Source organism: Rhodococcus sp. 05-2255-1e (assembly GCF_002259025.1).
Classification (GTDB): domain Bacteria; phylum Actinomycetota; class Actinomycetes; order Mycobacteriales; family Mycobacteriaceae; genus Rhodococcoides; species Rhodococcoides fascians.
The window spans coordinates 287947-403289 of sequence record NZ_NOZE01000013.1 but is presented as its reverse complement, the minus strand read 5'-3'; the positions used below and the strand labels follow the sequence as shown (position 1 = coordinate 403289).

Below are 115343 nucleotides of genomic sequence, written 5' to 3'. Positions count from 1 at the left end.
AGACGTTGCGCGGCGCGGTCAACGGGGTTGCCGGTCTCGCGGGCGACGCATTGCGCGCCGCGGGCAAGGTCGCGGCCGTGCTGCGTACCGCGACACAGAGCGCCCCGTCCAGCCCACTGAACGCGCCGATCTCACGAAATCGTCGGTTCGCCGTGGCCAAGACCGAACTGGCCGATTACCGCAGGATCCACGACAGATTCGACTGCTCGATCAACGACGTCGTGCTCGCAGTCGTCACCGGCGCGCTGCGAAATTGGCTGCTCTCGCGCGGCGAACCCGTCACGGCATCGTCCACGGTGCGGGCCATGGTGCCGATGTCGGTGTACGTCTCGTCCGATCGCGTCGGCTTCGGTGAGGGCAGCGACATGTCCGGTGAGCCGGCCGAGGACGATCGCAGCGAGGTGTCCTCGTTCCTCGTCGACCTCCCGGTGGGGGAGTCGAACGCCGTCGTTCGGCTGTCTCACATCGCGCACGCGACCGAGGCCCATTCTCATCAGAGCCGCGGTGTGACGGCTCAGACGCTGATGCGGATCAGTGGGTTCGCTCCGGCGAGCCTGCATGCCATGGGTGCGCGGGCGGGTAGCCGACTCTCGCAACGAGTGTTCAACCTGATCGTCACGAACGCGCCGGGCCCGCAGTTTCCGCTGTACGTCGGTGGTGCCCGGATGCTCGAGATGTACCCGGTGTCGCCGCTGTTCGAGAATCAGGCGTTGAGTATCGGGCTGACGTCGTACGACGGTTTCGTGTTCTTCGGGCTCAACGCCGACCGCGGAGCGATGCCCGATGTGGATGTGGTGACAGCGCTACTGCACGAGGCGCTGGAAGAGTTGGTCGACGCCAGCAACGAATCGAGAGTGTGAGGTCTTCTGCAATGCGTGTCTACGTTCCGGCGACGCTGGAATTCTTGAAAGTGCTCGCAGCCGAGGGCGAGTTCAGTCCGGTCTCGCGCACCGCATTCGCGGTGACCCCCACCTTGCGTGAGGCGTACTCGTCGGGCGACGACGAGGAGTTGTCCGAGGTCGCGATGGGGGAGGCCGCGCGTGCCTCGCTGCGCCTGATCGCCGCGGCCGTCGACGACGAGGCGGACACGGGGACGGTGGCCGACGGCGTGGTCTACCGACGGGCGGTGATTGCCGCAGACGTCGACGATCCCACCCTGCGTCCCGATCTCGACGACGCTGTCGTTCGGCTGAAGGAACCGCTGCGAATGGATCAGGTCGCGTCGGTGCACGTCGATCTGGAAGGGGCCGAGGAAGCAGTTGCCAAGGCTGTCTCCGCCGTGGACGCAGCGGACATGGGCGATGCCGATGCAGAATTCGTTCTCGGTGATGCCGAAGACCACACGCTGGCGTGGTACGCCCCCCAGGAACTACCGTTTCTGCTCGATCTGCTGTGATCCTGCTCTCGGCCACGACCTGGCGATATCCACGGTTGGGCTGCCTGCAGAGGTGACCAGGGGACTCAACCTACGGTAGCGTAACCTCGATGCCCGCACGCGGTTCGGTACGACGATCGAGGGGATGGGGAACACCCGATGGATCTGAAGAAGTGGTTGGAGGCCCCGGTGGCCGGTGTCTCGGCACCCAAGCGGCCGAGGCTGAACATGCTGCGTGGTGCTTTCACCCGCATCACCACTCCCTTGCTGCCCGACGACTACTTGCACCTCGCCAACCCGTTGTGGTCGGCCCGTGAACTGCGCGGCCGCGTCGTACGCGTGGAGAAGGAAACCGCTACCGCGGTGACACTGGTGATCCAGCCCGGGTGGGGCTTCAATTTCGACTATCAGCCGGGTCAGTACATCGGAATCGGACTGCATCTCGGCGGTCGGTGGCACTGGCGCTCGTATTCACTGACCTCGCCGCCGAACTGGGAAGACAAGCTGATCTCCATCACCGTCAAGGCGATGCCCGAAGGGTTCCTGTCGTCACATCTGGTGGGCGGCGTGCCGCAGGGGACCATCGTGCGACTGGCGGCACCGAAGGGCAATTTCGCACTGCCCGTTCCGCCGCCCGCCAAGATTCTCTTCGTCACCGCAGGCAGTGGCATCACCCCGGTCATCTCGATGCTCAGAGCACTCGATCGTCACGGCGACATGCCCGATACCGTGCATATCCACTCGGCCCCCACCGAGGACGAGGTGATGTTCGCGGCCGAACTCGCAGCCCTCGAGAAGTCGCATCCCGAGTTCACCTCTCACGTGCAGTTGACGCGTTCCGATGGCAAGTTCGCTCTGTCCTCGCTCGACGAGCTGTACCCCGACTGGCGTACCCGCGACACCTGGGCCTGCGGTCCCGCGGCACTGCTCGAAGAAATCGAGAAGACGTGGAAGCGCGAGGGCATCGAGCACAAGCTGCACCTCGAGCGGTTCGAGATCTCACGCGCCGATACGTCCGGTTCGGGCGGAACCGTCACGTTCTCCAAGTCCGACAAGAAAGCGGCGGCGGACGGGGCGACCACGCTGCTCGAAGCAGGCGAAAATGTGGGTGTTCGGATGCCGTTCGGCTGCCGTATGGGTATCTGCCAGACGTGTGTGGTGCCGTTGACCGCAGGACATGTGATCGACCTACGTTCCGGTAAGGAACACAGCGAGGGTGACCGCGTCCAGACATGCATTTCCGCAGCCGCGGGTGACTGCACATTGGAACTGTAGGTCTGTTTTTCGCACACTGCCTTCTCAGGCTGCTGGGTTACGCTCACGTAGGTTGCCCACGCTGAACCCCGGTATTTCGGGCGCCGCACACAACTGTTGGAGGACCCGGTGGCCATCACCGACATCAAAGAGTTCGCTCACCTGACCGAAGAAGACATGGAAGCGTTCGGGCGCGAACTGGACGCCATTCGCCGCGACGTCGAGGACAGTCGCGGTGAACGCGATGCCGCATACATTCGCCGGACCATCCGAGCTCAGCGCATGCTCGAGCTCGGCGGACGCGCCGTGCTGCTCGGCAGCAAGTACCGGCCGGCATGGCTCGTGGGGACCGCGATGCTCAGCGTCGCCAAGATCATCGAGAACATGGAACTCGGCCACAACGTGATGCACGGCCAGTGGGATTGGATGAACGATCCGGAAATTCACTCCACCTCGTGGGAGTGGGACCAGACCGGACCGTCGGAGCAGTGGAAGCGGGCGCACAACTACTCGCACCACACGTACACCAACATCGTCGGAATGGACGACGACATCGGATTCGGCATCCTACGGATGACCCGCGACGAGCCGTGGAAGCCGATCAACCTCGTTCAGCCGCTCGCCAACATCGTCCTGGCGACGACGTTCGAGTGGGGCATCGCACTGCACGACTACGACGCTCAGAAGCAGCTCGACGGGGAACACGAAAAAGGCCTCTTCAAGTCACCGGCGGCCCGCGCTTTCGCGCGCAAGATCGCCAAGCAGGTCGGCAAGGACTTCGTCCTGTTCCCGGCCCTGTCCGGCCCGGCGTGGAAGTCCACGTTGACCGCCAACGCCACGGCCAACCTGGTTCGAAACCTCTGGGCCTACGCCGTGATCTTCTGCGGTCACTTTCCCGACGGTGCCGAGAAGTTCACGATCGGTCAGTTCGAGAACGAGACCCGTCCCGAGTGGTACCTGCGGCAGATGCTCGGTAGTGCCAACTTCGAGGCCGGCCCCGTCATGGCGTTCATGAGCGGAAACCTCTGCTACCAGATCGAGCACCACATGTTCCCGGATCTGCCGAGCAATCGGTACTCGGAGATCGCCGAGAAGGTGCACGCGCTGTGCGACAAGTACGACCTGCCGTACACGACAGGGTCGCTCGGTAAGCAGTACCTGTTGGCACTGCGGACCATCCACAAGCTGTCGCTGCCCGACAAGTGGTTGCGCGCAACCTCGGACAACGCGCCCGAGACATCGTCGGAGCGGCGTTGGCGCGTCGGCGATTCTCCGACCGTGCACGCACTTCGCATCGACCCGCTCACCGGCCAGCGCCGTGGACTGCGCTCGGCGATGCAGGAGGCACGAGGAGCTCTGCGCAACGCGAAGAAAGAAGCCAAACGACAGGCGAAGGCGCTCCGGCGATCGGACGTCACCGCCTGATTGTGAATCGTCACACAGATTCGCGCCCGTAACCTACGCGACCGTAAGTTACGATACGGTAGGTGACGGAAATGCACACGGCTCACTACCGCACGCTGTGTGTTCACAACTGCCAGGAGGCTGTTTCCCATGGCGATTTCGGACATCAAGGAATACGCGCATCTGACCGACGCCGACATCGAAGCATTGGGCCACGAGCTCGATGCGATTCGGCGAGACATCGAGGCGTCCCGTGGTGAACGCGACGCCCGGTACGTGAAGAACACCATTCGGCTGCAACGCTCGCTCGACATCGGCGGACGTGCAGTCCTGTTCGCCAGTCGCCGCCGCCCGGCATGGCTGGTCGGTACCGCCATGCTCGGGGTCGCGAAGATCATCGAGAACATGGAGCTCGGCCACAACGTCATGCACGGCCAGTGGGACTGGATGAACGATCCGGAGATCCACTCCACCTCGTGGGAGTGGGACAACACCGGGCCCTCGGCGCACTGGAAGCAGACGCACAACTACATTCACCACAAGTACACCAACGTGTTGGGCATGGACGACGACGTGGGTTACGGCCTGCTGCGCGTCACCCGCGACCAGCGTTGGAAGCCGTTCAACATCGGCAACCCGGTCTACAACCTGTTGCTGCAGCTGTTCTTCGAGTACGGCGTGGCGCTGCAGCACCTGGAACTGGGCAAGGTGGCCAAGGGCCGCGTCCCACGTGAAGAATTCGAGCAGAAGCGTCGCGAGGTCCTCGAGAAGGTCGGCAAGCAGATGGGCAAGGACTACGTCCTGCATCCGCTGCTCACCGGACCTGCCTGGAAGAGCACGCTGACGGCGAACATCGTCGCCAACATGATGCGTAACGTGTGGACCAACACCGTCATCTTCTGCGGGCACTTCCCCGACGGTGCCGAAAAGTTCACCAAGTCGGACATGGAAGGCGAAACGCAGGGGCAGTGGTACCTGCGTCAGATGCTGGGCAGCGCGAACTTCAACGCCGGTCCGGTCATGGAGTTCATGAGCGGCAATCTCTGCTACCAGATCGAGCATCACCTGTTCCCCGATCTACCCAGCAATCGTCTGCGGGAGATCAAGGTTCGGGTTCTCGAGCTCGCGGAGAAGTACGACCTGCCGTACACGACCGGTTCGATCGTGCACCAGTACTTCCTGTCGTGGCGAACCATCGCCAAGCTGTCGCTTCCGAACAAGTACTTGAAGGCGACCAGCGACGACGCGCCGGAAACCGCGTCCGAGCGTAAATGGGAACAGGCGCCTGCAGGTCTGTTCGCCGTCGACCCCGACACCGGAAAGCGGCGTGGCCTTCGGACCGCGATCGCAGAAACCAAGAAGCGCAAGGGAATTCGCAGACTGGTCGGCAAAGCAGCCTGACCGCCTCCGATTTCGAGCAGCGAAGCCTGGTACAGACCCCGTGGGTCTCTACCAGGCTTCGTTCGTTCGAACCGCTTCCAGCAGGAGCCGTACGGCAGCCACCCGTCGTGCTGCATCCCCGGTGAGCGTGTCGAGAGCGCACTCGGGATCTGCCGGCGGACCCAGGTGAGTGCAGCCGCGGGGGCAGTCCTCGATGGTCTCGGCGAGGTCGGAGAATGCGGCCACGACGTTCTCCGGCGAGATGTGCGCCAATCCGAACGATCGGATGCCGGGAGTGTCGACCACCCATCCGCCGCCCGGTAGCGGCAGCGCCACCGATTGCGTCGACGTGTGGCGGCCCTTGCCGACGCCCGAGACCACCCCGGTCGCGCGATAGGCGTCGGGCACCAGTCTGTTGACAAGCGTCGACTTGCCGACACCGGAGTGTCCGATGAGCGCGGTGACCTTGTTCGTCAGCATGGCGGTCAGTTCGGTCAGGTCCTCGGACTGGCCCGCCAGTACCACCGGGACGTCCAGATCTGCGAACGACGCGGTGAACTCGTCGGGTGCAGCGAGATCGCTCTTGGTCAGGCACAGCACCGGTTCGAGTCCGCCGACGTACGCTGCGACGAGAGCGCGCTCGACGAAGCCGGTGCGGGGAGGTGGATCGGCAAGCGCTGCGACGATGAGCAGCCGGTCGGCGTTGGCCACCACGACGCGTTCGAACGGGTCGGTGTCGTCCGCGGTGCGGCGCAGCACCGTTCGCCGCTCGGCCACGCGCACGATTCGGGCCAGAGTGTCGACCTTGCCCGACAGATCTCCGACGATACCGACTTCGTCGCCCACCACGATCGGAGTTCGCCCCAGCTCGCGGGCCCGCATCGTCACGACCGGCCGAGACGGGTCACCGTCGAGTACGCAGCCCCAGCGGCCGCGGTCCACGGACACCACCATGCCGGCTTCGGCGTCGTTGTGTTCGGGTCGAGTCTTGGTGCGCGGACGAGAACTCTTGCCCGGCCGGATGCGGACGTCGGACTCGTCGTAGCGGCGCGCGGTCAGGATCCGACCCCGCTGGGTGTGGAAGCGGACAACATCGTGTCCCACAGGTTCTCGAAGCCGGGGAGAGTCTTGGCAGTGGTGCCGATGTCGTCGACCTCGACGCCCGGGACGCGGAGCCCGACGATCGCGCCGGCAGTGGCCATGCGGTGGTCGGCGTAGGAGTGCCAGGTGCCGCCGTGCAGCGGTGCGGGATCGATGCGAATGCCGTCGTCGGTTTCGACCGCTCGCCCGCCGAGGCGCACTATCTCGGTCGTCAGTGCGGCCAGTCGGTCGGTCTCGTGACCGCGTAGGTGGGCGATGCCGCGCAGGATGGACGGCCCCTCGGCCAGGGTGGCGAGCGCTGCGACGGTGGGGGTCAGCTCGCCGACGTCGTGTAGATCGAAGTCGATGCCGCGCAACGTGTTCGGACCTTCGACGGTCAGCACCCCTGCGCGTAGTTCGACCACCGCGCCCATCTGCGTGAGGATCTCGCGGAACACATTGCCGGGTTGAGTCGTCGACTCAGGCCAATTCGGTACTCGCACAACACCTTCGGTGACAGCGGCGGCAGCGAGGAACGGGGTGGCGTTCGAGAGATCCGGCTCGATGCTCCAGTCGACGGGGGTGACCGAACCGGGATGCACGCGCCAGGTGTTCGCGTCTCCGCTCGATTCCGGGGTGTCGACTCGGACACCCGCACGGCGCAGCATCTCGACGGTCATGTCGATGTGCGGCATGGACGGGACGGGCTTACCGATGTGATGGATCTCGATTCCCTCGTCGAACGCCGCGGCCGAGAGCATCAGGCCCGAGACGAACTGCGACGACCCCGAGGCGTCGATCTCTACGGATCCACCACGCAGCGAACCGGTACCGCGCATCGTGAACGGCAGCGCGCTGCCGTCGACGTCGGCGCCCACAGCGCGCAGTGCGTCGAGGATGGTGTCGAGCGGCCGGATGCGAGCCTGCTCGTCTCCGTCGAAGGACACCACGCCGTCGGCGAGCGCGGCCAGGGGCGGGACGAAACGCATGACCGTTCCGGCCAGGCCGCACTCGACGGATCCACCGTGCAGCGTTCCCGGTGTCACACGGAGAGACGTCGGATCGTTGCGGTCGGCGGCCACCTGCACGCCCAGTGTCTCCAGAGCATGGATCATCAAGTCGGTGTCGCGGCTGCGAAGCGCGCCGGTGACGGTCGACGGGCCGGATGCGAGCGAGGCGATGATCAGCGCGCGATTGGTGATCGACTTCGATCCGGGCAGAGTGACTGTCGCGTCGATGGGTCCATCGGCGGCGGGGGCTGTCCAAGTGCTCACCGGTCCATCTTCGCTCATCGGCGGTCAGTGTGCGGCGATGGGCGCGGTGACGGCGCGCGTGAGGCGAATCAGATCGGCCGGAGCGAGTTCGATCTCCAGGCCGCGGCGACCCCCGCTGCACAGCACACGGTCGAACTCGAGTGCCGAGTCGTCGATGACGGTGGGCAGGGATCTACGTTGACCGAGCGGAGAAATTCCACCGAACACGTAGCCCGACGACCGTTCGGCGGCAGCTCTGTCGGCCATCGTTACCTTCCGCGTGTCCAGAGCGGCTGCTGCCGCTTTCAACGAGAGCAATCCGGTGACGGGGACCACCGCGACGGCCAGCGAACGATCTGCGCGTTCGACGACCAGGGTCTTGAACACCTGCTCCGGGTGCACGCCGAGGCGCTCGCCCAGAATCTCGGCGGCCTCGCTGCCGAACGACTGCGTGCGCGAATCGTGCTCGTAGGTGTGCACGGTATGCGCCACCTTTTGTGCGGTGAGCAGCGCAAGAGCGGGAGTCGACGCAGCCATTCGTCGGACTCTATCGACTGCGACGGGAACACCGCGGCGCGCGGCAGTGTTGTGACAGGGCAGATATGGATGCAGGCGGAAGGAATGACGAATGGCAGTGCTGACCGCGGGACGTCCCTTGGCGATCAAGGGGGTGATCTCGTCGCAGAAGCCGACTTCGGGCGCGGTAGCCTGGGCGGTGGAAGCTACCGAAGGGATCAGCGTGACAGAAGCCAGGACTCCCACCGAAGCGGACGAGAAGGCGATCGCCGAGCAGCGAGCAGCCGAAACCGAGGCCCAGCTGACCGAACGCTTCGAGCGTGACGCGCTGCCGATGCTCGACCAGCTGTACGGTGCCGCGCTGCGGATGACGCGCAACCCCGCAGATGCCGAGGACCTGGTGCAGGAGACGTTCGTGAAGGCCTACTCGGCGTTCCGGTCGTTCCGTGAGGGCACGAACCTCAAGGCGTGGCTCTACCGAATCCTGACCAACACCTACATCAACTCCTATCGCAAGAAGCAGCGTCAGCCGGCGCAGTACCCGACCGACGAGATCAGTGACTGGCAGCTCGCCGCGACCGCTGAACACACGTCCACCGGACTGCGCTCGGCCGAGGTCGAAGCGCTGGACGCACTGCCGGACGACGACATCAAGGCCGCTCTGCAGTCGTTGCCCGAGGAATTCCGGATGGCGGTGTACTACGCCGACGTCGAGGGTTTCCCGTACAAGGAAATCGCGGAAATCATGGGAACGCCCATCGGAACGGTGATGTCGCGCTTGCATCGCGGGCGTAAGCAACTTCGAGGTTTGCTGGCGGGTGTAGCCCGCGACCGTGGATTCAACCGGGACGGCGCAGTCGACCGGCACGAGCAGGAGGTAGTCCAGTGACGCGCACCGGTGATTCCGGCGATGACACCATCGGCGGCGGTTCTGTGGGCGACGGCGGAGCCGACGCCGAATTCGAGCGACTGGATTGCTCGGCCGTGATCGCGGACGTATGGATCATGTTGGACAACGAGTGCGACGAGGCCAGCAGGCAACGGTTGCAGAAGCACATCGACGAGTGCGGATCGTGCTTCGAGGCGTACGGCATCGAAGAGAAGGTCAAGCGGCTGATCTCCCGTAAATGTGGCGGAGATCAAGCGCCCGCCGGGCTTCGCGAGCGACTCAGCGTGGAAATCCGACGCACGGTGCTGACCCGTAGCGTCGACTCCGAATAACCTGATCGTACCGACGACGAAGGGCCGAGAAGCAGTGCTTCTCGGCCCTTCGTGGCTGGTGGCAGAACGTCAGCTGTTGGGACGTTTGCCGTGGTTGGCCTTGTTGCCCTTACGAGCACGCTTCTTACGTCCACGCTTTCCCATGATGGGCTCCTCTCGTTTGTTCACTACAGTCTCCCACGTGTGATTGGCTTACTGTGACGGGCATGGTCTCCGGTGTGTGCCCGCCGCGGTTCGAGGTGTCGTGAGAGAGGGGTTCGCCGGTGTCCGAGGATGTTCGTGCGGAGATGGTGTCGACGGTGTTTCAGGTGGTCGTGGCCCGCGGTGATGCCGTCGAGGTCGGTGACACGTTGGTCGTGCTGGAGTCGATGAAGATGGAGATTCCCGTGCTCGCCGAGACCGCAGGAACCGTCACGTCCGTGGACGTCGCAGTGGGGGATGTCATTCAACAGGGCGATCTCATCGCTGTGGTGTCCTGACCGACGGCTGCGTGAGAACCCGTGTCGACCCTCAGTGACCTGCTGGCCGAACACACCGATCTGCCCGGTGCCGCGGTGGACCATCTGCAGCGCGTCGTAGGGGAGTGGCAGCTCCTGGCCGACCTGTCGTTCGCGGACGTATTGCTCTGGGTCGGTACCGACGATGTCTCGGACGGGTCGGCGGACGTGCTGTGTGTCGCCCAGTGCAGACCCACCACCGCGCCGACGGTGTTCACCCACGACATCGTGGGGACGACCATCTCCGAGTCCGAGCACCCCGAAGTGCTCGTCGCGTTGCAACAGCGAAAGATCGTGCAGGGTGGTGTTCTGACCCGCAGCGAGAGCATTCCCGTGCGATGTGGAGAGCACGTCATCGCCGTGCTGACCCGCGACACCAATCCGGCCCAGCTTCGTCCGCCGAGTGCGCTCGAGGTCGCGTATCGGGAATGTGCGGACGATCTGTGCCTGATGATCAGCGAGGGAACGTTTCCGACGCCGGAGGAGCGAACCGACGTCAACTCGTCGCCGCGGGCCGGCGACGGCTTCATCCGCATCGATACCGAGGGACGGGTGGATTACGCGAGCCCCAATGCGCTGTCGGCGTACCACCGGATGGGTTTGACGACGGAACTGTCGGGCCGCGACCTCGCGTCGGTGACGCGGTCTCTGGTGACCGACCCGTTCGATTCGCAAGAAGTGGCCGACCATATCCGGTCGTCACTGTCCGGCAACGTCGGGCACCGAATGGAAGTGGACGCCCGCGGCGCGACGGTTCTGGTGCGCACGTTGGCACTGCAGCCGCACGGTCGATCCGCGGGCGCAGCCGTACTCGTCCGAGACGTCACCGAGGTGAAGCGACGCGACCGTGCGCTGCTCAGCAAGGACGCGACGATCCGCGAAATCCACCATCGAGTGAAGAACAACCTGCAGACCGTGGCGGCTCTGCTGAGGCTGCAGTCGCGGCGGCTCGAGAACGAGGAAGCTCGTACCGCGTTGTCCGAATCTGTTCGCCGCGTGACGTCGATCGCGCTGGTGCACGAGATGCTGTCGATGTCGGTCGACGAAGAAGTGGATCTCGACGAGATAGTCGACCGGTTGGTGCCGATCATGCTCGACATCGCCACCGTCAACCCTCGGGTGCGGGTGGTCCGGGACGGCCAACTCGGTGTCTTCTCCGCCGAGCGGGCGACGCCGCTGGTGATGGTGTTGGCCGAGCTGGTGCAGAACGCGATGGAGCACGGGTTCGACGCCGGATCGGTCGGCGTGGTGCGTATCGGTGCCGATCGTTCGTCGAAATGGCTCGACGTCGTCATCCACGACGACGGCCGCGGGTTGCCCGCAGGGTTCTCGTTGGAGCGTTCGGACGGACTGGGGCTGCAGATCGTACGCACTCTGGTGTCGGTCGAATTGAACGGTTCTCTGGGCCTGCATCCGGCTCCTGGAGGTGGCACCGACGCCATGCTGCGAGTGCCACTGGGCCGTCGGGTGCCGCGAGCCTGACGGGCCGCTCGTGAACAGTGCGTTACGAACCGGCCGCACTGTGACGTGAGAACGCCCGATCTGTGGAAACGCCCGCTATGCAGTCCGACATGCAGAAGGCCCGGTATCCGCTGAGCGGATACCGGGCCTACCGAGTGTTGTGTGTCTGCGTCCTAGACGGAGCTACGTGCGCGCGTACGTGCGTTGCGTCGCTTGAGTGCACGGCGCTCGTCTTCGCTCATTGCGCCCCATACTCCTGCGTCCTGGCCGGATTCGAGTGCCCAGGACAGGCATTCTGCGGTGACGGGGCACCGAGTACAGACGACTTTGGCATCGGCGATCTGCGCGAGCGCCGGACCACTGTTTCCCACCGGGAAAAATAGTTCCGGATCTTCATCGCGACAAATTGCCTTGTGGCGCCAGTCCATCCTCTGCTCCTTACCGGGCGCCGAAGCGCCGTTTCGTTTCTCTTCTGTTTCACGAGTGGGTAACCAATGTTTCCGCACTGTTGCTTGTGAATGCTTTCACGAACTCAGGTGAAGTCAAGGGATACGCGCGTGACCGTGGTCAAGCTCACTCTGTTAGGCTCGCTTTAGCCTTCTGCGCTCCTTTGTACCCCGACTCGGCAGATATTGCTCGTGATTTCGCAGGAAATTGCCCATCGAGCATCTTCGCGCGCAGGTCACAGTGGGTCTCACGTGACGGGCGCGACAACATCCAATGCGTCGGGAGTCGAGAAGAACTCCGCCTCGGTGCGTTCACCCAGGTAGTCCCCGTCCATCTGCAGCCCCATCGGTTCTGTAGACGTAATTCGAACACTCGGGACGTCGTCGACTCGAATCAACTTGCGAGACTTCGGTTCTGCACCTTTGGCCAATAGTTGACGCGACACCCGCAGCGTGGGGAGCAGTGCCGTCGAGCGCATCGCGAACACACCGAGACCCGAATCGAAAGCGGTCCCGGGATTGGTATGGACCGGACGATCGTTCAAGAAGGTCCACGGACTCGAGTTCGACACGAACGCATAGTGCACGTTCTCGAACGGATCCCGCCCGGGAACCTCCACCGTCAACTGCGCCGGACGACGCTTGTGCTTGAAGAACTCCTGCACCGAGAACCGGAGATAACGCGTCGCCGACACCGGCGTACCGTCCTTCCGGCTCGCATCGATGGCCCGACACACTTCCGCGTCCAAACCCATCCCGGCATTGAACGTGAACCACCGGTTGTCGCAATGCCCCAGACCGACCGTCCGCCGCGCCCGCGCGTCCAGCAGGCCTATCAACTGATTCGTGGCCGCTACCGGGTCCGCCTCGATTCCGAGAGAGCGCGCGAACACATTCGCACTACCACCGGGAACGACCGCAATGGGCGGAATCGCGCCGATCGTCACCGCCTGCATCGACGTCGGCAACGGAACCCCGAGCAGACCGTTGATGACCTCGTTCACCGTGCCGTCACCCCCGTGAACGATCACCAGGCCCACCCCGTCCTCACGGGCACCCCGAGCCAACTCCGACGCATGATCACGATGCGTCGTCTGCGCCACCGTCACCCGCAACCGACTCGACAATGCATGAGCCAACAGATCCCGAGCTGCAGCCGTCGTAGAAGTCGCATTGGGATTGACGATCAGCAGCGCACGCACAGGAACAAACACTAACCGGGTGGCTCGGCGGACTCCACCGGCACCACCCGGGCCGTTCCGCAGGCTCCACTCGCGCCCCCTGGGTCGTTCCGCAGGCTCCACTCGCGCCCCCTGGGTCGTTCCGCAGGCTCCACTCGCGCCCCCTGGGTCGTTCCGCAGGCTCCACTCGCGCCCCCTGGGTCGTTCCGCGGGCTCCACTCCCGGTTGCCTAGGCTGGTCCCGTGTCCACCCAACCCGAGAACCTCACCCCACCGGCCACTTTTCGATCCGCCGGGGTCCTCGTCGCAGCACAAGGTGCCGTCTCGCTGGTCGCGGCCTTCGTTCTCGTCGTGCGCGCGGTCTCCGGAGAGGGCGACAACGCTGTCGCGAACGGGTACGGCACGGCCGGGTGGTTCGGCGTGCTGGGCCTCGGCGTCGGGGCTGCAGGCGTCGCCCTGATTCTCGGCAAACGGTGGGGGAGGGCACTGGCAACCGTCGTACAGCTACTGCTGCTTCCGGTCGTGTGGTCGCTGCTCACCGGTTCACATCAGACCGTCTACGGCATCGTTCTGGGAATCGTCGTGGTTGCCGTGCTGGTGCTGCTGTTCAGTCCACCCTCGTCGCAGTGGATGGCGGCCGAGTACAGCGACGTCGACGACGAACCGCGTCTCTAGGACGCTGTCGCTGCCAGGTCCCTCAGGGCACCGTCGGTCAATCGGAATGTGGTCCACTCGTCCTGAGCCTGCGCGCCCAACGCTCGGTAGAACCCGATCGACGGGGTGTTCCAGTCCAACACCGACCAGGTCAGCCGCGTGTAGCCGTTGGCTTCGCACTCGGCCGCCAACGCTGCCAGCAGTGCGGTTCCGAACCCATGGCCGCGTGCGTCCGGCTGCACGTAGAGGTCCTCCAGATAGATTCCGTTGACCCCGTCCCAGGTGGAGAAATTCAAGAACCACAGAGCGCACCCCACGACCACGCCGTCGTGCTCGGCGACGTGCGCGAATACCGACGGATTCTCACCGAACAGAGCCGACCGAAGTTGGTTATCTCGGACAGTGCACAACGAGGACGCCTTCTCGTACTCCGCCAGTTCGTGGACCAACCCGCAGATGGCGGATACATCGTCTTCGGTGGCGCGTCGGATCATCGTGGACCTCCGGTCGGTTCGGTGCCGATCGAGCGATCGGTGGCTGCCGAGAGAATCGAGGGGTGAACATTGTGGGCGATGAGCTGTCGAAAGGAGTGCTCGAAACCGAGCAGTGAATAGGCGGCCGGGGACAATGCGAAGCGCTTCCCTTCGGTGATGGACGCTTCCGTCCAGCCGGCGATCAGTGCTCTCGAGAAATGGCCGTGTCCCACCAGCACCACGTCCCGGCCTTCGAGCAGTGGAAGAACAACGGACAACACCAGTTCGACGCGAACAGCGATGTCACCGATCGACTCTCCGCCCGGGCACGGGTGCGTCCAGACGGTCCAGTGCGGCACTGTCTCGTGGATCTCCGACGACGTGATGCCCTCGTAGTCGCCGTAGTCCCACTCCGACAGCGCATCCCATGTTCGATCGACCTGGAGCCCCGCGAGATCGGCTGTCCGACGGGCCCGTTCGCGCGGGCTGCTGATGACCACCGGGTCGCGCAGATTCAGCAGAGTCAGCAGTGAGCCGGCCTCGACTGCCTGCTGCTCACCGTGCGCGGTGAGTGGAACATCGGTGTTTCCGGTGTGCTTACCCGCGAGGGCCCATTCGGTTTCCCCGTGACGGAGTAGAACGACTCGGCCGGCCTCGACGGCTCCGTGGTTGGTCATGCACACGATCATGCCTGCCGGTCGGGTGTGGGCTTCGTCATACCGAACCGGTGGATGTGTCCGAAAACGCGATTGAGTCCAGACCTACCGGGCGGTTATTCTCTTCTGGATCTTCACCGTCGCAGGCAACGCAGTCCTGCCCGTCAGTGTGCTCACTGCATTTGACCTCGTAGCTCTTCTCATCGATCTGGAGAACAATGACCGACTTGCAGAAGCCCGCGCCCTCCGGTGCCCCGGAGAAGCTCGACGGAGCGTTGCTGAAGATCGCCGGTGTCGTCGTTCTCGGCGCGATCATGTCGATTCTCGACGTCACCGTCGTCAGCGTGGCCTTGAGGACGTTCACCGACGTGTTCGAGACCACGTATGCCAACGCGGCCTGGACGATGACCGGTTACACCCTCGCCTTGGCCACCGTCATCCCGTTGACGGGCTGGGCTGCGGACCGTTTCGGCACCAAGCGTCTCTACATCACGGCACTGGTGCTGTTCGTTCTCGGTTCGGTGCTGTGCAGTTTCGCCTGGGACATCACGTCGTTGATCGTGTTCCGCGTACTGCAGGGCCTCGGCGGAGGCATGTTGATGCCCCTGGGCATGACGATCATGACGCGTGCCGCCGGCCCCGAACGAATCGGCCGGGTGATGGCCGTGCTCGGTGTGCCGATGCTGATCGGGCCCATCGCGGGCCCCATCCTCGGCGGGTGGCTGATCGAGGCCGCGAGCTGGCACTGGATCTTCCTCATCAACTTGCCGATCGGCATTCTCGCGCTGATCGCCGCAATCGTGATCTTTCCGAGAGACAATCCGACCCCGTCGGAATCGTTCGACTTCCGCGGCATGCTGATGCTCTCGCCCGGTCTGGCCCTGTTTCTCTACGGTGCGTCGTCGGTCGTCGAAACCGAGACCGTACTGGCCGTCAAGGTGCTGGTTCCGGTCATCGTGGGCCTGGTGCTGATCGTGTTGTTCGTCTTCCACGCTCTGCGCGTCGAGCATCCGTTGATCGACCTGAGGCTCTTCCGGAACCGTTCACTCACCGTCGCAGTCATCACGACCACCTTCTTCATGGTCGCGTTCATGGGCGCAGGGTTGCTGTTTCCCAGCTACTTTCTGCTCCGCGGCGAGTCCACACTGTCGGCCGGGCTGCTTCTCGCACCGCAGGGTATCGGCGCGATGATAGCCATGCCGATCGCCGGAGTGATCGCGGACAAGACCGGTCCAGGACGAATCGTGCTGATGGGCATGGTCCTCATCACCGCAGGCATGGCGGTGTTCACCCAGGTCGGCACCAGCACGTCGTACACGTTGTTGATCGGAGCCTTGTTCGTCATGGGGCTGGGGCTCGGCTCGACGATGATGCCCATCATGACTGCTGCGCTGCAGACGTTGACGAACGAAACAGTCGCTCGCGGTTCGACATTGATGAACATCGTCCAGCAGGCCGCCGGATCGATCGGAACCGCGTTGATGTCGGTGGTGTTGACCGCGCAGCAGAAGCCGACGCTGACGGCTTCGAGCCAGCTCGAAGCATTCGACATCTCGGCGCGCGCGTTCGGGACCACCTTCATGGTCGCGTTGGTGCTCATCGTCATCACGTTCGTGCCCGCGTTCTTCCTGCCCCGAACCAAGCACGTTTCTCAGGAATCCGCGCCGCCGATCGTGATGCACTGACGCGCCCGGAACCGACAAACCTCGCTCGAGCGGCGAATCTAGGCAAGGATCAGGGCGTGACGACAATTCTTGCGGTAGCGAACCAGAAGGGCGGCGTGGCCAAGACCACTACGGTCGCCTCGCTGGCAGCCGCGCTGCACGCACTCGACCGACGCGTTCTGGTGGTCGATCTCGACCCGCAGGGATGCCTGACGTTCTCGCTCGGTCACAACCCGGACAAGCTCGACTCGTCGGTGCACGAGGTATTGACCGGGGACGCACAGGTCGAGGACGTGCTGATCGAGACGGCGGAGGGGATCGTGCTGTTGCCCGCCACGATCGACCTCGCGGGTGCGGAGGCGCTGTTGCTCATGCGCGCCGGTCGCGAGTTCGCACTCAAGCGTGCTCTGGCACCGATTCTGCAGGATTTCGACGTGGTCGTCATCGATTGCCCACCCTCGCTCGGTGTTCTCACGCTGAACGGTCTCACGGCCGCGCAATCGGTTCTGGTCCCGCTCCAGTGTGAGACGCTCGCTCACCGCGGCGTCGGACAACTACTGCGGACGGTGTCCGAGGTGCAGCAGATCACCAACCCCGACCTCGCACTGCTGGGTGCACTGCCCACCCTGTTCGATGCCCGTACCACCCATAGCCGAGACGTGCTCGGCGATGTTTCCGATCGGTACTCGCTGCCGGTCCTCGCTCCGCCGATCCCCAGGACGGTGCGTTTCGCGGAGGCGAGTGCATCCGGCGCAACAGTGCTGTCGGGGCGAAAGAACAAGGGCGCGCAGGCGTATCGCGAGCTGGCCGAGAACTTGTTGGCCCACTGGGAGGGCACAGCAGAACTGAAGACGTACGACCCTGCGGAGTAGCTCCTCCGATCGGCCGTCCTCGATCAACCCAGCGCGACCAGGTCGGAACCGCGCTGCTCGACGACGACATCGCCGATAACGGAGGTCTGCACCGGTCCGTCGTAGTCGCCGCGATCGATCGGAATCTCGGCAATCACCGTGCCGGTGGCGAGCTCGACCACCGCGATCGCGTCGGGCACGGGAACCAGTAGCCTGCCGGCCATGACGGCACCGCTGCCGAGGGCCCCGGGCATGGACCACGCCGGAGTCAGGTCGGTGGAGTTCAGTGCCTGCACTCCGGAGCCGGTGAACCAGGTGAACACCGAACCCTGTTTCGCTGCCGGCGAGGCGGGCGGTGCGGATGTTGGGCCGAGGCCCGCGGGGAGAGCGAACTCGGAGACGGCCGTGGCGGTGTCGTCGTAGAGCGCGATGCGCGCAGGGGCACCGTTTGCGGACGGAACATACAGCGCGACAAGGCTTCCCGTCAGAGCCAGGACGCGTCCGGATGTCGGCTCCTGCTCCGAGGTGACGAGATCCGGGACCACCGAGGATCCGTACTCCTCGGGTTCGCTCGCATCCTTGGGGGCAGGGTTGAGCAGAGACAGTCGTGCGGCCGGCTCACCCGGGCACTGTTCGAGTACCGCCGTCCGCGAATTGGACGACGTGGTGGACAGGAGCGTGCATCCGGTTCTCGGCTGAGTACCCGGGTTGACCGGAGCATCGACGCGCCCGTATTCGAGTGTGCGCACCATGTCCGAGCGCCACAGTTCCATCCGAGTGTCACCTCGCGAGGTCACGTAGGTGCCGTCGGACGAGAGGTACACCGAGTCGTCTGCGTCGGACGTGCGCTGTGCTGTGCGGACGCCGGTCGATCCGTCGAGCGTGGTCACCTGCGAGCAACCGCGGTCGTCGCGGTAGACCGAGACGGCAGTGTTCCAGGAGGCGATCACCGAGCACAGGGGTAGGTCTCGCGAGTACGACCACGCCGGGTCGCCGGAACGGGGGTCGTGGCCGACGACCGAACCGCCATCGGCGGTCACGACTGCCGAACCGGTCACGACCGGAACCGGCGTATGCGCCGAATCCGTCGCCGAACTCGGTGCCCGCCACAACTCGGACAGGGCGGCGGGCACGGAGGCGGCCGCCTCGGACGGCGCGAGTGGATTGTCGGCCGTGACAGAGGTGGTGCCCCGAGCGTCACCCGTGAGCCAAGCGACGCTCGCGGCCACGACCACCGTCACCGCGATGACTGCCGCGACGACGAGATCGGTTCTCGACCTACGTTCTGGAGCCAGCACGGCTGGAGACTACTCCGACGCGCTCGCCGTCGACGGTCCGGTCTCGGCGGACGATCCGCTCGTGCGGCGACGGCGTCGGCGACGAGGAGCGGTCTTGGTCGACGCTTCCGGTGTCGACGAATCGGTCGAATCCGACTGTGCCGCAACAGGGTTCGCGGTCGATGCAGAGGCGTTGGCCGAGTCGGTCGAGGTCGAGGCCTGGTCCCCGTCCTGTCCCGCGCGGGTGCGACGGCGGCTGCGTGAGCGGCGCGGCTTGCTCGGTGCGGACGCCTCTGCCGACGGTGCTGCGGACTCGGTGTCGGGGGCCTTGTCAGCGGCCTGCTCTGCGGCTCGCGCGGGTGCCGCCTTGCGTACGGTGCCGGTCGCATCGGTGGGGATATCGAGCTCGGCGAACAGATGCGGCGAGCTCGAGTAGGTCTCGACCGGATCCGGCATACCCAGATTCAGGGCCTTGTCGATCAGCTGCCAGCGCGGGATATCGTCCCAGTCGACGAGGGTGACGGCGATACCGGTGCGCCCTGCACGGCCGGTACGGCCGATGCGGTGGACGTAGGTCTTCTCGTCCTCGGGGCACTGGTAGTTGATGACGTGGGTGACGTCGTCGATGTCGATACCTCGGGCCGCGACGTCGGTGGCGATCAGCACGTCGATCTTGCCGGTGCGGAACGCCTTGAGAGCCTTCTCGCGTTGGACCTGTCCGAGATCTCCGTGGACCGCGCCGACCGAGTAGCCACGCTCGGCGAGCTCGTCGGAGACCTTCTGCGCGGTGCGCTTGGTGCGGGTGAACACCATCGTCGCGCCGCGGCCTTCCGCCTTGAGCACCTTGGCGACCATCTCGACCTTGTCGAGTGCGTGCGCCCGGTAGACGTGCTGGGCGGTGCGATCGTGCACGGCGGAGGACTCCGCCTCTTCGGCCCGGATGTGCGTCGGCTGCGTCAGGAACGTGCGCGCCAGCGTGATGATCGGGCCGGGCATCGTCGCGGAGAACAGCATCGTCTGACGCTTGTCGGGGACCATGCCCAGGATGCGTTCGATGTCGGGAAGGAACCCGAGGTCGAGCATCTCGTCGGCCTCGTCGAGAACCAGGACGCCGACCTTGCCGAGGATCAGGTGGTTCTGCTTGGCGAGGTCGAGTAGACGGCCGGGAGTGCCGACGACGACGTCGACGCCGTTCTGGAGCGCGCTGATCTGAGCTTCGTACGGGCGGCCGCCGTAGATGGAAAGAACCTTCACCGGGCCGTTCGCGCCGCTGAGGTACTTCGATGCATTCTCGAGGTCGGAGCTGACCTGAACACACAGCTCACGGGTCGGCACGATGATCAGCGCGCGTGGCGTGCCGTCGAGCGGGGTCGTTCCGGAATTCTCCGTGGCGAGACGATGCAGCAGAGGCACACCGAAACCGAAGGTCTTGCCCATTCCGGTCCTGGCCTGCCCGATGAGGTCGTCGCCCGCGATGGCCAGCGGAAGAGTGAGCTCCTGGATGGCGAAGGTGCGCTCGATACCCATGTCGGCGAGTGCACGAACGATGTCGGCGTCGACGTTCAACTCGGCGAACGTCGGTGGCACATGCGTGTCGTCCAGTTGGGCAGACAGGGTCGTGTCGCCGGTCTCGGATTCTTGGTCTACGACTATCTTGCTCAGGGGACTGGCCTTCCTCGTGGTCGAACGTACGCACAAGGAAGGGCACAGGCCTATTGCCGGCCGAAGTCGATGCCCTCAATCCGATGTGATGTCGCCGTCAGCCTCAGCGCGGCCGCGAACTGTGACGTTCGCTGCGGCGAAGCTCTCGAGGCGACCCGGATCAGGTGCGCACACATTATCGATGATCGCCGCATCGGCTTTCGGTCCGTGTGACAGGTCCGCGAGCAACGATCGACACCATGGTAGCTTGCCCGGCCCGATTCTCCACGGTCGACGGGTCGCGGCAGGTGTGACGCGCCCCGCGACGGGGCGTCGGACACGGGTCTACGATTCGTGGAATGGGAGCCCATTCGTCGGAGTCGTCGTCGCCCGCAGTTGCATCCACCGCCCTCGTCGGGTCGAGCGATCCGGACAGAGGGGAGCCCGCGATCGCACACGATCACCCGGGCGTTCCCGACTTGTTCGCCGTGCTCGCCTACGGCGAGATCTCTGCGTTCTACCGGTTGGCGGAGGACGCTCGAATGGCTCCGTCCATGGAAGGCCGGGTGGCGCTGGCGAGTATGGCCGCCGCCGAGATGAGTCATTTCGAGACGTTGGAACAGGCTTTGTCCAACCGTGGCCTCGACGTGTATTCGTCGATGGATCCGTTCGTGCGGGCTCTGGACGAGTACCACGCCTCCACCACGCCGTCGACCTGGTTGGAGTCGTTGGTCAAGGCATACGTGGGTGACGGAATCGCCGCTGATTTCTACCGGCAGATCGCGCACAGCCTCGCCCCCGACGTCGCGGAGATCGTCCGCGATGTCCTTGCCGAGACCGGGCACTCGGAGTTCGTCGTCCACGAGGTGTCCGAACGGGTCCGGGCGAGCTCCCAGGACAAGGCACGCCTGATGTTGTGGGGGCGTCGACTGCTCGGCGAGGCGATCACGCAGGCCCAGTTCGTGCTCGCGCAGCGCGAGTCGCTGACCGATCTCGTCATCACCGCGTCGGGCGACCTCAACGGGGTCGTCGCTCTGTTCGATCGCATGCAGGAGCAGCATGCCGAGCGGATGTCCTCGCTCGGGTTGGACTGATCGGCTCGATCGGGCACCGGGCGGGGCGGGTCCCCGCCGGTGTTCGCTGACAGCACAGGCCTGGAAGCGGCTGCGGCACGCGGGCTGCACTAGCCTGGCGAGAACAGCGTCAGTTGTCGAGAGTTCGGAGGTTGACCGTGGAGGTCAAGATCGGTGTGTCGGAGAGTTCCCGTGAGCTCGTCGTGAACAGTGCGCAGTCCCCGGCCGAGGTCGAAGCGCTCGTATCGACCGCCTTCGCAGGTAAGGACGGAGTGCTGTCGTTGGAGGACGAGAAGGGACGCAAGTTCTTGATCCAGACCGCCAAGGTGTCGTACGTCGAGATCGGCCCGTCCGATCCTCGCAAGGTCGGGTTCGCAACCACCTGAGACGGCCGGTAACACCACACGCCCCTCGTTCTTCTCGAACGAGGGGCGTGTGGCGTATGTGGGCGGGATGCCCGACCGGCTGGTTACGGAGACTGCAGCGGAACGTGCGACAGGCCGCCCCAGGCCAGTGAGACCGTGGTGTCGACGGCGTCTTCCTTGGAGATCGGCCGATCTGCTTCCAGCCAGTAGCGCGCGGTGAACTGGCTGGCACCGACGAGGCCGACGGCCAGCACTCGTGCCCGGTACGGATCGAGTCCGGAATCGTGGGCAACCAGGTCGAAGACGGCGTCGACGCATGCTTCGGTCGCCTGCTCCACGCGGGCGTTGACCTGAGGGTCACCCATCAGATCCGACTCGAAGACCAGACGGAAACCCTGGGTGTCGGTGTCGACGAAATCGTAGAACGCCAGAACCGCGGCGCGGACGCGTTGCTTGTTGTCCGTCGTCGAACGCAGAGCCTGACGAACCCCGGCGATGAGGGTGTCGACGTAGCTCTGCAGTACCGCCAGGTACAGCTCGAGTTTGCCGGGGAAGTGCTGGTAGAGAACCGGCTTGCTGACTCCGGCGCATTCGGCGATCTCGTCCATTCCCGACGCGTGATAGCCGCGGGTCACGAAGATTTCGCTCGCAGCAGCCAGCAGTTGCGCCCGACGGGCATCACGCGGCAGCCTGGCGCTGCGGCGGTTGCCGGTGGTGGCCGGACGGTCGGAGGACCTCCGGTCGTCGAGATCTGTCATCAAATATGTTCCCATCGCGTCGACAGCTGCGCTCGTCTTGGTTCGACAACGTGCGGTCCGGCGTGAACTTTCGGCGGGTGGCCTTCGGTTCGGACCGCTCGTAGCGCAGATCACGGGCAACGATACTCGTGGCCGTCGGCACCGCTGGGATCCTGGGGGATCCTTGTCGGAAACGGTCGATCTCGAATCACATCGGATGGTTTGTTTGTACGATGTTTGTCGTACCGAGAGCCCGATAGATCCGTCCCCGGTATCGGCGTGCCGAGCGGCGAGCGAGCAGGATTGTGAGATCGTGAGCGAGTGACTGACCGAGGCGAGCCGCGAATTCGCGGCGGTGTGCAGTCCGGCGGGTTCGACGAGCGGTCGGACGATCTTCCACGAGGCGTGGGTGGTCGTGGGTCGCATCAGCCCTTGCGCGCGCAGTGGGACCCGACGCAGCGCGAGGTCAAGGACCGCAGTCGCCGCCCCGAGCGTGACGTGCGTAAACAGACCAAGTTGGGAAAGTTCGCCGCCACCTACGGCTGGCGGGCGTACGCGGTACCGATTCTGATCGCCGTCACCGCGCTCGTGGTCGTCGATGCCGTTCGGGCCGGTGACCCGGTTGTCGGCACCGCCTCTCAGGGCACCTCGCAGGACCCAGGGTTCGGCACGCTGAGCTCCGATACGTCCGGAACCGGAATCATCGGGGTCCCGCCGCAGGCCGACGGCAATTTCGCGGAAACGATCTCGTCCGGTGAGCTGCCCGACGGTGGACCGTTCGCGGTGCAGGGGGCAGGCACCTGGCACACCGTCGCCGGGAGCACCGAGCAGGTCGGCCAGGGAACCGAGCGGGTGTTCACCTACACCGTCGAGGTCGAGGACGGTGTGGACACCGTCGGTTTCGGCGGCGACGAGTCGTTCGGCCGTCTGGTGGATCAGACGTTGGCCAACCCCAAGAGCTGGACCAACGACCCGCGTTTCGCGTTCCGCCGTATCGATCAGGGTGACCCGGATTTCCGGATTTCCCTGACGTCGCAGATGTCCATTCGGCAGGCGTGTGGATACGACATCCAACTCGAGGTGTCCTGCTACAACCCCGGCATCGAACGGGTCGTGCTCAACGAACCCAGATGGGTACGCGGAGCGATCTCCTTCCAGGGAGACATCGGTTCGTACCGTCAGTATCAGATCAACCACGAGGTCGGGCACGCCATCGGCTACCAGCAGCATCAGCCGTGCGAAACCGACGGCGGGCTGGCACCGGTGATGATGCAGCAGACGTTCGGAACGGCCAACGACGACATCGCGCGGCTCGACCCCGAGGGCGTCGTGCCCATGGACGGCAAGACCTGCCGGTTCAACCCGTGGCCCTATCCACGCGGGTGAGCGATCGCGGATTAGATTCGAAGGCGGCGAACGCAGTTATGTGGTCGCCCCGTCGAGTCGAGGAGAGTCGCTGAGCGTGGTCCACCTACCGCCACTGGTCGAAGCCACCGGTGAACTGACCTCCGAGGAGGTTGCCAGGTACAGCCGTCACCTGATCATTCCGGACGTCGGAACGGACGGCCAGAAGCGGTTGCGGAACGCCCGCGTGCTCGTGGTCGGAGCCGGCGGACTGGGTTCGCCTGCGCTGCTGTACCTCGCGGCCGCCGGCATCGGAACTCTGGGCATCGTGGAATTCGACGACGTCGAGCTGTCCAACCTCCAGCGACAAGTCATCCATGGGCGGTCCGACGTCGGACGACCGAAGGCCGACAGCGCACGGGACTCGATCCTCGAACTCAACGACGGCGTCACGGTGGTGCTGCACAGGGTCCGCCTCGACTCGTCCAACGCGATCGATATCTTCGGCGATTACGATCTCGTTCTCGACGGCACCGACAACTTCGCCACCCGATACCTCGTCAACGACGCGGCCGCACTGGTCGGTATCCCGTACGTGTGGGGTTCGATCTACCGGTTCGAGGGGCAGGTCTCGGTGTTCTGGGATGCAGCTCCGGGCGGCGTCGGGATCAACTATCGAGATCTGTACCCCGAGGCTCCGCCGCCGGGAATGGTGCCCTCTTGCGCCGAGGGTGGCGTCCTGGGCGTGCTCTGCGCCTCGATCGGGTCGGTGATGGTGACGGAAGCCATCAAGTTGATCACCGGAATAGGCGAGACGCTGCTGGGACGGCTGATGATCTACGACGCGTTGGCCATGAGCTACCGAACCGTCGGACTGGCCCGTGATCCGCACCGAACCCCGATCACGGAACTGATCGACTACGACGCCTTCTGCGGGGTGGTGCCGGCCGTCGAATCCGACGACGCCTCGATCAGCCCCGAGCAGCTACGGGCGATGTTGGATTCCGGACGCGAGGTCGCCTTGATCGACGTGCGTGAGCCGGTGGAGTGGGACATCGTCCGGATCGAGGGCGCTCGACTGATACCGCGCGGGCGGATTCTGTCCGGGGCGGCGTTGGCCGAACTGCCACAGCAGGTACCGATCGTTCTGTACTGCAAAACCGGCATCAGGTCCGCGGAGGTTCTCGACGCTCTCGTCGGTGCCGGTTTCACCGACGCAACCCATCTCGACGGCGGAATCGTGGAGTGGGCCAAGCAGATCGAGCCCGGCCTGCCCATCTACTGACGTGGCGGCAGGGCCGCATGCGCGCGTCGTCCGCAGAGCTCTGCCCGATCGGCGGTACCGTGGCGTTCGTGAGCTCTGTCGAACCTCCTCAGCACGTGATCTCTACGTTCGGGCTGCGCGATGTCGAGCCTGCGCCACTGGGTGCGGACTGGGACGGAGGGTGGCGTCTGGGTGACGTCGTGCTCTCGCCCGTCGCCGATCATGCTCGCGCAGCCTGGTCTGCGAAGGTGCGAGAAACACTGACTGTGGACGGTGTTCGCCTCGCTCGACCGGTGCGCTCGACCGATGGTCGATACGTCGTGTCCGGTTGGCGTGCAGATACGTTCGTCGCGGGCGAACCCGAGCCTCGCCACGACGAAGTGGTCTCGTTGTCCATGCGGTTGCACGCAGCGACCGCGCAGTTGGAACGTCCCCGCTTCTTGGTGCAGCCACCCGTCGCCCCGTGGGCCGACGTCGACGTGTTCGTCGCGGCCGACCGGGCCGCCTGGGAGGCCGTTCCGCTACGGACCGCTCGCGGTGCGGGTGCGCCGGAGCCGTCGTCGAGTGACGGCAAGAGCAGCCTCGAATTGGTCAAACAGCTTGCGACACTGCGTAAGCCCGTCGAATCGCCGGACCAATTGGTACACGGCGACCTGTTCGGGACGGTGTTGTTCTCCGGCAGCGATGCTCCGGGGATCAGCGATATCACCCCGTACTGGCGTCCGGCGTCGTGGGCTGCCGGCGTCGCCGTGGTGGACGCGCTCTCGTGGGGAGACGCCGACGACGGTCTGGTGGGCCGGTGGGACGATCTACCGGAATGGCCGCAGATGCTGTTGCGCGCGTTGATGTTTCGTCTGGCTGTGCACGCACTTCATCCGCGGTCGACGTCGGAGGCATTTCCCGGCCTCGCGCGCACGGCAGATCTGGTGCGTCTCATTCTGTAGGTTCGGGCGCGTGGCCCGGAGGGGCGGAGAGTTCGCGGAACAGCGACCGGGCGGAGGCGATTGCCCGGGCCGAATCACCGTCCACGATCGCGTCGACGAGGGCTGTGTGCTCGGCGACGTAGTCGTCGTCGTGAGCAGTGGCGTGTTCTCTGATCGTCTCGTGGATCACCGGTAGCAACGAGTCGTAGAACTCCAGGTAGATCGCGTTGTGGCTGGCGGCGACGATGCTCCGATGCAGGCGCGCGTCGATTCGTACGGCGTCGGCCAACGGCACGTCGCCGCTCGACCAGGCGACATTGCGGTTCTCGAGGGCGTCGTTCATCTCTCGGATGTCGTGCTCGTCGCGTCGATCCGCAGCCAATGCTGCTGCGGTCACCTCGAGAGTTTCCCGGAGCTCGGTGACGTCGCGATAACGGGCGTCCGAGAAGTACTTGCCCAGGGTGCCGCCGAGGTCCGAGCAGGTCATGACGAACGTTCCCGACCCCTGCCGTCGCTCGACCATGCCGGCGTGGACGAGTGCCTGAACGGCCTCACGAACCGTGTTTCGCCCGGTGCCGGTCATCTCGCACAGCTCCGGTTCGGTGGGAATTCTGCTGCCGACCGGCCATCGTTTCGACGTGATCTCGTCGCGCAGGGCTGCAGTGACCTGGGTGATCAGGCTCGATCGGTGGACCTGGCGCACGGAGGCTCCTCGTTCTGGGGGCGGTGCAGTGCTCGGGGTGCTGCGCCGACGATGATACTGCGTTGCACCCGATGATCCGGTCATCCTATGATTACGCGGTGAGTGCGCCTACCGTTTCCGAGACCACCCAGACCGGTACATCACTCGTTCGCGGCCGACTGCTGGTGTTCGCCGCCATCGTTCTTTCTGCGCTGACGCTGCGCGCCGCCGTGACGTCCATCAGCCCTCTGTTCGGCAGGATCGCAACGGATCTGCAGTTCGGGGATGCCGTCATCGGCGTCGTCGGGATGCTGCCGCCGGCGATGTTCGCCGTGTTCGGGTTGGCGACACCGCTTCTCGCCAAGCGCACCGGTCTCGAGCGCGCCGCCCTGCTCGCCATGGCGTTGACCACGATCGGGATGGCCACCCGGGCATTCGCGCCGAACACGGCGTCGTTGCTGGCGCTGTCCGCGATCGCCCTCGCCGGCATGGGTATCGGAAACGTCGTCATTCCACCTCTGGTCAAGCGGTACTTCTCGGATCGACTCGCAGTGGTCAGCACCATCTACATCTGTGCACTCCAGATCAGCACCATGATTCCGCCGCTGCTCGCGGTTCCGGTCGCCGATGCCCACGGGTGGCGGCTCTCCATCGGGGTCTGGGCGATCGTCGGTGTTGCCGCAGCATTGCCGTGGCTCGGTGTCGTGATCGCCCGACGTGGTCGCGACGAGAAGGACGTCTCTGCCGAGGCCGGTTCGGCGGCCGTGCACACCCGATCCGGCGGCCGCATCCATCGATCCTCGCTCGCGTGGGGAATGGTGATGATGTTCGCGATGACGTCGCTGATCACGTATTCGATGTTGACGTGGCTGCCGACGCTGTTGATCGACTCGGGTATCGGCGAGGGGTTGGCCGGAGCCTCGGTCGCCGCGTTCGGAGCGATGGGCCTGGTCACGTCGCTGGCCACGCCGACCCTCTGCGCAAAACTGCGCAATCCGTTCGGCCTCGTCCTGGTCGCCGCGGTGTGCTACCTCTGTGGGTTCTCCGGCTTGCACTTCTCGCCTGCCGCCGGAACGGTGATCTGGGTGTGCCTGATCGGCCTCGGCACGATGACCTTTCCGATGTCGCTGACGCTGATCAATCTCAGGACCCGCACCGCGGTGGGCTCATCCTCGCTCTCGGGCTTCACCCAGGGGCTGGGCTACGTGGTGTCGGCCACCGGCCCGATTCTGTTCGGCTTCCTGCACACCGTGTCCGGCGGTTGGGGATTGCCGCTGACGCTGCTCACCGGATGCGTTGTGATTCTGCTGGTCGGCGGCTATCTGTGCTGTCGACCTCGGATGCTCGAAGACTCCTGGTGACTCGGCTCGTCGACGCGTTCGATCTCACGTACGCGTCGACGAGCGGGTGAGAACGAGTTAATCAGCGGGTCACCGCACGCAGCGCCGCTGCAACATGGCTTTCCTATCTTGGTGTCACTCACCGAACCAGGAGGCCATACGTGACCAGCCTTTCTCGCAGCGCTTCAGCCGAAACCGGCTCTGCTGCCACCGCACCCGTTCCGCCCGGAACCGTTCCCGTCTCGGTGAATCACCGAATCGCGCATTGGAATTCCGAGGACGTGCAGGCGTGGGAAGGCGGCGGTAAGCAGATCGCCAAACGAAACCTGATCTGGTCGGTCGTCGCCGAACACGTCGGCTTCTCGATCTGGTCGATCTGGTCGGTGATGGTGTTGTTCATGCCGTTGTCGGTTTACGGCATCGATGCCGCGGGCAAATTCTTCCTGGTGGCAGTCCCCACTCTCGTCGGTGCTGTCCTGCGCATTCCGTACACGTTCGCCACGGCGAAATTCGGCGGGCGCAACTGGACCATCTTCAGCGCTCTGGTGTTGTTGATTCCCACGCTGTTGACGATGTACTTCATGTTGAACCCGGCCTCGTACACCACGTACATCATCGTGGCGGCGTTCGCCGGAGTCGGCGGCGGTAACTTCGCCTCGTCGATGACGAACATCAACGCCTTCTATCCGCAGCGCGAAAAGGGTTGGGCCCTCGGACTGAACGCCGGCGGAGGCAACATCGGCGTACCGGTCATCCAGCTCATCGGTCTGCTGGTCATCGCTACCATCGGCAACACCGCACCCGAGATCGTCTGCGCCGTGTACCTGGTGTTCATCGCGATCGCCGCCGTCGGTGCCGCGCTGTACATGGACAACCTCGACAACCAGAAGACCAACGGCCGCTCCATGATCGACGTGTTGAAGTTCTCCGACGCATGGTGGATCGCCTTCCTCTACATCGGCACGTTCGGATCGTTCATCGGCTTCAGCTTCGCATTCGGGCAGGTACTCCAGATCAACTTCCTGGCCGGATTGACCGACGGGGCACCCGCCACGGCGGCTCAGCAGGCCCAGGCCTCGCTGCACGCTGCACAGATCGCGTTCCTCGGGCCACTGCTGGGGTCGCTGTCGCGTCCGTTCGGCGGCAAGCTCGCCGACAAGATCGGCGGCGGAAAGATCACCCTGTACACGTTCGTGGCCATGACGTTCTCCACCGGAATTCTGGTAGCGGCCAGCACCTGGGACGACTCGACGCCCGGGGCGGCCAGCGGCACTGTGATGGTCCTCTTCGTCATCGGATTCATCGCACTCTTCTTGCTCTCGGGCCTCGGCAACGGGTCGGTGTACAAGATGATTCCCGCGATCTTCGCTGCGAAATCGGTTGCACTGCAGGGCATGACGGTCGAGGAACAACAGCACTGGTCCCGCAAGATGTCCGGCGCTCTCATCGGGATCGCCGGTGCCATCGGCGCACTCGGCGGTGTCGCCATCAACTTGGTGCTGCGGGCGTCGTACTCCGGTAGTGCGAAGTCGGCAACCACAGCGTTCTGGGTGTTCCTCGGCTTCTACGTGGTCTGCGCGATCGTCACGTGGGCGATCTACCTGCGCAGGACCGACTCCGCCGACGCCGACGCTCCGGTAGCCGTCTGACGCTCGGTGCAGGCGCACTCGAAACACTCTGCACGGCAACGAAATCGGAAGGACCCGCAATGAAGAACGCGGTAGTGGTAGGGCACGGAATGGTAGGGCACAGATTCGTCGAGGCGCTGCGGGCGCGCGACGAGGGTGCCGAGTGGAAGATCACGATCCTGTGCGAGGAGGCTCTGCCGGCGTACGACCGGGTGGGTCTGTCGTCCTACGTCGGTGCCTGGGACCACAAGGAACTTGCGTTGGCGGGCAACGACTATCCGGGCGACTCCCTGGTCGACATGCGTACCGGGGTGCGGGCCGAGCGCGTCGACCGTGACCATCGAACCGTCGTCACCTCGGCCGGCGACACCGTGGACTACGACGCGCTGGTCCTCGCCACCGGCTCCTACCCGTTCGTCCCGCCGATCGCCGGACACGACCTGCCCGCGTGCTTCGTCTACCGCACCCTCGACGACCTGGACAGGATCCGTGCACGCGCCGACGCCGCTGGACCGGGAGCCGTGGGCGTGGTCGTCGGTGGCGGCCTGCTCGGCCTCGAAGCGGCGAACGCGTTGAAGAAGATGGGCATGACGCCGCACGTCATCGAGTTCGCGCCGCGATTGATGCCGCTTCAGGTGGACGAAGGCGGCGGTGCGCTGCTGGCCCGCCTCGTCACCGATCTCGGATTGAACGTGCATGTGGGAGTGGGCACGTCGTCGATCACCGAGAACGACAGCGCCGGATTGACGGTCGAGCTGAGCAACGGGGATACGATCGACGCGGCGCTGCTGGTGTTCTCCGCGGGTGTACGACCGCAGGACCGGCTGGCTCGCGAGAGCGGCCTCGACGTCGGCGAGCGCGGCGGTATTCTGGTCGACATCGGCTGCACCACATCCGATCCCGACGTCTACGCCATCGGCGAATGTGCCGCGGTCGAAGGCCGATGCTACGGACTCGTCGCGCCCGGATACTCGACGGCCGAGGTGGTGGCCGACCGATTGCTCGGCGGCGCAGCGGAGTTCCCCGGAGCGGACATGTCGACCAAGCTCAAGCTCATGGGCGTCGATGTGGCGAGCTTCGGTGACGCGATGGCCGCAACTCCGGGTGCGCTCGAGGTGGTCTTCAGCGACGCACCCAAGGGCACCTACGCCAAGCTCGTCGTCACCGACGACGCCAAGACGTTGCTCGGCGGCATCCTCGTCGGCGACGCATCGGCGTACTCGTTGCTCCGGCCGCTCGTCGGACGCGAATTGCCGGGCGATCCGGGTTCGTTGATCTCTCCGGCGGCCGAGCAGGTCGGCATCGGAGCGCTTCCCGACGACGCCGAGATCTGCTCGTGCAACGGTGTGACGAAGGGTGCGATCTGCTCGGCCATCTCCGACGGTGCGTGCGATCTGGCCGCGGTGAAGAGCTGCACCACGGCAGGCACCACCTGTGGAGGATGCTTGCCGTCGATCAAATCGCTGCTGGCGGCATCGGGAGTGGTGCTGTCGAAGTCGTTGTGCGAGCACTTCTCTCAGTCGAGGGCCGAGCTGTTCGAGATCGTACGGGCGACGAACACCCGAACTTTCTCGTCGTTGATCGCCAAGTACGGATCGGGTGCCGGCTGCGACATCTGCAAGCCCGTCGTGGCCTCGATTCTCGCGTCCACCTCGTCGGATCACATTCTCGACGGTGAACTGGCGTCGTTGCAGGACACCAACGACCACTTCCTGGCCAACATCCAGAAGAACGGCACCTATTCGGTGGTGCCTCGGATGCCGGGAGGGGAGTGCACGCCCGAGCAGTTGATCGTCATCGGTGAGGTCGCCCGGGACTTCGGGCTGTACACCAAGGTGACCGGCGGGCAACGCATCGACATGTTCGGTGCCCGCGTCGAGCAGCTTCCCGAAATCTGGAAGCGGCTCGTCGACGCAGGCATGGAATCGGGTCAGGCGTACGGAAAGTCGCTGCGTACGGTCAAGAGCTGCGTCGGGTCCAGCTGGTGCCGCTACGGTGTTCAGGACTCGGTGGGGATGGCCGTCGACCTCGAGAACCGGTACCGCGGACTGCGTTCGCCGCACAAGATCAAGTTCGGAGTGTCGGGTTGCGCACGTGAGTGCGCCGAAGCCCGCGGCAAGGACGTCGGCATCATTGCCACCGAAGGCGGCTGGAATCTCTACGTCGGCGGCAACGGTGGCCAGTCGCCCAAGCACGCCCAGTTGCTCGCGTCCAACCTCGACGACGCCACACTCGTCAGCTACATCGACCGCTATCTGATGTTCTACGTCCGCACCGCGGACCGCCTGCAACGCACCGCACCGTGGCTGGAATCGCTCGATGGGGGATTGGACCACCTCAAAGCCGTCGTCTGCGAGGACAGCCTGGGCATCGGCGCAGAACTCGAGGCCGACATGGCACGCCACGTCGCCGGCTACAAGGACGAATGGGCAGGGGTGCTCGAGGACGAGGAGAAGCTCGGCCGGTTCGTGTCCTTCGTCAACGCTCCGGCCGAGGCCGATCCGACCATCGCGTTCGACGAGTCCGGCGCACGCAAGGTGCCCGTGCTGATGGGGATGCCGCGCATCGGAGCGTGACGTGCTCGAGTGACGGGTTCCTGACAACCGACAGGTCACGAACCTGAGCGCATGTGCACAGGTGGGTAATCGCCGCTTAACGGCCAAGAAACACGGGCAGCGTCAAATAGCTGACCAGGAGGTACGCCATGACTGTCATCGATTCACATACTTCGGTACCGAACGATCTTTCGCGAGACTGGACCCCGGCCTGCACCCTCGACGCTCTCATCCCTGGTCGCGGGGTGGCGGTGCTGCTGCGCGGTGGCACCCAGGCGGCACTGTTCTTGCTCGACGACGGACGACTGTTCGCGGTCGGCAACATCGATCCCTACGGCCGCGCTGCAGTGATGTCACGTGGTCTGGTCGGCGACCGCGGCGGCGAGCCCACCGTCGCGTCTCCGCTGCTCAAGCAGGTCTTCTCTCTCGTCGACGGACGTTGCCTCGACGATGCGGAGGTCTCGCTCGGCTCGTTCGAGGTCGCCACGGTCGAGGGTGTCGTGCTCGTCCGCGGCGGATCTACGTGACCGAAAATGCCGGGGCGAACATGCCTCTGGCCGGGTTCACCGTCGGGGTGACGGCGTCGCGTCGCGCCGAGGAGTTCGCGACTTTGCTCGAGCGGCGTGGGGCCAGTGTGATGCACGCGCCTGCGATCAGGATCATCCCGCTCGCCGACGACGCAGAGTTGGAACGCGTCACCGCGGCGATCATCGCTGCACCACCCGAGATCACCGTCGCCACCACGGGAATCGGTTTTCGTGGCTGGATCGAGGCCGCCGACGGTTGGGGGCGAGCCGAAGAACTCGGTCGTGCTCTGGGTGCGTCGCGACTGTTGGCGCGTGGTCCCAAGGCCACCGGTGCCATTCGAGCGGCGGATCTACGTGAAGAATGGTCGCCTGCCTCCGAGTCGTCCGCCGAAGTGCTCGAACATCTGCTCGCCGAGGGCGTCGAGGGCAAACGCATAGCGGTACAACTGCACGGCGCGACCACCGAATGGGAGCCGGTTCCGGATTTCTGCGAGGTACTGCGTTGCGCCGGAGCCGAAGTGGTGCCGGTGCCCGTCTACCGCTGGACGGCGCCCGACGACCAGAGCCCGATGGATCGCATGATCGAGTCGGTCGTCGTCGGTGATCTGGACGCCATCAGCTTCACCTCGGCACCGGCGGTTGCGTCCATGCTGATGCGTGCCGACGAGAACGGCGTACTCGAGCCTCTGCTGCAGTCGATGCGTTCGCGGGTGCTTCCGGTGTGCGTCGGACCGGTCACCGCAGCCCCGCTCGAACAGCTGTCGGTTGCCACCACTGCGCCTGCGCGTGCGCGGCTCGGCGCGCTCGCCCGTCACATCGCCGAGGAGCTGCCCAGGAGAACCGGTCGCCTGCACGCAGGCGGGCATGTGGTCAGTGTTCGGGGACGGTGTGTGGTGGTCGACGGGGAGGTGCGGCCCGTGTCCCCGGCCGGGATGGCGCTGATGAAGACGTTGAGTCGTAATCCGGGGCGCGTGGTCTCCCGTGAAGACCTGTTGGCCTCGTTGCCCGGAGGGGGTGGCGATACCCACGCGGTGGAGACCGCCATGACCCGACTCCGTTCCTCACTGGGGGCACCCAAGGCGATCCAGACCGTGGTCAAACGCGGCTACCGTATCGCGTTGGACTATATAGAGACCGAATCCGACTGTGATGCACACGAACCCACGGGGGTTGTTGCCGTGAGCGAGGGGAGTAAGTACTGATGGAACCCACCTTGGTGTTGGTCGCACACGGCACTCGAAACCCGCGCGGTGTGGAGATGGTCGCCGCGCTCGCCGACGCCGTCTCGAAGCAGATCGGTACTACGCGTGTCGCCTTCGTCGACGTGCTGGGGCCGTCCCCGTCCGAGGTACTGCGCGACACTCCGGAATCGGCGGTCGTCGTTCCGGCATTTCTGGCATCGGGTTATCACGTCCACACCGACGTGCCGCGCGAGATCACGGACAGTGCGCACTCGTCGGTCGCCGTCACCCGTGCCCTCGGGCCGGACCCGGTGCTCGCACGAGTGATGGTCGATCGGCTCCGGGACGCCGGCTGGCGAGCCGGCCAGAGCATCGTGCTCGCGGCCGCAGGATCGTCCGATCCTCGTGCGTTGCAGGAACATCGGATCGCGGCAGCCATGCTCGCGGACGCGGCTCGGACACCGGTGAAGATCGGATACGTGGCCACCAGTACGCCGACCGTCGCGCAGGCGGTGTCCGGGCTGCGGGAAGCCGGGCACGATCGAGTGTTCGTGGCGAGCTATCTGCTGGCTCGTGGGCTCTTCCACAATCGGTTGGCCGACGTGGGAGCCGACGGCGTCGGTGCGCCGCTCGGGGTGCATCCGGCCATCGTCGATCTCGTCGTCGAGCGGTACCACGAGGGTGTTCGGCTGCTGGCCGGTTCGGAATTCAGTACGGCAACGGAAGAATTGTCACCGGCTCGTCGTCGCTGACGTCGGCGGGTATCACGGCGAGAGCATCACGGCCGACGAGGTGCGCCAGATGAGCTGTCCGGACCTTGACGTCGGCTCGCCAGCGGGTACCGTCGGCCACCACGGGAACGATTCGAGGGATCGGGGCTCGAACCTCGGATGCATTGGACAACAACCCCGTTCGCGGTGAACGCGGAATGCGAGCGGTGAGCGCGTCGACGATCGCCGGTGCGGTCAGCAGCGCCGTGCTCACTGCCGCGAGCGGATTGCCGGGGAGGCCGAGGACAACCGTACCGTCGGGCAGGGTCGCGGTGATCTGGGATCCGCCGGGACGCACGCGCACTCGCCCGACCACGGTTTCGGCACCGAGGGCGGCGAGCGTGGAGCGTAGCTGATCGGCGGCACCTCCTCCGGTGGCTCCGACCACGACCACGAGGTCGATGTTTTCGGTACTTCCCAAGAGGTCGGCGAACGCGGTCGCCGTGTCGTCGAGCAGCAGTGCGTCCACGACGGCGATTCCACAGTGCGCCAGATACTCCGGCAGCGCCGATCCGAGTACATCCCTGGTCTCCCCGGGTGCCAGCGGACCCGATACCCGAATCTCGTTTCCGCTGATGACAATTCGTGCGCGAACCGGTCCCCGCACATCGAGTTCGGTCACCTCCGCGCTCGCGGCGAGTGACCGAACAGCAGTGTCGATTGCGGTACCCGAGGCAACCAACTCCGTTCCGGGAAGCCAGTCCTCGCCGCGGCGACGCGTGTCGTCGGTCGACGTCGCCGTCGGTGCGCGTTCCACCACGCCGGCCGGTGTCGTGACCGCGTGTTCGTCGCGAACGACCGCAGTGGCACCGGGAGGAAGCGCTGCGCCGGTCGCGATGCGTACTGCGCTGCCGTCGGCGAGTCGGGCGATGCCGGACGTCCCGGCGTAGGCGATATCGGGCCTCAGCGTCCACGGAGGGGGTCCGCTCACGGCAAATCCGTCCATCGCGGAGATGTCGACCGCAGGCAGTGCCGTTGCCGCCACCAACGGTTGCGCGAGCACGGTCCCAGCCGTGTCCTGCAACGGAATTCGATGAACCTGGAGGGCGGCTACTCGCTGTCGAATTCGTTCGTGCGCGGCGTCGATGTCGAGTACGTCCTCCGATCTCGACGAGGCTGCGGCGCGCGCGGCGACCAGATCGGCAGGGGTGTCGCAGTCCTCGATATCGGCAACCGTGACGACGCGGTGCTCGTTCGGTACGAGTGCGCGCATCGGGGCACCCTCGACGGTATCGAGCGCCGCCACCGCCGAGCGCAGCGCGCTGTAGCGCCAGACTCCGAGCAGGAACTGGGTGCGGCCGGTGGCGTCGGCCGCGAACACTGCGTCGGTCTCGACTCGGTCGAAGTGATCGATCAGAGACTGCACCGCAGAAGCATTCAGCAGCGGTATGTCCGACGCGACGACTGCCACCAGATCGGCTGTGCCGTCCAGTGTTTCGAGTCCGGCGGCCAGAGCTGCCACCGGGCCGCCGCCGGCGGGGGACTCTCGGGTCTGCACGACCGAACCCGGTACTGCGTCGCGTGTGGGGCCCACCAGTACCGTTCGGCGACAGTCCGAGACGGCCGACACTGCAATGTCGACCAGTCGTCGTCCGCCGACGGTGAGCGCGGGCTTGTCGACTTCTGCAGATGGCGAGCCGGCAAGGCCTGCCATTCGCGATCCGCGACCACCCGCGAGCACGATGGCGTCGCAGATCGGCTCGGTCGACGAGCCGCTCACCGGTGCGATCCCATCACGTCGGCAGCGGCACGTTCTGCAGTCGAACCTGGCCGCGCGCGATGGTCTTACCGCTGTCGGTCGCGGTGATCGTGACCAGCCAGAGTTGCTGAACGCGGCCCTGCTGCAACGGTTCCGCGAGAACATCCACCCGTCCGCCTTTGCTGGCGCGCAGGAAATCGGTTCCGTTGTGCACTCCGACCGCGAACTCGCCGCGATCCTTGACCGCCTCACTCGCACCGATGCTCGCGGCGCTTTCCACAGCGCTGGTATAGACCCCACCGTGCACGACGCCCCAGGGCGTGAAATGTTCCTCGGTCAACTCGATGTGCCCCGCTACCCGCGTGCCCGAGACCTCGTCGATCACCAGGCCGGCCGCGGCGACGAAAGTGCTCGCCTTGGACAGGGCGAACTTCGCCGTAGGGCGTGGATCGAACTGCCCGAGCCGATCTCCGATGTTCATCCTTCGAGATTAGTGGTCGACGTCGGATGCTGGGGGAGCGCCCCGAAGTCGAAGCGAACGGACTTCAGCGACACTCGCCCGTCGCGGATCTCGACACCTTCTCCGCGCAGCGTCTCGAGTTGTCTCGTCGCCAGATGCGCCGCAGGCTTTCCGCTTGCACCCAGGACACGGTGCCACGGCAGATCGGCGGAGTCGGTCCGCATGATCCACCCGACGATGCGGGGGCTGGACAGGTCGGCCGCCGCCGCGATGTCCCCGTAGGTGGCAACGGAACCGACGGGAATCGACGCGACCAACGCGCGCACCCGCTCCACCTGCGCCTCGGTGATCGGAGCCATCTACAGCAGGGATCGCACCAGCTCGGCCACGTCGGCCGGCTTGGCCTGGCCGACCATGTGATCGCAGTCGAGTTCGACGGTGCGCAGGTTCTCTCCGAGCTTGTCTCGGAGCGCGGACACGAATTCTTCGGTCACATAAGGAGGTTCGACGCGCATGGCCCGCACCACGATGGTCGGGACGCTCTCGGCGGGCACCACGATCGGACGAGCGAGCTCGCCCCACGTCGCAACGATGGCCGGAATCGACATTCGCCACGCGACCTTCCCGCCGTCGGCGGGGACCAGGTGATCGGCGACCTCGCGGTCGAGCAATTCGGTGGGCACGTCGGCCCACGCGCCGTGGATCTTCTCCGAACGCGCCTCGTCGGCGTCGGTGTAATCGGGGGACTTCGCAGTGGCCTCGGCGACCTCGAGCAGCTCCTCCGGCGGTAAGGCAATCGCAGGATCGAGCAGCACCAGCGCGCGCACCACCTCCGGGAACCGCTGTGCGAGATGCACGGCCAACGCGCCGCCGTACGAATGTCCGAGCACGACGACCGGACCGCGCGCATGGGCGTCGAGCACGGCCTTCAGTGCGGTGACCTGAGCGTCGATGTCCCACGGTGGAACGGACGGAGAACGGCCGTGGCCGATCAGATCGGGAGCCAGAATGCGGGCCTCGGGCAGGTGATTCTCGGCGAGGTCCCACCAACGGGCACCGTGGCCGGTCACACCGTGAACGGCGAGGATTTCGGGACCGTCTGCGGGTCCGAACGTATGCAGATTCAACTCGGGCACGTGAACCACTATGCCGCATCTGCTCAGGACCAACGAAACAACCGGATTGCACACGCGGTTCCGACGACCACGGTGGCCCCCAGCCCGATCGGTCCGGCTATGTCGATCGGGGTTCCGGCCCAGGCAGACCCCAGCGCAGTAACGGTGGCACCGAAGGGAAGAAGCTCTCCGACGGCGATCAGCGGACCGGGCAGGTCTGCGACGGGGCCGAACAGTCCGCCGCCGGCACCGAGTATCAAGAACAGGGTGAGGCCGATCGCGACGGCAGAGTTCGCTGTGGGTGCGACGGCCGCCACCACGATCCCCAGCGAGTACATCGCCGCTGCACCCAGCACCAGAATTGCCGCAACCAGGACCGGGTTGTGCGGGGGAGTGATTCCGAACAGCAGGGCCGCAGTGGACAAAGCGATACCGATTCCGAGTGTCGCTTGCACTGCGCTGGTGATCACCTGCGCAGCCAGCACCTGCGTCGGCCCGATCGGTGTCGTCGACAGCCTCTTCAGCACGCCGGACTTCCGATAAAGCGCAAGAAAGCTCGGCATGTTCACGATTCCGATGACGGCGACGATCATGGTCAGGGCAAGCGGCAGGACGAACCGATCGAATGCTGTGATTGCGCCCGGCCCGACGGTTTCGGCCGACGTACCGGATCCGTTCATTACCAGTACGAGAACCGGGAGGGCGATGGGGACGATCAGGCCGGCCGTGTCCCGGGTGACCATGCGCATTTCGGCCCCGACGAGTGCGCCGGTGGCGCGCAGGCCTGGACGAGGCGCAGCGTGGATGTCGCATGCGGTCATGCCGTCCTCCGTTCGGTCAGCTTCAGGAATGCGTCCTCGAGGGTGGCCCGGTGGTCGCCTCCGAGGCCGGCATCGGCGATCAGAGACTCCGGTGTGCCGGTGGCCGCGACGGCCCCTCGATCGAGGACGGTGATGCGATCGCACAGGCGGTGTACTTCGTCCATGTGATGGCTGACCAGCAGGATGGTGACACCGTCTGCGCGGAGGTTCTCGATCAGTCGCCACACGGTGCGTCGTGCATCCGGGTCGAGTCCGGTGGTGAGCTCGTCGAGCATGACAACCCGAGGGGAGCCGATCAGTGCGAGGACCACCGACAACCGTTGTTGCTGGCCTCCGGACAACCGCTCGTACCGCACCCGGCGGTGCTCGTGCAGGCCCACCGCGCGGACGAGAGCGTCTCGATCGGCGGGTCGACGGTAGAAGGAGGCGAACAGATCGACCAGTTCCTCAACGGTGAGCGCGGTGTGAAGGTCGTTGGACTGCAGCTGTACTCCCAGAACCGCGCGTACTCGATTGCGGTCGGTCAAGGGGTCGAGTCCCAGAACTCGCACGGCACCGGAGCTCGGCTTACGAAGGCCCGCAATGGTTTCGACCAGGGTCGTCTTACCGGCGCCGTTGCGCCCGAGCAGGCCGTGCGTCTCGCCTTCGCGGACCGAGAGGCTGACGCCTGCCACGGCGGTGCGCTCTCGATAACGCTGGGTGATGCCTCGAACGTCTATCGCTGCCATCCGATGTTCCCTTCTCGATCGTGTCGATCTCGACGCTAGATCCGCCATGGCCTGCGCACAGGTGCCGATCGTCACCGAAGGGGATCGTGACTTTCGGCAGGGGCGTGCGGGTGGAGCGGGCGATAGGGTCGACAGAATGAGACGCCTCGGACCCGACGTTCTGGCCGGTGCGTTCGTGTCCGCGCTCGCGGTCGCGATGGGCGCTCTCGTCGTCTTCGATCGGTCGATCGCCGACGGTCTCTCGGTTCCGCGTTGGGCCTGGGCTGCGCTGTTCGCAGCCTTCCTGCTCGTGCAGACCGCGGGCATGTGGTGGGAAGACCGGCTGCCGGATCGTCTCGTCCGCGCGAGCTTCGCCACCCAGGTGATGCTGGCACCGGTTCTCGTGCTGACCGCCCCGACTGCAGGTTGGTTGCCCATTCTGTTGGTGTTCACCTCGACGTTCGCCGTGTATCGGGTGTCCGGCTCGTCGGTGGCGGTCATTGTTGCGGTCTACACCTGCTGTGTGGGGGTGTCGGTTGCGATTCGGGGTGGACGGATCTCGGAAATCGCGCTGATAATGTCGATCTACGGAGCGCTGCAGGTGGCCAGCGCGTTGTCGGTGACCGCACAGCTGCGACAGGCTCGGTTGCGCCGGGAACTTGCGGTCGCGCACGCCGAACTCCGCACCGCCAGTGCGTTGTTGAACGATTCCTCCCGTGCCGACGAGCGATTGCGCATCGCGCGCGAGCTGCACGATGTGCTCGGTCACCAGCTCACCGCACTGAGCCTCGAGCTCGAGGTGGCGTCCCATCAGGTCTCCGAGCCTGGGCGCGAGCATGTCGTTCGCGCCCGATCCATCGCACGTGACCTGCTCGGCGACGTTCGGTCGACCGTCGGCGAAGTGCGCAGCAGGACTCCGGTGCTGGGGGAGTCGCTCGATCGTCTGGTTGCGCAGCTGCCCGAACCGGTCGTGCATCTTACGGTCGACCCCGAGATCAGGGTCGACGAAGCTCGGGCGGTGGCGGTGGTCCGCTGCGTGCAGGAGATGATCACCAACACCATTCGCCATGCGAATGCCGATGAGATGTGGATCGAGTTACGCGCGGATTCGACCGGTGCGCTATCGGTCTCGGTGCGCGACGACGGCCGGGCGTCGGCCGACTTCGAGCCGGGGCACGGGCTGCAGGGAATCCGAGAGCGCATCGAAGGACTGGGCGGTACGGTCACCTTTTCGGTCGATCGCGGATTCACGGTCCACGCGACGGTGCCTGCCCCGTGATCACGGTCTTGATCGTCGACGACCACACTCTGGTTCGGCAGGGTATCCGCAGCCTGCTCGAACTGGATCCCGACATCGAGGTGACCGGTGAGGCGGACAACGGTGCCGCTGCGGTCGCGTCGATCGAACTCGATGCTCCAGATGTGGTGTTGCTCGATCTACGCATGCCGCGCTTCGACGGCCTGTGGACGCTTCGGGTATTGCAGGACAGGGAAATACGGGTCCCGGTCTTGGTTCTGACGACGTTCGACGACGACGAGTTGGTACTCGGGGCGCTGCGTGCGGGTGCGAAGGGCTATCTGCTCAAGGACGTGACCTTCGAGCGGCTCGGTGGTGCCGTACGCGAACTCGCGGCCGGGCGAACCTTGGCACAACCTGCCATCACAGAGAGACTGCTGGACGCTTTTCGGACCGGCAAGCACGGCCCGAGCGACGTCGTGATCGCCGAAACACTCACGGCCCGCGAGATCGACGTACTGCGCCTGGTGGCAAGTGGATACACCAATAGAGCAATAGCCGACGCGTTGCATCTGGCCGAGGGGACCGTGAAGAACCACGTGTCGTCGGCGATTCTCAAACTCGGGGCCAGAGATCGCACCAGCGCGGTTCTGCGTGCGCTGAGCGGCGGGTTGCTCGACTGATTTAGAACGCATTCTTGTCATGGCGCAATTGGGTGTGTCGGTGGGTCGTGATTGCATGTCCCGCATGAGCACGGACGGCAGACACGGCGCGACGGTCACCCTCGTCCGTGCACCCAGGGTGGCGCAGCCGGCCCGCCGGTGGACCGATTCCGCTGCCCGGTTGCTGGCGTGGACTCCCGATTCGGCGGCGGAGGCGGCTCAGGGCGCCCCCCGATGGAACCCCTGGCAGGTGCTCGGCGGGCCCGGCTCGGGAAAGACAGCGCTCGTGGCCGACTACGCAGTCTCCCGAATCGTGTCCGGCGATCCGGAATCGGTCCTGGTGCTCACTCAGTCGAAGCGCGCGTCCATCACGCTCCGCGAGCAGATCACCGCCGGTCTGTTCAGCGGCGATCACGCGCTGCGCGCCACGCGCGAACCGCTGGTACGTACGGTGCACTCCTATGCGTTCGCGGTACTCAGGTTGCAGGCCTCCCTCTACGGTAATCCGCCTCCTCGACTGCTGACCGGTGCCGAGCAGGACGCGGTGGTCCGCGAGATGCTGCGGGGCGACATCGAGGACGGCGCAACCGACTGGCCGGATCGATTGCGCCCGGCTCTCGGTACCGCAGGATTCGTCACCGCGGTGCGAGACATGATGCTCCGATCCGCAGAACGCGGAATCGGACCCGAGGATCTGGTCAAGCTGGGCCGCACGCACGGCAGACCCGAATGGATCGCCGTCGGCAAATTCGCGGCTCGATACGAACAAGCCATGTTGCTGCGCGGCGCAGTCGGCGTCGAAGCCGCAGGGGCCACGGCACCGGGCCTCGACGCGGCCGAGCTCATCGGCAGCGCACTGATGGCGTTCGCCACCGACCCGGATCTGCTGCGCAGTGAGCGCGCCCGCATCCGGCACCTCGTCGTCGACGATGCACAGCACCTCGATCCGCAAGCTGCGCAGCTGATTCGGTTGATCGGCACCGATACCGAATCGACCGTGATCGCCGGGGACCCCGATCAATCCGTCTTCACGTTCCGTGGAGCGGATCCCACGTTCGTGGCCGATCTGCTCGATGCGGACTCGCCTCGACGGGTGGTCCTGACGCGGAACTTTCGATCGGTGCCTGCAGTGGCGGAACTGACCGACATCGTGGCGGGGCGACTGCCCGGGCTCGGTCGGCACCGCAGTCCCGAGCCGGTGGCCACGGCTCGGTTCGGCGAGCCGGAGGCCCGGGTACACGTCGTGTCTTCGCCTGCCAAGGAAGCCGCGATCATCTCCGACGCCATGCGACGCGCGCACCTGATCGACGGAATGCCCTGGTCCGAGATGGCGATCGTCGTGCGGTCGGTCCCGCGTACCGTCGCGCCGCTGCGTCGTGCTCTGCACGCGGCCGGTGTCCCCATGATCACCCCGGCTTCGGAGTTGCCGTTGCATCGCCAGCACGGAGCGGTGGGCTTGCTGCTGGTGCTGCGGGCGATCTCCGACCCGTCGTTCGACGGAGAAGATGCGCTGGCTCTGCTATCCGGCCCGATCGGGGGTGCCGATCCGGTAGGTCTGCGGCGGCTGCGCCGAGGTGTCCGCAGACTCGAACTGGTCTCGGGCGGCGAGCGCGATTCGGCCGAACTGCTCAGAGTCGTTCTCACCGGCGAGACGCGAGAGAAGTTCGGGTGGATCACTGGTCTGTCGGACGTGGAAGCGGCACCGCTGCGACGAGCACTGAGCGTCGTTCGTAAGGCGCGAGCGGTGGCTCGGGAGGGCCGCGGAGTCGAGGACGTGCTGTGGGCTGCGTGGCAGGCGTCCGGACTCGAGCGGCGTTGGGCCGCCGCGTCCGCGTGGGGTGGGTCCGCGGGTGCTCAGGCCGATCGAGACCTCGACGCGGTGGTCGCACTCTTCGACGCCGCGGCGGCCTACGTCGACAGGCTGCCGCGCGCGCAGCTGGGTGGATTCCTCGATTACATTGCGCAGCAACAGATTCCTACCTCGAGCTCGAATCGTTCGACTGCGCCGGCCGATGCGGTGACGCTGCTCAGCGCGCACTCGGCAGCCGGTCGCGAATGGGAACTGGTGGCGGTCGCCGGGGTTCAGGAGGGGCTGTGGCCGGGTCTGCGAGCGCGCGGCAGCCTCCTCGGAACCGACACGCTCGTCGATCTGGTGTCCGGCAAGGTCGACGCGGCTGCGGCCCTCGACGGACGACTGTCGAAAGCTGCACCGCTACTCGCCGAGGAACGCAAGCTCTTCCTCGTGGCGTGCAGTCGCGCGCGCTCCACTCTGCTCGTCACCGCCGTGGACTCGAGCACGGGCGATACCGATCTGGTCCGCTCCCGATTCGTCGACGAACTCCGGGGAGTCGACGGCGACGCAGATCCCGTCCCGCTGCCCGAAGGTTCCGAGCCGCCGACCCCGCACCGGGTGTTGGCATTACCGATGTTGGTCGCCGAGCTTCGCGGGGTCGTCTGTGATCCCGTTGTCGCCGAACATGATCCGGACAAGCGAGCGCGCGCCGCGCGGCACCTGGCCACACTCGCCGAGGCCGGCGTCCGAGGCGCACATCCCGACGAGTGGTTCGGAATTGCGGGCCTCAGCACCAGCGAGCCCCTGTGGCACCTCGGCGATGGGCCGGTCCCGCTCTCGCCATCGACGGTGGAACAGCTCACCACGTGCCCGCTGCGCTGGATGCTCGAACGTCACGGAGGAAACGACGGCACCAACACTCACGCCGTCACCGGAACCCTCGTGCACACTCTGGTGCAGGCGGTGGCAGGCCGGATTCCACCGGACCAGCTCAGGCGGGCACTCGAGACGGCGTGGGATGCAGTCGATCTCGGATCACAGTGGTTCTCGCGTCACGAGCTCGATCGAACCGGGGCGATGCTCGACACGTTCGAGAATTGGCTGCAGGGCACCCGAGGCGAGCTCACCGAGGCGGGCGTCGAGGTACAGGTCGACGGCATTCTGGCCGCCCGATCCGAGGACGAGCCTGCGGTCGCCCTGCGCGGCCGGATCGATCGGCTCGAACACGATCCGGACGGCCGCCCGGTCGTCATCGACGTCAAGACGGCCAAAACGGTGATGTCCAAGGAAGACGCGCGCAATCACCATCAATTGGCTACGTATCAGGTCGCCGCTGCCGCGGGCGCAATCGAGGGAGAGCCCGCGGGCGAACCCGGGGGTGCCCGGTTGGTGTTCGTGGCCAAACCGCACAACAAGGACGGCGCAACGCAGCGGATCCAGGAGGTGCCGACACCGGAGAAACTCGAGGAATGGCGAGACACCGTCCACCGGGCGGCCTCGGCGACGCAGGGTCCCGTCTTCGAAGCCAGAGTCAACGACGGGTGCAGACATTGCCCCGTCAAATCCAGTTGCCCGGCCCACGAGACAGGACGGCAGGTGACCGAGCAGTGACCGCCTCGGCGACGCGCAGCGCAACCGTGCGGGTCTCACCCGTCGAACTGTCCCGCGCCCTCGGGCAGAAGCACCCACCCACCGACGAGCAGGCGGCGGTGATCGCCGCCCCACCCGGTCCGACGCTCGTCGTGGCAGGCGCAGGGGCTGGGAAGACCGAGACGATGGCCGCGCGAGTGGTGTGGATGGTGGCCAACGGGTTCGTCGATCCGGATCAGGTACTCGGACTGACCTTCACCCGCAAGGCTGCGCAGCAACTGACGTCCCGAATCCGCGCTCGGCTGGCGCGGCTCGCCGGGTCGGATCTGGTGCGCGCGCTGGATCCGAGTCTGGCACTGCGCGAACGGATTCTCGCCGCCGAGCCGGAGGTGAGCACCTACCACTCGTATGCCGGGCGACTGCTCACCGAGCACGGCCTGTTGCTGCCCATCGAGCCCTCCGCGACGCTGCTGTCGGAGACCGAACTGTGGCAGCTCGCGCATCGTGTGGTCAGCACGTGGGACGGCGATCTCGACACCGACCGAAATCCCACGTCGGTGACCGAGGCGGTACTCGCCCTCTCCGGTCAGCTGGCCGAGCATCTGGTGGACCCCGACCAGCTGCGCGAGGCGCACGTGGAACTCGAGAAATTGGTGCACACACTCGGCCCCGGTCCGCGTCAACGTGGTGGGCCGACCAAGGAGCTGCTCAACATCCTCGATGCCCAACATCAACGAATCACGTTGCTGCCGTTGGTGGAACGACTCGCGCAGACGCTTCGGCACGAAGGGGCACTGGATTTCGGTTCGCAGATGTCGATGGCGGCGCGGGTCGCGGCCGAACATCGCGAAGTGGGAATCGCAGAGCGGCAACGCTTTCGGCTCGTTCTGCTCGACGAATACCAGGACACCGGTCATGCCCAGCGGGTGCTGCTGTCCTCACTGTTCGGATCCGGTAGCGATGCCACCCTGGCGCTGACAGCCGTGGGCGATCCGATGCAGTCGATCTACGGGTGGCGAGGGGCGTCGGCGGCGAACCTGCCGCGGTTCGCCACCGATTTCCCGCAGGCGGACGGCAGTCCGGCACCGCGGCTCGAACTCCTCACCAGCTGGCGCAACCCGCCCGAGGCACTCGCTCTCGCCAATCTGATCACCGACCCCCTGCGCCGCGTCGGTGTACCGGTGCCGACCCTGCGGGCCCGGCCGGGCGCGGTGCCGGGCGATGTACGGCTGGCCGTCACCGACACCGTCCTCGACGAACGGGAATGGATCGCCGACCGAATAGCCGAGCACTACCGCGACGCCCTCGAACTGGACCGGCCTCCGCCCAGTGCCGCGGTACTCGTGCGGCGCAACGCCGATGCCGAGCCGATCGCCGAGGTGCTGCGTAGCCGTGGCCTACCCGTCGAGGTGGTCGGGCTCGGCGGATTGCTGCATGTGCCGGAGGTCGCCGACATCACCGCGATGCTGCGTCTGGTGGCCGATCCGACTGCGGGCAGCTCGGCCATGCGCATCCTCACGGGCTCCCGATGGCAGATCGGGGCCGCCGATCTGCGGGCGCTCGCTCAGCGCGCCAAGGAGCTCGAGATTCGGGGCGGCTACGGCACCGCGGGCCGTGTCGACGACCCACAGGCGCTCGACGCCGCGCTCGGAAGTGCCCTGCCGGGGGAACAGTCGGAGCAGGCCGGTCTGGCCGACGCCATCGCCGATCCAGGTTCGGCCGAACGATATTCGGAGGCCGGGCACCGACGCATCACTGCGCTCGCCGGAGAACTACATCTGTTGCGCGACCGAATCGGGCAGCCGCTGACGGAACTGGTCGCCGACATCGAACGCATCATGGGCATCGGCGTCGAAGCGCAGGCGCGGACACCGTTCGGTGTCGATGGTGCAGTCGGGCGCGAGCATCTCGACGAATTCGCCCATGTGGTGGCCGATTACGCCGACAATCCAACGGCCACGGTCACCGGATTCCTGTCGTTCCTCGCGGCGGCAGAGACTGTCGAGGACGGGTTGGCTCCGGGCGAGGTCGAGGTCGCCCCGCATCGAGTACAGGTGCTGACGGTGCATTCGGCGAAGGGCCTCGAATGGGAGGTCGTGGCCGTACCGCACGTGGCGACCGGAGTGTTCCCGTCCTCGAACGCCTCGTCGACCTGGCTCGGGGCGATGGCCGAACTGCCGCCGTCCCTGCGCGGCGACCGCGCTCTCGACGGTGAAGGTTCCGAGGGGGTACCGGTACTCGAGCTCGAGGACCTCTACAACCGAAAGGACCTCGAGGACGCCGTCAAGCGGCACAAGGATGCACTCGCTCGGCGTCGGCTCGCGGAGGATCGTCGACTGTTCTACGTTGCACTCACCAGAACCGAACGGGTGCTGCTGGTCTCGGCGCATCAGTGGGACGAGACGTCCACGAAGCCTCGTGGCCCGTCCGAGTTTCTCGACGAGCTCCACCGGTACACCTCGACGGCCGAGGACGCCGTCGCGGTGGTCGAGCAGTGGGCACCGGCCCCCGAAGCCGGAGCCGTCAACCCGTTGGGGGCCGAGCCGCATACGGCATCCTGGCCGCGAGATCCGCTCGGGCCGCGGCGAGGCGCGATCGAGAGTGGCGCGGCCGACGTTCTGCGGGCACTGGCCGACAGGGCCGGCTCCCACCATGATTCGGACGAAGACGAAGACGAGGACGAGGACGACCCGGAGAAGTGGGGCTTCGACGTCCGGACCTTGCTGGCCGAGCGCTCGGCGCGGGCCGTTGCCGGGGTCGATGTCGCACTACCCGAAAACCTGTCGGTGACTCAGCTGGTCGACTTGGCGGCAGATCCGGATGCGCTCGCCTCGCGACTGCGCCGCCCACTTCCGTTTCCCCCGAATCCGTTGGCGCGCCGGGGAACAGCGTTTCACGCGTGGATCGAGCGACGGTTCGGCGCGACCCGACTGCTCGATCTCGACGAATTGCCGGGCTCCGCCGATACCGGTGCTTCTGCCGATGTGGACCTGGACACTCTGCAGCGGGCATTCGAGGCCTCCGATTGGGCACTGCGCAGTCCGGTGGAGGTCGAGGTGCCGTTCGAGACGTCGGTGGCTGGAACAGTGCTGCGCGGTCGGATCGACGCGGTGTTCGCCGACCCGGACGGCGGCTGGACCGTTGTCGACTGGAAGACGGGTGCCGAGCCGTCGGCGTCCGAGCAACAGGCGGTGGCGATGCAGCTGGCGGCGTACCGGCTGGCGTGGGCGGAGCTGATGTCCGTCGGTCGTGCCGAGCCGGTACCGCTCGATCGCGTCCGTGCAGCGTTCCACTACGTCCGCAGCGGCCGTACCATCTCGCCCGAAAAGCTGCCTGACGCAACAGCTTTGGCGGCGTTGCTCGAAGGTCGATCCGTCGTGGACGACGTCGACACTACGGTGCCAGTCGACGAGCTTTCAGAGCCTCGGTGACCAGTGGGATCTGTAGGGGGAGACGAGCGATCATGGCGGCCTTCAAGGCCGGTGACGTCTTGGAGCTGCGTACGTACTTCCATGCGAGGTTGATGTTGGCGGGGAAGACCGCGACGAACAGGCCCGCTGCCAACGCACCGCCCACTCGACGGGTGCGGGGTGCGGCCAACGTGGCAGCCACAGCGAGCTCGGCTACTCCCGATACCTGGGTGTACGTCCGCGCCGAACCTGGCAGGGCGGTCGGTACCTGCGCATCGAAGAATTGGGGAGTGACGAAATGGAGTACTCCGGCGCCGGCGAGCAATCCCGCGAGACGCAGCGCTGCGGCCTGACTCGGTCTCTGTGTCATGCACACACCGTGCCACACGGTGCTGCATCCGCCCATCCGGTCCGCTCGAAGCGGTCGGTTGTCGACGCAGAAGCGCGGCATGGGGTTACGCTGCGTGCCGTGAATGATCTCGACTTCGGTGAGCACCTCGGTGGGCGACGTGGGAGGTAGGTTGCGCACGCGCCTGGGGGACAGCGGCGCGTTGACCGACAAGCCCGATTTCGCGCTGGTAGGTGTGCTGCGGGTTCCGGAAATCGAATCCAGCCCGTGGAGCGCGATCTACAAGCGGGTTCTGATGGCGTTGGGAATTCTCTTTCTCGCGGCGTTCGTCGTCTACCTCGATCGCGACGGCTACAGCGACAATCAGAACGGCGAGCTGTCGTTCCTCGACGCGTTCTATTACGCGACGGTGTCGTTGTCGACCACCGGATACGGTGACATCGCGCCGATGAGTCCGTCTGCGCGGCTGGTCAACATTCTGGTCATCACCCCCTTACGAGTCCTGTTCCTCATTCTGTTGGTCGGCACCACGCTGTCGGTTCTCACCGAGCGGTCTCGGCAGGCATTCAAAATTCAGCGATGGAGACGCAGCGTGCGCAATCACACCGTGGTCATCGGTTTCGGCACCAAGGGCCGAACCGCAGTCGACGCGATGCTCGGCGACGGAGTGTCGGCCTCGGACATCGTCGTGGTCGACACCGACCAGACCGTGCTCGACGCGGCCTCGGCGATGGGTCTGGTCACCGTCCACGGCTCGGCCACCAAGTCCGATGTGCTTCGGCTCACGGGCGCTCAACATGCCGCGGCCATCATCGTGGCGACCAATCGCGACGACACGGCGGTCCTGGTGACGCTGACGGCCAGGGAAATCGCTCCGAAGGCCAAGATCGTCGCGGCGATCCGAGAGGCCGAGAACACACACCTGGTGCGCCAGTCCGGCGCGGACTCGGTGGTCGTCTCGTCCGAGACGGCGGGTCGGCTGCTCGGAATTGCCACGTCCACACCGTCCGTCGTGGAGATGATCGAGGATCTTCTCACCCCGGAGGCAGGCTTCGCCGTCGCAGAGCGAGAGGTGGAGCGGGACGAGGTGGGCGGTTCACCGCGTCACCTGGCCGACATCGTGTTGGGAGTGGTTCGGGGCGGCAAGCTGTTCCGGGTCGGATCACCCGAGGTCGACGCGATCGAGGCAACCGACCGACTGCTGTACATCCGTCGCGTGGCCGACTGAGCAGGCCCAGTAGGGTCGTGAGCGTGCCGAATTTTCAGCTCGTCCATCCACCTCGACTGTCTCGATCACCGCTCGACCGGGCCGAGGAATTGCGCCGCGACATAGCGGCACTGGCCGCCGGGTGGTCCACGGCTCGCATACTCGACGTGGACGGTCGCGGCAGATTCGCAGTGGACGACGGTGGTCTGGTCTTCGTCGACGCCGCAGACGTGGCCACGGAACCGACCGAGGACGTGGTCTTCCTCGGAATTCATGGCGACCGGCACCTGTGGACCCGACGCGTCGAACTACTTCAGGGCACGCTGGGAGACCTGCGAACCGACGGTGAGCGCCTCGACAGTGTGTCGCTGTCGATGGTCACCGGGGCTCTGGCCATCCTCAATTGGCACGCCAGTGCGCGGTTCAGCTCGCTCGACGGCGCTCCGTCCGTTCCGTCGGCTGCAGGCTGGTCGCGGACCAGCACGTCCTCGGGTCACGAAGAGTTTCCGCGCACCGATCCTGCGGTGATCTGCCTGGTTCACGACGGCGCGAATCGAGTGCTGTTGGCGCGCGCACCGATGTGGCCCGAACGTCGGTTCTCGGTGTTGGCCGGATTCGTCGAGGCCGGCGAATCGCTGGAGACCTGCGTCGCGCGGGAGATCAAGGAAGAAGTGGGGCTGGACGTATCCGGCATCGAATATCTCGGCAGTCAGCCGTGGCCGTTTCCGCGTTCGGTGATGATCGGCTTCTCGGCCGTCGCCGACCCGGATCAGCCGCTCGCGTTCCAGGACGGCGAGATCGCCGAGGCGCACTGGTTCGAGCGGACCGAGGTCGTCGCCGCCCTCGAACTGGGCGACTGGGGATCGGAGTCGACGTCTCGATTGCTGCTTCCCGGGTCCATCTCTATCGCCCGCGGAATGCTGGAGGCGTGGGCAGCGACGACCTGACGCCCGATCAGAGCGAGAGAGCGCGCTTGACCTCGGCGAGGCTGGGATTGGTTGCCGTCGATCCGTCCGCGAACTGCACGGTGGGCACGATGTGGTTTCCGTTGTTGACGCTGCCGACGAACTCGGCGGACTCGGGGTTCTGCTCGATGTCGATCTCGGAGTAGGCGATTCCCGCCTCGTCGAGCTGAGTCTTGAGCCGGCGGCAGTACCCGCACCAGGTGGTGGAGTAGACGGTCAGCGCGGCCGGGGTCTGTGGGGTGTTCTCGGTAGTGGTCACGGAGACAGTCAACAGCAGGGCGCAGGTGATTGTTCCGTGACGGCCGCCTCGGCGAGTCTCGGCGGCGTCGGGCCCGGACATCGCTGTCGGTAGGCACTGACACAATGGACCCATGGCTGACGACGCGATGACTGCCGGTCTCGATCCGGAGCAATCCGCGGCAGTGCTGGCCCCTCGCGGTCCGGTCTGTGTGCTCGCCGGGGCCGGAACGGGTAAGACCCGCACGATCACTCGACGCATCGCGCATCTCGTGTCCGCGGGGCACGTGTCCTCCGGCCAGGTATTGGCGGTCACCTTCACCGCGCGGGCGGCCGGTGAGATGCGCGGCCGTCTTCGAGAACTCGGCGTCGGGGGAGAGGGTCCTCCGGTGCAGGCCCGTACCTTCCACGCTGCCGCGATGCGCCAGCTCAAATATTTCTGGCCACAGGTCGTCGGCGACACCGGGTGGCAGTTGCTCGATCGCAAATTCACCGTGGTCTCGCAGGCGGCGAACCGGGCCGGAGTGTCCACCTCCACCGACGCCATCCGCGACCTTGCGGGCGAGATCGAGTGGGCGAAAGGCTCGTTGATCGCTCCCGAGGACTACCCGCGCATAGCGGCGAGCAACCGACGCGACGTGCCCATGGACGCAGCCACGGTCGCTGCGGTGTACGCGGGATACGAAGAACTCAAATCGCGCGGCGGCGACGGCATGTTGCTCGACTTCGACGATCTGCTGTTGCACACCGCCGCGGCGCTCGAAGAGCACTCCTCGGTGGCCGACGAATTCCGCGAACGCTATCGCTGCTTCGTCGTCGACGAGTATCAGGACGTGACGCCGCTCCAACAGCGGGTTCTCGACGCCTGGGTGGGCGATCGTGACGACCTCACCGTCGTCGGTGATGCGAATCAGACGATCTACTCGTTCACCGGAGCGTCCCCTCGCTACCTGCTCGACTTCTCTCGCAAGTATCCCGAGGCCACGGTTGTCCGTCTCGAACGTGACTACCGATCGACACCGGAGGTCGTGTCGTTGGCCAATCGCGTGATCGGTGCCGCGCGGGGTCGCATTGCGGGCACTCGGCTGCAGCTGATCGGTCAGCGTGATTCCGGTCCGGAGCCGGAGTTCTTCGAATACGACGACGAGCCCGCCGAAGCGGACGGAGTGGCACGCGCGGTGAAGAGGTTGATCTCGAAAGGCGTCGAGCCTGCCGAGATCGCAATTCTGTACCGCATCAATGCGCAGTCCGAGGCGCACGAGCAGGCCCTGACCGAGCTGAAGATTCCCTATCAGGTTCGCGGCGGCGAGGGTTTCTTCACTCGACCCGAAGTGCGGCAGGGAGTCAATGCACTGCGCCAGGCTGCTGGCCGAGACGATCTACCCGACGGTTCTCGTTCCGGGGACGGCCTGACCGGTCTGGTTCGGGCCGTGCTGGCTCCACTGGGGTTGACGGCTACCGAGCCGACCGGTGCGCAGGCGCGGGAGAAGTGGGCCTCCCTGGGAGGTCTCGTGCAACTCACCGAGGAATTGCTGGTGCACGACCCCGAACTGACCCTCGACTCACTTCTCGGTGAACTCGCGGCTCGCGCCGAGGCGCGGCATCCACCGACGGTGCAGGGCGTGACGCTGGCCTCGTTGCATGCAGCGAAGGGGCTCGAGTGGGATGCAGTGTTCATCGTCGGGCTTGCCGACGGAACGCTGCCGATATCTCACGCGATCGGCAACGATCCCAGTGCGAACAACGAGGCCGCCGTCGAAGAGGAACGTCGCCTTCTCTACGTGGGTGTCACCCGGGCGCGGGTCCACCTGCACCTGTCGTGGGCCCTGGCCCGTAACGAGGGTGGGCGCAAGTCGCGTCGCCGCTCCCGATTCCTCGTCGGATTGGTGCCCGAGGATTCGCCCGCGTCGCGCATCGCGGCACCCGCGGCCAAGAGGTCCGGGCCCAAGTGCAGAATCTGCGGTAAGCCGCTGATCGGCACGTCGGCCACGATGCTCGGACGATGCGATAGCTGCCCGTCCAACGTGGACATCGCGCTGCTCGACGCGTTGAAGTCGTGGCGCCTGGACAAGTCTCGTGAACTCAAGGTGCCCGCATACGTCGTGTTCAGTGACAACACGTTGACTGCTATCGCAGAACAGCAACCGCAGGACGAGCGTGGACTCGTAGCGATACCGGGAATCGGGGCTAAGAAGCTCGAGCGCTTCGGCGAGGACGTGCTCACGGTGGTGCGCTCTTCCGACCGGTAACCGTCCGTCGAACAGATGCCGTAAAACTGCTGGTCAAAAATAACTTGTGCAGATCTCGGCGGGGGGCTTAGTCTGTTTCTCGTGTCGCGGGAGACCGCACACTGCCCAGTCCGCCCACGAGACCAGAACAGGAGCTGAAGAACATGATCGACACATTCGACATCGCCGGTGCAAGAGCAACCGTCGTGCTCAGCCCTGTCTGCGGTGCAACGCCCTTCGGCGATGCGCTGGTCGGTACGCCCGCTGCTGCGGCCGTAGCCGCCGGCTCGGTTGCGCAGACGTGGATTCGTCCCACCGCTTTCGGCCCGATGCACCAGTCCGCATCGGAAGCCCTCGGGTCGAATTCCGCCCCCGGCGTCCTGGCGTTGGCAGCACCCGCTGTGTACACCCATCGACGTCACCGCGCACCACGCGCGTCCGTGTTCGACAGCAGATACCGACTTCACTGTAGGTAGATGCTTCGATTTGCCCACCAGGCCACGGACCCGCACTCGCGGACCGTGGCCTTTGTCGTTCAGGTAGATCCTCTACCCGAGCGTGAGGCCGACATGGTTCGCATTACCCCTCGAACCGATAACGACGCCGCACGAAAAGTAGAGGAGACCGACGTGTCAACCGCCACGATCCGGACGACATGCCGACCAGAGTCCGAAAGCACCTACGCAGCAACAAGTTTCGCCGAATCGGCGGAGCTCGAGCTGTCGGTGCCTTGTCGAGCGGCGAACCCCGACATGTGGTTCGCCGACACCCCTGCCGAATTGGAGCAGGCCAAGGCGCTGTGCGCCGAATGCCCCATCCGCCGAACCTGTCTCAGCGCCGCATTGGATCGCGCCGAGCCATGGGGCGTATGGGGTGGCGAGATCCTGGAACAGGGTGTTGTCATCGCACGCAAGCGTCCTCGCGGACGGCCACGTAAGAACGCGGCATGAAGCTCGATCCGGAGGTCCGGCTTCACCGAGTGATTCACTCGGTGAAGCCGGGCAACCATTCCGTCAGAATTGCCATGTACGGCGCATAGGCGTCGAGCTGCGCGCAGATTCCCACCAGGCCGCCCAGTACCCGGAAGATCATCACGTACTCCGGCGGCATGTTCAGCGAGCGAACGGTGCGGAACTGTGCGCTGTTGAAATCGGCTGCGGTGCCTGCCGCTTTCTGCAGCCACGCCCGAGTGAAGTGAAAAGACTCGGTGTGGATCGGGTCTGTGAACGGGCGAAGGTAATCGGCAATTTCCTTCTCCGTCACCGTGCGACCCGGCACCACGAAGCCACTCTCGGTGCACAGTTCGACCAGCTCGTCGAACTTGTCGTCACGAGCGAGTGCGACCATCCGGCCGAGGACCGGAGGCAGGCCGTCGGGCATCGGAGCACATGCCCCGAAATCGATGACGCCCATTCGGCCGTCGTCGAGCATCATGAAGTTTCCCGGATGTGGGTCCGCGTGCAACAACTTCGCGCGCGCGGGAGACTCGAACGCGAACCGCGCCAGAAGTTCGCCGGCTCGATTACGCTCGTCCGCAGTTCCGTGCGCGATCACATCGGCCAGGGGCCTACCCGTCATCCATTCGCTCACAACCACTTTCGGGGCGCTGGCAACGATCTTGGGTACCGCGAACCGAGGATCGCCCGCAAATTCCTTGCTGAAGGCGCGCTGATTGGCTGCCTCGATACGGTAGTCGAGCTCGTCCTCGGTGCGAGCCGTCAGCTCTTCGAGCACGGGCTTGACGTCCGTACCGGCGAGCACCGTGCTGAACAGATTCGCGAAACGAGACAGAGTCTTGAGGTCCGACCGCAGGGCGTCGTCCGCACCCGGGTACTGGATCTTGACCGCGACGTCGCGCCCGTCCGCCCACGTGGCTCGGTGGACCTGTCCGATGCTGGCCGAGGCAATGGCGGTGTCGTCGAAACTCTCGAACCGTGATCGCCACGCCGTACCCAGTTGTTGATCGAGTACGCGATGCACCGTCTTGGCCGGCATGGGCGGGCCCTGAGCCTGCAGCTTCGTCAGTGCCTCACGGTAGGGCTCCGAATACTCCTCGGGAACGGCGGCTTCCATCACCGACAGCATCTGACCGAGCTTCATGGCCCCGCCTTTGAGCTCTCCGAGGACGGAGAAGAGTTGCTCGGCTGCTTTGGCGGCCATGTCCGCGTCGATCTCGTCGCGGTTTCCGCCGGCGAGCTTCTTTCCGAAGCCCATCGCGGCACGTCCGGCCATTCCCAGGGGAATGCTGGCTAGTTTCGCGGTACGAGTGGATCCACGGCGCGGTATGTCTGACACAGCTCCATCATGGCTGAACCTTCCGACAAATGCTCGGACCGGTGAAACCGTGGCCTCGACTGCCGAGGTGGGCGGGTGGTCGAGTGACCGTGCGGTCAGTACCAGCAATCGCAATGCGGATGTCGCGTCCACTGCCGTTTGTGCACGGACGTACCGGTTGCCGCGAAACTCAGCTCCATCGTGCAGTCGGTGGTTTCGGGCATCGTTCCGTCCGTGCGATCGATGAGGGTCTCGAGTTGCGCGAACGCGAACGCCGCCGTGGCCAACACCGTGGCGGTACTCGCCTGGCCCACCGTGCCGAGCAGATGTGCGGACAGGTGCGGCCACTCCGGATCGAGATCACAGCGGGTGAGATCGGCGCAGCGCAGGCAACTCGTCTGTCCGGGCACCACGAACGGGCCGACGATTCCTTTCCCGTCCCGCAGTCGCACCTGCAGGTGCGGGATCCTTTTCCGCACCAGATCGGTCACCAGGCGGGGCTCGGCGACGAGGTCGTCGGTGAGCACGACCACGTCGTACTGCCACGAGTTCACGGCGAGGTGCGGATAGCGTGTCGGGGTCAGGCTCGTTCTGGTCACCGCGACACTGGTGCGCCGCAACCCGGCGGTCAGCGCATCCGAGAGCGGCCCACGGCCCACGAGATGCACGGAACGAATGTCGCGCAGTTCACTCGACGGAGCGTCCGCGTTGCTCGACGCCGGGCCACTCGTGCCGTGCACGAGCAGGCCGGAATCGTCCAATTCGGCGAGCATCGACGACACTCGGTTCGCGGACAAACCCAACGTCATTGCGTGACAGACGATGTGAGGCCTGGAACGTCCTGCCGCGAGAAGCCGCAGGATCTCGAGTATCGAGCCCGGTTCCGCACCGGGAGGGGGAGTGACGACGACGCTGGTCTCGGGGCTCCACCCCAATTGAACGGTTCCGTCCCGTCGCGGCAGGATGGCCACCGCGGGATCGAGTCGAACGGTCGATGTGATCATGAACCACACTGTGACACTCGGTCCGACGGCAAACGCCCGCTCGAAGCACGTTATCCACAGGGGAAAATAGGCTTCGAGCAGGCGTTCGACGGGGCCGACGGCATTGGTGTGCGCCGTCCGGGTTCAGGGTGTGGAAGAGCCCTTGTCCGGATGGTCGTCGCCGTCCTCCGAGGCGTCGTCCGTGCCGTGTTCCGCTCGTTCGGCGGCCTCCTTTGCCTCCATCGCCTCGAGTTGCGCGATGGGGTCGTCGAAGCTGGAGGTGCCGCCGCCGACGACTCGGTCGATGAACGCCGCCGGATTGTCCAGGTCGGATGCGTCGGGCAGGAGATCCGGGTGTGCCCACACCCCGTCGCGGCCCTCCACGTCCGCGGCGGCCAGTAGTTGGCGCCACAGATCGGCGGCCTCGCGCACCTTTCGGGGACGCAACTCGAGACCGACCAACGTCGCGAACGTCTGCTCTGCCGGGCCGCCGGAGGCGCGGCGACGGCGAATGGTCTCGGCGAGGGCAACCGCGCCGGGGAGACGGTCGCCGAGTGCGGCCGTGACCACGGTCTCCACCCAGCCCTCCACCAGCGCCAGCAACGTTTCGAGACGTTCGAGAGCGTGCTTCTGCTCGGGCGTGGTCTGCGGCTCGAACGAACCCTGCTGCAGCAGCGCTTCGATCTTCGACGGATCCGTCAGCGCCGACGGGTCGAGCCCGGCAGCGGCTTCCTCGATTGCCGAGAAATCCATGCGGATGCCGCGAGCATATTCCTCGACTGTGGCGAGAACCCGCTGGCGCAGCCACGGGACATGGCTGTACAGCCGCTGGTGTGCAGCCTCGCGGGCGGCCAAGAACACCAGCACCTCACGCTCGGGCTGTTCGAGACCTTCGCTGAACGACGCGATCGCCGACGGTAGCAACGCGGCGGTGCCCGACGGGCCGAGCGGGAGACCGATGTCGGTGGAGGTGAGAACTTCCTTCGACAGTTGGCCCAGTGCCTGACCGAGTTGCGAGCCGAACGCCATTCCGCCCATCTGGGTCAGCATGCCCATCATCGGTCCGGCAATCTGCTGAGCCTCCGGCGGCAACCCCGAGGTCCACATGCCCGAAATCTGCTCGGCGACCGGATCGCACAGCCGCTTCCAGGTGTCGATGGTGTTGTCCAGCCAGTCGACCGGCGTCCACGCTGCAGTCTTGGTGGCACCGGCAGGCAATGTGGTGGCACCGTCCAGCCAGAGCTCGGCGAGGTGCGCGGCCTCGGTGATGGCCTCACGCTCCCCGGCCGACACCGGGCTGAAATCGCCCATCTGCTGTCGGGCCAATTGCTTGGCGAGGTCGTAGTTGACCGGTCCGGCCGACGATCCGCCCGACCCCGCGGCACCCATGCCGCTGAGCATCTGGCCGAACTGGGTGAGCATCTGGCCCAGTTGTGCAGGGTCGAAGCCCTCGGCCCCGAACCCGAAACCGGCGGGGTTACCCGACCCGTCCGGATCCTTCTTCTTGTCCGGGTCGTCGTCGGAAGCACCGAAACCAAAATTGCTCATGGCTCAACGGTACAAGCCATGAGCACTCGGAGCGCGAAAGATCGTCACGCTGACGGCGAACAGAACGGCTTCGTCGCATCGTGCGTCGGGCTCCGGCAGGGGCGGTATCCACGCCGCCGCACGTTCGGATCTAGTGTCTACCGAGTGAACCGAAGGATCGCCACACTCGTCGCAGCGCTGGTACCGGTCGTGGTGCTGGGCGTCACCGGCTCGGTCGTCACCGTTCCGTTCGCGGCACTCGGCCCCGGGCCGACCTACAACACTCTCGGTGACGTCGACGGCGTGCCCGTAGTCCAGATCGACGGCACCGACGTCGACCCCACCGCAGGCCATCTGAACATGACGACGGTGGCCGTGCGGGATCAGCTCAATCTTTTCGAGGCTCTCGGGTTCTGGGCCAGTGGGCGTCAGGGACTGGTACCTCGTGAGGAGGTGTACCCACCGGACAAGTCGAAAGAGGAAGTGCAGGAAGGTAATCAGGCCGATTTCGAGCAATCGGAATCCAGTGCCGAACTCGCCGCTCTGCATCACCTCGACCTCCCGGTGTCGCTGTCGGTGACGAGCGTGGCCCAGGACGGCCCCGCCGCAGGCGTGCTGAACATCGGAGACACTCTGGTTGCGGTGGGCGGCACCCCCGTCTCGACGGCAGGCGCGGTTCGCGAGGCCGTCAGCGCCAAGGCACCCGGCGATTCGCTCGACATCGACTACGTGCGTGATGGTGCCCCTCGTACGGGTTCCGTTGTGCTCGGGGCCAGGCCGGACGATCCGTCGAAGGGATATCTCGGTGTGACGCCCGAGGAGCAGCCCGACGTTCCGTTCGACGTGAAGTTCAATCTCGCCGACGTCGGTGGTCCGTCCGCCGGCTTGATGTTCAGCCTCGCGGTGGTGGACAAACTGAGTCCCGGCGAGCTGAGCAACGGCGAATTCGTGGCGGGAACCGGCACGATCGACGCAGCGGGAACGGTCGGCCCCATCGGCGGTATTCCCTACAAGCTGATAGCAGCTCGCGAGGCAGGGGCCACCACGTTCCTGGTGCCCGACGCCAATTGTGGTGAGGCGCAACAGAATGTGCCCGACGGTCTGCGTTTGGTGCGAGTCGAATCGCTGGACAATGCGATCGACTCGCTCCGAGCGATCGGGTCGGGCGAAGACGTTCCGACGTGTAGCTGACCCGCTCGGTCGTATTTATTCGTCGTCGACCACATCGAACGTCGCGTACAGACCGTGGACGACGTTGGGTGCCAGGTCCTCGGCGATGCGAAGGTCGATGGGAGCGAACGGATCGGCGTCCTCGTCCGGATGCAGTTGCAACAACGTCAACGACGGCCCGTCCTTGAGCACTGCCACGATCAGCCGCGCGTCACGCTTCTCGGGATGGTTCTCGGCGGCCGATCGCGCCGCGTTGTCGGCCGCGTCGGGATCTGCGAGAAGCGGCATCAGCGCATCGTCGAGTGCCGACTCCGCCTCCGGGGGGAGTACGACGATCTCCTGGACGAGTGCGCATCCCACGACGCCCTCGGGCCACGTCGACGTGGCGAGGAATTCGTCGAGGGCGGGGGAGCCGCCGGTGATGTCCTCGGGCAACGAATGCTGCTGGATCGGTGTGAGTGCAGCACCGTCGGCCAGATCGTCGAGCAGGCCGGGTTCTGCCGCGGCGAGGGCAGCGGTGGGCACCAGCGCGAACATCTGGGGCGACTGGCCCCACCCGCCCGCGTCGACGAAGTCCGCCACCTCACGCGCGCACCGAGCCAATGCCTCGGCGACGCCGGGCCCGCCCGACTCGGGGTCGAAGTCGTCTCCGAAATGTTCCTGGCCGGGCAGTCCGTCACTGTCGTTGCTCACCGCACTATCCTCGCATCCGAATGGTTCCACGAATGTCGATGCTCCTGACCTGCGGTCCGGCGGGGCCGCAGTACGGGCGTCACAGCCGTAGGATCAACGTACGTACAGTAGGGCGAAACGGACATGCGGCGCACGCGAGGTGCGCCGTGACAGTCATCTGCGGCGCCATCGGCGTCGCCCGAAGTTGGAGTGTGGCACGTGGGCATGAGGCCCCCCACCGGTATGCCGTCGTTGTCGCGGCGAAGCCGGATCTTGCTCGTATTGGCCTTGGTAGTAGCAGCTTTGCTGCTCATCGGTCCGCGGTTGATCGATATCTACACGAACTGGTTGTGGTTCGGAGAAGTCGACTTCCGCGGCGTCTACACCACCACTCTGTTGACCCGGTTGGTGATCTTCCTCGTCGTCTCGGTCGTCGTCGGGCTCATCGTCTTCGGCGCGCTGGTCGTCGCGTACCGCAATCGCCCGGTGTTCGTTCCGGTGGCCGGACCCAACGATCCGATCGCTCGATACCGCACCACGGTGATGAGCCGGTTGCGGTTGTTCGGCATCGGAATCCCGGTCGTGTTCGGTTTCCTGTCCGGCATGATCGCGCAGACGAACTGGGTCACCGTGCAGCTGTTCCTGCATGGCGGCGACTTCGGCCAGACCGACCCGCAGTTCGGCCTGGACGTCGGGTTCTACTCGTTCGATCTGCCGTTCTACCGCTTCATCCTGAACTGGCTGTTCGTTGCCATCCTGGTCGCATTCTTCGCAAATCTGGTGACGCAGTACGTCTTCGGCGGTATTCGGCTCGCCGGCCGAGAAGGAGCGCTCACTCGCGCGGCGCGGATTCAGCTCGCTGTGCTGGCCGGCACCTTCGTCCTGCTCAAGGCAATCGCCTACTGGTTCGATCGATACACGCTGTTGTCGAGTAGCCGTAAGGAGCCGACGTTCACCGGTGCCAGCTTCACCGACATCAATGCGGTGCTGCCGGCCAAGCTGATTCTGTTGGCTATTGCGGTCATCTGCGCAATTGCCTTCTTTGCGGCCATCTTCCTTCGTGACCTCAGAATCCCCGCGTTGGCCACAGCGCTGTTGGTGTTGTCGTCGATCCTGATCGGTGCCGTCTGGCCGTTGGTGATGGAACAGTTCTCGGTTCGTCCGAACGCGGCCGACAAGGAGAGCACGTACATCGAGCGCAACATCGCGGCAACGAGGTCTGCGTACGGCTTGACCGATGACGTGGTCTCGTACCGCGACTATTCGGGTGAAGCGTCGTTGAGCCCGAGCGAAGTGGCATCGGAGTCGGCCACGATGTCGAACATCCGGTTGCTCGATCCGAACATCCTCGCGCCGACGTTCACTCAGCAGCGTCAGATCCGTAACTTCTACGGATTCCCCGACACACTGGCCGTCGACCGCTACCCGGACGCGGACGGCAACCTCCGCGACTACGTCGTCGCCGCGCGTGAGATCTCACCGCAGACTCTCGACGCGAACCAGCGTGACTGGATCAACCGCCACACCGTGTTCACGCACGGAAACGGCTTCGTTGCTGCTCCTGCCAACTCCGTCGACGAGGCTGTCGCCGACGAGTCCAGCGGCGGGCGTGGTGGTTATCCCAACTACCAGGTGAACTGGATCGAGAACAACGCCGAGGGAACCGTGCGTAAGGACGGCCCAGGTGACCTCGATCAGCCGCGCATCTACTTCGGCCCGGTCATCGCGAATTCCGACGCCGACTACTCCATCGTCGGCTCGGCCGGCGAACCCCGTGAGTACGACACGGACAGCAAGAGCTACTCCTACACCGGTGCAGCGGGTGTCGACGTCGGCAACTTCTTCAACCGACTCGTGTTCGCGAGCAAGTACGCCGAGCGCAACATCCTGTTCTCGAGTGTGATCGGTGACGAATCGAAGATTCTGTTCAACCGTGATCCCCGGGACCGTGTGCAGAAGGTCGCGCCCTGGCTCACCACCGACGGTTCGACGTACCCGGCGATCGTCGACGGCAAGCTCGTCTGGATCATCGACGGCTACACAACGCTGGACAACTTCCCGTATGCCCAGCGGATGTCGCTCGAGGATGCCACTGCCGACAGCATCGAGTCGACGACGACGCGCGCACTGCCGAGCCGGGAAGTCTCGTACATCCGGAACTCGGTCAAGGCCACCGTCGACGCTTACGACGGCACCGTCAAGCTGTACGAGCAGGACGAGAACGACCCGGTGCTCAAGGCATGGGAAGGCGTGTTCCCCGGAACGGTCATCCCCAAGAGCGAGGTGTCTCCGGAATTGCGGGATCACTTCCGGTACCCGGAGGACCTGTTCAAGGTTCAGCGTGAACTGCTGACGAAATACCACGTCAACGATCCGCGAGAGTTCTTCACCAACAACGCGTTCTGGGAGGTTCCGACCGACCCGACCGCGGAGAACACTGCCGCCAAGCAGCCTCCGTACTACGTCGTCGCGTCCGATATCTCCAACGAGGAGAACCAGGCCTCGTTCCAGCTGACCAGTGCGCTGGTGGGGTATCGCCGAGAAGTGCTGGGCGCGTATGTCAGCGCGGATTCGGATCCGGAGAACTACGGCAAGATCACCGTGCTGAGGCTGCCGACCGATACGTCCACTCAGGGCCCGAATCAGGTACAGAACCAGATGACGACCACGACGGACGTCTCCGAAAGCCTCGGCATCGTGCGCCGGGAGAACACTGTCGAGTTCGGCAATCTTCTGACCCTGCCCGTGGGCAACGGCGGTCTGATCTATGTGGAGCCGGTGTACGCCTCGCGCACCAACGAGGCGTCGGCGTATCCGCAGTTGATCCGGGTGCTGGTCTCGTACGAGGGTCGTGTCGGTTACGCCGCCACGCTGCCCGAGGCCATCGAGCAGGTGTTCGGGGCCGGTGCCGGACGGACCGTCACGGCGCCGGGGGAGACCGACGGCAGTACCCAGCCGGGTGCCGTACCCGAGACGACCCCGTCCGAGGGCGGTTCGACGCCGGCGAATCCGGCTCCGTCCACCGGTGGGTCGACCACCAGGGACGCCGCTGTCACCGGGTTGAACGACGCACTCTCCGCCGTGCGCACTGCACAGCAGAGCGGCAACCTGGCGCAGCTCGGTACCGCGCTGGAGAACCTGCAGAAGGCGGTCGACGCGTACAACGGGGCCGGTAGCTGATCGGCACTGTTCCACCGGGTCGACTGCAACGACAGAGCCGCCTCACCGAATCGGTGAGGCGGCTCTGTCGTTGTTCGCTACATCGGATGCGCTGGGCATCCACTGCGAGCGGAACGAGGCAGTTCTAGCGAACTGCCGGTGAATCAGCGTCCGATGGGTGCGAGCACTGGAGCGTTCGCAGCAGCGAAGTGCTGGAACTGGGTGCTCAGGCCGTACTGGTCTGCGAGCTTGGATGCTGCATCGAATGCGCCCTGAGCGGCCTGTGTAGCTGCTGCGACCTCGGGTGCGACGGCAGGCGCGGGGGCAGGTGCCGGAGCCGGAGCTGCCTGGGGAGCCGGTGCCGGTGCCGCTTCGGGCTCGGCTGCCGATGTACCGGTGGTCAGCTGCTGACCGCAGACGGGCCATGCGCCCGGTCCCTGGCTCTGCAGGGTGTTCTCCGCGACGCGGATCTGCTCGGCCTTGGAGGCGTTGGCCGGGGAGCCGGTTCCGCCGTTGGCCGTCCAGGTGCTCTGCGAGAACTGCAGGCCGCCGTAGTAGCCGTTTCCGGTGTTGATGCTCCAGTTGCCACCGCTCTCGCACTGTGCGACGCCGTCCCAGTTGTGGGGGGCTGCGTTGGCGGTTCCGGCAGAAACGCCGAGCGGAATGGCGACGGCTGCGCCGGCGATGGCGGCCAATCCGAGTGCGCGCTTACCGAAGTTGTTCTGAGTGGTCATGCGGGGTGAATCCTCTCCGCGCTCGACTGGCGCGACTGGCCTGCGAATCGTTACGCCGGTGGTGATGGCGATGACGACCAGGCACTTCGTATCGTCGCGGCTCTGCCCCCGTACGTATTGGGGACCACACCCGCGGGGCAGAGCGAAAGAAGCGGCGGGGTGGTGCAAGCCCAGCGGTTTAGGGCCGTCCGTGAAGGTAGTCGAGGATTCACTCACCGTCACTGAGCGGATATGGGATACCAACCGTCCACATAGTGGGATCGGACCCCCTGTTCGTGCAGCTCGAGCCGCATTGTGGCGGGAATGTTTCACCTTCGTGACCCGACCGTTATGTGACCCGAAACACGCAAGAAAAGAGACCCGGAGCACTATTTCGAGGGGCTGCGAACGTGCTGTTCGGGTCGGCTCGGCCGTGCGTCGAGCCTGATCGGCTGGACCGAGCACCCCGTGGTCACGTGATTTGCATTCGTCGTACACGCAGGGGTAACTTCGTAGATGCAACGCGGGGTGGAGCAGCTCGGTAGCTCGCTGGGCTCATAACCCAGAGGTCGCAGGTTCAAATCCTGTCCCCGCTACCACTCGAAAAAGCCCGAGGCCACACGGTCTCGGGCTTTTTGTGCTCTGATAGCCACCGTGCAATCACATTGGACTGCCCGATGCCCGTGCGAAGAGGGCGACCGAGGATGATCCTGCCCGCTGTTCGAGATCCCCGGCTCGTCACGGCCCGGCGCGGGGGACTGCTGTCCGATGACGATCATCGGGCCCTGGCACTCTGGGCTGCTGCCTGTGCCGAACACGTGCTGCCCCTGTTCGAGAGCTCGGTTCCGTCGGACGCCAGACCGCGGGAAGCCATCGACGGGATCGGCGCGTGGGTACGCGGTGAGCTGCCGATGATGGAGACCCGCGCCCTCGGCGGACACGCGATGGGCGCAGCGCGTCCCCTTCGCGGAGCGGCTCGATTCGCCGCCTACGCCGCAGGCCAGGCCGCATGCGTGGCGCACGTGGCCGAACACGACCTCGGAGCAGCGGCATACGCCATCAAGGCAGTTCGAGCTGCGGCACCGTCGTCGAGCGCAACCGCCGCGGCGTATGCGGAAAATGAGTGGCAGAGGGAACAGCTGCCGGACAGCGTGCGGGCTCTGGTGTTGGAGGACCAGCACAGGAGAAACAGCATCTGCTGGTACGTGTTCGAGTAGATCTACAGAACCGTGACCGTGAAGGACTGGGTGTCGATCTCGATCGACGTCGACTACCGGTTGCGCCGACTGGGCGCAGAGAACGCCGGCGGTTGCTTCAGTCCGAGACCTGCTCCCGTGCATCGTCACTGGTGACGATGTCATCGTCGTCGGTGGTCGCAGCATCCTCCGGCTCGTCTGCGGTGAGGTCGACGGTGTCCGCGCCCTCGAGAGCCGTCAGTTCCTGTTCCGCCTCTGCGATGAGGCCCTTGGCGTTCTCTTCGACCTTCTTGATCCACTCGGCCATGACTGTCACCCTTCGCTCGATCGTCTACCACCGGTCTACCAGACTCGAGCCCTCTAGGATCATCGGTGTGCGAATGCAGACCCCACGACTGGTTCTCGACGAGCCTGCAGATGCGGATCTCGACGCGTTGTACGAGATCTGCAGTGATCCGCAGTCGTGGACACACTTTCCGAGCTTGCGGCACAACGACATCGGTACGACCCAACGTATGGTGCAGAACTGGACTGCGCAGTGGCGTCGAGATGGATTGAGCACATGGATCGTTCGTGAGCACGGCAGCGACATGATCAGCGGCTACGGCGGGTGTTCCATCCGACAGAATGCCTTCTGGAATCTCGGCTACCGTCTCCATCCCGACGCGCAGGGCAAGGGGTACGCCGCAGAGATGTGTCGAACCGCAGTCGAGTGCGCGTATCGAACTCGGCCCGAAATGCCGGTCGTGGCATATCTTCTCGAACACAACCTCTCATCCGCTCGCGTGGCAGAGCGCGCCGGCCTGAAGCTGGTATCCCGTGGACCCGATATCGGCAACCCCGATCCGGAGGCCATCCGATTGGTGTACGCAGACCGACCGCTGAAGGCCGATCAGGTGGATGCTGTGCTGTCCGCCTGATCCCGTGCGTCGGCAACCTCGGCCAGTCGTCTTCTCAGCAAACGTTTCTCCGGTGCCGTTCGCGCGAGATCCAGTGCTCTCCGGTAGTGCACGGCGGCCTCGTCCATCCGGCCCAGTCGGTGCAGCAGATCGGCCTTCGCCATCGCGAACGGGTGGTACCGGCGCAGGACCGGCTCAGCGGCGATGGCGTCCAACAACTCGAGCCCAGCCTCGGGCCCTTCGGTCATTGCGACGCCGACGGCCCGGTTGAGCGCGACCACCGGTGATGGTGTGAGTGCCATCAACACGTCGTACAGGGCCACGATCTGAGGCCAGTCCGTGCTCGCGGCGTCAGCAGCCTCGTCGTGTAATGCCGCGATGGCGGCTTGAACGGAGTACGGGCCGGCCGGTCCGCGGGTCAGGGCCGCGCTCACGAGTTGCGTTCCCTCGGCGATGAACGCGGCATTCCATGTGCGCCGGTCCTGATCGGCCAACAGTACGATCTCGCCGTGTTCGTCGATCCGGGCGCGGCGTCTGGCGTCGGTCAGCAACATCAGCGCCAGCAAGCCGGTCACCTCGGACGTGCCCGGCAGAGCCGCGTGCAGAACTCTGCCCATACCGATCGCTTCGTCCGAGAGATCGACGCGTCCGACTCCATCGCCGGATGTCGCCGAGTACCCCTCGGTGAAGATGGAGTAGACGACCTCGAGCACCATCGGCACTCTCTCCGCCAGCTCGTCCGGTCCTGGAACGCGAAACGGAATGCGAGCCGTGCGAATCTTGTTCTTGGCCCGCACTATTCGCTGTGCCGCCGTGGCAGGAGGGATGAGCAGTGCGCGCGCCACCTCTGCGGTGGACAGACCCGCGAGACACCTCAGCGTCAGGGCGAGTCGGTCCTGGGCAGCAAGAGCCGGGTGGGAGCACGTGAAGAACAGCTGGAGGCGATCGTCGGGCACACGATCGTCGAGCGCATTCGAGCCGGACGGGTTGTCGCGGTCCGAGTCGATCTGCAGTACGGCGATTTTCGCAGCCAGTGTCTCATCGCGTCGGAGGCGGTCGACTGCCTTGCGCCGGGCTGTGGTGAGCAACCAGGCCCCTGGCTTGGCCGGTATGCCATCGATCGGCCAATGCTTCAGAGCCGCCTCGATGGCATCCGACGTCACCTCCTCCGCGAGGTCGAGGTCACGGTAGCGCTGCACCAACGACGCGAGCAGCATCGAGCGCTCGGCACGGAATACCGATCCGATCGTTCGACTGACCTCGACCTTGCTCACCGAACGATCCCGCGCGTCAGAATTCCGCGAGCGGGCGCACGACGACGGTGCCGCCGTCCTTGGAGCCGGGGCAGCGGGCCGCCCACTCGAGCGCGGCATCGAGGTCGGGAACGTCGATGACGTCGTAACCCCCGAGTACCTCGTGCGACTCGGCATACGGGCCGTCCGTGACGGTCCGTTCGCCCGTGCTCGGATCGACGCGTACCGCGGTAGCAGTGGTCAAGTCGGCCAGAGCGTGCCCGGCAACGTAGACCCCGGCCTCCTTCAGTTCCTTCTCGTACGTCATCCAGTCCTCCACACTGCTGCAGCCGGGTGCAGCACCGGGGGAGGTGTCGGCGTTGATCAACAGGATGTACTTCATGGTGCGCTCCTTGGCTCGGTACCTCGGTGTCGCGGCGCGATTCGCCGTACACGAAGACGACGATCGAGACATCACGATATCGACACCGCCCCTCGACATTTCTTCCAAGCGCACGAAAGCGGCACCGGACGCACAGTCCGGTGCCGCTTGTCGATCACGTGCCGACTCGATGACGAGCCACTGCTTACTTCAGCTCGGCCGAGGACTTTCCGAGTACGCGACGGGCAACGATCAGCTGCTGGATCTGCTGCGTGCCCTCGAAGATGTCGAGAATCTTGGAGTCACGGCTCCACTTCTCGAGCAGCGGGCGCTCGGAGTAGCCGTAGGTACCGGCCAACTCGACTGCTTTGAGGGTGATGTCGACTGCGGAGCGTCCGGCCTTCGCCTTCGACATCGACGCCTGCAGCGAGTTGGGCTCCTTGTTGTCGGCCATCCATGCCGCGCGCAGTGCGAGCAGGTGCGCGGCTTCCCAGTCTGCTTCGAGTCGCAGGAACTCTGCGGCCGCCGCGTGCTGGTTGTAGGCGGGAGTCTCGTACGAGATGTCGACTCCGGCATCGACCAGGATCGACCGCAACTCTTCCAGTGCGGCACGGGCGACGCCGATCGCCATACCCGCAACCAGAGGGCGAGTGTTGTCGAACGTCTGCATGACGCCCGCGAAGCCCTTTTCGACGTTGACCTCGGCGGTGCCGAGCAGGTTGTCCTTCGGGATGCGGCAATCCTCGAGCAGCAGGGCTGCGGTGTCGGACGCCTTGATGCCCAGCTTGTGCTCGAGGCGGGCAACCGACAGGCCCGGAGCGTCACGCGGGACGACGAACGACTTGATGGCCGCGCGGCCGAGAGACTTGTCGACCGTTGCCCACACCACGATGTGGGTGGAACGCTCACCGGCGGTGACGTAGATCTTCTCGCCGTTGAGCACCCACTCGTCGCCGTCGAGGACAGCGGTGGTGGTAACTGCTGCGGAGTCCGAGCCGAAGCTGGGCTCGGTGATGGCCATCGAAGCCCACACCTTGCCGAAGCGCTCGAGCTGCTCGTCGGTGGAAACCGCGGCGATAGCGGAGTTGCCGAGTCCCTGGTACGGGATCGACAGAGTGAGGCCGACGTCGCCCCAGCAGGTCTCGATGACGTTCACCAGAGCGGACATGTTGCCGCCGTTGGAGTTCGCAGTCTTGCTGGGCTTGGCCGACTCGCTGTCCTTCTCACGGCCACCGGCCGCTCCGCCGATTTCGCCACCGGCGTCGGACATGCCTTCGACCATGGACGCCATGGTGTCGAGTTCCACCGGGTACTCGTGCTCGGCGAGGTCGTACTTGCGGGAGATGGGGCGGAAGATCTCGGCAGCGACCTGGTGAGCCTGATTCGCCTGCGCCCGAAGCTTCTTGGGAAGTTCAAGATTGATCATCGTGTGTGTCCTTGGGTGAGTGCCATGGAATTCGGGGCGGCGAGCTAGATGAGAACGATGCCTTCGGCGACGCCGACGGACCGTAGATCGCGGTACCAGCGCTCGACCGGGTGTTCCTTGGTGAAACCGTGTCCACCTAGCAACTGCACACCGTCGGAACCGATCTGCATGCCCTTCTCGGACGCCAGGCGGCGTGCGAGGGCCGATTCACGAGTGAACGACAGGCCCTGCTCGGCGCGCGACGCGCCACGCAGCGTGACCAACCGCATGCCGTCGAGCTCGATGGCGATGTTGGCGACCATGAAGGCCACGGCCTGGCGGTTACTGATCGGCTCGCCGAACGCAACGCGCTCGTTGACGTAGGGAACGACGTAGTCCAGTACGGCCTGGCTCGTACCGACCGCCAAGGAAGCCCAGCCCAGACGGGCCAAACCGATGGCGGCGCTGTACTCGGCGGCGCGCTGGTCGGCGTCACCATCACCGAGCAGAGCAGACTCGGGCACTGCCACGTCGGTGAGGATCAGGCGACCCAGTCCCGCGGCGCGCAGACCCATGCTCGGATCCGCTTCCACGACGAGGCCCTTGGAATCGGACTCGACGATGAAGAAAGTCGGGCGACCTTCGAGTTCAGCGGCGATGACGAACAGCTCGGAGCTGCCGGCCGCAGGCACGAGGCTCTTGACACCGTTGAGCTTGTACCCGCTGGGGGAGCGCACGGCCTTGGTCTGCAACGCGTACGGATCGAACAGTGCGCGGGGCTCGTTGACGACCACTGCTGCGTTCGGCACCTTCTCGCCGACGAATGCCGGGAGGTACGTCTTCTGCTGCGCATCCGTTCCCCACTGAGTGAGGGCGACCGCGACACCGCTGGGCGCGAGGATCGGCAGGGCCAGGCCCATATCGCCGTGAGCGAGAGCCTCGGCGACGAGGGAATTGGTGACCGCACCGCGCTCGCTGGCGGCACCGTCGAGTTCCTCGGGAACGTTGATGAGCGTGATGCCGAGTTCGGCCGAGCGACGAACCAGGTCCTCGGGCGAGGAGGCGTTGTGATCAGCCTCGAAGGCGGCCGGCCGGAGGATTTCCTCGGCGAACTCCTTGACCGTTTCGACGATCATGCGCTGCTCGTCGTCGGGCGTCAGGTCGAAGTAGCTCAGGTTCTTCGCGGCACCGTCGTCGAGACGCTTGGGCTTGCCGCCTCCGGTGACCTTGGCGAACGTACGGTTGGCGGCACCGAGAGTCTTGAAACCGGTTTTGGTGCTCTCGTACGTGACGCGGTCGATCGTCTGTCGGAGGTTGTACTTCTCCGCCAGTTCGGACCCGGTGATGGCCGTCAGAACGCGCATGGCGGTTCCGATCGCATCTCTCTTGAACGGGTTGAGGCCAACCGCAGAAGTATCGCGGGGCACCTTGGGGGCCTTCGCGTCGACCACACTGTCTTGCTTGCTCATGATCACCAGTTCCTCGGCGTCGGGCACGGACTTCACAGATCTTACTCCCGAGTAAGATAGCTGTCTACTGCCGAGTAAGTACTGGTGGCGCACGACACCCGGGTGAGCATTACGTATCCTGCGTCGTACCGATGTGACAGGCTGTTTGCCGTGCATCCGATAGCTCAGATCTTCGCCGCCCTCGCCGCGGTACTCCATGTCGTCATCTTCGTCATGGAAAGCGTGCTCTGGTCCAAGCCGGCCGTGTGGGCGAAGTTCGGTGTCGCCAGTCAGAGCGACGCCGACATCACCAAGCCGATGGCCTTCAATCAGGGCTTCTACAACCTGTTTCTCGGCATCGGCATCGTGGTCGGCCTCATCGTCGGCGGCTCGGCCGGCGACGCAATCGTCTACTTCGCGTGCGCCAGCATCGTCGGCGCGGCTCTGGTGCTCGCCACCGGCGGAGCGAAGTACTTCCGGCCCGCGTTCGTGCAGGGAATCACTCCGCTACTGGCCCTGGTCCTGGCCGCAGTCCTCTGACGGCTCGCTGTTCTCACCGTCCGTATCCGGTGAGTGACGACCGATTCACGCAGCGGGGGAGAGGCGGCCGAGGACGTCCTGGTGCAGCAGCCCGTTCGTGGCTACCGCGCTCCCGCCGTGCGGCCCGACGCGTCCGTCGAGCGAGGTGAACGTCCCGCCCGCCTCGCGCACCAGGACATCGAGTGCCGCCAGATCCCACAGGGAGACCTCCGGCTCGGCGGCGATGTCGAGGGCTCCTTCGGCGAGCAGGCAGTACGAGAAGAAGTCGCCGTAGGCGCGAACTCGCCACACGTCATCGGTCAGTCCGATGAAGCGGTCTCTCGTTCCGAGGTCGGCCCAGCCGGACAGGCTGGAGAAGCTCAGACTCGACGCGGAAAGTGAGTCGACTTTCGACACGTGGATTCGACGGGCGGTTTCGTCGCCGACGCTCGTCCACGATCCCAGCTGGTCGGCGGCCCACCATCGGCGATGTAACGCCGGGGCGCTGACCACTCCGACGGTGGGAACGCCGTCCTCGAGCAGCGCGATCAGCGTGGCCCACACGGGTACGCCGCGCACGAAATTCTTGGTGCCGTCGATCGGATCGACGACCCATTGGCGGCCGCTGAACGTAGCCGTGCCACCGAACTCCTCGCCGAGCAGAGCATCGTCGGGACGCTCCGATCCGAGCTGCGCCCGAATCATCGTTTCCACGGCCAGGTCTGCGTCGCTGACCGGTGTGAGATCCGGCTTCGAGTCCACCGTCAGGTCCATGGCGAGGAATCGTCCACGAGTGATGATGTCGGCTTCGTCGGCGAGCCGGAGGGCGAGATGCAGATCGGCAGAGTAGTCGGTCACCGCAGAAGACTATCGCCGCGCACGGGCCTGCTCGTACGCGGCGATACGTGTGGCCGGGCTATTCGGTGACTTCGTTCAACTTTCCGGTGGCAACATCGAAGACGAACCCGCGGAGCGACTCGTGCTTCGTGACGAACGGGCTGAGCTCGATGCGCGCCAAGGACTGCCGAACGTCGCGGTTCAGATCCGGGAACGACTCGGCAGCCCAGTTGGGCTTCAGACCGGTCTCCTCCTGGAGGTCGTTCTTGAAGTCGTCGTCGGTGAACGTGAGCATGCCGCAATCGGTGTGATGGATCAGGATGATCTCCTTGGTGCCGAGCAGCCGCTGGCTGATGGCCAGTGAACGAATCTCGTCGTCGGTGATCACCCCACCCGCATTGCGGATCACGTGTGCTTCCCCGTCGGCCAAGCCGAGAATCCGGTAGACGTCGAGCCGGGCGTCCATGCACGCGACCACCGCGACGTGCTTCGACGGCGGCAGCGGTAGGGGACCGTCGAACTGGGCGGCGTATGCCTTGTTGTTCTCGAGGTACTGGTCGGTGACGGTCATACGAGACTCCTCTGTCCATCGAATGTCGCTGGCACCGTGCGGCGGCAGGGATGTCGACGTGCGCATATGCCGACTCGTCGAAAGCTAGCAGCGGACGAGGTGCCCGAACAGGGTTCGAATCAGCACGGTTCGAACCCCTGGATGACCACCCGTCTTCGGGGGCGGTCGGGGACGGGTTCGTGTGCCGGTAACCTTGACTCTCGTGCATCCCGACGTTTCTGCAGACCTCGCCGAGCTCGATACCACTCTGTCCACAGTCGAGTCCGTTCTCGACGTCGAGGAGCTGCGGCGACGCATCGACGAGCTGGAACATCAGGCCGCCTCACCCGACCTGTGGAACGACCAGGAACACGCTCAGCAGGTGACCAGTCAGCTCTCCCATGCGCAGGCCGAACTGCGCCGCGTCGAGGAGCTCCGGCAGCGGCTCGAGGACATGCCGGTTCTGTACGAGTTGGCCGAGGGCGAAGAGGGCGAGGCCGCCGCGTCCGCCACCGCTGACGCCGACGCCGAACGCGCCTCGCTCCGAGAGGACATCGCTGCCATGGAAGTTCGAACGCTGCTGTCCGGTGAGTACGACGCCCGCGACGCCCTCGTGAACATTCGCTCCGGTGCCGGCGGAATCGACGCCGCCGACTGGGCGGAAATGCTCATGCGCATGTACATCCGCTGGGCCGAGAAGCACGGGTACGGCGTCGAGGTCTACGACACGTCCTACGCCGAAGAAGCCGGAATCAAGAGCGCGACGTTCGCCGTCAAGGCCCCGTACACCTACGGAACGCTGTCGGTCGAGCAAGGCACGCACCGGCTCGTCCGGATCAGCCCGTTCGACAACCAGGGTCGACGCCAGACGTCGTTCGCGGAGGTCGAGGTGCTTCCGGTCGTCGAGACCACCGACCACATCGAAATCCCCGAGAACGACATTCGGGTCGACGTCTATCGCTCGTCCGGGCCAGGTGGGCAGTCGGTCAACACCACCGACTCCGCCGTCCGGTTGACGCATATTCCGACCGGAATCGTCGTGACCTGCCAGAACGAGAAGTCGCAGCTGCAGAACAAGGTGTCGGCCATGCGCGTGCTGCAGGCCAAGCTGCTCGAGGTCAAGCGCAAGGAAGAGCGGGCCGAGATGGACGCGCTCAAGGGTGACGGCGGCAGCTCCTGGGGTAATCAGATGCGCTCGTACGTGCTGCACCCGTACCAGATGGTCAAAGACTTGCGTACCGAGTACGAGGTCAACAATCCGTCTACTGTTCTCGATGGAGACATCGACGGCTTCCTGGAATCGGGAATTCGCTGGCGAATGCGAGGGGAGCAGTAACCGATGACGGCCTGGCTCAACGTGACGCCCGAGGTCAAGCTCAACGGCCTCGGAATCGTGCTGTACATCCTCGGCGGGCTGCTGGCCGCGCGGTTCGTCACGTGGACCGGATCTCGAATCACTGCCCGCATCGACCAGAACTACCAGCACAGCGACGCGCTCGTCCGGTCGGAGGCCGCCAAACACCGTCATGCCCTGGCTCAGGTCATCACCTGGGTGCTGGTCACGCTCATCTACATCCTGGTCACCATCGAGGTGCTGCGCCGGTTCGGCTTCGGGGTCGGTGGACTCGTGGCACCCGCAACTGTCATCGGTGCAGCCCTCGGCTTCGGTGCTCAGCGCGTGGTGCAAGACATCCTGGCCGGCTTCTTCATCATCACCGAACGGCAGTACGGCTTCGGTGACGTGGTGCAGATCGCCGTCAACGGCTCCGCCGAGGATGCCGAGGGCACGGTCGAGGACGTCACGCTCCGAGTGACGCGGGTCCGTAGCGTCGACGGCGAGGTCATCACCGTGCCGAACGGGCAGATCGTCAAGGCGATCAACCTGTCCAAGGATTGGGCTCGCGCCGTCGTCGACGTTCCGGTCCCCAGTACCGCCGATTTAACTCAGGTGAATGCGCTTCTGCGTGCGGTCGGCCGCGATGCGTTCGCAGATTCACACTTGCGTCCGCTCCTACTCGACGAACCGACCGTGATGGGCGTGGAGAGCATCGAGGTGGGGCAGGTCAACGTTCGCTTGGTCGCGCGGACGCTGCCGGGCAAGCAATTCCAGGTGGGACGAGAGCTGCGTGTGAGAGTTGCCGCTGCGCTGCAGCCCGAGGGCATCAACGTTGCCCCCGACGTCAGCACGGCCGGGGTTGCACCGGAATCATCGGGACGAGATCGAACGGAAGACCAGTGAGTACACCCGATACCGGAACCGAACGCTCGCAACGAAATTGGCGGCAGTGGCGCATTCCGGCCAAGATCTACGGCCGCGTCCGAACCTCCACCGTGGCGTTCGGAATCTGCTTCGTGCTCACCGCTCTGCTGTACGGGCAGGTCAGCGCAGATATCGCCGAGAGGAACGGGGAAGCGGTTCAGGGGCCGGTTGCAGTGAGCCCGGACGAGCTCACGCAACCGAGCGAATCGCAGACGTACGTACCGACCCCTTCACGTCTGTCGACCACTACTACACCCAGCACGACCACCGAGCCGGAGTCGTCGACGAGCGCCGACGACACCGGTACCCAGTCGCCGACGACCACCGCCCCGCCGACCACGACGACCGCCCCGTTCGGCGTGCCCATCCCGCCGGCGATTCAGTCGCTCATCCCGTCCCGGCCTGCACCGACCTCGTCGCGCTGAGGCACTCTTTACCGGCCCTCGGGACTCGCCGCGGCACCCGCTCGCTTCCGGCGGTTACCGACGGGTAAGGACTACACTGGCGACCCGTGATCAGCACCTCGAATGTGTCCAAGTCCTACAAGACCTCGACCAGGCCCGCTCTGGACAAGGTGACGGTCTCCATCGACAAAGGCGAGTTCGTGTTTCTGATCGGGCCCTCGGGTTCGGGCAAGTCGACATTCATGCGCTTGCTGCTCAAGGAAGAGACGCCGACGTCCGGCGATATCCATGTAGCGGACTTTCACGTCAACCGGCTCGCTGCTCGTCGCGTCCCGCGGCTACGACAGAGCATGGGGTGCGTGTTCCAGGACTTCCGACTGCTGCAGCAGAAGACCGTGGTGGAAAACGTCGCGTTCGCGCTCGAGGTGATCGGCAAGCCTCGATCGATGATCAAGCGCACTGTTCCCGAGGTGCTGGATCTGGTGGGACTCGGCGGCAAGTCCGATCGTCTGCCCAACGAGTTGTCCGGTGGTGAGCAGCAGCGTGTGGCGATCGCCAGGGCGTTCGTCAATCGACCGCTGGTGCTGCTCGCCGACGAGCCGACCGGAAACCTCGATCCGGACACCAGTCAGGACATCATGCTGCTGCTCGAGCGCATCAATCGCACCGGAACCACCGTGCTGATGGCGACCCACGACAACCACATCGTCGATTCCATGCGTCGACGCGTCGTGGAACTGGACAACGGACGAGTCGTTCGTGACGAGGCCCGAGGGGTCTACGGCGTCGGCCGCTGACACCGACCACCGAACTCGACCGCTCAGACTTCTCGACCGAACGAATCGAAGGGCTCGGATTCCGCGATGCGCGCAAGTTTCATCTTCAGTGAGGTCTTCACCGGGCTTCGCCGCAACATCACCATGACGATCGCCATGATCTTGACGACCGCTATTTCCCTCGGTCTGTTCGGCGGCGGATTGCTCGTGGTGCAGATGGCAGGAAAGACCCAGCAGATCTTCCTCGACCGGGTGGAGGTGCAGATCTTCCTCACCGACGACATCTCTGCCACCGACGCAGACTGCGCCCAGGAGACGTGCGCTACGTTGCGCTCGGATCTCGAGAACACACCCTCTGTGGTCTCGGTGCAGTACCTCAACCGCGAGGACGCGGTGAAGGATGCGACCGAGCGAGTGTTCAAGGACCAACCCGAACTGGCCGAGTTGGTCAGTGCCGACAGTTTCCCGGCCTCGTTCAAGGTGCGTCTGAGCGACCCGGAGCGATTCGGAGTGATCAACGACAATTTCGAGAACCGTCCGGGTGTGCAGAGCGTGCTCAACCAGCGAGACCTGGTGGAGCGGTTGTTCAGCGTCCTGAACGGAGTACGCAACGCAGCGTTCGCGATTGCCACCGTGCAGGCGATCGCTGCGATCCTCCTGATCGCCAACATGGTCCAGATCGCTGCGTTCACCAGACGAACCGAGGTCGGAATCATGCGGCTGGTCGGTGCCACCCGGTGGTACACCCAGCTGCCGTTCCTCCTCGAAGCCGTGGTCGCAGCTCTGGTCGGTTCGGCGCTGGCGATTGCCGGGCTGTTCACCGCGAAGAACATGTTCATCGACGACGTCCTCTCCGACGTCTATCAAGCCAATATTCTGGCCCGGATATCGAACAGTGACGTGCTGTTGGTCTCGCCGTTCCTGGCACTCGTCGGAGTGGGAATGGCGGCGGTCACCGCCTACATCACATTGCGCCTCTACGTGCGCGAATAAATTCGGTTGCCGATCGGTTCTATGCTGGAGCGGTTGCCGATGAGGCGGCGTCACGCATCGAACGCTCGAGAAAGGGCCCTGCAGTGAGAGAGAAGGGCCGCAAGGCCATTGCGACCAATCGCAAGGCACGGCACAACTACTCCATACTCGACGTCGTCGAGGCCGGAGTCGCGCTCGTCGGCACCGAGGTCAAGAGCCTGCGCGACGGCAAGGCCTCCCTCGTCGACGCCTTCGCGACCGTCGACGACGGCGAGATCTGGCTGCGCGGGCTGCACATCGCGGAATACAAACTCGGAAGCTGGACCAACCACGCGCCGCGTCGAAACCGCAAACTTCTTCTCCATCGTCGCGAGATCGACCGCCTGGCCGGCAAGGTCAAAGAGGGAAACCTGACGTTGGTGCCGCTGTCGATGTACTTCTCGGACGGCAAGGTCAAGGTCGAACTGGCGTTGGCCAAAGGCAAGCAGGATTACGACAAGAGACAGTCGTTGGCCAAGCGCACCGCCGAACGCGAAGTCACTCGTGAGCTCGGGCGTCGAGTGAAGGGCATGCGCTGACCGCTGTTCTGCTCGCTCTGGTAGCTGCCGTGGGCTACGGGGTGAGCGATTTCGTCGGCGGTGTCGCGTCCCGTCGAGTCGCAGCCCTGCGGGTGGTCATCGTGTCCTACCCGCTGTCACTCGTCATCGTGTTGCTCGTCGCCCCGTTCGTCGGCGGCACCATCGAACTCCCCGCGATGCTGTGGGGCCTGGCGTCGGGTGTGGCGGGCGGTGTCGCCGTGTGGTGGTTCTATCTCGCGCTCGCGGCCGGGCCGATGGCGGTGGTGTCCCCGGTGACGGCTGTGTTGGTCGCCGGGATTCCCGTTCTGGTCGGGTTGTCGATGGGTGAGCGTCCCGGCGTCATCGCCTTCGTAGGCATCGCCGTTGCCCTGGTGGCCGTCGTGCTGGTCAGCAAGGAGTCACCGGACGAGGTGACCGGCGAGGTCGCGGGCGGCCGCGACATGAAGTTCACCCGCACCGTGGCCTGGCTTACGGTCGGGTCGGGTGTGACGTTCGCCTTCGCCTTCATCTTCCTGCATCAGATCGGTGACGGCAGTGGGCTGTGGCCCCTCGCGGCGTCCCGCGCATCGGCCACCGCGGTGGTCTGGGCAGTCGCGTTGGCATCGGGGCATTTCGCACCGCCACACGGCAGCGTGCTCAAACTTGCCGCGTTCGTCAGCGTGCTCGACGTGGTCGCCAACGCCGCGATGATCTACGCGTACGAGGGCGGTCTGCTGTCGTTGGTGAGCGTCATCGCCTCGCTGTATCCGGCTGCGACGGTGTTGCTGGCGATGGTGATGCTCGGCGAACGGGTCGGCGCACTGCAGAAGGTGGGAATGGCGTTGGCGCTCGGGGCAATCGCGATGATCGCGCTCGCGGGTTGAACTTGCCCGCGCACGGGTAATGAACCCGTTTATGACTGCTTCCGGTTCTACCTCCGATGTCCCCACGTCCGAGAACGCGTCGTCTCGGCCGCGTGTGCTGGTCACCGGTGCCACGGGATATCTGGGCGGTCGTCTGGCACCGCGTCTGCTCGACGAGGGCTACCGGGTCCGTGTGTTGGCTCGGACCCCGAGCAAGCTCGACAACGTTCCGTGGGCGGCGGACGTCGAGATCGTCCAGGGTGACCTCAGTGATCGGGAGTCACTGAAGGAGGCGCTCAGCGACGTCGACGTCATGTACTACCTGGTGCACTCGATGGGCACCGCGGGCCATTCCGATTTTGCCGACACCGAACGCGACAGCGCCGAGAACGTAGCCACCGTCGCTGCCGATTGCGGCGTCGGTCGCATCGTGTACCTCGGGGGCCTGCATCCGCCGACGGGAGAGCTGTCGCCACACCTGAAGTCACGCGCCGAGGTCGGTCGTATTCTGATCGAGTCGGGTGTCCCGACGATCGTGCTGCAGGCGGGCGTCGTCATCGGTTCCGGTTCGGCCTCGTTCGAGATGATTCGCCACCTGACCAATCGGTTGCCGGTGATGACCACTCCACGATGGGTACACAACCGTATTCAGCCGATTGCCGTACGCGACGTGCTGCACTATCTCATCGGGGCCGCGAGCGCTCCGGTCACCGAATCCCGCACGTACGACATCGGCGGGCCGGACGTCATGCAGTACGGCGAGATGATGAACATCTACGCCGACGTGGCCGGTCTGCGCCAGCGTCGCATCATCGTGCTGCCGGTGTTGACGCCTCGTCTGGCCGGTCACTGGATCGGGTTGGTGACGCCGATTCCGCGCGGATTGGCGATGCCGCTCATCGAATCGTTGCAGTACGACGCCGTCGGTCACGAAATGGATATCGACGCCGTCGTTCCACGTCCGGCCGAAGGCTTGACGGGCTACCGAGATTCGGTGCGGCTGGCTTTACGCAAGATCGACGACGGCGAAGTCGAGACACGGTGGACCGACGCCACCGGAACTGCGGCCCCGTCGGATCCGCTTCCCTCCGACCCTGATTGGGCTGGAGAGGTCGTCTACACCGATACCCGGGTGGCCCGAAGCGGCGCGCGTTCGAGCACCATTCGGCCCGCGCTGGAACGATTGGCCGACGCCGAGGTGCTCGCCGGTTGGCACCGTGACGCCACGGGGCCGGATGCGTCCGCCTCGGGAACCGAACACACCACCCGGCTGAAGTCGTCACGACGGCTGCCGGGAGAGGCGTGGTTGGATCTCACGGTCGGTGGCACCGCCAAGCAGCCGACGATCGAACAGCGACTCGTGTTCTTTCCTCGCGGATTGGCCGGGCGAGCCGTGTGGTACGCGTCGTTGCCCGTACGCAGGGCCGTTGCTCGTCGAATGCTGCGGACAGTAGTGGAACGAGTCGAGTCCGACGCCGGTGCAGCCGCGGCGCAGGGATCTGCCGGCCGTTAACGGGATGAATATGGCCGATCGACGCGTTACACTGAACAGCCCGGGCACGGTGTCCGGGAACATACGGGGCTGAACGGTTTCGACTTTGTATGTTGAGTCAGGGGAAGCGTGTCGGTGCAGGCGAGAGACCACCGTAAGCGTCATCGCAACCTTATAAGCGCCGATTCCAATCAGCGCGACTACGCACTCGCTGCCTAAGTAGCGACTGCGTGTCTGTCAGTCCGGGCTTGCCCTCGGCCCGGGTACTGGCATCAGCTAGAGGGCTCACCGATTCATCCGGCCGCGGGATGATGAGGAACATCAAACAGTGGCTGGGATCGTCATCCTGACTTGTTCGCGAGATCGGGAGATCCAAGTAGAGGCATAGCGGACTGCACACGGAGAAGCCCTGGCAATGCAGCAGAGGACCCGGGTTCGATTCCCGGCAGCTCCACTGTGAAGGCCGGGCCGAGAGACTTTCTCTCGGCCCGGTCTTTTTTTGTGTCGGGCACCTCACAAACACTGCTGTCGACCCGGTCCCACCCGGAGGGGGCTCGGTGCCGAATAGAGGGCATGAGCAACCAGCGGACCCCAGTTCTCTACGCGGGGAAGCGGCTGTCGTCGCCGTCGATGGTGGTATTGGTTCTGAGCGGTGGCAAGGACGTGAGTCGCGCGCGCAGCAGGCCGTGGCACCTGGCGGGGTTGAGAATGTGGCCCTTCACCTGGACGCTTCGGCGGGCCGGACGTAGCCGCGATATTTCGGTCCAACAACTGCGATATCGGTTCCGCGGCTGGAACGCCCCCGAACGGACGCCGGTAGAGGACGCGCGGTGGGCGCTGCGCCGCATTCGTGACCGCAATCCCGGAGTTCCTGTGGTCGTGGTGGGGCACTCGATGGGCGGGCGCACAGCTGCTGCGCTGATCGACGACCCGTCGATCGCGGGTGTCGTTGCGCTTGCTCCGTGGTGGCCGCAGGGTACGGAGGCCGACGGATTCGACGAGAATCGCACGCTGCTCGTGGTGCACGGAACTGCCGACCGGTGGACCGACCCGCGAACCTCCCGTCGTGCGACCGAACGCGCGATGGCGAACGGTGCCGACGCCGAATATCTCTCGGTGCCTGGAGGCCATTTCATGCTGCGTGATCCGCGCGTGTGGTCGCGCGTCACTCGTGACTTCGTTCTCCGTATCGCCGACGAGTCGAGGGCGCGAGCAGATTCGAGCGCATCCGGTGCGTCGACGGGCTGCAGGGGAGAATCGTCGTGACCCGCCGTGTCGCCGTCGTGGGCAGCGGGGTGGCCGGCCTCACGGCGGCATACGCGCTGTCCAAGAACTCGTCGGTGACGTTGTACGAGGCCGACTCTCGGCTCGGCGGCCATGCGGACACCCACTTCGTGGACGGCCCCGGTGGTCCGGTGGGCGTCGACACCGGGTTCATCGTGCACAACGACCGCACGTATCCGACTCTCCTTCGACTGTTCGACGAGCTCGGCGTGCCGACGCAGGATTCGGACATGAGCATGTCCGTTCGGTGCGACGGCTGCGGGCTCGAATACTCGGGCGGACAGGGAATGCGGGGCATTCTCGCGCAGCGGACCGCGGTGTTCAAGCCACGATTCGTGTCGATGCTGCTCGACGTCAAGCGTTTTCATCGTCTGGCGACCGAGCTACTCGAGCGCGAGGACGCCGCGGACACCGAGACGACGCTCGCGCAATTCTCGGAGCAGCACTCGTTCTCCGCATACTTCGAATCCCACTTCATGACACCGTTGGTGTCTGCAGTGTGGTCGTGTGATCCGGCCACCGCGCTCGCTTACCCGGCTCGCTACCTGTTCACTTTTCTCCGCCACCACGGAATGCTCACCGTCACAGGATCTCCCACCTGGCGTACCGTCACCGGCGGGTCGATCGAATACGTTCGTCGGGTTGCGGAGCACATCGACGAGGTATTGCTCGACAATCCGGTACATGCTGTCTACCGGTCCGGGGATTCGGTGCAGATCCGGGACGGCCACGACGACCTGCGCACGTTCGACGCCGCCGTGATCGCAGTCCATCCCGGTGCCGCGCTGAAGATGCTCGCGGAGCCGACTGCGCTCGAACACAGCGTTCTCGGAGCTATGCCGTATTCGGTCAATCACACTGCACTGCACACCGACTCGTCGGTGCTGCCACGAAACATCAGAGCGAGAGCGTCGTGGAACTACCACCTCCCGTCCTGTAGCGCCAAACCCGATCGAGTTCTGGTCAGCTACGACCTGACGAGGTTGCAGCGATTGGGTGACAGCGATCGAAGGATGCTGGTCACCCTCGGGGGAGCAGATCGCATCGACCCGAACACGGTGCTCGACGAGATGACCTACGAGCACCCGCAGTACACCCCCGAATCCGTCGCAGCGCAGCGTCGGCTGCCCGAATTGGACACCGATACGGTGTCGTTCGCCGGGGCGTACCACGGGTGGGGATTCCACGAGGACGGTGCGTTGTCCGGAGCGCGCGCCGCGCAACGGGTGGGGGCCTCGTGGCTCTGACGTCGGTTCTGCCGAACACCCGGGCGCACGGGGCGGCGCTGTATCTCACTCGGATCGATCACGTCCGACGAGCACCGATACGAAATACGTTCTCGTACAAGAGCTACAGCTGGTTCGTCGACCTCGACGCACTTCCCGAACTGCCGCGGATCCTGCGGCCACTCGCATCATTCGATTCCCGCGACCACATGGGTGACCCTGGTGCCACCATTCGCCAGAACGTCGATGCCTTCGTGGCAGAGAGCGGAATCGATCTCGGCGGCGGTCGCATCACGATGTTGGCCAGCGCGCGGGTGTTCGGGCACACGTTCAACCCATTGACTGTGTACTGGTGTCACGACCGCGACGGAGACCTCCGCTGCGTGGTGGCCGAGGTGCACAACACCTACGGGGAGCGATACCGGTACCTGTTGGACACCGGTCGTCACGGTGAGGCACGGACTACCAAAGAGTTCTACGTCTCACCGTTCAACGACGTCGACGGCGAGTACTCCATGCAGCTGCCCGAGCCGGACGCCACACTCCGGCTGTCGATCGTCCTCGAACGTCTCGGTCACCCTCCGTTCGTGGCGACCGTCGTCGGCCGTCGCCGCCAGGTGACGACGCGATCGATTCTTCGTACCGCACTCGAGATACCGATGGCACCGCTGCGAGTGGTGATACAGATTCGCTGGCAGGGCATTCGGCTCTGGGCGCGGGGTCTGAAGATCGTGCAGAAACCTGCCCCTCCGGGGGCGCGGAGAGTTCAGAAGGAAGGAGCTCACAGATGACAACGGTGTCTCGAACCGATTCCGTGTCGCACCCGTCCGGTGCCGGGCCGCGCCCGCTCGTCGATCCTCGGGTCTGGCCCCAGATCGCCCACGTTCCCGGTGGCGTGAAAGTTGCGGTCGCCGCGCCCGTTGCCGACTTTCTCTTCCGTCGTGCGGTCGCGGGATTGCAGGTCCGAGTCGCGATGCCGGACGGCACAGTGCTCGGGGCCGGATCGTCCGACGCACCGTTGATGACGGTCTATCGGCCACAAGACTTCGCCGCGCGCGTCGGCGACAGCGGCCTCATCGGATTCGGTGAGGCATACATGGCCGGAGACTGGGATGCCGAGGATCTCACCGCTGTGCTCGAGGTCTTCGCTCGTCGAATGGCGTCGCTGATTCCCGAGCCCTTGCAGCGACTCCGTGGGCTCTACATCCCGAAACCTCCACGGAGTGAGCGGAATACGACCAAGAACACTCGATCCAACATCTCACGTCACTACGATCTGTCGAACGACCTGTTCGAGCTCTTCCTCGACGAGACCATGACCTACTCGAGTGCGTTGTTCGCCGGATCGGGACCCGACGACAGCATGGAGCTCGCCGACGCCCAGCGCCGAAAGATCGACCGGCTACTCGATCGCGCAGGCGTCGGCGAAGGAACCAGGGTCCTCGAAATCGGCACCGGATGGGGCGAGCTGGCCATTCGCGCGGCCGCTCGCGGCGCGACGGTCCGGTCGGTGACACTGTCGGTGGAGCAGCAGGAGCTCGCGCGTAAGCGTTGTGCCGCAGCGGGATACAGCGATCGAGTACAGATCGATCTCCTCGACTACCGGTTGGTGGACGGCCGATACGACGCCATCGTGTCGGTCGAGATGATCGAGGCCGTCGGTCATCAGTACTGGGCAACCTATTTCGAGACGATCGATGCACATCTGGCACCGGGCGGACGCGTGGCGATCCAGGCCATCACCATGCCGCACGACCGGATGCTGGCCACCCGCAGTACGTACACGTGGGTGCACAAGTACATCTTTCCCGGCGGGTTCCTGCCGTCGGTGCGGGCCATCGAGGAGGTGACCGAGCAGCACACCTCGCTTCGGGTTCGCGAGCGCCTGTCCATGGGTGATCACTACGCGCGAACCCTGGCCCTGTGGGACAGTCGCTTCCGTGAATACCGCAGCGAGGCACAGGGTCTCGGGTTCGACGAAGTATTCGCGCGAATGTGGCACTTCTACCTCTGCTATTCGGAGGCCGGATTTCGATCCGGGTACCTCGATGTTCAGCAGATCGTGCTCGATCGAAGGGACGACCGATGACCACCTCGACAAGTACCGTGGACCGGACCGATCGCAGCGTCGGTGTTGCACACCGAATTGCCGAGTTGATGGAACCCCTGGTGGGTGGCCCGCTTCCCGTCCGGCTGCAGGCGTGGGACGGATCCGTTGCCGGCGACGCCCTGGCACCGAAAGTGATGTTGCGGAGCCCCAGCGCTCTTCGTCGATTGCTGTGGAGCCCCGGTGAACTCGGTGCTGCGCAGGCGTACGTCACCGGGGAGTTGGACGTCGACGGCGATCTTGCCGCGGCTCTCGATCATGTCTGGGGTGTGGTCCGTGAGCGCCGGCTCTCGGCAGTACGACCGGGGCCGGCATCGTTACTGCGGCTGGCGCGGCTGGCCAAGGATCTCGGCGTGTTCGGCCGCCCACTACCGCCACCCGCGTCGCAAGCCTCGGTGAAGGGGCGGCTGCACTCGTTGCTTCGCGACCGCGCTGCGATCAGCCACCATTACGACCTGTCGAACGATTTCTACGAACTGGTCCTCGACTCGCACATGGCGTACTCGTCGGCGTACTGGACCTCGAATTCGCCGGATTACACCCTCGATGATGCCCAGCGCGACAAGCTCGACCTCGTGTGCCGAAAGATCGGGCTCGACAAACGATCCGGGCAACGGTTCCTCGACGTCGGCTGTGGCTGGGGGTCTCTCAGCCTGCATGCGGCACAGGAATACGGAGCGCAGGTCGTCGGAGTGACCATCTCGCGCGAGCAGAAAGCCTTCATCGACAAACGAATCGCCGACCGAGGTCTGCAGGACAACGTCGAGATCCGAATCCAGGATTATCGGGAGATTCCGGACGGGCCCTTCGACGCGGTGGCGTCGATCGAGATGGGTGAGCATGTGGGGGAGGCCAATTACCCGACCTACACCGCCGCACTGCATACCAACGTCAAGCCGGGTGGGCGAGTGCTGATCCAGCAGATGTCGCGAAGAGAGGGCGACAACCCCGGCGGCGGGGCGTTCATCGAATCGTTCATCGCGCCCGACATGTTCATGCGTCCGGTCGGGCGGACCGTGGCCATGATCGAGGAGGCCGGACTCGAGGTTCGCGACGTCCATGCTCTGCGCGAGCATTACGTGCGGACTGTCGATGTCTGGACGGAGCGCTTCGAGGCGCGGTACGGCGACGTGGTGGCCATGGTCGGGGAAGAGGTCGCTCGCGTCTGGCGGCTGTACCTGATCGGCGGGGGAATGGCATTCCGGGACAACAGGATGGGCGTCGACCAGATCTTGTCCGTTCGCCCGGTCGAGGGGTCGTCCGGGATGGAACCGGTCCGCCCGGTGTGGGTGGCCGCGCGGTGAATTGGTCCGACTTCTTCACCGTGTCACTGGCGGGTCTCGGCGGTACCGCTGTCCTGATGATGGTCACCGCCCTCGTCGGTGCCCGTATCGGACGACACAATGTCGTGGATGTGACGTGGGGTGGCGGCTTCGTTCTGATCGCGCTGATCTCCGCTGCGACCGGAACCGGTGATCTGTGGCGACGACTCCTGCTGGTCGTGCTCGTCGGAGTGTGGGGTCTTCGTCTTGCGCTGCACATGGTGCAGCGCTCACGCGGACACGGTGAGGATCCGCGGTACACCGAGCTGCTGTCCAAGGCCACCGGCAACAGAACCTGGTACGCCCTGCGGAAGATCTATCTGACGCAGGCGGTTGCGCTGTGGTTCGTGTCCCTTCCACTGCAGGTATCCGCCGTCTCACACGGATCGGTTCTACCCGTCGTCGTACTCGGCGTAGTGATCTGGCTACTCGGATGGACGTTCGAGGCAGTGGGCGACGCGCAATTGAAGGCGTTCAAGGCCGACGCGTCGAACAAGGGCAAGATCATGGACCGAGGTCTGTGGTCCTGGACGCGGCATCCCAATTACTTCGGCGACTCGGCAGTGTGGTGGGGACTGTTCCTCGTCTCGGCCTCGGCGTGGCCTGGGGTGTTCACGATTCTGTCGCCCGTCGCGATGACGTACTTCTTGGTGTTCGCCACCGGGGCTCGGCTGTTGGAACGGAGCATGGAGAAGCGTCCGGGGTATCGCGAATATCAGCAGCGAACCAGCTATTTTCTGCCACGGCCACCGAAACGGCAGAGCAAGTAGCTCGCGGGTGGGGCAGCGGCGTTAGGGTTGAACGAGAAATTCGGTTCGTCGACCGGATTCGGTTCGTTCGAGGATTGAGGAGGCGCATCGTGGCGCACGAGAGAGCTGGAACCACTGCACTGCCGGAGGATCTGGTCGATCTCTCGCAACTCGTCACGGCGTACTACTCGCGCATTCCGGACGTGTCGGAGCCGAGTCAGCAGGTCGTGTTCGGGACCTCGGGTCATCGAGGTTCGAGCCTGGATTCGGCGTTCAACGAGGCGCACATCGTCGCGACCACGCAGGCCATCGTGGAATATCGTTCCGCGCAAGGCATCACCGGGCCACTGTTCATCGGTCGAGACACCCATGCATTGTCCGAGCCCGCGTGGACCACGGCTCTGGAGGTGTTGGCAGCCAACGACGTCGACGTTCTGGTCGACTCGGGGGATCGCTACACCCCGACGCCCGCCGTCAGTCATGCCATTCTCCGGTACAACGAGTCGGGGCCGACCGCGAAAGCCGACGGCATCGTGGTCACACCGTCCCACAATCCGCCGCGTGACGGCGGGTTCAAGTACAACCCTCCGCACGGTGGACCGGCCGACAGCGATGCGACGTCGGTGATCGCTGCCCGCGCCAACGAGCTTCTCCGCGAGGGCATTACCGGAATCAAGCGCGTGACTCTCGCGCAGGCGTTCGCGGGAAGCGTCTCGCGGTACGACTTCCTCGGCACCTACGTGGACGACCTCCCGAACGTGCTCGATCTCGATGCGATCCGCGCCGCCGGAGTTCGCATCGGTGCGGATCCGCTCGGCGGTGCCAGTGTCGACTACTGGGATGCGATCGCCGAACGACACAACCTCGATCTGACCGTCGTCAATCCGTTGGTCGACGGCACGTTCCGCTTCATGACGTTGGACACGGACGGCAAGATCAGAATGGACTGCTCGTCGCCGAACGCGATGGCATCACTGATCGCAGCCCGGGATCGATTCGACATCGCCACGGGCAACGACGCCGACTCCGATCGACACGGCATCGTCACTCCCGACAGTGGTCTGATGAACCCCAATCACTACCTCGCGGTCGCGATCGACTATCTGTTCACCCACCGACCCGGGTGGTCACCGACCGCGGCAGTCGGCAAGACGCTGGTGAGTTCCTCCATGATCGATCGCGTCGTCGCCGGTCTCGGACGAAAGCTGCTCGAGGTCCCGGTCGGGTTCAAGTGGTTCGTGCCGGGCCTGCTGGACGGCGAGCTCGGCTTCGGCGGCGAGGAGAGCGCTGGTGCCTCGTTCCTGCGGCACGACGGCCGAGTGTGGACCACGGACAAGGACGGAATCATTCTGGCGCTGTTGGCCTCGGAGATCACCGCGGTCACCGGATCGACACCGTCGCAACGCTACGCAGAATTCACAGCCGAGTACGGCGACCCGTCATACGCCCGCGTCGACGCTCCGGCAACCAGGGAGCAGAAGGCTGTGCTCGCCAAGTTGTCGCCCGACCAGATCACAGCCACCGAATTGGCGGGGGAGCCGATCACCGCGACGCTGACCGAGGCTCCCGGAAACGGGGCCGCACTGGGTGGGCTGAAGGTGACAACGGAGAGCGCCTGGTTCGCAGCTCGTCCGTCGGGAACCGAAGACGTCTACAAGATCTACGCGGAGTCGTTCCAGGGCAAGGAACACCTCGCCGAGGTCCAGGCTGCAGCACGTGAATTGGTCTCGTCCGCTCTCGAGAGCTCGTGACCGACTCACCGACACCCGACCACGACAGCCCGGCCCCCGAGCCGGCATTCCAACCCGGAGGCAAACTCCCACCGGAGATCTGGGTACTGGTCTCGGCAGCGTTCGTCATCGCCCTCGGATTCGGCATCGTCGCGCCTGCCCTGCCGCAGTTCGCTCGAGAATTCGGCGTCGGATACACGGCCGCATCGGCAGTGATCAGTGCCTTCGCCCTCATGCGGTTGCTGTTCGCACCGGCGAGCGGCGCTCTGGTTCAGCGCCTCGGCGAACGACCCGTCTACCTGATCGGACTGTTGATCGTGGCGGTCTCCACCGGTGCGTGCGCTCTGGCTCAGACGTACTGGCAGCTGCTGGTGTTTCGCGGACTGGGCGGAATCGGGTCGACGATGTTCTCGGTGTCTGCTCTCGGACTGCTGATCAGAATCAGTCCACCTACCAGTAGAGGCCGCATCTCCGGGCTGTACGCGACCGCTTTCTTGCTGGGAACCATCGGTGGTCCGCTCGTCGGCGGCGCGCTCGTCGGTTTCGGTCTGCGGGTGCCGTTCGTCATCTATGCCGTGGCTCTGGTGATCGCCGCTGCCGTCGTGTACTTCACCCTCGGCAATTCCGATCTGGTCAAGCCGGAGAAGGGAACTGCGCCGCCGACGATGTCGTTGCTCGCTGCTCTGCGAATCCCGTCCTATCGGGCCGCCCTGGCGTCGAATTTCGCGAACGGATGGGCCGTGTTCGGTGTCCGGGTGGCGCTGGTGCCGTTGTTCGTCGTCGAGGCAATGCAGCGGTCCGAGGTGTTCGTCGGGATTGCTCTCACGGTGTTCGCAGTGGGTAACGCTCTGGTTCTCACCAGTGCCGGTCGCCTGTCCGACGTACGCGGACGCAAACCGTTCATGCTGGGCGGTTTGGCGGTGTGCGGCCTGGGAACGGTCGTGATGGGGTATGTCCACGATCCGGTGTTGTTCCTCGCGGTGTCGTTGATCGCCGGAATCGGATCGGGCCTGATGAGTCCTGCCCAGCAGGCCTCGGTCGCCGACGTGATCGGCTCCAAGGCGCGTGGAGGACCCGTGCTGGCTGCCTTCCAGATGGCGTCCGACGTGGGCGCTGTGATCGGCCCGATCGTGGCCGGAATGATCGTGGAACGGGTCTCGTTCGGTCCGGCTTTCGCCGTGACGGGCGCACTGCTTCTACTGGCGGGGTTGTGGTGGTCGCGCGTTCCGGACACCCTCGAGCGCGAGCGCAGCTGACGGATACGTCCGTAGTATTCGCTCTGTGAGCGAGAAGAAGACATCCAGCACGAAACACACTCCGCAGGCCTCGTCGAACACCGTGACGTACATTCTGGGCGGTATTGCATTCCTCGTGGTGGTCGCGGTCGTCGTGGTAGCGATCCTGTGGCAGCGAGGCAGCGACGCGCCCCGGAACGACGGGTACGGATCGGTCAAGAATCCCGAGGTCGAATTGTCGTTGCCGGGAGACGGTGTCGTCGTATTGGCTCGTCCGGGCGCGCAGCGCGTCATCGATATCTACGAGGACCCGATGTGCCCATTCTGCAGTGATCTCGAGGTGAAGCACGGCCAGGAATTGGCTCAGAAAATCGACGACGGCGTTGTCTCGGTCAACTACCACCTGATCAATTTCCTCGATGCGAGCTCGGCCTCGGGTGACTATTCGACGCGGGCCGTTGCGGCGTCGCACTGCGTGGCCGCCACCGAGAATGCGCGGGTCTACTCGGCTTTCCACGCCGCGCTGTTCGACCCGGAATTCCAGCCGGAGGAAGGAAGCGACTCCGACCGAACCGATGCCGAGCTGTCGGAGCTGGCAACGTCGAACGGAGCGAGCGATCTTGCGGTGGAGTGCATCACCACGGGCGCTCAGCGTGACGCAGCGGTGGCGGACGCGACGACCGGTCGGGACGCCTTGGCCGCATCGGGCGCACGCGGAACTCCGGGTGTTCTGGTGGACGGACAGGTGGTCGACGCGCTGGGCGACTCGGAATGGTTGGCTACGGTCGGCTGATCGGGGTCGAGCGCGGGGGCCCGTACCGGAGCATCGAGTACGGGCCGCACCAGCTGATTTGTTGCTGCCGCGAGCCATGGTGTAACTTCGTTCGAGCAACCGCATGAGCGGGAGCACGCAGTACTCGGGGCTATGGCGCAGCTGGTAGCGCACCACACTGGCAGTGTGGGGGTCAGGGGTTCGAGTCCCCTTAGCTCCACCGAGAAAGCAAAAGCGCCGCCCATCGGGCGGCGCTTTTGTTGTGTCTATGGCTTCGGCCACCGAATCGGCGTCTGCAGCGTGAGTCCTGAGACGCCGATTCGGAAGGCGGGAGTCAGTGAGCTGCGTCGAACGCCTGCTCCACTTCGGCGGGTATTCTTCCGCGCGCAGAAATGTTGTGGCCGTTCGCCTTCGCCCATTCTCTGATGGCTTTGGTCTGATTGGCGTCGCGCTTCGCCCCGGTGGCCGGGGAAGTCGACTTCTTCTGTCGCTTTCCACCCACCTTCGTCGAGTGCTCGATGTAATAGTCGAGCTTGCGGTGGAATTCTTTGGCGTTCTTGTCGCTCAGATCGATTTCGTAGCTGACTCCGTTGACCGAATAGGTTATGTGTTCGCCACCGGATTCGATCGGTTTTTCGTCGATGTCATCGACTAGTTGCACATAGACTTTTCTGGCCATGCTGAAGCTCTCCAATGGTGCAGGGAATGATGCGGGGGGATGTCCAGATCGAACTGTGTCGACTATACGGCCGAACAATGTGTATATCCATGCTGGCCGATCGATTGTTACCGGTTTCGCAGCATTGCCACAGAATCTGCAGATGTATTCGTCGAAACCGACGTGGCGCAGGCATTAAGTGTGTGCGCAGTGCGAGGGATCGCTGTTGCGGTGAACAAAGACAAACTGTCCGGTATTGATAGGAAATTCGTTCTCGGGGTCGGTTCGAGCCGGCGGCCGATTTCGGAGTTTCGCGGCACTCGTGTCGCCGTCGTGGGAAACATGAGAAGGCTGGGCAGATCGCAACGAATCGATCACGAAATGCACTCCTTTGGCTAACGAAATTCGATCAGGGACTCGAATGGTTCGATTTCTGGTTCACTCGAGCAGCAAGTGTCTGTTGTGACGCACGGTAGCTCCTGATGCCAATGGGAACCGCGTGGCTCGACGGCGTCCGAGGTGCCGAGAGGGGAGTGGCGCGACCGGCTCCACCGGAGCGCCCACGAGTCGATGAAATCTTCACGAACAGCCGGGTCGGCTGCGGTGACGCTGATGTGCGCAGGTCTACTGGGTGCTGGAGCGCTCGTCGGCGCACCGGCATCGGCCGACCCGTCCACGCCCGCCACCGCGCCGTCGGCGACACCCGGCACGGAATCGGCCGGACGAGAGTTGACGGGAAAGACGGTCTTCCTCGATCCGGGTCACCAGGGCACAGCTCACTCGGAGAATCTGCAACGGCAGGTCGACGACGGGCGCGGCGGTACCAAGGATTGCCAGACCACGGGCATGACCACGGTGGACGGGGTGCCGGAGCACACCATCAACTGGAAGGTCTCGGAGCTGGTTCGGTCCAGTCTGGAGAGTCTCGGTGCGACGGTGAAGACCAGCCGCGTCGACGACGCCGGATGGGGCGGGTGCGTCGACGATCGGGCTCGCGCTGCCAGCGCGTCCGGAGCCGATGTGGCCGTCAGCATTCATGCGGACTCGACGAGCACGACGACCGACACCGACAAGCACGGATTCCATCTGATCGTGCCGACACTGCCGATTCCGAATGCGGCGGCCGATGCGGCTCAGTCCGAGGGCGGGCGCTCGGCCTCGAAGCTGATGAGAGATTCCTACGTTCGCGCCGGGTTCGATCCCGCCAATTACTCGGGCGTTGTCGACGGGATCCAGGAACGATCCGACGTCGCGGGGCCCGCACTGACGACTGTTCCGTTGGTGTTCGTCGAGATGGGCAATGGTTCCAACCCGGACGACGCGGCGGTGCTCGAGGGCTCGGACGGTCAGGTGAAGCATGCGATCGCCATCTCCACCGGCATCATCGACTATCTTCTCGGAGCCGAGGCTGCCTCGTCGCCGGACGTCGCAGTTCCCACCGCCTCTGCGCCGACGCCGACGAGCGCGACTGTCCCCGCCGCTACGTCGACGTCCGTAGCGGGTCGTAGTGCCTTGTCTCGACTACTCGAAAGCGTCTCGCCGTATGTCGAATCGTTCGGTGTCGACGGGTTGAAGGGATTGGTGACCGACGAGAACGTCAGCAGCGTCTCCACCTTCGCTCGAGGCCTCCTGAATCGAATTCTCGCCGCCCGGTAGTCTCGACCGGCGTGGCGCGTCGACGAATTCCGGTGGTAATCGTTGCCGGCTTTCTGGGTGCCGGCAAGACCACTCTGCTCAATCATCTGTTGCGCAACGATGCGGGAATTCGGATCGGCGTCGTGGTCAACGATTTCGGTGCGATCAACATCGATTCCATGCTCGTTGCAGGACAGGTCGATTCGATGGTGTCACTGGGCAACGGATGCATCTGCTGTGCGGTGGACATCAGTGACATGGACGCGATGTTCGATACGCTGGCACACCGCCGTTCGGCCATAGACGTGATCGTGGTGGAGGCCAGCGGATTGGCGGAGCCACGGAATCTCATTCGAATGGTGCGCGGCAGTGAGAACGAGTTCATCGTGTACGGCGGATTGGTGGGAGTCGTCGACGCGGTCGAATTCGCGGTTACCCGCACCCTGCATCCCGAAATCGATCAGCATCTGCAATTGGCGGATCTGGTGGTACTGAACAAGTCCGACGCCGTCGAGGATTCGGAGCGCTCTGCGGTGGTGTCGACGGTTCGGTCCATTGTCGGCGACGTCCCTGTCGCAGCTGTGTCGTTCGGACGCGTCGATCCTCTGTTGTTGTTCGACCGGCCCCAGAACGGGCCGGTCGAATCCGCACTACCCGTGCAACTGTCCTTCGACGAACTTCTCCGCGAGCACCTCGACGGCGACAGCTGCCACGAGCACGGACACCACCGACACCTGCATGCGCAGTACTCGCATACCGAGTTCGTCAGCACAGCAGCGATGCAGCCGCGTCGGCTGATCGAATTTCTCGAGAACCCGACCGGAAACCTCTACCGCATCAAGGGTGTCGTGCATTTCGACCTGCCGGGACACCAGCAGAAGTTCATCGTGCAGACGGTGGGGCGACACATCCGGTTCGAGAGTGCAGCGTGGTCACGGGGTGAAGCCCAGCAGACATCACTGGTGCTGATCGGCACCGAACTCGATGCGGACGCGGTCGAACATCGACTGCGGGCCTGCGTGCGCGGCCCTGACGACGCAGTCGACGCCTCGGCCATGTTGCCTGTCCATCGATACCTCGAGCCGGCGTAGGTCTTCTACAGTCCGACCCATTCGGTGCGCCCGCCTTCGAAGCCCTGCCGTTTCCAGATGGGTACCTCGGCCTTGATGCGTTCGACCAGTCGGGCGCACGCCTCGAACGCCTCGGCGCGATGAGCCGATCCGACTGCGGCCACGAGCGCGAGATCGCCGACCCGCAAGTCCCCGACGCGATGCACGGCAGCGACCGCAAGACCGGTTTCGGACGAGACCTCCGAGCAGCATCGGCTCAAGAAGCGTTCCGCATCGGGGTGGGCGCGGTATTCGAGAGTTTCCACGGCGTGGCCACCGTCGTGGTCACGAACGATTCCGCTGAACAGCACCACGGCACCGTGATGCGAATCCTGTACCGCGGCTCCTACTTCGGTGGTCGTCAGCGGCTCGTTCGAGATGCGGGCGACGAGTTCAGTCATCGTGGGGTCCTCCTCCTGAGATCTGGGCGAGTACATGGTCGAGGAGCGGATCGAGAACGGCCAAGCCGTCTTTCACGCCTCCCGGTGATCCGGGCAAGTTGACGACGAGGGTACGTCCGATCAACCCGGACACCCCGCGACTCAGCACCGCGTGCGGCGTCGCGGAGGTTCCCTTGGTGCGGATCTGGTCTGCTATTCCTGGCATCTCGATGTCGAGCAGTGCCGCCGTGGCCTCCGGAGTTGCATCGGTAGGGGAGACGCCGGTTCCGCCGGTCGAGATGATCAGCGACGGCTCGCCGCGTAGCGAGTCGCGCAGCCCGGCCTCGATGTCGGCATCGGCGTACACCAGCGGGCCGCGCACCGCGAAGCCCCGATCGGTCAGCCAGGATGCGATGGACGGGCCGGTGGTGTCCGGGCGGGTCCCGCGAGCACCGCCGGTGGAGGCCACGAGCACGACCGCCGACTTCGTCCCCTCCGACGGCCGAGCGTCGTCGTCGGGGGCGGTCGCCTTTGCATTACGCTGCCAATGCCCGTGCTTACCACCGTCTTTGGTGATCAGCCGGACGCCGTTCATCGTCGCACCCGGGTCGACCGCCTTGACCATGTCGTGCAGAGTCAACCCGGCAACCGCGACGGCGGTGAGGGCTTCCATCTCGACGCCGGTCCTACCGGTCGTGCGCGCGGTGGCCTCGACCGTGATCGAGGTGTCGGTGAATCCGAAGGAGATCTTGACCGACGAGAGCGCGAGCTGATGGCACAGCGGAATCAGGTCGGACGTGCGCTTGGCAGCCGAGATACCGGCGATCCGAGCGGTCGCCAGGACATCGGCCTTCGGCATGCCGTCCGCCTGCACCAACCCGATGACCTCGGGCGTGGTGACGAGCTCGCCGGCCGCCACAGCCGTTCGGGAGGTCTCTTTCTTGTGCGCCACATCGACCATGCGGGCACGGCCCTCGTCGTCCAGGTGAGACAGGGGGTTCTGCGGAACTTCGGTGGTCACAGCGGCCATACCTCCACGGGTGATCCTGCGGCGAGTTCGGTTGTCTCGGCGGCGATGTCGATGAGCACGTCGGCCCACGCCAGTGCGGCCACCAGGTGGGACCCCGGTCCGGCGACCAGTTCGACCCGGCCGTCGTCACGCAATTTCCCGCGGAGCAGTTGACGCCTGCCCGGCGGCGAGGTGATCGACTGGAACAGAGTCGCAGGGCCCGACAAGACCGGTGGCAGGCCGGCCGATCGCCGAACGATGTTGCGCGCGAACATGATGTACGACACCACGGTGCTGACGGGGTTGCCGGGGAAACTCAGGACCGGGGTGCCGTCGAACATCGTGATGCCCTGAGGTCCACCCGGTTGCATCCGAACCGATCCGAACTGTCCACCCAGCGGCGCGAGAACGTCCTTGACCACCTCGAAGTCGCCCATCGACACTCCACCGGAGGTGATGATGAGCTCCGCCGATGCGGCTGCGGAGGTGAGGATGCTTCGGAAGCGTTCCGGATCGTCGGTGCTGCGTGCGACGGTGACCACGTCGGCACCGCTCGCGCGCAGGTGCGCGGCAAGAGTGATGCCGTTCGAGTCGAAGATCTGACCGGGCGAGAGCGTCTCGCCTGCGTCGGCCAACTCTGCTCCGGTGGTCACCACGGCCACCCGAGGACGCGACCGTACGTCGACGGTGGCCAGTCCGACGGCGGCGAGAACCGAGATGTGCCGGGGCTCGAGCACTCTGCCCGCGTCGATCAGGACCGTTCCCGCGCGTACGTCGCTACCCTGTTCGCGCACGAATTCGCCTGCGACGCGGGGTCGTTCGACGGTCACCGCACCTGCGGTGGTCACCGTGGTGTCCTCCACGGGGACGATGGCGTCCGCTCCGTCGGGTATCGGTGCGCCGGTCATGATCTTGGCTGCGCTACCGGGCGTGAGCGTCGACGGTCGGGTGGGTCCGGCAGCGATGATCGTCGACACCGGAAGCGTCACGGGCGCAGACTGCACCGAGCGAGAATCGACCGCATAACCGTCCATCTGCGAATTTCGGAACAGAGGTAGATCGACGGGGGAGGTCACGTCGTGGAACGCCACCCGTCCCAGTGCGTCGGTCAGCGGCACTCGTTGGGCTGCTCGGGTGCCCAAGTCTGCGAGCAGCGACTCGATCGCTGCTGCGTGCTCCTCGACGGATACGGCGCTCACAGTGCAGGTCCGGTGATCGCTCGAGTGTGCTCAGCCGTCATGGCTGCCAATCCTAGGCACGCCGACACGACGGGTGCGTGTGGGCTGCGGCATACTGGGTAGACAAGCCGATGTGAGACATGCAGGAACAGACGGATTCGAGGTGTGAGGTGACGGTGGACAGTGTCACGTCCCTCGGGATCCCGCGTATCGGTGCAGCTTCCTCTGGGTCGTCGTTCGGCCCGGTGGACGATCGTCCCGACGTGCCGCATCTGATCGATCGCTTCGGGCGGGTGGCACGCGATCTGCGCATCTCGATCACCGAGAAGTGCTCGCTGCGGTGCACGTACTGCATGCCGGAGGAGGGGCTGCCGGCAATCCCCACGGCCGACCTGCTGACCGCCGCCGAGATCGCTCGGGTCGTCTCGGTTGCCGTGCGCCTGCTGGGAATACGCGACGTGCGTTTCACCGGCGGCGAGCCTCTGATGCGTCGAGATCTGGACGAGATCCTTCGTTCGTGCTCCGCTGTGGCGGACGGCGTTCCGTTGTCCATGACCACCAATGCCGTCGGTCTGGAACATCGCGCGCAGGCCCTCGCCGGGGCCGGTCTGACGCGCGTCAACGTGTCGTTGGACTCGGTCGATCGCGAACAGTTCGCGCGCTTGACTCGACGCGATCGTCTGCCGTCTGTGCTGGCCGGCATCCGGGCGGCCAAGAAGGCGGGCATCGGTCCGGTGAAGGTCAATGCCGTACTGATGCGAGATACCCTCTCCGGGTCCGTGGATCTGCTCCGGTGGTGTCTGGACGAGGGGGTCGCGCTTCGATTCATCGAGCAGATGCCACTCGACGCCGATCACGAATGGGCCCGCAACAACATGATCGACGCCCAGACGTTGCTCGACGAGCTGTCCACTGCGTTCGATCTACGTGAAGTGGGTCGCGCCGATCCGTCCGCTCCCGCCGAGGAATGGAGCGTGGACGGCACGGAGGCGACCGTGGGAATCATCGCGTCCGTCACGCGCTCGTTCTGCGGCGACTGTGATCGAACGAGGCTCACTGCCGAGGGGACCATCAGGTCCTGCCTTTTCAGCGACGACGAGACGGATCTTCGCGCGGCGCTGCGTGGCGGTGCCACCGATGACGAGTTGGCAGCAGTATGGCGCGGAGCCATGTGGAACAAATGGGCCGGGCACGGCATCGACGCCGAGGGCTTCGTGCCGCCGACCCGCAGTATGGGAGCAATCGGTGGTTGAGACACAGCCCAGCACGACCGGTAGTCGAACGATGCAGGTGGAGGTGCGGTACTTCGCGGCCGCCGTCGACGCGTCCGGCTGCGAGTCCGAACACCTCACTCTGCCGGTCGGTTCGACGCTGGGAGAATTGCGCGAGGCCATCCGTTCTCGGTACGGAGCCCCGATGGAACCGATTCTGCGGGTGTCGGCGTATCTGGTCGGAGACGAGTTGACCCGCGATCTGGGTCGGTCCGTAGGCAGCCGAGTCGACGTACTGCCGCCGTTCGCCGGCGGCTGATCGTCACCGATCGCCGCCGACGAAGGTCGGTCAGTGACCGTTCTTCCACCAATCGTCGAACGGTGTCACTGGAACGGTTCGCTTGTGCCGCGTCGCGGCGAACATCTTCTCGAGTTTGTCGGCCACTTCCTCGGTGACGTCCTTGCCTTCGAGGTAGTCGTCGATCTGCTCGTATGTGACGCCGAGTGCTTCCTCGTCGGGCAGAGCCGGTCGATCGTCTTCGAGATCCGCGGTGGGGACTTTGCGCCAGGTACTTTCGGGCGCACCGAGCTCGCGCAGCAGCGCAGCGCCTTGACGCTTGGTCAGGCCGGTCAGTGGCGTCAGATCCACCCCGCCGTCGCCGAACTTGGTGAAGAAGCCGGTGACCGCCTCGGCCGCGTGATCGGTGCCGACGACCACGTATCCGAGTTCGCCGGCGATCGCGTACTGGGCGACCATGCGTTGGCGAGCTTTGATGTTGCCGCGCACGAAATCTCGGACCTCGCCGGTTCCCAGAGCCTCTGCGGTCGCAGCGGCTGCGGCATCGGAGGCCTCCTTGATGTTCACCGTCACCGTGCGGTCGGGGTCGATGAACTTCAGTGCGATCGCCGCGTCGTCCTCGTCGGCCTGCACACCGTAGGGGAGCCGTACGGCGACGAATTCGGCCTCGTGCCCGTCGGCTCGTAGTTCGGTCACCGCCCGTTGTGCGAGCTTGCCGGTGAGGGTGCTGTCCTGTCCGCCGCTGATCCCGAGTACGAAACCGGACGCCGGGGTCGACGCGAGGTAGTCCTTGAGGAAGTCCACGCGCCTGCGGACCTCCGTCACCGGATCGATGGTCGACTGTACCGCCAGCTCACGCATGATTCCGGAGCGCAATTCCGAGTTGATGTGTCCCATCCGATCATCCTAATGACGAGTGCGGGTACGCGTTCGGGTCGAGAAGGATGCGTAGTGTCGTTCGACGTGAGCGGATCCACCGATACCTTCGTCAAGCGAGATACCCGCGCGCACCCGGACTTCTTCGAGGCCGAGGCGACGGGACTCGCGTGGCTCGGTGAGACAGGGGTGCCTGTCGTCGGTGTTCTCGATCGCGGACCGACGTTCATCGAACTCGAGCGGTTGACGGCCGCGCGTCCCACCGAGATCGCGGCCCGTCGATTCGGGCGCGCACTGGCCCGGATGCACGACGGCGGCGCGGCCGGATTCGGGGCTCCGCCGAATCGCCCGGACGGCACACCGTTTCCCGGGCAGTTGTTCATCGGCTCGCGGCCCATGACCAACACTGTCCACGCCACGTGGGGTTCGTTCTACGCCGCCGAGCGAGTGCTGCCGTTTCTGCGGATCGCGGTCGACGCCGGAAACGTGACGCAGTCCGAGGCGGCGACCGTCGAGGCGGCGTGCGAGCGGGTGGCGGACGGCGAGTTCGACGATGATGAACCGCCCAGTCGAATCCACGGAGACCTGTGGAACGGCAACGTCTTCTGGACCGATGCGGGTGTCGTGCTGATCGATCCCGCGGCACACGGCGGCCATCGCGAAACGGATCTGGCGATGGCGACACTGTTCGGCTGTCCTCATCTGGACGCCATGGTCGACGGCTACGAGTCCGTGCACCCGCTGCGGACGGGGTGGCGCGACCGAACCGCCCTCCACCAGTTGCATCCTCTGGCCGTACATGCGGCCGGACACGGCCGTTCGTACGGAACTGCCTTGCATTCGGCGGCACTGTCGATCCTCGCGACGTGACCGACAACCGCTATGGGACGCGAGTTGCTCTGCGCACCAGATCTTCCCACCCGTCGGCCAGACGATCCATCGTCATTCCGAGGTCTCGGTACTGGTGCAGCACCAACGTGGCTTCCAGGGGGGTGAGCAGCCAGTAGGTGAGAAGTTCCAGGTCTCCCTCCACGCCGGCTGCACGGAGCAAAGACAGAACGTGTGTGAAATTGACCATGTGCGCCGGAGCCGAATACCGAGCGTCGGCCGAGCTTTCCGCGGCGCGCAGCACCTCACCCTGAACCCTGACGAATTCCAGCCGTGCCCGACCGAACGCGACGAGGCGGTCGATGGGATCGGCACCGGGCCCGAGCGGCGGTTCGCCGAACATGAACGAGCTCTGCAACATCTTCTCGGTGTGATCCAACAGGGCTCGCATCAACCCGGCGCGGTTGCCGAAGCGCCGGAACACGGTGCCTTTGCCGACGCCGGCCCTCGTTGCCACGGCCTCCATGGTGACGGCGTCGGCACCGAGGGTCGCCACCAGCTCCGTCGCCGCGTCGAGGAGCAGCCGGCGGTTGCGGGCAGCGTCACAGCGTTCGGAGTCTTCGCCTACTACGGGCAGCATCGGACCGGTCACCTGTTCAGGGTACCTCGCTGAGGAATACAAGTGGACCGCGGTCCGTTTGGATGGTATGAATTGACACGACGATCACGTCATCCGAACTTTCGAAGGAAGATTTCATGTCAGACGCACACGTACTCGTTCTCGTCGGAAGCCTGCGCGCCGAATCGGTGAACAAGCAGATTGCCGAGACTGCAGTCACCGTCGCACCGGCCGATGCCGAGATCGTGGTCTACGACGGGCTGGGCGACGTTCCCTTCTACAACGAGGACATCGACGTCGACGGCTCCGTGCCTGCGGCCGCCCTCGCTCTGCGCGCCGCTGCCGAGAAGGCTTCTGCGCTGCTGTTGGTCACGCCCGAATACAACGGCACCATTCCGGCCGTGCTGAAGAACGCCATCGACTGGCTCTCACGTCCCTATGGTGCCGGTGCCATGGTGGGCAAGCCGGTCGTGGTCATCAGCGCATCGCCGAGCGGCAACGGGGCCAAGTGGGCCCACGAGGACACGAGCAAGGCCGTCCGCATCGCCGGCGGATCCGTACTCGAGGACGTCCAGCTCTCCATCGGCGGCACCATCGACAAGTTCGGGGCCGCTCACCCGCGTGAGAACGCCGAGGTGTCCGGTGAGATCGGCCATGTTGTGGCCGAGTTGGTCAAGGCGTCGAAGGAACTCGTCAGCGCGTGATCGCTTGATGGTATCGGGAATCGTTTTCATGTATCCTGGTCTCATGAAGGTGAGAAATTCTCTGAAATCGCTCAAGAACAAGCCCGGTGCCCAGGTGGTTCGCCGCCATGGGGTCGTGTTCGTGATCAACAAGAAGGAGCCGCGGTTCAAGGCGCGTCAACGCTGACACTCGCGTGATCCACGTGACGGCCCCTCGGAGCAATTCCGAGGGGCCGTCGTCGTGCGCGGGTGTCTTCGGTGATCGTCACTGTCGGGGCGACGGTCGGTAGTGACGAAAGACACCTCGTTTTGTGACGTCCGACACGCCGATGTGGGGTGGACAAGCGTCGGTCGCACGGCCGTGACCAGCGAATACCACGCATGTTGTTCGCAACATCTCGTGTTCTAGGCAGATGGGGGACACTAGGTGTAGTGTTTGACCCGCCGAGAGACCACAACTCGAAGAGCCTGAACGACGTGGGTTCGAGCAGGTCGCAGTCGCCCTGAGCGGGAGATGTTCTCGGTGCCACACGCAGAGCACATCGTCGCCATCGGTGCACCCGACGGCGACAACGGAAAGAGGGACACCATGAGCATCACCGTTTACACCAAGCCCGCCTGCGTCCAGTGCAATGCCACCTACCGCGCCCTCGACAAAGCGGGTATCGAGTACTCCGTCATCGACATCTCGCAGGACCCCGAGGCACGTGACTACGTCATGGCGCTCGGTTACCTGCAGGCCCCCGTCGTCGTCGCCGGTGACGACCACTGGTCCGGTTTCCGCCCGGATCGCATCAAGACCCTCGCGACGAACGCTGCTTGAACAGATCAAGAAGGTGAGTGAGCGGTGAGTTCACAACAGCAGTCCTCGAACTCACTCGTCTACTTCTCCAGCGCGTCGGAAAACACGCACCGTTTCGTGTCGAAGTTGGATATCCCCGCGACGCGCATTCCCTTACGAGATCCGGACGGCACGTTTCGCGTCGACTCTCCCTACGTCCTGATCGTGCCGACGTACGGCGGAGGAACGACGTACGCCGGCCGCGACACCAACTACGTCCCCAAGCGTGTGATCAAGTTTCTCAACGACAAGCACAATCGATCGTTGATCAGAGCCGTCATCGCTGCCGGAAACACCAATTTCGGTGACTCCTTCTGCTTTGCCGGAGACGTCATCTCGCAGAAATGCGCGGTTCCGTATCTCTACCGCTTCGAATTGATGGGCACCCCCGAGGACGTAGTGCGAGTCCGCGAGGGACTCGAAGACTTCTGGGAACGGGAAGTCCGTCGCGCTGCCCACACGCACTGAGCATCAACCACCACAGACCAGTAGGAGCACCGCCGTGGCACCGACCATCACCGACGCAGCACCCGCACCCGCGACCGTTCGCAGCGACGGTGACATGGACTATCACGCGCTCAACGCGATGCTCAATCTCTACGGGCCCAATGGTGAGATCCAGTTCGAGAAGGACCGCGAAGCTGCCAATCAGTACTTCCTGCAGCACGTCAACCAGAACACCGTGTTCTTCCACGACCTGGACGAGAAGCTGGACTACCTGGTCGAGGAGAACTACTACGAGCCCGAGGTTCTGGACCAGTACTCACGTGAGTTCGTGAAGTTCCTGATCAACCACGCGTACTCGAAGAAGTTTCGATTCCCGACCTTCCTCGGTGCGTTCAAGTACTACACCTCCTACACGCTCAAGACGTTCGACGGTAAGCGCTACCTCGAACGCTTCGAGGACCGTGTGTGCATGGTGGCATTGACGCTGGCGGCCGGTGACGAAGCCCTGGCCACCGATCTCGTGGACGAGATCATCGCCGGCCGATTCCAGCCCGCGACGCCCACCTTCCTCAACTCGGGCAAGAAGCAGCGCGGCGAGCCCGTCTCGTGCTTCCTGCTCCGCATCGAAGACAACATGGAGTCCATCGGACGATCCATCAACTCCGCGTTGCAGCTGTCCAAGCGCGGCGGCGGAGTTGCATTGCTGCTGAGCAACATTCGCGAAGCAGGTGCGCCGATCAAGCGGATCGAGAACCAGTCGTCCGGTGTCATCCCGATCATGAAGCTGCTCGAGGATTCGTTCTCGTACGCCAACCAGCTCGGGGCACGCCAGGGCGCGGGCGCGGTGTACCTGCACGCGCACCACCCCGATGTGTACAAGTTCCTCGACACCAAGCGTGAGAACGCCGACGAAAAGATCCGCATCAAGACGCTGTCCCTCGGAATCGTCATCCCGGACATCACGTTCGAGCTGGCGAAGAAGAACGAGGACATGTACCTGTTCTCGCCGTACGACGTCGAGCGCATCTACGGAGTGCCGTTCGCCGACATCAACGTCTCGGAGAAGTACTACGAGATGGTCGACGACAAGAGGATTCGCAAGACCAAGATCAAGTCGCGTGAATTCTTCCAGACCCTCGCCGAGCTGCAGTTCGAGTCCGGCTACCCGTACATCATGTACGAGGACACCGTCAATCGTGCGAACCCGGTGAAGGGCAAGATCACTCACTCCAACCTGTGCTCGGAGATTCTCCAGGTCTCGACGCCGTCGACGTTCAACGACGACCTCTCGTACAGCCATGTGGGCAAGGACATCTCGTGCAACCTGGGCTCGCTGAACATTGCCAAGACGATGGATTCGCCCGATTTCGGTAAGACCATCGCGGTGGCGATCCGTGGTCTGACTGCGGTGTCGGATCAGACCCACATCTTCTCGGTACCGTCGATCGAGCAGGGCAACAACGACTCTCACGCGATCGGCCTGGGTCAGATGAACCTGCACGGCTACCTCGCCCGCGAGCGCATTCACTACGGCTCGACCGAGGGAATCGACTTCACCAACATCTACTTCTACACGGTGTTGTTCCACGCCATCCAGGCGTCGAACCAGCTGGCGAAGGCGCGCGGCCAGTACTTCAAGGGCTTCCCGGATTCCAAGTACGCGTCGGGTGAGTTCTTCGACAAGTACACCGACCAGGTGTGGGAGCCTGCGACACCGAAGGTCGCGAAGTTGTTCGCCGACTCCGACGTCGCCATCCCGACCCAGGCCGACTGGGCCGCGCTGAAGGCGTCGGTGCAGGAGTACGGAATCTACAACCAGAACCTGCAGGCCGTTCCGCCGACCGGCTCGATCTCGTACATCAACAACTCCACCTCGTCGATTCACCCGGTGGCGTCGAAGATCGAGATCCGCAAGGAAGGCAAGATCGGCCGCGTCTACTACCCGGCACCGTATCTCGACAACGACAACCTGGATTACTACCAGGACGCGTACGAGATCGGCTACGAGAAGATCATCGATACCTACGCTGCCGCAACGCAACACGTCGATCAGGGCCTGTCGTTGACGCTGTTCTTCAAGGACACGGCCACCACCCGCGACATCAACCGCGCGCAGATCTACGCATGGCGCAAGGGCATCAAGACGCTGTACTACATCCGTCTGCGTCAGATGGCCCTCGAGGGCACCGAGGTCGAGGGCTGCGTTTCCTGCATGCTGTAACCGGTTCGTTCGGTCGACCTGTGGCAATACCGTGATGTCAGGGCGCGATGCGAAGCATAATCAGGCATGGGCACCGAAGCGGACGGCGAGGTCGAATCCGACGTCGACGTGACAATGGCTCGGAAGGACTCGATTCCTTCCGAGCCATCGTCGCGTGGTCGACATGCTCGCCGGCGGGTACCTCGCCGCCGATTGGCGGAATGGGATCCCGACACTCGTGGCCACGATGCACTCGAGACAATTCTTGCGCAGAACGCGATACGAGTTCAGGAGTTGCTGCCGATCCGGTACGCCCGGATGTCCGCGTCACCATGGACGTATTTTCGCGGTGCTGCCGCAGTGATGGCCGCGGACCTGGCGTCGACCCCGCACACCGGCATCGAGGTCCAGTTGTGCGGTGACGCTCACGTGTTGAACTTCGGATTGTGGGCGACGCCGGAACGAAACCTGTATTTCGACCTTCGTGATTTCGACGAAACTCTGCCCGGCCCGTTCGAGTGGGACCTCGAACGTCTGTCCACTTCCCTCGTGGTTCTCGGACGCGAGAACGGTGTGGATTCGCAGCGATCCGGCCGGGCAGTGGCAGAGATGACGGCCGCGTACTGCCGAAAGATGTCGACATACGCGAACACTCCGGAAATCGACATCTGGTACGACCGCATCGACGTCGACGGTCTGCTCGGGCATTTCTCCTCGGGCATCGCTCGCCACGCCGAGAAGCTCATCGAAACGAAAGCCGAGCGTCGCACCAGCCGTGGTGCGTCCCGCAAGTTCACCGAGACGAGGGACGGGCGTCGAAGAATTCGCGAGGACCCCCCGTTTCGCACTCATGTGGGAGATTCTCAGATCGAATTGGTGCAGGCGGTGATCGCCGGCTACAGCGAATCGGTCGACGACCACATCTGGAGTCTGCTGTCCAGATTTCGAGTCCTCGACGTGGTTCGCCAGGTGGTCGGCGTCGGGAGTGTCGGAATGCGGGTCTATCTGGCACTACTGGAGGAACGGCGGACTCGCGATCCGTTCTTCTTGCAGATCAAGCAAGCGGGGCCCTCAGTGTTCGAGCGGTTTCTCGAGCCGAGCGCGTACGACAATCACGGTTCACGGGTGGTCAACGGCCAACGAATGCTGCAGAGCGCCACCGACATGTTCGTAGGGTGGACGTCGGTGCCGGCCGGGCCGGAGGCCGGTCAAGGGGACCTGAACTTCTACGTTCGGCAATTCCGCGACATGAAGGTCATTCCCGACGCCGAGATCATCGGGCCGTACCTCACCGAGTTCGCCACGGCGTGCGGCGAAGTCCTCGCCCGAGCCCATGCTCGAAGCGGTGACGCCGAGGCAATAGCCGACTACCTCGGCCGGGGCGACAATGTCGGTCGGGCGATGGTGGAGTTCGCCCACGCCTATGCCGATCAGAACGAGCGCGATCACGCGCAACTGGTCGGTGCCATCGAGGCGGGAACGGTCCCGTGCTCGGTGGGCTGGTGACCGAAGACTCGTGGGAATACGGTCGTTCCCCGCGGCAACACTCCGAGCACACTTTGTAGTGCCTCCCGGAACTGTCGGACACAACGGGTAGTGTTCGTGTCAGCGACTTTTCACGTAGCTCCGTCCTCACTTCTCGCTCATCGAACTGTAGGTAGGCACCCATGGTAAAGCTCATCGATCGTGTCACCGCGATCAACTGGAATCGGGTCCAGGACGACAAGGACTCCGAAGTCTGGGAGCGTCTCACCAGTAATTTCTGGCTGCCCGAGAAGGTGCCGGTGTCCAACGACATCCCGTCGTGGGCAACTCTCACCGCCGTCGAGAAGCAGCTGACGATGCGCGTGTTCACCGGACTGACCCTGCTGGACACGATTCAGGGGACGGTCGGTGCCGTCAGCCTCATTCCCGACGCCATCACTCCGCACGAGGAGGCGGTGTACACCAACATCGCGTTCATGGAGTCGGTGCACGCGAAGAGCTACAGCTCCATCTTCTCCACCCTCAGCTCCACCCGCGACATCGACGATGCGTTCCGCTGGTCCGAGGAGAACGTCAACCTTCAGCGCAAGGCCGAGATCGTGCTGAACTTCTATCACGGTGACGACCCGCTCAAGCGCAAGGTGGCGTCGACTCTGCTCGAGTCGTTCCTCTTCTACTCCGGCTTCTACCTGCCGATGTACTGGTCCTCGCGGGCCAAGCTCACCAACACGGCAGACCTCATCCGGCTGATCATTCGTGACGAGGCCGTGCACGGGTACTACATCGGATACAAGTACCAGAAGGGTCTCGAGAAGGTCAGCGAAGAGCGGCGTGAGGAACTGAAGAACTACACCTTCGAGTTGCTGTTCGAGCTGTACGACAACGAGGTCGAGTACACCCAGGATCTGTACGACGAGATCGGTCTGACCGAGGACGTCAAGAAGTTCCTGCGCTACAACGCCAACAAGGCACTGAACAACCTCGGCTACGAGGGTCTGTTCCCCAAGGACGAGACGGATGTGAACCCGGCAATTCTGTCGGCTCTCTCACCCAACGCCGACGAGAACCACGACTTCTTCTCCGGGTCGGGCTCCTCGTACGTCATCGGAAAGGCCGTCAACACCGAAGACGAGGACTGGGACTTCTAGAAACCATCCTCGCGCCGGGCCGCTCACTCCTTCGGTGGGCGGCCCGGCGCGCGAATGTCTTTGGCCTCCTTCGGCATTCGGCCCTGCTCGCTCAGTGCTCGACGCAGTAGGAACTCGATCTGAGCGTTGGTGCTTCGGAGCTCGTCGGAGGCCCAGCGGGCAAGAGCGTCGTGCACCGCTGGGTCCAGCCGAAGCAGAATTTTCTTACGCTCGACGGCCATGGCTCACTGGTACAGCGATCCGGTGTTGACGACGGGCTGGGTATCGCGATCGCTGCACAACACGACGAGCAGGTTCGACACCATCGCCGCTTTCCGCTCCTCGTCGAGTTCCACGACGTGCTTCTCCTCGAGCTTCGAGAGTGCCATCTCCACCATTCCCACCGCACCTTCGACGATCTGCTGACGCGCCGCGATGACAGCTCCGGCCTGCTGGCGTCGCAGCATGGCCTGCGCGATCTCCGGAGCATAGGCAAGACGGTTGATGCGGGTCTCGATCACCTCGACGCCTGCCGATCTCACCCGCGCGTGTACTTCCTCAGACATGGCGGCGGTGATCTCGTCGGCGTTCTCGCGCAACGACATTCGTCCTTCGGCGTCGTACGGGTAGCTGCCGGCGATATGACGGACGGCCGATTCGGTCTGGACGGCGACGAACTCCTCGTAATCGTCGACCTGGAACGACGCCAGGGCGGTATCGGCGACCTGCCAGACGACGATGGCAGAGATCTCGATCGGATTGCCGTCGGCGTCGTTGACCTTCGACTGGCCGGTCTCGTGGTTGCGGATGCGCGTCGAGATGGCCCTGCGGTACGTCAACGGATTGGTCCAGCGTAGCCCCGGTGTGCGCAGCGTTCCGCTGTACGAACTGCCGAGTAGCTGCAGAACACGAGCTTGATTCGGTTGCACCAGAGTCAATCCCATGAGTGCCGGCAACGACAGCACGAACAGCGCGACTCCGACGGCCATCAGCGCCACAACGGAGAAGACGAGTCCGAGAACGAAGGCGGCGATTCCGCCGAGGAACAACACGACACCGACGCCGAGCATCGACCAGCCGGGTAGATCCCAGCCGGTGCGCTCGGCGATGGTGGTGGTCGGAGTACCCGTCGGCTTCTCGGCGACGGTAGTGGGTACGGACATCGGAACCTCCCTCTCGTGAGTGATACTAAAGTGATATCACATTATCGACCGAGCGGGGGACGGTTCGGTGGAGCTGCGGTCTCGGGATGGTGGGGGAGTCAGCGTCGGAACCACGCCGACGGGTCGTCGGCGATGGCCTTCTCGATCCGCAATCGTGAGGTGGCCGTGAGGTTTTCGGGTAGGCCGTCGAGATCGAACCAGGCCACGTCGAGGTTCTCGTCGTCGGCGACATGAGGAGTGCCGCCGGTGTAGCGAGCGAGGAACGTGATGTCCACATACTGCGCGACGTCGCCGTTGGGGTACGTGATGGGCTCCGTCACGTCGACGCTCGTCAGGCGCACGATCGTGGCGTCCACACCGGTCTCCTCACCGATCTCACGCAGCGCGGCGGGTGCAGGTTCCTCGCCGGGCTCGAGGATTCCGGACACCACCGCCCAGGTGTTGTTGTCTGCCCGCAGAGTCAGCAGCACGCGCCGATCGTCGTCGAGAACGACAGCGCTGACGCCGGACAGCCACAGCGGGGACGTGCCGACGACGCTGCGCAGCGCCTGAACGAAGTCCGGGATAGGCATCGCGTCAGGACACGTATGCGTTCAGAGAAGCGGACAGGTCGGCCAGAACGGCCCGCGCCGCGACGACCCCGCTGCCCGACCAGACCGTGTCGTTCACCACGAACACCCGCCCGTCGGTGACCGAGCCGAGAGCGTGCCACGCGTCGCCGTCCATCACCTCACGGCCGAAGGTCTCGCCGTCCGGATTCGCGAATCGCACGTAGACGATGTCGCCCTCGACGGGCTCCAGGTTGCCGGGCTCGACCGAGAAACCGGTGTCACGCTGATTCTGTGGCCGTGCAACGCCGACCTCGGCGAGCACCTGGCCCGCGAAGGAATCCTGGCCGTCGACCTCGACGGAGTCGGCATCGAATCGGACGACCGACGCCTGCGTCTGGGTTGCATCGATCTCACGCCCGACGCGTTCGGCATCCGCGGAGAACGACGCGAGCTGGTCGAATCCTGCCTGGCCTCGACCCAAGGCGGCTGCGGACTGCAGAAAAGTGTCTTTCCATCCCTGTCCGGTCGCGGTGAACACGGTCGGCGCGATGGCAGTCAGCGAATCGTAGGTATCGGATCCGAGAGAATCGGCACCCAGGATCAGGTCCGGGGCGAGGGCGGCGATCGCATCGAGGTCGGGGGCACCGACCGGGCCGACCGACGGAACCGACGCCAGGCCGGTGCCCAGGTACAGCGGTTGGTCTCCGTCTCCCCGGAAGTCGGGGTCGAGCGTGGCCGCGCCTACGACGCGTTCCCAGATCCCGACCGCGCAGCTGGCGTCGAGGCCTGCAGCGTCGAGAACGACGATGCGCTGTGGATCGGCCGGGATGGCACTGATTCCCTCGGCGTGCCCGACGGGGCGCGTATCGCCCTCGACTCCCGTCGGGTCGAGTGGGGCAAGTGCGGGACACAGTCCGACGGTGTCCCGGTTGTTACCGACCACCCCCGCTCCGGCAATGTTCGTCGTACTGCGAACGATGGTGGATGCGTCGTCCTCGGTCGCGGAGTCGGAGCATCCGGTCAACGCCACGGCTGCCATCAGACAGACAGCGGCCGCCGTGCCCGTGGTGTGTGGCGAAAACCGGCGGGGGAGTCGTGGTCGAAGTGGCAACGCGGAACTTCTTTCTGCGGGTCGGGTGGACTCACACAGTAACGGAAATCGCTTCGCGCAGAGCACTGCCGCGGACCCTTCCCGGCCATCTGTTCGTACGGTGTTCCAGGGTGCGTCGGCGGGCTCGTAAAGGCCGACGGCGCAGGCAGATCGCACCTCGAACCATGGTTCGATCGAATCCAATACGACACACGGTAGGACCGGTTCGGCAAGCGTCGGTCCGACGGTCTACGATTCGAGTAGCGCACGACTAGTGACGTCGCCTCGTGATTCGGGGTCGGACGCGCAATCAGGAGGATCTGTGACTGCCCTAGCGCCTAGGCCCGCTCCCGCGGTGGATGCTGCTCGGCCTTTCCCGCCGCGGATGGGACCGAAGGGTTCGTTCATCCACAAGGCGGTGACCACAACCGATCCCAAGGTTCTCGGGATCATGTACATCGCGACGTCGTTCGCCTTCTTCCTCGTCGGTGGACTGATGGCGCTGTTGATGCGCGCCGAGTTGGCCGTGCCGGGGATGCAGTTCCTGTCCAACGAGCAGTACAACCAGCTGTTCACGATGCACGGCACCATCATGTTGCTGCTGTACGCAACGCCGATCGTGTTCGGCTTCGCCAACTACATTCTTCCGCTGCAGATCGGCGCGCCGGACGTGGCGTTCCCGCGTCTCAACGCGTTCTCCTACTGGCTGTACCTGTTCGGTGCGCTGATCACCACGGCCGGCTTCATCACCCCGGGTGGCGCAGCCGACTTCGGATGGACGGCGTACACGCCGCTCACCTCTGCTCTGCACTCGCCCGGTGTCGGTGCCGACCTGTGGATCATGGGCCTCGCCGTCGCCGGTCTGGGAACCATCCTCGGTGGCGTCAACATGATCACCACGGTGATCTGCCTCCGCGCCCCCGGTATGACGATGTTCCGGATGCCCATCTTCACCTGGAACATCCTGGTCACGTCGATTCTGATCCTGCTGGCGTTCCCGCTCCTGACCGCCGCACTGCTCGGCCTTGCCGCCGACCGCCACCTGGGCGCGCATCTCTTCGACCCGGCAACGGGCGGAGTGCTGCTGTGGCAGCACCTGTTCTGGTTCTTCGGGCACCCCGAGGTCTACATCATCGCGCTGCCGTTCTTCGGAATCGTGTCCGAGGTGTTCCCGGTGTTCTCCCGCAAGCCGATCTTCGGTTACTCGGGTCTGATCTACGCGACGATCGCCATCGCTGCACTGTCGATCGCCGTGTGGGCCCACCACATGTACGCCACCGGCGCGGTACTGCTGCCGTTCTTCTCGTTCATGACATTCCTCATCGCTGTTCCGACCGGTGTGAAGATCTTCAACTGGGTCGGCACGATGTGGCGCGGACAGGTCACGCTCGAAACGCCCATGCTGTTCTCGATCGGCTTCCTGATCACGTTCGTGTTCGGCGGACTGACCGGTGTGCTGTTGGCTTCGCCTCCCATCGACTTCCAGGTCACCGACACGTACTTCGTCGTCGCCCACTTCCACTACGTGGTGTTCGGCACCGTGGTGTTCGCGACCTACGCAGGAATCTACTTCTGGTTCCCGAAGATGACGGGCCGGATGATGGACGAGGCTCTGGGCAAGTGGCACTTCTGGCTGACGTTCTTCGGATTCCATGCGACGTTCCTGGTGCAGCACTGGCTCGGTAACGAAGGCATGCCGCGTCGCTACGCCGACTACCTGCCGTCCGACGGCTTCACCGAACTGAACATCATCTCGACCATCGGTGCGTTCATCCTCGGTGCCTCGACGCTGCCGTTCGTCTGGAACGTGTTCAAGTCGTACCGATACGGTGAGGTCGTCACCGTCGACGATCCGTGGGGTTACGGAAACTCGTTGGAGTGGGCCACCTCGTGCCCGCCCCCGAGGCACAACTTCACCGAGCTGCCCCGGATTCGTTCCGAGCGTCCGGCGTTCGAGCTGCACTACCCGCACATGGTCGAGCGGATGCGGTCCGAGGCGCACGTCGGTCCTGGTGCTCACGGTGGCAAGACCACCGCGGTACTCGAACAGGCCCGCCGGGCTCCGATCGCCACCAGCGATCACGAAGGTTCGGGCGACCCGGATCCCCGGTAGTCCACAGCACAGCGAGAGCCCCTCCCGGCTACCGGGCGGGGCTCTTCGCTTGCGACAATCTTTCCTGCGCGTCCGGCCCGTTCGGCGGCAGTCGCGGGACACGAGCAGGGCACACCAGTAATGGGGGGACAGTGCGAAAGGGAGATTCGGTGAGATCGAGCGACACTGCGGTGTTGGTAACGGTGACGGGACCCGACAAACCAGGTGTCACATCGGTGCTGTTCGCGGCCCTGTCGCGGCACGACGTCAGCCTGCTCGACGTGGAGCAGGTGGTCATCCGCAACAGGCTGACCCTCGGGGTGTTGCTGACCTGTCCACGCGATCCCGAGGCGCTCCAGGAAGAACTCGAAGACGCGATGGCCACCGTGGGCGTCCATGTCGATGTCGAAATCGACGCGGCACAGAACGGTGGACGCACGCTGGCCACGCATGTCGTCGTCGTGCTCGGCCGTCCGGTCACCGCGCGAGCGTTCAGCACCATCTCGAGGGAATTGGCCCGGCAGGGGACCAATATCGATTCCATCCGTGGGATCGCGGACTACCCGGTGACGGGCCTCGAACTTCAGGTCACCGCCACCGACACCTCGCCTGAGGCAGACCTCCAGCTACGCACCGGCCTCGCCGCGATCGCAGCGGGAATCGGCGTCGACATCGCAGTGGAACGAGCCGGCATCGCACGGAGGTCGAAACGACTCATCGTGTTCGACGTGGACTCGACGTTGGTCCAGGGCGAGGTCATCGAGATGCTTGCCGCCCGGGCCGGGCGCGAAGACGAGGTACGTGCCGTCACCGAGGCGGCGATGCGCGGGGAGATCGACTTCGCCGAGTCGTTGGAACAGCGTGTCGCGGCGCTGGCAGGCCTCGACGCCTCCGTCATCGACGACGTCGCCGACAGCTTGGAGCTGACGGCAGGGGCTCGAACGACCATCCGGACGCTTCGCCGCCTCGGCTTCGCCTGCGGTGTCGTATCGGGTGGATTCCGCCAGGTGATCGAGGGCCTGGCTCACGAACTCGAACTCGACTATGTGAAGGCCAACACACTCGAGATCGTCGACGGGAAGTTGACGGGTCGAGTCACCGGCGACGTCGTCGACCGCGCTGCGAAGGCGACCGCACTGCGGGAGTTCGCCGCCCAAGCCGGAGTGCCGATGGAGCAGACGGTCGCGGTCGGCGACGGTGCCAACGACATCGACATGCTCACCGCGGCCGGGCTCGGCGTTGCGTTCAACGCCAAGCCCGCGCTACGTGAGATCGCCGATACTGCGATCTCGCACCCGTACTTGGACGCCGTCCTGTTCATTCTCGGGGTCACCCGAAACGAGATCGAAGCCGCGGATGCCGTCGACGGGGGAGTCCGCCGCGTCCCGATCCCATGACCGACGCCTCCGCCGTCGGCGACTCCGTCGATCGGGACCGTGTCGAGTCGACGTCCGATACGGCTGAACCCGAGCAGTTCTCGGACGCCAACACGTTCGCCTCGCGTCACGCCGAATTGGCCCGCGGCTACGGCGGTGCCGAGGATCCCGAGGACCCGTCGGAGGTTCTGGCGATGCCCATGGTGCTGCACATACCCAAGGCCGATCCGCCGGTGCGCAACGACCTACTCGAAGCCGCCGCCCGCGCCGTCGTGGCGCTGTGCCTCGACCCGCGGGTCGGTGTCGACGCCTCGTGGCACGAGCCTTTCGTCGCGTGGACCTCGGCGCGGATCAGGAAGGTGGCCCGCCGTGCCCGCGGCGCACAATGGACTGCGGCGCAGGAAGTTCCGGGTGTCACGGTCGAGGTCGGGAACGCTTCGGCCCGTGCTTTCGTGCCGGGTCGCGTCGGCGATCTGGATCCGCGCATCAAGCGTCTTCAGATCGGCGGCACCGACGTACCGGCCGAGGAAGAGTCACCGCCGAGCGCCGGTCCGGTGCTGTGGATCGACGCGTCCCTGTCGATGACGGTGGGCAAGGCCGCGGCGCAGGTGGGTCATGCGTCGATGTTGCTGGCCGGCGCGATGAGCCTCGACGACTGTCGAGCCTGGGCCGATTCCGGTTTCGCCTGTTCGGTTCGATCGGCGGATCCGGAGCAGTGGACGCTCGCGCTGGACGAGGTCCGCGCGGGTCGCGCCGTCGCAGTCCGAGATGCTGGTTTCACCGAAGTGGCTCCCGGTTCGACGACCGTGATCGCTGTCCGGACGTAACGCAGCATCGGCCGGGGGTCCACTGTCGCGCAACTGGCTATCGAACGAGGTATCCAGTGGCCGGACACTGACACCATGCCTTTCTCACCGCTACGCGTCGCCGGCCGTCGTCTCCCGTCTCGCCTGACGGCGCTCTACGTCGGGCTGTGGCTGTACGGCGCGTCCATGTCGCTGATGATCGCCGGTGGGCTCGGCGTCAACCCCTGGGATGTGTTCCACCAAGGTCTGTCGCGGCACCTGTCGCTCAGCTTCGGAACCATCACTGCCATCACCGGCGTGGCGGTGCTCCTGATGTGGATACCGCTGCGGCAGCGTCCGGGTTTGGGGACCGTGAGCAACGTGATCGTCATCGCTGTCGCCGTGGATACGACGTCGGCGATCCTGCCCCATCTGGACGGGCCGATCGTTCGGACACTGGCAATGGTGTCGGGCATCGTCGTCAATGCCTTCGCCACGGCGCTCTACATCGGTGCGGGAATGGGCCCGGGCCCCCGAGACGGTTTGATGACCGGGTTGGTGGCGCGCACCGGATGGTCGATTCGCCTCACTCGCACGGGAATCGAACTGACAGTGGTACTCACCGGCTGGCTGCTGGGCGGAACTCTCGGTGTGGGTACGGTGCTCTACGCGCTCGGGGTAGGACCGCTCGTGCAGCTGTTCATGACTCACCTACCGGCGCTGCGGAACACGAGAACGGTGGAGCCGGTCACCGAAATCTTCGAACCTGCCTCCAGTGCAGTGGTATCGGGTGGGACGCCGTCCACGCGAGAGGAATCGAGGACGGGCACGAATCGAGACGACGACCAACTGGGGCAGGCCAGCGTGATCTCCGCGGGACCGCCGGAATGCAAGATCAGCAACGAACTCGCGTCGTCCACCTGCCCGCCGTCGGAGGCGTAGGAACGCACGTCGGACCCGTCGACCCAGGCGGAGATCGTGCGCACCGAATCGTCGTTCCATCTGTCGTGATCGAATTCGACTCCGGCGGAATCGAACCAGACGAGGTCCGGTCGACCGGTCGGCGTCGCCCGGCCGGTGAAGAACTCCTGCTGACGCAGTGTCGGGGCGCTCGCACGTACGCGCAGCAGGCGCGCCACGAAGCGAATCATGTTCTGGTCCGCGCTGTCCCAGTCGACGGCCCAGGCGTCGGATGCCGGTGCATCGTGAGATACGCAGTAGGCGTTGTTGTTTCCGCCCTGGCTGTGGCCGAGTTCGTCACCTGCGAGCAGCATCGGTGTTCCGGTCGACAGCGTCAGGGTGGCAAGCAGGGCACGGACGTGTCGTCCACGGTCTCCGAGGACGGAGGGATCGTCGGTCGGACCCTCGACGCCGTAGTTGACCGAGGAGTTGTTGTCGGTGCCGTCTCTGTTCTCTTCGCCGTTGGCTTCGTTGTGCTTTCGTTCGTACGAGACCAGATCGTGTGCGGTGAATCCGTCGTGTGCGGTGACGAAATTGATCGACGCCCACGGCAGTCGACCGCTGCCGGCATAGAGGTCCTCGGAACCGGCCAGGCGGGAAGCCAATTCGCGCACTCCGTGATGGCCGGCCCAGAATCCTCGTACGGTATCTCGGTAGCGGTCGTTCCACTCGGACCACATGACCCCGAAGTTGCCCACCTGATATCCGGCACCGGTCGCATCCCAGGGTTCGGCGATCAACTTGACGCCCGACAGCACCGGATCGGTACCGATCGCGGTCAACAGCGGTGCACGAGAATCGAATCGCCAACCGCCCGGTCGGCCGAGCGTACTGGCCAGGTCGAATCGGAATCCGTCCACGCCCATGTCCTGCACC

112 protein-coding genes, 2 tRNA genes, 1 other RNA gene and 1 pseudogene (2 of these 116 only partly in view) are annotated in these 115343 nt (G+C 64.9%); 73 read left to right on the top strand and 43 right to left on the bottom strand.

Annotated elements, in window-relative coordinates:
* The 5 genes from CH262_RS12075 to CH262_RS12055 all read left to right on the top strand — a co-directional run.
* Nucleotides 1–860, top strand: the 3' portion of a protein-coding gene (locus tag CH262_RS12075) for a WS/DGAT/MGAT family O-acyltransferase (RefSeq protein ID WP_027496513.1). Its footprint begins 586 nt before the window's first position; the window shows 860 of its 1446 coding nt (coding positions 587–1446); its start codon lies beyond the left edge, outside the window; the stop codon is at nucleotides 858–860.
* 11 nt (nucleotides 861–871) lie between these two features.
* Nucleotides 872–1396 carry a DUF6912 family protein gene (locus CH262_RS12070; protein WP_032366300.1) on the top strand — a complete coding sequence of 175 codons (525 nt, stop codon included), beginning with the start codon at nucleotides 872–874 and terminating at the stop codon, nucleotides 1394–1396.
* Between the two features lie 138 nt (nucleotides 1397–1534).
* Nucleotides 1535–2650 (top strand): ferredoxin reductase, encoded by a 1116-nt coding sequence (locus CH262_RS12065; protein ID WP_027496515.1) that lies wholly within the window; start codon nucleotides 1535–1537, stop codon nucleotides 2648–2650.
* A gap of 108 nt (nucleotides 2651–2758) precedes the next feature.
* Nucleotides 2759–4054 (top strand): fatty acid desaturase family protein, encoded by a 1296-nt coding sequence (locus CH262_RS12060; RefSeq protein WP_027496516.1) that lies wholly within the window; start codon nucleotides 2759–2761, stop codon nucleotides 4052–4054.
* Between the two features lie 129 nt (nucleotides 4055–4183).
* Nucleotides 4184–5434, top strand: coding sequence for a fatty acid desaturase family protein (locus CH262_RS12055; protein ID WP_032370715.1), 1251 nt, complete (start codon nucleotides 4184–4186; stop codon nucleotides 5432–5434).
* Nucleotides 5435–5482: 48 nt separating this feature from the next.
* On the opposite strand, the gene rsgA is transcribed toward CH262_RS12055, so the two are convergent.
* Genes rsgA through ybaK form a run of 3 tightly spaced genes read right to left on the bottom strand, consistent with a single transcriptional unit; the run spans nucleotide 5483 to nucleotide 8283 of the window.
* A complete protein-coding gene (gene rsgA / locus CH262_RS12050) occupies nucleotides 5483–6517 on the bottom strand; it encodes a ribosome small subunit-dependent GTPase A (RefSeq protein WP_027496518.1) in 1035 nt (344 codons plus the stop codon).
* A complete protein-coding gene (aroA, locus tag CH262_RS12045) occupies nucleotides 6469–7785 on the bottom strand; it encodes a 3-phosphoshikimate 1-carboxyvinyltransferase (RefSeq protein ID WP_032387171.1) in 1317 nt (438 codons plus the stop codon). The genes rsgA and aroA overlap by 49 nt, the downstream gene beginning before the upstream one ends.
* Before the next feature lie 6 nt (nucleotides 7786–7791).
* The gene (gene ybaK, locus CH262_RS12040; RefSeq protein ID WP_032387172.1) at nucleotides 7792–8283 is read right to left on the bottom strand and encodes a Cys-tRNA(Pro) deacylase; all 492 of its coding nucleotides are present in this window, start codon (nucleotides 8281–8283) and stop codon (nucleotides 7792–7794) included.
* A gap of 91 nt (nucleotides 8284–8374) precedes the next feature.
* Between ybaK and CH262_RS12035 the strand changes: the two genes are divergently transcribed.
* Both CH262_RS12035 and rsrA read left to right on the top strand, forming a co-directional pair.
* On the top strand, nucleotides 8375–9151 hold the full coding sequence (locus CH262_RS12035; RefSeq protein WP_230591196.1) for a sigma-70 family RNA polymerase sigma factor: 777 nt from the start codon (nucleotides 8375–8377) through the stop codon (nucleotides 9149–9151).
* 44 nt (nucleotides 9152–9195) lie between these two features.
* The gene (rsrA, locus tag CH262_RS12030; RefSeq protein ID WP_027496522.1) at nucleotides 9196–9483 is read left to right on the top strand and encodes a mycothiol system anti-sigma-R factor; all 288 of its coding nucleotides are present in this window, start codon (nucleotides 9196–9198) and stop codon (nucleotides 9481–9483) included.
* A gap of 69 nt (nucleotides 9484–9552) precedes the next feature.
* Here the strand turns inward: rsrA and CH262_RS28415 are convergent, their stop codons facing one another.
* Nucleotides 9553–9627: a 50S ribosomal protein bL37 gene (locus CH262_RS28415; RefSeq protein WP_370878772.1), complete on the bottom strand. Its 75-nt coding sequence runs from the start codon at nucleotides 9625–9627 to the stop codon at nucleotides 9553–9555.
* 119 nt (nucleotides 9628–9746) lie between these two features.
* Between CH262_RS28415 and CH262_RS12025 the strand changes: the two genes are divergently transcribed.
* Both CH262_RS12025 and CH262_RS12020 read left to right on the top strand, forming a co-directional pair.
* Complete coding sequence (locus CH262_RS12025) at nucleotides 9747–9962, top strand: biotin/lipoyl-binding carrier protein (protein WP_027496523.1); 216 nt, start codon at nucleotides 9747–9749, stop codon at nucleotides 9960–9962.
* Between the two features lie 21 nt (nucleotides 9963–9983).
* Nucleotides 9984–11462 (top strand): sensor histidine kinase, encoded by a 1479-nt coding sequence (locus CH262_RS12020; RefSeq protein WP_027496524.1) that lies wholly within the window; start codon nucleotides 9984–9986, stop codon nucleotides 11460–11462.
* A gap of 152 nt (nucleotides 11463–11614) precedes the next feature.
* Here the strand turns inward: CH262_RS12020 and CH262_RS12015 are convergent, their stop codons facing one another.
* Nucleotides 11615–11869 carry a WhiB family transcriptional regulator gene (locus CH262_RS12015; RefSeq protein WP_032366305.1) on the bottom strand — a complete coding sequence of 85 codons (255 nt, stop codon included), beginning with the start codon at nucleotides 11867–11869 and terminating at the stop codon, nucleotides 11615–11617.
* A gap of 266 nt (nucleotides 11870–12135) precedes the next feature.
* Nucleotides 12136–13089, bottom strand: coding sequence for a diacylglycerol/lipid kinase family protein (locus CH262_RS12010; RefSeq protein ID WP_032372691.1), 954 nt, complete (start codon nucleotides 13087–13089; stop codon nucleotides 12136–12138).
* 221 nt (nucleotides 13090–13310) lie between these two features.
* Between CH262_RS12010 and CH262_RS12005 the strand changes: the two genes are divergently transcribed.
* Nucleotides 13311–13742, top strand: a complete 432-nt coding sequence (locus tag CH262_RS12005; RefSeq protein ID WP_027496526.1) for a hypothetical protein — start codon at nucleotides 13311–13313, stop codon at nucleotides 13740–13742.
* Here CH262_RS12005 and CH262_RS12000 read toward each other — a convergent pair.
* Entirely contained in the window at nucleotides 13739–14215 is a 477-nt protein-coding gene (locus tag CH262_RS12000) for a GNAT family N-acetyltransferase (RefSeq protein ID WP_094717655.1), read from the bottom strand. The genes CH262_RS12005 and CH262_RS12000 overlap by 4 nt on opposite strands.
* Nucleotides 14212–14871, bottom strand: a complete 660-nt coding sequence (locus CH262_RS11995; RefSeq protein WP_052068882.1) for an acid phosphatase — start codon at nucleotides 14869–14871, stop codon at nucleotides 14212–14214. Before CH262_RS11995 ends, CH262_RS12000 begins: the two co-directional genes overlap by 4 nt.
* A gap of 197 nt (nucleotides 14872–15068) precedes the next feature.
* Here CH262_RS11995 and CH262_RS11990 point away from each other — a divergent pair, with 197 nt between their 5' ends.
* Together CH262_RS11990 and CH262_RS11985 are read left to right on the top strand one after the other, a co-directional pair.
* Nucleotides 15069–16535 carry a DHA2 family efflux MFS transporter permease subunit gene (locus CH262_RS11990; RefSeq protein ID WP_094717654.1) on the top strand — a complete coding sequence of 489 codons (1467 nt, stop codon included), beginning with the start codon at nucleotides 15069–15071 and terminating at the stop codon, nucleotides 16533–16535.
* Nucleotides 16536–16591: 56 nt separating this feature from the next.
* Complete coding sequence (locus tag CH262_RS11985) at nucleotides 16592–17386, top strand: ParA family protein (protein WP_027496529.1); 795 nt, start codon at nucleotides 16592–16594, stop codon at nucleotides 17384–17386.
* Between the two features lie 23 nt (nucleotides 17387–17409).
* On the opposite strand, the gene CH262_RS11980 is transcribed toward CH262_RS11985, so the two are convergent.
* The gene (locus CH262_RS11980) at nucleotides 17410–18663 is read right to left on the bottom strand and encodes an Rv3212 family protein (RefSeq protein ID WP_094622384.1); all 1254 of its coding nucleotides are present in this window, start codon (nucleotides 18661–18663) and stop codon (nucleotides 17410–17412) included.
* Between the two features lie 9 nt (nucleotides 18664–18672).
* The gene (locus CH262_RS11975; protein WP_230074291.1) at nucleotides 18673–20229 is read right to left on the bottom strand and encodes a DEAD/DEAH box helicase; all 1557 of its coding nucleotides are present in this window, start codon (nucleotides 20227–20229) and stop codon (nucleotides 18673–18675) included.
* Nucleotides 20230–20642: 413 nt separating this feature from the next.
* On the opposite strand from CH262_RS11975, the gene CH262_RS11970 reads away from it, so the two are divergent.
* Entirely contained in the window at nucleotides 20643–21377 is a 735-nt protein-coding gene (locus CH262_RS11970; RefSeq protein ID WP_032366312.1) for a ferritin-like fold-containing protein, read from the top strand.
* A gap of 137 nt (nucleotides 21378–21514) precedes the next feature.
* Nucleotides 21515–21742, top strand: coding sequence for a DUF3107 domain-containing protein (locus CH262_RS11965; RefSeq protein ID WP_027496533.1), 228 nt, complete (start codon nucleotides 21515–21517; stop codon nucleotides 21740–21742).
* Nucleotides 21743–21825: 83 nt separating this feature from the next.
* On the opposite strand, the gene CH262_RS11960 is transcribed toward CH262_RS11965, so the two are convergent.
* A complete protein-coding gene (locus tag CH262_RS11960) occupies nucleotides 21826–22479 on the bottom strand; it encodes a TetR/AcrR family transcriptional regulator (RefSeq protein WP_027496534.1) in 654 nt (217 codons plus the stop codon).
* Between the two features lie 336 nt (nucleotides 22480–22815).
* On the opposite strand from CH262_RS11960, the gene CH262_RS11955 reads away from it, so the two are divergent.
* From CH262_RS11955 to CH262_RS11945, 3 genes are all read left to right on the top strand, one after another.
* Nucleotides 22816–23844: a DUF3152 domain-containing protein gene (locus CH262_RS11955; RefSeq protein WP_370878773.1), complete on the top strand. Its 1029-nt coding sequence runs from the start codon at nucleotides 22816–22818 to the stop codon at nucleotides 23842–23844.
* Nucleotides 23845–23920: 76 nt separating this feature from the next.
* Nucleotides 23921–25087, top strand: a complete 1167-nt coding sequence (moeZ, locus tag CH262_RS11950) for an adenylyltransferase/sulfurtransferase MoeZ (RefSeq protein ID WP_080732074.1) — start codon at nucleotides 23921–23923, stop codon at nucleotides 25085–25087.
* Between the two features lie 68 nt (nucleotides 25088–25155).
* Nucleotides 25156–26010: a TIGR02569 family protein gene (locus CH262_RS11945; RefSeq protein WP_027496537.1), complete on the top strand. Its 855-nt coding sequence runs from the start codon at nucleotides 25156–25158 to the stop codon at nucleotides 26008–26010.
* Here CH262_RS11945 and CH262_RS11940 read toward each other — a convergent pair.
* Nucleotides 26000–26692, bottom strand: coding sequence for a FadR/GntR family transcriptional regulator (locus CH262_RS11940; protein ID WP_027496538.1), 693 nt, complete (start codon nucleotides 26690–26692; stop codon nucleotides 26000–26002). The two genes, CH262_RS11945 and CH262_RS11940, sit on opposite strands and share 11 nt — an antisense overlap.
* A 98-nt stretch (nucleotides 26693–26790) precedes the next feature.
* Between CH262_RS11940 and CH262_RS11935 the strand changes: the two genes are divergently transcribed.
* From CH262_RS11935 to CH262_RS11910, 6 genes are all read left to right on the top strand, one after another.
* Nucleotides 26791–28032, top strand: a complete 1242-nt coding sequence (locus CH262_RS11935; protein ID WP_027496539.1) for an MFS transporter — start codon at nucleotides 26791–26793, stop codon at nucleotides 28030–28032.
* A gap of 224 nt (nucleotides 28033–28256) precedes the next feature.
* Nucleotides 28257–29660 (top strand): nitrate/nitrite transporter, encoded by a 1404-nt coding sequence (locus tag CH262_RS11930; protein ID WP_027496540.1) that lies wholly within the window; start codon nucleotides 28257–28259, stop codon nucleotides 29658–29660.
* Nucleotides 29661–29719: 59 nt separating this feature from the next.
* The gene (gene nirB / locus CH262_RS11925) at nucleotides 29720–32215 is read left to right on the top strand and encodes a nitrite reductase large subunit NirB (protein ID WP_094717754.1); all 2496 of its coding nucleotides are present in this window, start codon (nucleotides 29720–29722) and stop codon (nucleotides 32213–32215) included.
* Nucleotides 32216–32343: 128 nt separating this feature from the next.
* Nucleotides 32344–32721 carry a nitrite reductase small subunit NirD gene (gene nirD / locus CH262_RS11920; protein ID WP_027496542.1) on the top strand — a complete coding sequence of 126 codons (378 nt, stop codon included), beginning with the start codon at nucleotides 32344–32346 and terminating at the stop codon, nucleotides 32719–32721.
* Between the two features lie 20 nt (nucleotides 32722–32741).
* Nucleotides 32742–33923 (top strand): uroporphyrinogen-III synthase, encoded by a 1182-nt coding sequence (locus CH262_RS11915; RefSeq protein WP_094717753.1) that lies wholly within the window; start codon nucleotides 32742–32744, stop codon nucleotides 33921–33923.
* Nucleotides 33920–34654 (top strand): sirohydrochlorin chelatase, encoded by a 735-nt coding sequence (locus CH262_RS11910; RefSeq protein WP_080729270.1) that lies wholly within the window; start codon nucleotides 33920–33922, stop codon nucleotides 34652–34654. The genes CH262_RS11915 and CH262_RS11910 overlap by 4 nt, the downstream gene beginning before the upstream one ends.
* On the opposite strand, the gene CH262_RS11905 is transcribed toward CH262_RS11910, so the two are convergent.
* Genes CH262_RS11905 through CH262_RS11880 form a run of 6 tightly spaced genes read right to left on the bottom strand, consistent with a single transcriptional unit; the run spans nucleotide 34611 to nucleotide 39495 of the window.
* Nucleotides 34611–36392: an NTP transferase domain-containing protein gene (locus CH262_RS11905; RefSeq protein WP_256988765.1), complete on the bottom strand. Its 1782-nt coding sequence runs from the start codon at nucleotides 36390–36392 to the stop codon at nucleotides 34611–34613. The genes CH262_RS11910 and CH262_RS11905 overlap by 44 nt on opposite strands.
* 13 nt (nucleotides 36393–36405) lie before the next feature.
* Nucleotides 36406–36852, bottom strand: a complete 447-nt coding sequence (locus CH262_RS11900; RefSeq protein WP_228139195.1) for a PaaI family thioesterase — start codon at nucleotides 36850–36852, stop codon at nucleotides 36406–36408.
* Nucleotides 36849–37190 carry an MGMT family protein gene (locus CH262_RS11895; RefSeq protein ID WP_094717653.1) on the bottom strand — a complete coding sequence of 114 codons (342 nt, stop codon included), beginning with the start codon at nucleotides 37188–37190 and terminating at the stop codon, nucleotides 36849–36851. The genes CH262_RS11900 and CH262_RS11895 overlap by 4 nt, the downstream gene beginning before the upstream one ends.
* Entirely contained in the window at nucleotides 37191–37967 is a 777-nt protein-coding gene (locus CH262_RS11890) for an alpha/beta hydrolase (protein ID WP_032370927.1), read from the bottom strand.
* 23 nt (nucleotides 37968–37990) lie between these two features.
* Nucleotides 37991–38767, bottom strand: a complete 777-nt coding sequence (locus CH262_RS11885; RefSeq protein WP_094717652.1) for an ABC transporter permease — start codon at nucleotides 38765–38767, stop codon at nucleotides 37991–37993.
* Nucleotides 38764–39495: an ABC transporter ATP-binding protein gene (locus tag CH262_RS11880; protein WP_094717751.1), complete on the bottom strand. Its 732-nt coding sequence runs from the start codon at nucleotides 39493–39495 to the stop codon at nucleotides 38764–38766. Before CH262_RS11880 ends, CH262_RS11885 begins: the two co-directional genes overlap by 4 nt.
* Before the next feature lie 136 nt (nucleotides 39496–39631).
* On the opposite strand from CH262_RS11880, the gene CH262_RS11875 reads away from it, so the two are divergent.
* From CH262_RS11875 to CH262_RS11860, 4 genes are all read left to right on the top strand, one after another.
* A complete protein-coding gene (locus CH262_RS11875) occupies nucleotides 39632–40753 on the top strand; it encodes a sensor histidine kinase (protein ID WP_167328709.1) in 1122 nt (373 codons plus the stop codon).
* On the top strand, nucleotides 40750–41394 hold the full coding sequence (locus CH262_RS11870; RefSeq protein WP_048320215.1) for a response regulator: 645 nt from the start codon (nucleotides 40750–40752) through the stop codon (nucleotides 41392–41394). The genes CH262_RS11875 and CH262_RS11870 overlap by 4 nt, the downstream gene beginning before the upstream one ends.
* A 64-nt stretch (nucleotides 41395–41458) precedes the next feature.
* Nucleotides 41459–44776, top strand: a complete 3318-nt coding sequence (locus tag CH262_RS11865) for an ATP-dependent helicase (protein WP_179274972.1) — start codon at nucleotides 41459–41461, stop codon at nucleotides 44774–44776.
* A complete protein-coding gene (locus CH262_RS11860) occupies nucleotides 44773–48186 on the top strand; it encodes an ATP-dependent helicase (protein ID WP_094717651.1) in 3414 nt (1137 codons plus the stop codon). The genes CH262_RS11865 and CH262_RS11860 overlap by 4 nt, the downstream gene beginning before the upstream one ends.
* Here CH262_RS11860 and CH262_RS11855 read toward each other — a convergent pair.
* Entirely contained in the window at nucleotides 48149–48535 is a 387-nt protein-coding gene (locus CH262_RS11855) for a DoxX family protein (protein ID WP_032370928.1), read from the bottom strand. The two genes, CH262_RS11860 and CH262_RS11855, sit on opposite strands and share 38 nt — an antisense overlap.
* A 139-nt stretch (nucleotides 48536–48674) precedes the next feature.
* Between CH262_RS11855 and CH262_RS11850 the strand changes: the two genes are divergently transcribed.
* Both CH262_RS11850 and nudC read left to right on the top strand, forming a co-directional pair.
* The gene (locus tag CH262_RS11850) at nucleotides 48675–49742 is read left to right on the top strand and encodes a potassium channel family protein (protein WP_027496550.1); all 1068 of its coding nucleotides are present in this window, start codon (nucleotides 48675–48677) and stop codon (nucleotides 49740–49742) included.
* A 23-nt stretch (nucleotides 49743–49765) separates the two neighbouring features.
* The gene (gene nudC / locus CH262_RS11845; protein WP_094717650.1) at nucleotides 49766–50668 is read left to right on the top strand and encodes an NAD(+) diphosphatase; all 903 of its coding nucleotides are present in this window, start codon (nucleotides 49766–49768) and stop codon (nucleotides 50666–50668) included.
* Between the two features lie 7 nt (nucleotides 50669–50675).
* Here nudC and CH262_RS11840 read toward each other — a convergent pair whose 3' ends face one another.
* Complete coding sequence (locus CH262_RS11840) at nucleotides 50676–50945, bottom strand: mycoredoxin (RefSeq protein ID WP_032366324.1); 270 nt, start codon at nucleotides 50943–50945, stop codon at nucleotides 50676–50678.
* Nucleotides 50946–51057: 112 nt separating this feature from the next.
* Here CH262_RS11840 and CH262_RS11835 point away from each other — a divergent pair, with 112 nt between their 5' ends.
* The 3 genes from CH262_RS11835 to CH262_RS27555 all read left to right on the top strand — a co-directional run bounded on the left by CH262_RS11835 (nucleotide 51058) and on the right by CH262_RS27555 (nucleotide 54101).
* Nucleotides 51058–53172, top strand: a complete 2115-nt coding sequence (locus CH262_RS11835) for an ATP-dependent DNA helicase UvrD2 (RefSeq protein WP_094717649.1) — start codon at nucleotides 51058–51060, stop codon at nucleotides 53170–53172.
* 143 nt (nucleotides 53173–53315) lie between these two features.
* Nucleotides 53316–53627, top strand: coding sequence for a hypothetical protein (locus CH262_RS11830; protein WP_032366326.1), 312 nt, complete (start codon nucleotides 53316–53318; stop codon nucleotides 53625–53627).
* A gap of 153 nt (nucleotides 53628–53780) precedes the next feature.
* A complete protein-coding gene (locus CH262_RS27555) occupies nucleotides 53781–54101 on the top strand; it encodes a WhiB family transcriptional regulator (protein WP_027496555.1) in 321 nt (106 codons plus the stop codon).
* Nucleotides 54102–54135: 34 nt separating this feature from the next.
* On the opposite strand, the gene CH262_RS11820 is transcribed toward CH262_RS27555, so the two are convergent.
* The 3 genes from CH262_RS11820 to CH262_RS11810 form a co-directional block, all read right to left on the bottom strand.
* Nucleotides 54136–55446, bottom strand: coding sequence for an ABC1 kinase family protein (locus tag CH262_RS11820; protein ID WP_032366327.1), 1311 nt, complete (start codon nucleotides 55444–55446; stop codon nucleotides 54136–54138).
* 95 nt (nucleotides 55447–55541) lie between these two features.
* A complete protein-coding gene (locus tag CH262_RS11815) occupies nucleotides 55542–56429 on the bottom strand; it encodes a hypothetical protein (protein ID WP_032372873.1) in 888 nt (295 codons plus the stop codon).
* Between the two features lie 123 nt (nucleotides 56430–56552).
* Nucleotides 56553–57956, bottom strand: a complete 1404-nt coding sequence (locus CH262_RS11810; protein ID WP_094717648.1) for a zinc-dependent metalloprotease — start codon at nucleotides 57954–57956, stop codon at nucleotides 56553–56555.
* Between the two features lie 144 nt (nucleotides 57957–58100).
* On the opposite strand from CH262_RS11810, the gene CH262_RS11805 reads away from it, so the two are divergent.
* Nucleotides 58101–59126 (top strand): YlbL family protein, encoded by a 1026-nt coding sequence (locus tag CH262_RS11805; protein ID WP_032387460.1) that lies wholly within the window; start codon nucleotides 58101–58103, stop codon nucleotides 59124–59126.
* A gap of 15 nt (nucleotides 59127–59141) precedes the next feature.
* Here CH262_RS11805 and CH262_RS11800 read toward each other — a convergent pair whose 3' ends face one another.
* The gene (locus CH262_RS11800) at nucleotides 59142–59708 is read right to left on the bottom strand and encodes a PPA1309 family protein (protein ID WP_094717749.1); all 567 of its coding nucleotides are present in this window, start codon (nucleotides 59706–59708) and stop codon (nucleotides 59142–59144) included.
* A 288-nt stretch (nucleotides 59709–59996) separates the two neighbouring features.
* Between CH262_RS11800 and CH262_RS11795 the strand changes: the two genes are divergently transcribed.
* Nucleotides 59997–62957, top strand: coding sequence for a UPF0182 family protein (locus tag CH262_RS11795; protein ID WP_027496560.1), 2961 nt, complete (start codon nucleotides 59997–59999; stop codon nucleotides 62955–62957).
* A gap of 143 nt (nucleotides 62958–63100) precedes the next feature.
* On the opposite strand, the gene CH262_RS11790 is transcribed toward CH262_RS11795, so the two are convergent.
* Nucleotides 63101–63670 (bottom strand): transglycosylase family protein, encoded by a 570-nt coding sequence (locus tag CH262_RS11790; RefSeq protein ID WP_094717647.1) that lies wholly within the window; start codon nucleotides 63668–63670, stop codon nucleotides 63101–63103.
* Nucleotides 63671–64171: 501 nt separating this feature from the next.
* On the opposite strand from CH262_RS11790, the gene CH262_RS11785 reads away from it, so the two are divergent.
* Together CH262_RS11785 and CH262_RS11780 are read left to right on the top strand one after the other, a co-directional pair.
* Nucleotides 64172–64248: transfer RNA gene (locus tag CH262_RS11785), tRNA-Met, on the top strand.
* A gap of 105 nt (nucleotides 64249–64353) precedes the next feature.
* On the top strand, nucleotides 64354–64866 hold the full coding sequence (locus CH262_RS11780; protein ID WP_032391566.1) for a putative immunity protein: 513 nt from the start codon (nucleotides 64354–64356) through the stop codon (nucleotides 64864–64866).
* 97 nt (nucleotides 64867–64963) lie between these two features.
* On the opposite strand, the gene CH262_RS11775 is transcribed toward CH262_RS11780, so the two are convergent.
* Complete coding sequence (locus CH262_RS11775) at nucleotides 64964–65152, bottom strand: hypothetical protein (protein ID WP_032366331.1); 189 nt, start codon at nucleotides 65150–65152, stop codon at nucleotides 64964–64966.
* 73 nt (nucleotides 65153–65225) lie between these two features.
* Here CH262_RS11775 and CH262_RS11770 point away from each other — a divergent pair, with 73 nt between their 5' ends.
* Complete coding sequence (locus tag CH262_RS11770) at nucleotides 65226–65765, top strand: GNAT family N-acetyltransferase (RefSeq protein ID WP_094717748.1); 540 nt, start codon at nucleotides 65226–65228, stop codon at nucleotides 65763–65765.
* On the opposite strand, the gene CH262_RS11765 is transcribed toward CH262_RS11770, so the two are convergent.
* From CH262_RS11765 to CH262_RS11750, 4 genes are all read right to left on the bottom strand, one after another.
* Nucleotides 65738–67018 carry an RNA polymerase sigma factor gene (locus tag CH262_RS11765; RefSeq protein WP_256988764.1) on the bottom strand — a complete coding sequence of 427 codons (1281 nt, stop codon included), beginning with the start codon at nucleotides 67016–67018 and terminating at the stop codon, nucleotides 65738–65740. The two genes, CH262_RS11770 and CH262_RS11765, sit on opposite strands and share 28 nt — an antisense overlap.
* A gap of 16 nt (nucleotides 67019–67034) precedes the next feature.
* Nucleotides 67035–67379 (bottom strand): YciI family protein, encoded by a 345-nt coding sequence (locus CH262_RS11760; RefSeq protein WP_027496565.1) that lies wholly within the window; start codon nucleotides 67377–67379, stop codon nucleotides 67035–67037.
* A 184-nt stretch (nucleotides 67380–67563) separates the two neighbouring features.
* Nucleotides 67564–68784, bottom strand: a complete 1221-nt coding sequence (locus CH262_RS11755; protein WP_032366333.1) for an acyl-CoA dehydrogenase family protein — start codon at nucleotides 68782–68784, stop codon at nucleotides 67564–67566.
* A 44-nt stretch (nucleotides 68785–68828) separates the two neighbouring features.
* Nucleotides 68829–70238 (bottom strand): acyl-CoA dehydrogenase family protein, encoded by a 1410-nt coding sequence (locus CH262_RS11750; RefSeq protein WP_032366564.1) that lies wholly within the window; start codon nucleotides 70236–70238, stop codon nucleotides 68829–68831.
* A 144-nt stretch (nucleotides 70239–70382) separates the two neighbouring features.
* On the opposite strand from CH262_RS11750, the gene CH262_RS11745 reads away from it, so the two are divergent.
* Nucleotides 70383–70751 (top strand): DUF1304 domain-containing protein, encoded by a 369-nt coding sequence (locus CH262_RS11745; RefSeq protein WP_094717645.1) that lies wholly within the window; start codon nucleotides 70383–70385, stop codon nucleotides 70749–70751.
* A gap of 45 nt (nucleotides 70752–70796) precedes the next feature.
* Here the strand turns inward: CH262_RS11745 and hisN are convergent, their stop codons facing one another.
* Together hisN and CH262_RS11735 are read right to left on the bottom strand one after the other, a co-directional pair.
* A complete protein-coding gene (hisN, locus tag CH262_RS11740) occupies nucleotides 70797–71588 on the bottom strand; it encodes a histidinol-phosphatase (RefSeq protein ID WP_094717644.1) in 792 nt (263 codons plus the stop codon).
* Nucleotides 71589–71646: 58 nt separating this feature from the next.
* Entirely contained in the window at nucleotides 71647–72138 is a 492-nt protein-coding gene (locus CH262_RS11735; RefSeq protein ID WP_094717747.1) for a beta-class carbonic anhydrase, read from the bottom strand.
* Nucleotides 72139–72340: 202 nt separating this feature from the next.
* Between CH262_RS11735 and prfB the strand changes: the two genes are divergently transcribed.
* The 19 genes from prfB to CH262_RS11640 all read left to right on the top strand — a co-directional run bounded on the left by prfB (nucleotide 72341) and on the right by CH262_RS11640 (nucleotide 90086).
* On the top strand, nucleotides 72341–73453 hold the full coding sequence (gene prfB / locus CH262_RS11730; protein ID WP_027496571.1) for a peptide chain release factor 2: 1113 nt from the start codon (nucleotides 72341–72343) through the stop codon (nucleotides 73451–73453).
* A 3-nt stretch (nucleotides 73454–73456) separates the two neighbouring features.
* Nucleotides 73457–74356: a mechanosensitive ion channel family protein gene (locus tag CH262_RS11725; RefSeq protein WP_027496572.1), complete on the top strand. Its 900-nt coding sequence runs from the start codon at nucleotides 73457–73459 to the stop codon at nucleotides 74354–74356.
* Nucleotides 74353–74802 carry a hypothetical protein gene (locus CH262_RS11720; protein WP_094717643.1) on the top strand — a complete coding sequence of 150 codons (450 nt, stop codon included), beginning with the start codon at nucleotides 74353–74355 and terminating at the stop codon, nucleotides 74800–74802. Before CH262_RS11725 ends, CH262_RS11720 begins: the two co-directional genes overlap by 4 nt.
* A gap of 86 nt (nucleotides 74803–74888) precedes the next feature.
* Nucleotides 74889–75578 (top strand): cell division ATP-binding protein FtsE, encoded by a 690-nt coding sequence (gene ftsE / locus CH262_RS11715; protein ID WP_027496574.1) that lies wholly within the window; start codon nucleotides 74889–74891, stop codon nucleotides 75576–75578.
* A 66-nt stretch (nucleotides 75579–75644) separates the two neighbouring features.
* Nucleotides 75645–76550, top strand: coding sequence for a permease-like cell division protein FtsX (ftsX, locus tag CH262_RS11710; RefSeq protein WP_032366335.1), 906 nt, complete (start codon nucleotides 75645–75647; stop codon nucleotides 76548–76550).
* A gap of 83 nt (nucleotides 76551–76633) precedes the next feature.
* Nucleotides 76634–77107, top strand: coding sequence for an SsrA-binding protein SmpB (smpB, locus tag CH262_RS11705; RefSeq protein WP_094717642.1), 474 nt, complete (start codon nucleotides 76634–76636; stop codon nucleotides 77105–77107).
* Between the two features lie 8 nt (nucleotides 77108–77115).
* Complete coding sequence (locus tag CH262_RS11700) at nucleotides 77116–77970, top strand: DMT family transporter (protein ID WP_072692108.1); 855 nt, start codon at nucleotides 77116–77118, stop codon at nucleotides 77968–77970.
* Between the two features lie 31 nt (nucleotides 77971–78001).
* Nucleotides 78002–79462: an SDR family NAD(P)-dependent oxidoreductase gene (locus CH262_RS11695; RefSeq protein ID WP_094717641.1), complete on the top strand. Its 1461-nt coding sequence runs from the start codon at nucleotides 78002–78004 to the stop codon at nucleotides 79460–79462.
* Between the two features lie 65 nt (nucleotides 79463–79527).
* Nucleotides 79528–79898: a transfer-messenger RNA gene (gene ssrA / locus CH262_RS11690) on the top strand.
* Nucleotides 79899–80014: 116 nt separating this feature from the next.
* Nucleotides 80015–80707, top strand: a complete 693-nt coding sequence (locus tag CH262_RS11685; protein ID WP_094717640.1) for an alpha/beta fold hydrolase — start codon at nucleotides 80015–80017, stop codon at nucleotides 80705–80707.
* Nucleotides 80686–81972 carry an NAD(P)/FAD-dependent oxidoreductase gene (locus tag CH262_RS11680; RefSeq protein WP_218829300.1) on the top strand — a complete coding sequence of 429 codons (1287 nt, stop codon included), beginning with the start codon at nucleotides 80686–80688 and terminating at the stop codon, nucleotides 81970–81972. Before CH262_RS11685 ends, CH262_RS11680 begins: the two co-directional genes overlap by 22 nt.
* A complete protein-coding gene (locus CH262_RS11675) occupies nucleotides 81963–82742 on the top strand; it encodes a DUF1365 domain-containing protein (protein WP_051365114.1) in 780 nt (259 codons plus the stop codon). The genes CH262_RS11680 and CH262_RS11675 overlap by 10 nt, the downstream gene beginning before the upstream one ends.
* Nucleotides 82739–84040 carry an SAM-dependent methyltransferase gene (locus tag CH262_RS11670; RefSeq protein WP_094717638.1) on the top strand — a complete coding sequence of 434 codons (1302 nt, stop codon included), beginning with the start codon at nucleotides 82739–82741 and terminating at the stop codon, nucleotides 84038–84040. The genes CH262_RS11675 and CH262_RS11670 overlap by 4 nt, the downstream gene beginning before the upstream one ends.
* Entirely contained in the window at nucleotides 84037–85362 is a 1326-nt protein-coding gene (locus tag CH262_RS11665; protein WP_094717637.1) for an SAM-dependent methyltransferase, read from the top strand. Before CH262_RS11670 ends, CH262_RS11665 begins: the two co-directional genes overlap by 4 nt.
* Before the next feature lie 56 nt (nucleotides 85363–85418).
* Complete coding sequence (locus CH262_RS11660; RefSeq protein WP_179274986.1) at nucleotides 85419–86150, top strand: DUF1295 domain-containing protein; 732 nt, start codon at nucleotides 85419–85421, stop codon at nucleotides 86148–86150.
* An 89-nt stretch (nucleotides 86151–86239) separates the two neighbouring features.
* Nucleotides 86240–87880 carry a phosphoglucomutase (alpha-D-glucose-1,6-bisphosphate-dependent) gene (gene pgm / locus CH262_RS11655; RefSeq protein ID WP_027496584.1) on the top strand — a complete coding sequence of 547 codons (1641 nt, stop codon included), beginning with the start codon at nucleotides 86240–86242 and terminating at the stop codon, nucleotides 87878–87880.
* A 77-nt stretch (nucleotides 87881–87957) separates the two neighbouring features.
* A complete protein-coding gene (locus CH262_RS11650) occupies nucleotides 87958–89115 on the top strand; it encodes an MFS transporter (RefSeq protein WP_051365365.1) in 1158 nt (385 codons plus the stop codon).
* Between the two features lie 25 nt (nucleotides 89116–89140).
* Nucleotides 89141–89887 carry a DsbA family protein gene (locus CH262_RS11645; protein ID WP_179274970.1) on the top strand — a complete coding sequence of 249 codons (747 nt, stop codon included), beginning with the start codon at nucleotides 89141–89143 and terminating at the stop codon, nucleotides 89885–89887.
* Between the two features lie 126 nt (nucleotides 89888–90013).
* Nucleotides 90014–90086: transfer RNA gene (locus tag CH262_RS11640), tRNA-Ala, on the top strand.
* A 114-nt stretch (nucleotides 90087–90200) separates the two neighbouring features.
* Here CH262_RS11640 and CH262_RS11635 read toward each other — a convergent pair.
* Entirely contained in the window at nucleotides 90201–90545 is a 345-nt protein-coding gene (locus CH262_RS11635; RefSeq protein ID WP_027496587.1) for a histone-like nucleoid-structuring protein Lsr2, read from the bottom strand.
* 549 nt (nucleotides 90546–91094) lie between these two features.
* Between CH262_RS11635 and CH262_RS11625 the strand changes: the two genes are divergently transcribed.
* Together CH262_RS11625 and CH262_RS11620 are read left to right on the top strand one after the other, a co-directional pair.
* Complete coding sequence (locus CH262_RS11625) at nucleotides 91095–92180, top strand: N-acetylmuramoyl-L-alanine amidase (protein WP_230591971.1); 1086 nt, start codon at nucleotides 91095–91097, stop codon at nucleotides 92178–92180.
* Nucleotides 92181–92191: 11 nt separating this feature from the next.
* Nucleotides 92192–93250, top strand: coding sequence for a CobW family GTP-binding protein (locus tag CH262_RS11620; RefSeq protein ID WP_094717636.1), 1059 nt, complete (start codon nucleotides 92192–92194; stop codon nucleotides 93248–93250).
* Nucleotides 93251–93255: 5 nt separating this feature from the next.
* Here CH262_RS11620 and CH262_RS11615 read toward each other — a convergent pair whose 3' ends face one another.
* Genes CH262_RS11615 through CH262_RS11605 form a run of 3 tightly spaced genes read right to left on the bottom strand, consistent with a single transcriptional unit; the run spans nucleotide 93256 to nucleotide 95856 of the window.
* Nucleotides 93256–93669 (bottom strand): molybdenum cofactor biosynthesis protein MoaE, encoded by a 414-nt coding sequence (locus CH262_RS11615; RefSeq protein WP_094717635.1) that lies wholly within the window; start codon nucleotides 93667–93669, stop codon nucleotides 93256–93258.
* Nucleotides 93662–94678, bottom strand: a complete 1017-nt coding sequence (gene moaCB / locus CH262_RS11610) for a bifunctional molybdenum cofactor biosynthesis protein MoaC/MoaB (RefSeq protein ID WP_094717634.1) — start codon at nucleotides 94676–94678, stop codon at nucleotides 93662–93664. The genes CH262_RS11615 and moaCB overlap by 8 nt, the downstream gene beginning before the upstream one ends.
* Complete coding sequence (locus tag CH262_RS11605) at nucleotides 94666–95856, bottom strand: molybdopterin molybdotransferase MoeA (protein ID WP_094717633.1); 1191 nt, start codon at nucleotides 95854–95856, stop codon at nucleotides 94666–94668. The genes moaCB and CH262_RS11605 overlap by 13 nt, the downstream gene beginning before the upstream one ends.
* A 179-nt stretch (nucleotides 95857–96035) precedes the next feature.
* Between CH262_RS11605 and moaA the strand changes: the two genes are divergently transcribed.
* Together moaA and CH262_RS11595 are read left to right on the top strand one after the other, a co-directional pair.
* Entirely contained in the window at nucleotides 96036–97088 is a 1053-nt protein-coding gene (gene moaA / locus CH262_RS11600) for a GTP 3',8-cyclase MoaA (protein ID WP_094717744.1), read from the top strand.
* 31 nt (nucleotides 97089–97119) lie between these two features.
* Entirely contained in the window at nucleotides 97120–97365 is a 246-nt protein-coding gene (locus CH262_RS11595) for a MoaD/ThiS family protein (RefSeq protein WP_032383453.1), read from the top strand.
* Nucleotides 97366–97395: 30 nt separating this feature from the next.
* On the opposite strand, the gene nadE is transcribed toward CH262_RS11595, so the two are convergent.
* Nucleotides 97396–98241 carry an ammonia-dependent NAD(+) synthetase gene (nadE, locus tag CH262_RS11590; protein ID WP_032366345.1) on the bottom strand — a complete coding sequence of 282 codons (846 nt, stop codon included), beginning with the start codon at nucleotides 98239–98241 and terminating at the stop codon, nucleotides 97396–97398.
* Nucleotides 98242–98307: 66 nt separating this feature from the next.
* On the opposite strand from nadE, the gene CH262_RS11585 reads away from it, so the two are divergent.
* A complete protein-coding gene (locus tag CH262_RS11585) occupies nucleotides 98308–99090 on the top strand; it encodes a fructosamine kinase family protein (protein WP_256988763.1) in 783 nt (260 codons plus the stop codon).
* 10 nt (nucleotides 99091–99100) lie between these two features.
* On the opposite strand, the gene CH262_RS11580 is transcribed toward CH262_RS11585, so the two are convergent.
* Nucleotides 99101–99700 (bottom strand): TetR/AcrR family transcriptional regulator, encoded by a 600-nt coding sequence (locus CH262_RS11580; protein ID WP_027496598.1) that lies wholly within the window; start codon nucleotides 99698–99700, stop codon nucleotides 99101–99103.
* Nucleotides 99701–99804: 104 nt separating this feature from the next.
* Here CH262_RS11580 and CH262_RS11575 point away from each other — a divergent pair, with 104 nt between their 5' ends.
* The 7 genes from CH262_RS11575 to nrdF all read left to right on the top strand — a co-directional run bounded on the left by CH262_RS11575 (nucleotide 99805) and on the right by nrdF (nucleotide 106471).
* The gene (locus tag CH262_RS11575) at nucleotides 99805–100371 is read left to right on the top strand and encodes an NAD(P)H-dependent oxidoreductase (RefSeq protein ID WP_094717631.1); all 567 of its coding nucleotides are present in this window, start codon (nucleotides 99805–99807) and stop codon (nucleotides 100369–100371) included.
* A gap of 43 nt (nucleotides 100372–100414) precedes the next feature.
* Nucleotides 100415–100537 carry a type B 50S ribosomal protein L36 gene (ykgO, locus tag CH262_RS11570; protein ID WP_027496600.1) on the top strand — a complete coding sequence of 41 codons (123 nt, stop codon included), beginning with the start codon at nucleotides 100415–100417 and terminating at the stop codon, nucleotides 100535–100537.
* A gap of 402 nt (nucleotides 100538–100939) precedes the next feature.
* Nucleotides 100940–101173 (top strand): redoxin NrdH, encoded by a 234-nt coding sequence (locus tag CH262_RS11565; protein ID WP_027496601.1) that lies wholly within the window; start codon nucleotides 100940–100942, stop codon nucleotides 101171–101173.
* A gap of 24 nt (nucleotides 101174–101197) precedes the next feature.
* Nucleotides 101198–101659, top strand: coding sequence for a class Ib ribonucleoside-diphosphate reductase assembly flavoprotein NrdI (gene nrdI, locus CH262_RS11560; protein WP_027496602.1), 462 nt, complete (start codon nucleotides 101198–101200; stop codon nucleotides 101657–101659).
* 34 nt (nucleotides 101660–101693) lie between these two features.
* Nucleotides 101694–103859 carry a class 1b ribonucleoside-diphosphate reductase subunit alpha gene (gene nrdE, locus CH262_RS11555; RefSeq protein ID WP_032370748.1) on the top strand — a complete coding sequence of 722 codons (2166 nt, stop codon included), beginning with the start codon at nucleotides 101694–101696 and terminating at the stop codon, nucleotides 103857–103859.
* A gap of 66 nt (nucleotides 103860–103925) precedes the next feature.
* Nucleotides 103926–105344 carry a DUF2252 domain-containing protein gene (locus CH262_RS11550; RefSeq protein ID WP_373453781.1) on the top strand — a complete coding sequence of 473 codons (1419 nt, stop codon included), beginning with the start codon at nucleotides 103926–103928 and terminating at the stop codon, nucleotides 105342–105344.
* Nucleotides 105345–105505: 161 nt separating this feature from the next.
* A complete protein-coding gene (gene nrdF / locus CH262_RS11545) occupies nucleotides 105506–106471 on the top strand; it encodes a class 1b ribonucleoside-diphosphate reductase subunit beta (RefSeq protein WP_057477537.1) in 966 nt (321 codons plus the stop codon).
* Nucleotides 106472–106494: 23 nt separating this feature from the next.
* Here nrdF and CH262_RS11540 read toward each other — a convergent pair whose 3' ends face one another.
* The 4 genes from CH262_RS11540 to CH262_RS11525 all read right to left on the bottom strand — a co-directional run bounded on the left by CH262_RS11540 (nucleotide 106495) and on the right by CH262_RS11525 (nucleotide 109203).
* The gene (locus CH262_RS11540; protein ID WP_027496605.1) at nucleotides 106495–106692 is read right to left on the bottom strand and encodes a hypothetical protein; all 198 of its coding nucleotides are present in this window, start codon (nucleotides 106690–106692) and stop codon (nucleotides 106495–106497) included.
* 3 nt (nucleotides 106693–106695) lie between these two features.
* A complete protein-coding gene (locus CH262_RS11535; RefSeq protein ID WP_179274969.1) occupies nucleotides 106696–107613 on the bottom strand; it encodes an SPFH domain-containing protein in 918 nt (305 codons plus the stop codon).
* A gap of 98 nt (nucleotides 107614–107711) precedes the next feature.
* Nucleotides 107712–108185 (bottom strand): NUDIX hydrolase, encoded by a 474-nt coding sequence (locus CH262_RS11530; RefSeq protein ID WP_094717630.1) that lies wholly within the window; start codon nucleotides 108183–108185, stop codon nucleotides 107712–107714.
* A 4-nt stretch (nucleotides 108186–108189) separates the two neighbouring features.
* Nucleotides 108190–109203 (bottom strand): iron-siderophore ABC transporter substrate-binding protein, encoded by a 1014-nt coding sequence (locus tag CH262_RS11525; protein WP_094717629.1) that lies wholly within the window; start codon nucleotides 109201–109203, stop codon nucleotides 108190–108192.
* 373 nt (nucleotides 109204–109576) lie between these two features.
* On the opposite strand from CH262_RS11525, the gene ctaD reads away from it, so the two are divergent.
* The 4 genes and pseudogenes from ctaD to yczE all read left to right on the top strand — a co-directional run.
* A complete protein-coding gene (ctaD, locus tag CH262_RS11520; protein WP_027496609.1) occupies nucleotides 109577–111367 on the top strand; it encodes an aa3-type cytochrome oxidase subunit I in 1791 nt (596 codons plus the stop codon).
* 149 nt (nucleotides 111368–111516) lie between these two features.
* A complete protein-coding gene (serB, locus tag CH262_RS11515; RefSeq protein WP_057474181.1) occupies nucleotides 111517–112743 on the top strand; it encodes a phosphoserine phosphatase SerB in 1227 nt (408 codons plus the stop codon).
* Nucleotides 112740–113549, top strand: coding sequence for an aminoacyl-tRNA hydrolase (locus CH262_RS11510; RefSeq protein ID WP_094717628.1), 810 nt, complete (start codon nucleotides 112740–112742; stop codon nucleotides 113547–113549). The genes serB and CH262_RS11510 overlap by 4 nt, the downstream gene beginning before the upstream one ends.
* 75 nt (nucleotides 113550–113624) lie before the next feature.
* Nucleotides 113625–114203, top strand: a pseudogene (gene yczE, locus CH262_RS28500) (membrane protein YczE); the annotation flags it as partial.
* A gap of 11 nt (nucleotides 114204–114214) precedes the next feature.
* Here the strand turns inward: yczE and glgX are convergent.
* On the bottom strand, nucleotides 114215–115343 hold the 3' portion of the coding sequence (gene glgX / locus CH262_RS11500; RefSeq protein ID WP_094717741.1) for a glycogen debranching protein GlgX. Its footprint extends 1028 nt past the window's final position; 1129 of the gene's 2157 nt are visible here — the last part of the coding sequence; its start codon lies beyond the right edge, outside the window — the gene reads right to left on this strand; the stop codon is at nucleotides 114215–114217.

Bases quoted from the DNA above. Each gene is read 5' to 3' on its own strand.
- CH262_RS12070 (WP_032366300.1), top strand. From the start codon at position 872: ATGCGTGTCTACGTTCCGGCGACGCTGGAATTCTTGAAAGTGCTCGCA.
- CH262_RS12065 (WP_027496515.1), top strand. From the start codon at position 1,535: ATGGATCTGAAGAAGTGGTTGGAGGCCCCGGTGGCCGGTGTCTCGGCA.
- CH262_RS12055 (WP_032370715.1), top strand. From the start codon at position 4,184: ATGGCGATTTCGGACATCAAGGAATACGCGCATCTGACCGACGCCGAC.
- aroA (WP_032387171.1), bottom strand. From the start codon at position 7,785: ATGAGCGAAGATGGACCGGTGAGCACTTGGACAGCCCCCGCCGCCGAT.
- ybaK (WP_032387172.1), bottom strand. From the start codon at position 8,283: ATGGCTGCGTCGACTCCCGCTCTTGCGCTGCTCACCGCACAAAAGGTG.
- CH262_RS12035 (WP_230591196.1), top strand. From the start codon at position 8,375: ATGGCAGTGCTGACCGCGGGACGTCCCTTGGCGATCAAGGGGGTGATC.
- CH262_RS12015 (WP_032366305.1), bottom strand. From the start codon at position 11,869: ATGGACTGGCGCCACAAGGCAATTTGTCGCGATGAAGATCCGGAACTA.
- CH262_RS12000 (WP_094717655.1), bottom strand. From the start codon at position 14,215: ATGATCCGACGCGCCACCGAAGACGATGTATCCGCCATCTGCGGGTTG.
- CH262_RS11995 (WP_052068882.1), bottom strand. From the start codon at position 14,871: ATGACCAACCACGGAGCCGTCGAGGCCGGCCGAGTCGTTCTACTCCGT.
- CH262_RS11990 (WP_094717654.1), top strand. From the start codon at position 15,069: ATGACCGACTTGCAGAAGCCCGCGCCCTCCGGTGCCCCGGAGAAGCTC.
- CH262_RS11970 (WP_032366312.1), top strand. From the start codon at position 20,643: ATGGGAGCCCATTCGTCGGAGTCGTCGTCGCCCGCAGTTGCATCCACC.
- CH262_RS11960 (WP_027496534.1), bottom strand. From the start codon at position 22,479: ATGACAGATCTCGACGACCGGAGGTCCTCCGACCGTCCGGCCACCACC.
- nirB (WP_094717754.1), top strand. From the start codon at position 29,720: ATGAAGAACGCGGTAGTGGTAGGGCACGGAATGGTAGGGCACAGATTC.
- nirD (WP_027496542.1), top strand. From the start codon at position 32,344: ATGACTGTCATCGATTCACATACTTCGGTACCGAACGATCTTTCGCGA.
- CH262_RS11915 (WP_094717753.1), top strand. From the start codon at position 32,742: ATGCCTCTGGCCGGGTTCACCGTCGGGGTGACGGCGTCGCGTCGCGCC.
- CH262_RS11900 (WP_228139195.1), bottom strand. From the start codon at position 36,852: ATGAACATCGGAGATCGGCTCGGGCAGTTCGATCCACGCCCTACGGCG.
- CH262_RS11895 (WP_094717653.1), bottom strand. From the start codon at position 37,190: ATGGCTCCGATCACCGAGGCGCAGGTGGAGCGGGTGCGCGCGTTGGTC.
- CH262_RS11885 (WP_094717652.1), bottom strand. From the start codon at position 38,767: ATGACCGCATGCGACATCCACGCTGCGCCTCGTCCAGGCCTGCGCGCC.
- CH262_RS11880 (WP_094717751.1), bottom strand. From the start codon at position 39,495: ATGGCAGCGATAGACGTTCGAGGCATCACCCAGCGTTATCGAGAGCGC.
- CH262_RS11875 (WP_167328709.1), top strand. From the start codon at position 39,632: ATGAGACGCCTCGGACCCGACGTTCTGGCCGGTGCGTTCGTGTCCGCG.
- CH262_RS11865 (WP_179274972.1), top strand. From the start codon at position 41,459: ATGAGCACGGACGGCAGACACGGCGCGACGGTCACCCTCGTCCGTGCA.
- CH262_RS11855 (WP_032370928.1), bottom strand. From the start codon at position 48,535: ATGACACAGAGACCGAGTCAGGCCGCAGCGCTGCGTCTCGCGGGATTG.
- CH262_RS11835 (WP_094717649.1), top strand. From the start codon at position 51,058: ATGGCTGACGACGCGATGACTGCCGGTCTCGATCCGGAGCAATCCGCG.
- CH262_RS11830 (WP_032366326.1), top strand. From the start codon at position 53,316: ATGATCGACACATTCGACATCGCCGGTGCAAGAGCAACCGTCGTGCTC.
- CH262_RS11815 (WP_032372873.1), bottom strand. From the start codon at position 56,429: ATGATCACATCGACCGTTCGACTCGATCCCGCGGTGGCCATCCTGCCG.
- CH262_RS11810 (WP_094717648.1), bottom strand. From the start codon at position 57,956: ATGAGCAATTTTGGTTTCGGTGCTTCCGACGACGACCCGGACAAGAAG.
- CH262_RS11790 (WP_094717647.1), bottom strand. From the start codon at position 63,670: ATGACCACTCAGAACAACTTCGGTAAGCGCGCACTCGGATTGGCCGCC.
- CH262_RS11780 (WP_032391566.1), top strand. From the start codon at position 64,354: ATGATCCTGCCCGCTGTTCGAGATCCCCGGCTCGTCACGGCCCGGCGC.
- CH262_RS11775 (WP_032366331.1), bottom strand. From the start codon at position 65,152: ATGGCCGAGTGGATCAAGAAGGTCGAAGAGAACGCCAAGGGCCTCATC.
- CH262_RS11770 (WP_094717748.1), top strand. From the start codon at position 65,226: ATGCAGACCCCACGACTGGTTCTCGACGAGCCTGCAGATGCGGATCTC.
- CH262_RS11760 (WP_027496565.1), bottom strand. From the start codon at position 67,379: ATGAAGTACATCCTGTTGATCAACGCCGACACCTCCCCCGGTGCTGCA.
- CH262_RS11755 (WP_032366333.1), bottom strand. From the start codon at position 68,784: ATGATCAATCTTGAACTTCCCAAGAAGCTTCGGGCGCAGGCGAATCAG.
- CH262_RS11735 (WP_094717747.1), bottom strand. From the start codon at position 72,138: ATGACCGTCACCGACCAGTACCTCGAGAACAACAAGGCATACGCCGCC.
- CH262_RS11725 (WP_027496572.1), top strand. From the start codon at position 73,457: ATGACGGCCTGGCTCAACGTGACGCCCGAGGTCAAGCTCAACGGCCTC.
- ftsX (WP_032366335.1), top strand. From the start codon at position 75,645: ATGCGCGCAAGTTTCATCTTCAGTGAGGTCTTCACCGGGCTTCGCCGC.
- CH262_RS11695 (WP_094717641.1), top strand. From the start codon at position 78,002: ATGACTGCTTCCGGTTCTACCTCCGATGTCCCCACGTCCGAGAACGCG.
- CH262_RS11685 (WP_094717640.1), top strand. From the start codon at position 80,015: ATGAGCAACCAGCGGACCCCAGTTCTCTACGCGGGGAAGCGGCTGTCG.
- CH262_RS11670 (WP_094717638.1), top strand. From the start codon at position 82,739: ATGACAACGGTGTCTCGAACCGATTCCGTGTCGCACCCGTCCGGTGCC.
- CH262_RS11665 (WP_094717637.1), top strand. From the start codon at position 84,037: ATGACCACCTCGACAAGTACCGTGGACCGGACCGATCGCAGCGTCGGT.
- CH262_RS11660 (WP_179274986.1), top strand. From the start codon at position 85,419: ATGATGGTCACCGCCCTCGTCGGTGCCCGTATCGGACGACACAATGTC.
- CH262_RS11635 (WP_027496587.1), bottom strand. From the start codon at position 90,545: ATGGCCAGAAAAGTCTATGTGCAACTAGTCGATGACATCGACGAAAAA.
- CH262_RS11625 (WP_230591971.1), top strand. From the start codon at position 91,095: ATGAAATCTTCACGAACAGCCGGGTCGGCTGCGGTGACGCTGATGTGC.
- CH262_RS11615 (WP_094717635.1), bottom strand. From the start codon at position 93,669: ATGACTGAACTCGTCGCCCGCATCTCGAACGAGCCGCTGACGACCACC.
- moaCB (WP_094717634.1), bottom strand. From the start codon at position 94,678: ATGGCCGCTGTGACCACCGAAGTTCCGCAGAACCCCCTGTCTCACCTG.
- CH262_RS11595 (WP_032383453.1), top strand. From the start codon at position 97,120: ATGCAGGTGGAGGTGCGGTACTTCGCGGCCGCCGTCGACGCGTCCGGC.
- nadE (WP_032366345.1), bottom strand. From the start codon at position 98,241: ATGGGACACATCAACTCGGAATTGCGCTCCGGAATCATGCGTGAGCTG.
- CH262_RS11575 (WP_094717631.1), top strand. From the start codon at position 99,805: ATGTCAGACGCACACGTACTCGTTCTCGTCGGAAGCCTGCGCGCCGAA.
- ykgO (WP_027496600.1), top strand. From the start codon at position 100,415: ATGAAGGTGAGAAATTCTCTGAAATCGCTCAAGAACAAGCCCGGTGCC.
- CH262_RS11565 (WP_027496601.1), top strand. From the start codon at position 100,940: ATGAGCATCACCGTTTACACCAAGCCCGCCTGCGTCCAGTGCAATGCC.
- CH262_RS11550 (WP_373453781.1), top strand. From the start codon at position 103,926: ATGGGCACCGAAGCGGACGGCGAGGTCGAATCCGACGTCGACGTGACA.
- nrdF (WP_057477537.1), top strand. From the start codon at position 105,506: ATGGTAAAGCTCATCGATCGTGTCACCGCGATCAACTGGAATCGGGTC.
- CH262_RS11540 (WP_027496605.1), bottom strand. From the start codon at position 106,692: ATGGCCGTCGAGCGTAAGAAAATTCTGCTTCGGCTGGACCCAGCGGTG.
- CH262_RS11535 (WP_179274969.1), bottom strand. From the start codon at position 107,613: ATGTCCGTACCCACTACCGTCGCCGAGAAGCCGACGGGTACTCCGACC.
- CH262_RS11530 (WP_094717630.1), bottom strand. From the start codon at position 108,185: ATGCCTATCCCGGACTTCGTTCAGGCGCTGCGCAGCGTCGTCGGCACG.
- CH262_RS11525 (WP_094717629.1), bottom strand. From the start codon at position 109,203: ATGGCAGCCGTGGCGTTGACCGGATGCTCCGACTCCGCGACCGAGGAC.
- CH262_RS11510 (WP_094717628.1), top strand. From the start codon at position 112,740: ATGACCGACGCCTCCGCCGTCGGCGACTCCGTCGATCGGGACCGTGTC.